We start from the raw sequence: 112,693 nt of genomic DNA, 5'->3' as shown, positions 1-112,693 counted from the left end.
AGCTCGGTGTGGCCCGGGAAGATATGGCCGCCCGCGTGCAGGGCTTCCTTGTTCAGCGGGGCGGTGCAGATGGCGTCGAGTTCGCCCGCGGAGGTGAGCTGCACGGTGCGTTCGATGTAACGATAGGCGGCGTCGCCGGCGAGGGCCGACAGCTTGCCGTAGGGCAGGTCGGCGGGGATCAGGCCGAGGTCGATGCAATCCACCACGCCGGGTTGGAAGCGTGCCTGATCGGGCCGCTCGATGGCGTTGATCTGCAGGCGACCGCCGACGATGCGATTGGCATCTTCCAGGCGACCGGCGTCGCCGATGACCAGCGGGCGGCAGCTGTCGTAGACCGCGGTGTGGGCCAGGGACTTCATGATGATCTCGGGACCGACGCCGCTGGCGTCACCCATGGTGATGCCGATGACGGGACGTTCAGACATGGTGGGCTTCCTTGTGCAGGGAGGCCGAGGCCTGTGCGGGTGGGCTGGCGCGCAGGTGGCGCCAGGCGTCGAGGAGGGTGTTGGCTTGGCCGAAGCCGCCGGCCTTGGTGACGACGTTCAGGGCGCGGCCGCGCCAGCGCGTGCTGGCCAGGGCCACGCCCGGCGCGAGGGCGCCGTGCAGGTCCAGCGCGGTGATGCCGGCCTGGGCGAGCAGGGCGCGAGCGGTCTCGCCGCCAGTGGCCATGAGGGCGGCGGACTCCTGTAGGGCGGGCTGCAGCAATTCGGCCAGGGCCTGGCTCAGGGCCACGGCCTGACGCGGATCCCGCGCTTGCTGGTCAAGACTGACCAGGACGTCTTCGCCGCGGGCGAGCTGCCGAGCGAGGGCCATGGCCAGCGCGGTACGCTCGGCGGCGTGTTGCGGCTCCAGCAGCCAGGCAGGGGCCAGCCGCTGCCAGTGTTGGCCGCTCCCGGCCACTAGACGCTCGGCCTGGGCCTGGGAGTGCCGCGACATGCTGCCCACCACCGTAAGGATCGGGCCGTCGCTTGGAGGGCGGAGCGCGATGTGGTCGGTCAGGCCCAGCGCTGCGGGCAGCGCCTCGGCCAGACCTGCGGAGCCGACCCAGAACAGTTGCTGCGCCAGGGGCGCGGAGGCCCGGCCCAGCGCCTCCAGGTCCGTTTGGCGCTCGGCGTCGCAGACCAGCGCGGGCAGACCACTGTCCAGCGCGCGGCGCAGGGCGGCGGCCAGGGCCACCGGCTGACGCAGGGTGGCGAGGTCGAGCCGGGCACAGCTGATGCCGTGATCGGTCAGTTGAGCGACCAGATCGGCACTGCCGGTCAGGCCCTCGTTGCGCCAGACATCGGTCTGGTCGACCGGTACGCCGTCCAGGTACTGGAGGCCACCCTGGGTCGTGCGGCCCAGTGCCGGGTAGGCGGGCGCGACCAGGGCCAGGCCGCGCGGGGCAAGGGCCGCTACCTCGGCGGCGACATTGCCACGCAGGGTGGAGTCGATCTTCTTGTAGAGCGCGGCGCCCGCCAACGCCGGGTGCCCGAGCAGTGCGGCATGGCGCGCGGCGGCCGCACGCGAGTCCAGTCGACGGCTGTCCAGATCCAGTGCCGTCACCGGCGCCTGGGCATCCAGGGCCTCGGCGTCGAGCAGCACCCGGGTCGCCTGGGCCTTGGCGAAGCCCAGAGCACAGTCGGCGGCGCCGCTGAGATCGTCGGCCAGGATCAGCAGGCGGGTCATGGCAGCAGGCGCCGGTACAGCGCCTGGATGTCGTCCAGGCTCAGCGGCTTGGGATTGTTGACCATCAGCCGGGTGACCTTGGACGCTGCCACGGCCATTTCTGGCAGGTGTTCCTCGCGGACACCAAAGGCGGCCAGGTCCTGCGGAATCTCCAGGGTGGCGGTCCAGGCGGCGATCTGTTCGATCAACTTGTGTGCGGCGGCTTCGTCGCTGTCTTCCTCGCGGGCGAGGCCGCAGACCAGGGCGGCGCGCTTCAGGCGTGGTGCGCAGCTGTCCAGGTTGAAGGCCATGACATGGGGCAGCAGCATGGCATTGGCCACGCCGTGGGTGACGTGGAACTTGCCGCCCAGGGGATAGGCCAGGGCATGCACGGCGGCCGTGCCGGCCGCGGTCAGGGCCACGCCGCCGTAGGTGGAGCCGAGCAGCATGTCGCTGCGGGCGCGCACCGAGTCCGGCTGCTGATAGGCCTCGACGATGCTGCCGGCGATCAGGCGCATGGACTCCAGGGCAAAGGTATCGCTGACCGGATTAGCCTTGTTGGAGATGAAGGACTCCAGCGAATGGGTGAAGGCGTCCATTCCGGTGGCGGCGGTGATGGCCTTGGGCAGGCTCAGGGTCAGCAACGGATCGAGCAGCACCAGCGCTGGCAGCAGGTGGCGGCTGACCACGCCCACCTTCAGCTCTTCGTCAGGCAGGGTGACGATGGCGTTGGGGGTGACCTCCGAGCCGGTGCCCGCAGTGGTCGGCACCAGCACGGTGGGCAGCCCGGCGCGGGCCACCTGGTCGATACCCAGCATGGACCTTAGCGACTGCTCGTTGGTGAGCATGACCGCGAACAGCTTGGCGGCGTCCAGCACCGAGCCGCCGCCGATGGCGAGCAGGGCGTCGGGCTGGCGCGGCGCGACCTGCTCGCGGAACACCTGCTCGATGTTCTCCAGGGTGGGCTCGATCTCGACGTTGTCGATCACCGCCACCTCGATGTCGCGGGCGGCCAGCTGTGCCTTGACCCGCTCGGTTACGCCCAGGCCGTGCATGGCCTGCTGGGTGACCAGCACCACGCGGCGCAGCGGGACGTCGAGGAGGGCGAGCTTGTCGCCGAGCTGGTCGAGGGCGCCGGCGCCATGGACCAGGTGTTTGACGGTATGGAAATGGTAGAGGGACATGGGCGCTCCGGATCAGTCGCGATAGACGGCCAGTAGGCCTTCGAGCTTGTGTACGGTGGCTTCGTCCAGCGGCGCCACCGGGGCCCGGCAGGGACCGACCGGGACGTTGAGCAGGTCGGCGGCCTTCTTCAGTACCGACGGCATGGTCCCGAGGGCGAAGGCGTCGCGCAGCGGCCGCAGCCTTTCCTGGGCGGCGCGGGCGGTGGCGTGGTCACCGGCCTGGAAGGCGTTCCAGATGCTCATGACCACCTGCGGCACGGCATTGGCGGTGGCCGCCACGGCGCCGTCGCCACCTGCCAGCAGGTTCCAGTAGATGAGGGAGTCGGTGCCGGCGAAGACGGCGAAGTCGTCGCTGCGGTATTTCAGCATCTGCACCAGGGCGTCGAAGTTGCCGGCGCTGTCCTTGATGCCCTTGATCTGCGGGTGCTGGCTCAGGGTGGCCACCGCGCCGATGCCGATGGACATACCGGTCTTGGCCGGGATGTTGTAGAGCATCAGCGGCAGCGAGGAAGCGTCGCCGATGGCTTCGTAGTGGGTGATCAGCTCTTTCTGGCTGACGGCATTGAAGTAGGGCGTGATGACCGAGAGGGCGTCGACGCCGCGATCCGCCATCTTTTTGTTCAGTTCGATCACTTCGTGGGTGGCGAAGGCACCAGTACCGGCTACCACTGGCACCCGACCGCCGGCGGCGTCTACCGTGAGCTCGGCGATACGCAGCTTCTCGGCTTCGGAGAGGGCGAAGAACTCGCCGTTGGTGCCCAGTACGAACAGGCCGTGGACGCCAGCGCCGATCAGATTTTCGATCAGACCGCGCAAGGCGTTTTCATCGACGCGCTGCTGGGCGTCGAACGGGGTGACGAGGGCGGGAACGATGCCGCGGAATTTCATGATCATGCCTACCTTGTGATTGTTCTAATCACAATAAAGCACGTTTTGATCTAATCGATCAATAGTGGACCGGCGAATTATCACGCTGAGTGACGGTCTGCACGTTCGGCGGAGATCACAGGGTGTGCCTGACCTTGACTGTCTGGCGTCCAGGGCGCGTCGGTCGCTCGGCATGAACGCTGCCCAGGTGGCGGTCATTACCCTGATTGAACTGACAAAATTGTCACGCGCTGGTACCCGTTCCTGACCGAATGATCAGGTTAGGGTGGCGAGGTCATTTCCTGGGCCTCGCCTCATGTCGCGCTTTCTCACTGCCGTAACCGCCGCCCTCCTGGGCACCACCCTGCTCGCTCAGGCGCAGGCCGCCTTGCCGCAGCACCCTGATCTGGACCTGCCTGCCGCCCAGCGGCTGGCACAGGCCGCGCCCTGCAGTGCAGCGCTCGCGGTACTCGATCACAGTGGCCAGACGATCCTGCTGCAGCGTGATACCCGCGTCGGGCCGCACAACACCGAGGCGGCGCGGCGCAAGGCCTTCACCGCGCTCTCCGCCCGCACGCCTTCGCAGGCGCTGGCCGAGCGTGCCCGGCAGAACCCGGACGCCGCCAATCTCGTCACCCTGCCCGAGTTGCTGCTACTGGGCGGTGGCATCCCGCTCTATGAAGGCGACCAGCTGGTCGGCGCCCTCGGCATCGCCGGGGCCGGCGGTGGCGGTGCGGACGAGCGCTGTGCGCTGGCGGCCGCTGAACACCTCAACCTCACCTCCCATCCTTGAAGGAGACTTCCATGAAGACGTTCGTGCTGTTGTCCGGGCTGGCCCTGTCCGGCTTCGCGGTCGCCGCCCCCAATCCGCTCAGCGTGCATGTGCTGAACCTGGAAGACGGCAAGCCGTCGGCGGGAGTCCATGTGACCCTGGAGCGCCAGGTAGGGCAGGGCTGGCAGCCGCTGGCGGAAGAGATCACCAACGAACAGGGGCGGGTACCGGCGCTGTTCCCGAAGGAAAACACCTTCGAGAAGGGTGAGTACCGCGTGGTCTTCAAGACCGGCGACTACTATCGCCAGCAGGGCCGCAGCGCCTTCTTCCCCGAGATCCCGGTAGTGTTCGACGTCACCCAGCCGGAGCAGCACTACCATATCCCGCTGTTGCTCAGCCCCTACGGCTTCAGTACCTACCGGGGTTCCTAGGTCTGTACGAAACGTCAGCGAGCGAAGGTCGGGCAAGGCCTGGGCGGCTCCGGAAAACGCTGGGCAAGCGGATCGGGCTCGCGCACGACCGGGCTCGCGCACGAGCTCACGAGCGGTAAATGCGCAGTGCGAACGGGCCGCCTAGGCCGGGCTGGCGATCCAGGCCGTGTTCAACCAGGCATCACCGAGCTTAGGCGTTTCTCGTAAAGAACCTAGTCGCCGGTGAGGCGCAACGCCTCACGCCCTCTGCTGCGTCCGGGCGGGCGCGGTGAGGTCCGCGGCGAGGGCAGGTCCTCCGGCCTGGAGGGCCTGCCTGGCTTGGCAAAGGGGCTATCGCGAGCTGCGGAGGGAGCCTGTTTAGGCGGTAGCTTCGCTCGCCTAGGGTAGCCACAGCTACCCCGTGTGGCCTGTCGTTCCCAGGCCCTATGAGCGGCACGCTGCCGGTGGGCGGCAAGATAAGCGGCCGGCGGCGTCATCCTCGGAGAATAGCAACCTTTGCCGATCTCCTGATCCCCAAAAGCCCTCGCCAGTCTCGAATCGGCCCGGCTCGCGAATAGGCTGTCTGATCGCCAACGAGCGGACAGCGATACCGGCGCCTTAAGTGAGTCCTAATCGACAAAGTGTAGCCTTGGTCGCGTGAACCCTTATTGTGCCCGGTTATTTTTTCGAGCGGTGCAATCGATCATGAATGACAAATGACGTCCACCGTTACCTTGTCAGGAGCTGGTAGGTATGCCGCTCGATCAGTTTTCACCTAGCTTTTCTACGGTCCGGGCTGACGCGGCTGCAGGCGGCGTGCCCCTGTGAGCCAGGACTTCGCGTCACTGCGCAACAGTCAACGCGGCCCGGTGCTGCTGCTGGCCTCCGGACCTTCGGCTGGCGAACTCAGCCTGGACGCCTGGCAGGGGGTGCCGATCATCACCATGAACGGCGCCATTGCCAAGCTGAGTGGGAGCGGCATCCGCCCGCTGTTCTACGTCTGCAGCGACCTGAGCTTCGCCGAGCAGCAACCCGATCTCTATGAGCGTGGGCTCGAGCAGGCGCAACGGCTGGCCTTGTGGCCCGAGGCGATCGAAAGGCTGGCGGGAAGCCGGCAGGCCAAGGCTCACGCGTTGCGCCGAGCGCCCAGTACCCGTCTGGAACACTACCTCGGGCGGGAGCGCGACCAAGCCGAACGCACGCTGACCTTGCTCAGTCGGCGGGCGCGCGACATAGGTTTCAGCCGGGACATGGACTACGGCATCTTCGACGTGCGCACCGTGGCCTACATCGCGCTGCAACTGGCCTATCACCTGGGCTTCACCGAGATCTATCTCGCCGGTGTCGATCTCAACGCGCAGGCCCCGCGCTTCTACGAAGGCAGTACGCGGCCAAGATCCCCCTGCGGCCTGGAAGAGCACCTGTACAGTCGTATCCTGCCCGGGTTCAAGGTCATGCAGGACGTCATGACCGCCGAGGGCCGCCAGGTCTTCAACCTGTCGCCTAGCAGCCGCATTCCCGCCCAGCTCATCCCGCCGGCCGACCTGGCGGTGGTCGAGGCCGCCTGGCTGGGATTGCGAACCCGCCAGGCCGGTTGAAGCCGCGAGGTCAGTACTCCTGGCGCGTCGGCCGGAAGAGGATTTCGTTGATGTCCACGTCGTCTGGCTGGCTCAGGGCGTAGACCACCGCCCGGGCGAAGGCGTCGGCGGGAATGGCCAGCTCATAGAGCTTGCGGACGTTCTCCGCGACGTCCGCCTCGCTGATGCTGTTGGGCAACTCGGTGGCCACGGCGCCGGGCGAGAGGATGGTGGTGCGGATGCCATAGGGCTTGACCTCCTGGCGCAGGCCCTCGGAGATGATCCGCACCGCATGCTTGGTGGCCGAATAGACGGTGCTGCCCGCGCGGACCTTGTGACCGGCGACCGAAGAGACGTTGATGATGTGGCCACTCTGCTGCGCCTGCATGGTCGGCAGGACCGCGGCGATGCCATAGAGCACACCCTTGATGTTGACGTCGATCATCCGGTCCCAGTCTTCCAGTCGCCGCCGGTCCAGCGGCGAATGCGGCATCAGCCCGGCGTTGTTGAGCATGACGTCGATCCGGCCGTATCGGTCCAGGGCGAGGTCGACCAACGCCTGGACCTGCTCGGCCTGGGTCACGTCGGTGGCCTGGACCGCCACCTGGGCGCCGGTGGCCTGCAACTCCGCCGCCAGGGCCTCCAGACGGTCGAGCCGGCGCGCGCCCAGCACCAGGCGCGCACCCTCCTGGGCCAGCCGGCGCGCGGTGGCCTCGCCGAGGCCGCTGCTGGCACCGGTGATCACCACCACCTTGTCGTGGATGTTGTCGCTCATGGCAAAGGCTCCTCAGGTTGTCGAGAGACATCTGACTTGCCGCCCAGCCCAAGGTGCGGCGACTGGCGCGGCCGCCGTCCGGGGGGGGGCCGGCGCAACAGCTCTGGGGCGGTCCCCTGGCATCCAGGCAACTCGTCGGCGAGCCTGAATGGCGTAGGGCAGAGGAGGACGTCCTGGGGGGCCGGCTCAGCGCCAGCCCAGCGTCAGTCCCCAGACCACGCCGTAGCGCGCGGCCTTGGCCAGGGTCACCACCAGCAGAAAGCGCCACAGCGGCTCGCGCATCACCCCGGCTACCAGGGTGAGCGGATCGCCGATGATCGGCGTCCAGCTGAGCAGCAGCGACCACCAGCCATAACGCTGGTAGGCCGCCTGGATGCGCGTTAGGCGCTCTGGCGATAGCGGGAACCAGCGGCGCTCGTGGAAGCGCTCCAGCTGGGTACCGAGCCACCAGTTCAGGGTCGAGCCGGCGACGTTGCCCAGGGTGGCGGCCAGCAGCAGAAATACTGTTTCGTAGCGCGCGGTAAGCAGCAGCCCGGCCAGCGCGGCTTCCGATTGCAGGGGGAGCAGGGTGGCGGCGCCGAAGGCGAGCGCGGCCAGGCCGAGGTACAGACTCAGGGCTTCCAGCACAGCGGCTCCTGCTGGGAAAGGTCAGGGATCGCGGACGGCGGAAAGCGTCCCGGTCCGCCCGAGGCTGCCGAGCATAACGCCTGTAGGGAGGGATTGGCCGCCCCCTGCACCCAGGCTGCGCGCCTGGCGTTCAGCCCAGTTTGGCGATCCATTCCTCCACCGAGTCGCCGCTGCTGATATCGGGCTGTACCAGGCCATCGATCATGAAGGTGGGCGAGACGTGGATGCCGTTCTGCCGGGCGTACTTGCAGTGCCATTTGATGGCCTGTTGCAGGTCGGGCTGGGCGAAGGCCTCGGCCAGGGCCAGGCCGCTGTAGCCTTCCAGGCGGGCGATGATGTCGTTGGGCGTGGCGTCACGGTTGGGGCCGGTGGCGTGGTCCTGGAATTCGAATTCCTCGCGGTGAGCGGCGACCGCCGCCAGCACCGCCTTGGCGCTGTCCTTACCGGCTTCCAGGGTAGCGGCGGCCAGCACGCAGCGCACCACCACGCCGGAAAACAGGTGCCAGGGCTGGGATTGCAGGCGGATCTTCAGGGTGATGCGGTCAGGGCCAGCCTGGGCCAGCAGGTCGTCGAGCTTGTTGAAGGCCTTGACCGAGAAGGGGCAGGTGGGCTCGAGAAAGACTTCGAAAGTACGGGGGCCGTGGCCCCAGCTCAGGGTGTCTGCGTACATCGGGATCTCCGGTGGTGATGGGCGAAACGACCGGGATCAGACCGCACGCCGTCCCTGGCGTTTTCCCGGTGCGTGAGGCATCAAGGAATCAGGCGCCGCCGCCGCATATCTTCCAGGTGCGCCAGCAGGACCTCGTCCGACCTCAGGATCATCCGCTGGAAGCCGGCCTGCCGCGCCTTGGTCACGTCGAAGATGGCGTCCTTCTCGACATGGAAGATGAAGTCACCGAAGGCGCCCGGGGCGATCCGCTGGGGATCGGCTTCGGCCAGGTTCTCGCGCCGGGCCAGGGCCTGCCAGACCGGCTTGAGCGCGGTCAGCCGCTGATCCAGGGAAATCGGCTGGGGCTCGCCCACCTCCAGGCCGAACCAGTCGGCCAGCTTGGGCCAGACGTGGCTCCAGCGAAAGACGTCGCCGTTGGTGAGGTTGAAGGCGCCGTCGCGTTCTTCTTCGGCGGCCCAGACCGCGGCCTCACCCAGCAGCGGCGCGGCGGTGACATTGACCAGGGCATCGCGATAGGCCTGCTCCGGGCCGGGGAACTGCATGGCGGTGCCGGTCTCCCGGCAGAGGGCACCATAGAGGCCGATGAGATTGCCCAGGTTCATCGCCGAACCCAGGGAATGGCCGATGACGATGTCGGGCCGCAAGGCGGTCCAGCGGATGCCGTCCGCCTCTAGGCTGCGGACGAAATCCTCGTGGCGGAAATAGAGATTGGGCGGGAAGTGGCGGCTGTCGTCTTCCCGGGCGGGCGTCTTGTAGACGCCGAGATGAGCGCCGTAGATCTTGCCGCCCTGGACGAAGGTGATGCGCTCCAGGGGCGCACCGGCACTGCGTATCGCGGCTACCAGGTTTTCCAGCATGGCGGCGTTTTCGTCGGCCTCCACGCCCGGGTCCGGATTGGGCTTGAGGGCACTGTAGAAAAGGTGGGTCACGCCAGCGAACTCGTCCTTGGCGGCGGCCAGGCTTGCGGTGTCCAGTAGGTCGGCGGTTACATGGGGGAAGCGACTCGGCGCGGCCTGCGAACGGCCCACGGTAGCGATGGACCAGCCGCTCTGGGCGAAGGCGTCCAGCACGGCCTGGCCGATGATGCCGCTGGCGCCGGCGATGAGGAGTTGTCTGGCAGTCATGGGGTCTCCTGGAGAAGTCTGTTGCGGACGATGAAGGGGAGACCCCGGCTGCCCTCGATTTGTCCCCTGTTCGGGCTGGACGGTCGACGGGGCAGGGCTGCGCCGGCGTCCCGTCGCGGCGCGCTTTCAAGGTCGTCCGGCGCGGACTACCTTGGACCTTTACCCATCGCGCGAGGCGGTCCTTCATGGCGACATCTCCGGCGGCTTTTCCGGCCTTACCAGCACTGCTCGCGGAGGTGCTGGCTGCCTTCGAGCTGCCTCGTGCGGCGGCTGGGCAACTGCGCGTCGTGAATGCCGACAGCCTGGCCTCCTGCTTTCCTGTCAGCGATCTGGCCACGGCCTCCATGGGCGCGGCCGGCCTGGCGGTGGCGGACCTGTTGGGTGCGACCGGACCGGTCGCCGAGGTGCGGGTGGATCGGCATCTGGCCGCGGCTTGGTTCAGTCGTTCGCTCAAGCCCCAGGGCTGGGCCCTGCCGGCTGCCTGGAACCCGGTCGCCGGCGACTATCGCACCCGCGACGGCTGGCTTCGCCTGCACACCAATGCGGCTCACCATCGGGCGGCGGCGCTCGGCGTCCTGGGCTGTGCCGGGACCCGCGGCGCGGTGGCCGAGGCGGTCGCCAGCTGGTCGGCCACCGCGCTGGAAACGGCGGTGGTCAGCGCCGGTGGCTGCGCCGCCGAAATGCGCAGCCTGGCGGCCTGGCAGGCCCACCCCCAGGGTCGCGCGGTAGCGGCCGAGCCGCTGGTGGCCCTCGACTGGCAGTCCTGTGCGCCAGCCACGGCCTGGCGACCCGAGCCGCAGCGGCCCCTGGCCGGTATCCGCGTACTCGACCTGACTCGCATCCTCGCCGGGCCCATCGCTACCCGGTTGCTGGCGGGGCTAGGGGCCGAGGTGCTGCGGCTGGATCCGCCCGCCTGGGACGAGCCGGCCCAGGCGCCGGAAGTGACCCTGGGCAAGAGCTGCGCCCGTCTCGACCTGCGCCGGCCCGCCGACCGCCTGACGTTCGAGCGCCTGCTCGGCACGGCCGAGGTGCTGGTGCACGGCTATCGCCCGGAAGCCCTGGAGCGCCTGGGCTACGGTGCGGCCCAGCGCCGCGCGCTGAATCCGGCGCTGGTCGACGTCAGCTTGAACGCCTACGGCTGGAGCGGTCCCTGGGCCGGCCGCCGTGGCTTCGACAGCCTGGTGCAGATGTCCTCCGGCATCGCCGCGGCCGGTCGTGACTGGCGGCAGGTGGCGGAGCCGGTGCCCCTGCCGGTCCAGGCCCTCGACCATGCCACCGGCTACCTGATGGCGGCCGCGGTCATCCGCGGCCTGACCGCCCGCGCCCGGGAGGGCCGTACCCTGAGCGCGCGCCTGTCCCTGGCCCGTACCGCCTGCCTGCTGACCGCGCATCCTGTCGTCGCCAGCGAGCCACTGTTCACTGGCGTGCAGGACGGCGACTACGGCGGCGAATCCGAGCCCACCGCCTGGGGGCCAGGGCTGCGCCTGCGCCCGGCACTGGCGATCGGCGACCTGCGCCTGCACTGGGAACGGCCGGCTACCCGGCTGGGGTCGGCGACCGCGGCCTGGTCGACGGCGGACTGAGCGGGGTTGCCCGGCTCAAGGCTCCAGGCAATACCCCACCCCATAGATGGAGCGGATCAGCTCGCAGTCCGGGTCGAGGCGGTGCAGTTTGCGGCGGACGTTGCGCACGTGGCTGTCGACGGTGCGGTCGGTGACGATGCGGTAGTCGGCGTGCAGGTGGTTGAGCAACTGGTCGCGGGAGAGCACCTTGCCGGGGTGCTTGGCCAGGGTCGCCAACAGACGGAATTCCACCGGGGTCAGCTCCAGCGGCTGGCCGTTGTAGCTGGCCTGGTAGGCCTCGGCGTCCAGTTGCAGGCCGCTGGGCGCGGGAAGGCTACCCGCAGCGCTGCGGCGCAGCACGGCCTTGACCCGGGCCACCACCTCGCGCGGGCTGAAGGGCTTGCAGATGTAGTCGTCGGCGCCCAGCTCCAGGCCGAGCAGGCGGTCGATCTCGTCGACCCGGGCGGTGACCATGATGATCGGCAGGGCGCTGAAGGCCCGTACCGCGCGGCACACCTCCAGACCGTCCAGGCCGGGCAGCATCAGGTCGAGCAACACCAGGTCGGGCGGTGTGGCACGGATCGTCGCCAGGGCCTCCTGGCCATCGGCGCGCCAGTCACAGGTGAAGCCGGCGGCCTTGAGGTAGTCGCCGAGCAGGGCGGCCAGCTTGGGTTCGTCTTCCACCAGCAGGATGGTCTGGCTCATGCCGGGCTCCGGTCGTCGAGGGCGGGCAGCTGGAGTTCCAGCCAGAGGCCGCCGAGCGGCGAGGCCTGTGCCTGCAGGCGTCCGCCGTGGACCTCGGCGATGCCGCGGCAGATGGCCAGGCCCAGGCCGGCGCCGCCGCTGCGGCGACTGCGCGAGCCCTCGACGCGATAGAAGCGTTCGAACAGCCGCTCGCGATCGGCGGCGGGCACACCGGGGGCGGAGTCCTGCAGGTCGACCTGTAGCAGCTGGCCGACCTGGCGCGCTGTGAGGCGCACCTGGCCGGGGGCCTCGGTGTATCTCAGGCTGTTTTCCAGCAGGTTGTAGAACAGCTGGCCGAGGCGCGCCTCGTCGCCGCGAATCATCAGGGGCGCGTCCGGCAGCTCCAGCTGCAACGCCAGGCCGGCTTGGCGATAGCGGGCGCGCCAGGCATCGGCGGTCAGCGCCAGCAGCATCGCCAGGTCCAGGGGCTCGTGGCGATAGGTGGGGCCACCCACCTCGGCCAGGGACAGTTCGAAGAGATCGTCCACCAGCTTGTTCAGCGAGCCGACCTCGGTCTGCAGCGATTTCACCCCACCGTTGTCCAGCGGCCGGATGCCGTCTTCCATAGCCTCCAGCTCACCCTTGAGCACCGCCAGGGGCGTGCGCAGCTCGTGGGAGATGTCGGCCATGAACACCCGGCGCTGGCGTTCGTTGTCCGCCAGGGCCTTGGCCAGGCGATTGAAATCCTGCGCCAGCTGGCCGGCCTCGTCGGCGGAGCGGATGGGCAGCTGGATGCCGTAGTCGCCCGCCGCCAGGCGGTGGGTGGCGGCGGCCACGGTACGGATCGGCCGTAGCAGGGTGCGGGCGATCCACCAGGCCAGGGCGGCGGCGAGCAACAGGCAGACGAAGGCGATCACCAGGCTGGAGCGGATCTGGCCCTGCTGGAAGCGCCGGTCGCCGTCGCTGATCACCGCCTCGAAGGGGGTCAGGGCCAGCCAGCCGACCACCTGGCCCTGCCAGTGGATGGCGCGCAGCAGGGGATGCGGCGCGATCTGGCGAAAGCCGATCAGGTAGCCATGCTCAGCGTCCAGCAGCGAGAAGCGCAGGAAGGCGCCGGTGAGATCCGAGACCGGCGGGGTGGGCCGGCTGGCCTGGCCCGCCGGCACCTCGGGCCGCAGCAGCTGGATCCAGGCCTCGGGCGGATGCTGGTTGAGCAGGAAGTCCCAGCTGTGGTGCTCGGCGTAGGCGTGCTCGAAGCGCGGCACCAGGGCGTCCAGGCGCTGTTCGGCCTGCTCGTTGAGATAGCCGAGGAAGTCCCGCGAGAAACTCAAGTAGGACGCCCAGGCCATGCCCAGCACCGCGAAGGCGCAGAGCGCCAGGGCGGCGAGGAAGACCTTGGCGGACAGGGACAGGCGAAGCAGGCCCATGCGGATCTCGGCAATGGAAGGTAGGGGCACGCTAGCAGCTCCGCGGATGGCTGTCAGGGGGCCGCGGCCAGGCGCGTGGCCTGCCAGTCGCCGCCCAGGGCCATGTGCAACTGGACGCTGGTCACCAGCTGGCTGGATTCCAGCTGCAGCAGGCTCTGTTCCTGGCTGAGCTGGGTGGCCTGGGTGGTGGCGACGTCCAGGTAGTCGATCAGGCCGGCCTCGTACTGGTCGCGGGTCACGCTGGCCGAGTCGCGGGCGGCGGCCACGGCGCGGCGCTGGGCGGCGAGTTCCGGATCCAGGGTGTGCAGGGCCACCAGGTAGTCCTCCACTTCGCCGAGGGCGGTGAGCACCGTCTGCCGATAGCTGGCGACCTTGGCGTCGTAGGCGGCGCGCGCCTGGTCGACGCTGGCGCGGGTGGCGCCGAAGTCGAACAGGGTGCCGGAGAGGGTCGGGCCCAGCGACCAGAAGCGGCTGGGCGTCTTGAACAGCTCGCCGAGCAGGCTGCTCTGGTAGCCACCGCTGGCGCTCAGGGTAAGGTCCGGGTAGTAGGCGGCGGTGGCCACGCCGATGGCGGCGTTGGCGGCAGCCACCTGCCGTTCCGCCTGGGCGATGTCGGGGCGGCGCTCCAGCAAGGCGGTGGGCAGGCCGGCGGGAATGTCCGGCAGCCGCGCCTGCCAGTGCGGATCGACGGCCAGGCTGAAGTCCGCCGGCGGCTTGCCGAGCAGCAGGGCGATGGCGTGTTCCAGCTGGGCACGCTGGGTGGTCAGGTCCAGCCGACTGGCGTCGGCGCTCTCCAGCTGGGTGCGGGCCTGGGCGAGGTCGGCGCGGGAGGCGAGCTGTTCGTCGTATTTGTTCTGGATCACCGCCAGGTAGCGCCGGTAGTCGGCCAGGGTCTGGTCGTAGAGCGCCAGGCGTCGATCCAGGATGCGCAGCTGGAAATAGTCCTGGGCCAGCTCGGCCTGGGCGCTGAGGGTGGCATTGGCCAGCTCCGCGGCGCTGGCCTGGGCACTGGCGCGGTCCTCTTCCAGGGTGCGGCGCAGCTTGCCCCAGAGGTCCAGGTCCCAGCTCAGGCCGAGGGTCAGGCTTTCGGCGTTCCTCACGCTGGCGCCGCTGCTCGAGCTGTCGCTGGTCCCGCTGGCGTTCTCGCTGCGGGTGGTCTTGGCGTCCAGGGTGGCGCTGGGCAGGGTCTCGGCGCGGCTTTCGCGGACCAGGGCGCGCGCCTGGCGATAGAGGGCCTGGTACTGGGCGACGTTCTGGTTGGACACCGCCACCTGGTCGAGCAGCGCCGTGAGTTGCGGATCGGCGTAGCCTTGCCACCAGGCGCCCTTGGCCTGGTCGTCGCGCGGACTGGCGGCCTTCCAGCCGGCGGCTTCCTTGAACTGGGTCGAGAGCGGAGCGCTGGGCCTCTGGTAGTCGGGGCCGACGGTGCAGCCGGCGAGCAGGGCCAGCAGGAGCAGGGCGGGTAGGGCGTGCGGGGCATGCATGGTCGTTACCTTCAGGCCGCGGAGCGGCGCAGCTGCGTGCGCCAGAAGCGGCGACTGGCGCGGCTCAGGCGGTCGAGACAGAGGAATACCACCGGGGTGGTGAAGAGCGTCAGCACCTGGCTCAGGGCCAGGCCGCCGGCGATGGCTAGCCCCAGGGGACGGCGCAACTCGTCGTCGCCGCCGCTGCCCAGGGCCAGCGGCAGGGCGCCGAAGAAGGCCGCCAGGGTGGTCATCAGGATCGGCCGGAATCTCAGCCGGCAGGCCTCGCGGATGGCCTCGGCCGGCGCCAGGCCCCGCTCGCGCTCGGCCGCCAGGGCGAAGTCCACCAGCAGGATGGCGTTCTTCTTGACGATGCCGATCAGCAGCAGGATGCCGATCAGGGCGATGAGGGTCAGCTGGGTCCCGGTCGCCAGTAGCAGCAACAGGGCGCCCACCCCCGCGGAGGGCAGGGTGGAGAGGATGGTCAGCGGATGGATGTAGCTCTCATAGAGCATGCCCAGCACCAGGTAGATGGCCGCCAGCGCCGCGGCCACCAGCCAGGGGATCTGGGCGACCAGGGTGGCGAAGGCCTGGGCGGTGCCCTGGAAGCCAGACTGGATCTCCCGCGGCAGGCCGACCTTGCTCAGCGCCGCCTGGATCGCCGCCTGGGCCTGTTCCAGGGAGACTCCATCGGCCAGATTGAAGGCCAGGGTGCTGGTGGCCATCTGGCCCTGGTGCGCCACCGCCAGGGCCGCGTTGCCGCCGGCGAAGCGGGCGAAGGCGGCCAGCGGGACCTGGTCGCCACTGCTGGTCACCACATAGAGCTGGCGCAGTACCTGCGGATCCTGGGTGTAGGCTGGCGCCAGCCCCAGCACCACGTGGTACTGGTTGAGGGTGCGATAGAGGGTGGCGACCTGGCGCTGGCTGAAGGCATTGTCCAGCAGGGTATCGAGATCCTTGACGGTCACCCCCAGGCGGCTGGCGGCGGCGCGGTCGATCTCCAGGCGCACCTCCTGCCCGCCGGTCTGGGCATCGGAGTCCACCCCGGTCAGTTCCGGCAGCGCCTTGAAGGCGGCCTCCACCCTGGGCGTCCAGCTGCGCAATTCGTCGAGGTCGTCGGCCTGCAGGCTGAACTGGTAGGTGGCGTTGGCGCTGCGGCCGCCCACCCGCAGGTCCTGGGCGGGCATGAGGAACAGCTGGATGCCCGCATGGCGGCTGCCGAGCTGGCTGAGGCGGTTGCCGATCTGCTGGGCGCTGGCCTGGCGTTCGCTGTAGTCCTTGAGGCGGATGAAGAACTGCGCCGAGTTGCGCGAGCCGAACATGCCGCCGCCGGTGGAGGCCATCACCGCGGCCACGTCCGGGTCTTGGCGCAGCTGGGCGGCGATCTCCTTCACGTAGGGCGCCAGGGCCTGGTAGGAAATGTTCTGGTCGGCGCGGATGGCGCCCATCAGCACCCCGGTGTCCTGGTCCGGGAAGAAGCCCTTGGGCACCACCACATAGAGATAGACGTTGAGCAGCACGGTCAGCGCCAGGCTGGCCAGGGTCAGCAGCGGATGCCGCAAGACCCAGTCCAGGCCGCGCAGATAGCCGGCTTGCAGACCCGCCAGGGCGCCCTCGATGCGGCGATAGACCGCCGGTACCGGCGCTGCGGGCGCCCGCTCGCGCAGCAGCCGGGCGCAGAGCATGGGGGTCAGCGTCAGCGACAGCAGCATGGAGATGACCAGGGCCACGCTGAGGGTCACCGCGAATTCGCGGAACAGCCGGCCGACGATACCGCCCATGAGCAGCAGCGGGATGAACACGGCGATCAGCGACAGGGTCATGGACAGCACGGTGAAGGCCACCTCGCGCCCGCCGATCAGCGCCGCGCGCAACGGGCCGCGGCCCAGTTCGCGATGGCGGGTGATGTTCTCCAGCACCACGATGGCGTCGTCCACCACGAAGCCGGTGGCGATGATCAGCGCCATCAGCGAGAGGTTGTCCAGGCTGTAGTCCAGCAGGTACATCACCGCGCAGGTGCCGATCAGGGACAGCGGCAGCACCAGCGCCGGCACCAGGGTGGCGCGCAGGTCGCGCAGGAAGACGAACACCACCCCGATCACCAGCAGCACCGCCACCAGCAGGGTCTCCTCGGTGGAGTGCAGGGAGGCGCGAATGCTGGACGATCGATCGATCACCGGCACCAGGTCCACGTCGCCGGGTACCAGGGCCTGCAGGGCCGGCAGCTGGGCCTTGATGGCGTCCAGGGTCTGCAACATGTTGGCGCCGGCCTGGCGGGTCACGGCCAGGGTCACCGAGGGCTGGCCGTTCAGCGAGCCGCTGACGTAGACATCCTCCACCGTGGCATAGACCCGCGCCACGTCGCTCAGCCGTACCGCGGCGCCCTGCTGGTAGCCGACGATCAGCTGCCCATAGTCCGCCGCCTGTTCCAGCTGGCCGTTGCTCTCGATCGACCAGGTCTGGCCCTCGGCGTGCAGCACGCCCTTGGCGCCATGGGTGGTGGCGTTGGCGATGGCGCTGCGCACGCTGTCCAGGGCGATGCCGGCATGGGCCAGCTGCTGGGGTTGCAGCTCGATGCGGATCGCCGGCAGCGAACTGCCGCGGATCGACACCTGGCCGACGCCCTGCACCTGGGCGATCTTCTGCTGCAGGATGCTCGACGCCAGGTCATAGAGCTCGCCTGGACTGCGCGTCTTGGAGGTCAGCGCCAGCATCAGGATCGGTGATTCCGTGGGATTGGCCTTGCGATAGGTGGGCAGGCTCGGCATGCCGCTGGGCAGCAGGCTGCGCGCGGCGTTGATGCCGGCCTGGACGTCGCGGGCGGCGCCATCGATGTTGCGCGACAGGTCGAATTGCAGGATCAGGGTGGTGGCGCCCTGGCTGCTGCTGGAGGTCAGCTCGGTGATCCCGGCGATCTGGCCGAGGCTGCGCTCCAGCGGCGTGGCCACGGTGGCGGCCATGGTCTCGGGGCTGGCGCCGGGCAGGCTGGCGGTGACCACGATGGTAGGGAAATCCACCTTGGGCAGCGGCGCCACCGGCAGCTGGGCGTAGCCGAGCAGGCCGAGCAGCAGCACCGCCAGGCTCAGCAGCAGGGTGGCGACCGGCTTGAGGACGAACAGGCGCAGCGGATTCATCGCGCGTCGCCCCGCCGCAGCCGCCGGCCTAGCCGCTCGCCGAGGCTATCGAAGGCCAGGTAGATCACCGGCGTGGTGTAGAGCGTCAGCACTTGGCTGACCAGCAAGCCACCGACGATCACCAGTCCCAGTGGCCGGCGCAGCTCGGCGCCGGAGCCGCTGGCGAACATCAGCGGCAGGGCGCCGAGCAGGGCGGCCATGGTGGTCATCAGGATGGGTCTCAGGCGCAGCAGGCAGGCGCGATGGATGGCCTCGCGCGGCGCCAGGTGCAACTGCTGGCGGCCCTCCAGGGCGAAGTCCACCATCATGATGGCGTTCTTCTTGACGATGCCGATCAGCAGCACCACGCCGATCAGGGCGATCAGGGTGAACTCGGTACCGCTCAGCAAGAGCAGCAGCAGGGCACCGATGGCCGCCGAGGGCAGGGTGGAGAGGATGGTCACCGGGTGGATGAAGCTCTCGTAGAGCACCCCGAGCACGATGTACATCACCACCACCGCGGCCAGGATCAGCCACAGGGTGTTGCCGGCCGCCTGCTGGAAGGCCTGGGCCGCGCCTTGGTACCTGAGGGTGACGCTGCTCGGCGCCTGGGCCTCTTGCATGGCTTGGGCGATGGCCTGTTGCGCCTGTTCCAGGGAATAGCCGTCGGCCAGGTTGAAGGAGACCGTCACCGCCGGGAACTGCCCCAGGCGCGTCAACGCCAGGGCGCCGGGCCGCTGCTCGATGCGGGCGATATCGGTGAGGCGCACCAGGCCCTTGGTGGCGCTGCCGGTACTGCTGCTCGTCGAGCCACTGCTCGTCGTACCGGCGCTGGCGGTCGAGGAAGTCGCGGGCGCCAGGTAGATGTCGCCGAAGGCCGCCGCGCTCTGCTGGAAGGCACCCGGCACCTGCAAGACCACGCGGTACTGGTTGGCCTGGGTGAAGATGGTGGAGATCAGCCGTTGGCCGAAGGCGTTGTACAGCGCCGTGTCGACGTCGGCGGCGGTGATGCCGAAGCGCGCGGCGGCGGCGCGATCCAGTTCCACCTGGGCGGTGAGGCCCTGGTCTTCCAGATCGTCGAGCACGTCGCGCAGCTCGGGGCGCGCCTGCAGGCGCTGCATCAGCGGCGGCAGCAGGGCGGCCAGCTTGGTGCCGTCGGCATCGTCCAGGGTGAACTGGTACTGGCTGGGGGTGAGCTGGTCGTCCACCGTCAGCTCCTGGCTGGCCACCAGGTCCAGGCGGATGCCGGCGACGTCCGCCGCGGCCTGCTTGAGGCGCTGGATGATGGCCGGGGCCCGCTCGCTGCGTTGCTCGAACGACTTGAGCTGGATCTGCAGGCGCCCCTGGTTGAGGGTCGCGTTGGTGCCATCCACGCCGATGCTGGAGGTGACCGTGGCCACCGCCGGATCGGCCAGCACCCGTTGCACCACCGCCTGCTGGCGGCGCGCCATGGCGTCGAAGGAGACGTCCTGGGAGGCACGGGTGAAGCCGACGATCAGGCCGGTATCCTCGCCGGGGAAGAAACCCTTGGGTACCAGCAGGTAGAGCAGGGCGGTCAGCGCCACGGTCGCCACGGCCACCAGCAGGGTCAGGCGCGGATGGTCCAGCACCACGGCCAGGGTCCGGTCGTAGCCGGCCACCAGGCGCTCGAATTGCCGTTCGCCCCAGCGCGCGAAGCGCCCCTGGCGTTCCAGCGGCACGTGCCGCAGCAGCTGGCCGCAGAGCATCGGGGTGAGGGTGAGGGAGACGAACAGCGAGACCAGGATGGCCACTGCCAGGGTGATGGCGAATTCGCGGAACAGCCGCCCCACCACGTCGCCCATGAACAGCAGCGGGATCAGCACGGCGATCAGCGAGAAGGTCAGGGAGATGATGGTGAAGCCGATCTCCCGCGACCCGCGCAGCGTCGCCTGCAGCGGTGGCTCGCCCTCCTCCAGATGGCGGGCGATGTTCTCCACCACCACGATGGCATCGTCGATGACGAAGCCGGTGGCGATGGTCAGGGCCATCAGCGTCAGGTTGTTCAGCGAGAAGCCGGCCAGGTACATGACGCCGAAGGTGCCTACCAGCGACAGCGGCACCGCCAGGCTGGGAATCAGGGTGGCGGTAAGGTTGCGCAGGAACAGGAAGGTCACCATCACCACCAGGGCGATGGACAGCAGCAACTCGAACTGCACGTCCGCAAGCGACGCGCGGATGGTCTGGGTACGGTCGGCCAGGACCGTCAGCTGGACGCTGTCCGGCAGTGCCGCGCGCAGCTTGGGCAACTGTGCCTGGATGGCGTCGACCACGCCGATGACGTTGGCACCCGGCTGGCGCTGGATATTGATGACGATGGCCGGACGCCCGTTGGCGGTGGCCTGCAGGTAGGCGTTCTCCGGCGCCTCGGTGGTGGTGGCGACGTCCTTAAGGCGCAGCGCCGCGCCGTCCTCGTAGGTGAGCACCAGGTCGCCATACTCGGCGGCGCTGCGCAACTGGTCGTTGGCGTCGATGGTGATGGAATGGTCGGGGCCGTCGAAGCCGCCCTTGGAGCCGTTGACGTTGGCCGCGTTGACCACCGTATAGACGTCTTCCAGGGTCAGTCCATGGGCGGCCAGGGCCTTGGGATTGGCGTCGATGCGTACCGCCGGCTGCTGGCCGCCGGCCAGGGTCACCAGGCCGACCCCGGAGATCTGCGCCAGCTTCAGCGCCAGGCGGGTGTTGACCAGGTCCTGCACCTGGGTCAGCGGCAGGCTGTCCGAAGTAGCGGCCAGGGTCAGCACCGGGGCGTCGGCCGGATTGACCTTCTTGTAGGTGGGCGGATTGGGCAGGTTGCTCGGCAGGTAGCTGTTGGCGGCGTTGATCGCGGCCTGTACCTCCTGCTCGGCGACGTCCAGCGACAGGCTGAGATCGAACTTCAGGGTGATCACCGAAGCCCCGGCCGAGCTGGTGGAATACTGCTGCGCCAGGCCCGCCATCTGCCCGAGCTGGCGCTCCAGCGGGGCGGTCACCGCGGTGGCCAGCACCTTGGCGCTGGCCCCGGGATAGAGCGTGGTGACCTGGATGATGGGATAGTCCACCTCCGGCAGTGCCGAGATGGGTAGCAGGCGATAGCCCAGGATGCCGGCGAACAGCACCGCCACCATCAGCAGCACCGTGGCCACCGGCCGCTGGATGAACAGCCGCGACGGATTCATCGGCTGGCGTCCGCCGCCGGGGTGGCTTCCACCCGGACCTGGGCGCCGTCGCGCAGGTGGTCGATGCCACGGGTGACGACCCGCTCGTCGCCCTGCAGCCCCTGGGTGATGGCCACCCGGTCGCCTAGCGCCGGCCCCGGGGTCACGCCGCGCCGCTCGACCTTGTCTCCGGCCCCCACCACATAGACGAAGCTGCCGTCGCTGCCCAGCTGCACGGCGGCAGCGGGGACCACCACGGCGTTCTTCAGGGTGTCGGTCTGCAGGCGTACGTTGACGAACTGGTTCGGATAGAGCTTCTCGTCCGGATTGGCGAACACCGCCTTGAGCTTGATGCTGCCGGTGGCCGTGTCGATCTCGTTGCTGATGAATTTCAGGCTGCCCTCGGCCAGGGGCGTACTGCCCAACTGGTCCAGGGCGGTCACCGCCAGCCCCTGGCCCTGGCGGACCTTGGGCAGCAGGGTGGCCAGCGTCGCCTGGGGCAGGCTGAAGGTCACCGCGATGGGATCGGTCTGGGTGATGCTGACGATGCCGGTGGTGTCGCCGGCGGCCAGGTAGTTGCCGGCATCGACCAGGCGCAGGCCGGCATAGCCGGCGATCGGCGAGACGATGCGGGCATATTGCAGGTTCAGCTGGGCGGCGGCGATCTGCGCCTGGTCGGCCTGCACGGCGCCCTGGTATTGGCCCACGGTGGCGACCTGGGTATCCAGTTCCTGCTTGGCGAGGGAGTCCTTGGCCGCCAGGCGCCGATAGCGTTCCAGCGTCAGCTGGGCGCTCTTGAGTAGCGCTTGGTTCTGCGCCAGGTCGCCACGGTACTGGTCGAGGGTGGCCTGGTAGGGCCGTGGATCGATCTGTGCCAGCAACTGGCCCTGCTTTACCCGCTGGCCCTCGGTGAAGAACACCTGCTCCAGCTGGCCGGCGACCCGGGTGGTCACCGTGACGCTGGCATTGGCCACCACGGTGCCCAGGGCGGTGAGGGTGACCGGTACGTCGGCATGCCCGGCCTGGGCCACCGCCACGGTGAGGGTTTGCCCCGGCCCCGCGGCGGTGGCCCAGGCGTGACCGCCATGGCTGCCATGGGCGGTGCTGCCGGTATCGGTGGCGCGCCCATGCAGCTTGAGTCCCAGCGCCAGGGCGACGCCGGCCAAGACCATAACGACGAGAATGCGGGATTTCCTGCTCATGCCTGCCAGACCTGACTGCGATGGGGGTCAGGCTGCGGGGCAAATGTGCAGGAAATATGGAAGGGGCCCACACCAGGTTTTTGCACGTCTCATCGCGGCCATGACCGCGATAAACCGTGGGTTGGGTTGAGACGGCTCCATCGTCGAAGCCCAACAGTGCCGGCCCCGAGGCGATGTTGGACTTCGCTGCGCTCAATCCAACCTACGGGTGCCCGTAGGAGCGGCCGCACCGGCGGACCGCCATGGCCGCGATCAGCGAACCCAAAGACCGGCTTCAGGTCCGCCTACCTGCAACCAGGGACCGCCCGGGTGTCGAGATAGGTTGCGGTTGAGCGCAGCGAAGCCCAACGGCCCCGCTGCTTTCTTTGGCGTGTCAGTCCAGGTCCGCCGCCGAATGCCGCTCGGCCAACTGTTCGCCCGGCTCACCCCAGGTGCGATTGACCCGGCGTCCGCGCTGCACCGCCGGCCGCGCGGCGATGGCCTTGGCCCAGCGCTGCACGTGCGAGTAGTCCTGCACCGAGAGGAACTCTGCGGCGTTGTAGAGCTGGCCCAGCACCAGGTTGCCGTACCAGCTCCAGATGGCGATGTCGGCGATGCCGTATTCCTCGCCCGCCACATAGGGACGCTCGGTCAGCAGGCGGTCGAGCACATCGAGCTGGCGCTTGGTTTCCATGGCGTAGCGATTGATGGGGTATTCGAGCTTTTCCGGCGCATAGGCATAGAAATGGCCGAAGCCGCCGCCGACGAAGGGTGCCGAGCCCATCTGCCAGAACAGCCAGTTCAGCGTCTCGGTACGACCGGCATGATCCTTGGGGATGAAGGCGCCGAAGCTGTCGGCGAGATAGAGCAGGATGGCGCCCGACTCGAACACCCGCAACGGCTCGGCGCCCCGGCGATCCACCAGGGCGGGGATCTTGGAGTTCGGGTTGATCTCGACGAAGCCGCTGGAGAATTGCTCGCCCTCGCCGATGCGAATCAGCCAGGCATCGTATTCGGCCTCCCGGTGCCCGAGGGCCAGCAGCTCCTCCAGCAGGATGGTGACCTTCATACCGTTGGGCGTCCCCAGGGAATAGAGCTGGAAGGGATGCTCGCCGACCGGCAGCGCCTGGTCGTGGGTGGGGCCGGCGACGGGCCGGTTGATGCTGGCGAAGTTACCGCCGGAGGTGGTGGGCGTCCAGACGCGTGGGGGAGTGTAGGAGTCGGTCATGGTGTCACGTTCCTCGTTCGGCAAGGGTTGGTAGTTCGATCATAACCGAACTTTGCCATCGGACTATCGAACGGCGCTCATGCCGAGGACAAACGGGAAACCCTGGCAGCGTGGCCTCGGCTCGCTGAGCGCTCAGGACGCCTTCGTCAGCGAGCTGAAGGTCCGGCGATCGATCAGGCGTTCTGCTCGGTCAGCCGCTGGGCCGTCAGGGTGCGGTACTGGCGCGGGGTCATGCCCTTGAGCTGATGGAAGCGCCGATTGAAGTTGGAGATGTTGTTGAAGCCGGCCTCGAAGCAGATGTCGGTCACCGGTCGGCGGCTGTGGGACAGCAGCTCGCAAGCCTTGCTGATGCGCAGGCTGTTGACGAACTCGACGAAGGTCCGCCCAGTGGCCTGGCGGAAGAAGCGCGAAAAATAGGTGGGCGTCATCCCCAGGTGTTCGGCCACCTCCTCCTGGGTGAGGTCGCGCTGGTAATGATCGAAGATGAAGTTCACGGTCCGGTTGGTCCGGTCCACGGCCTGCTCGCTGGCGGTACCCGGCTCCACCGCTCCGGATAGCAGCTGGTAACGCTCCGAGGTGGCCAGGGCCTCCATGAGCACCAGGAAATGGCCGAGGCGCGTGGCACCCCCGCTTTCGGAAATGTGCTGCAGCAGCTGCTCGGCCCGCACGATCAGCTGGGGGTCGTGGAATTCGATGCCATAGCGGGCCCGGTCCAGCAGGGGCGCGAGTCCACTGAGCTCGGGGAATACCGCGGTGGCGTTATCGACCGTCTCATCGGTGAAGTTGACCAGCATGTCGCGCTTGGCCACCACCTCGCCTTCGGCGATGCGGCTGATCCAGTTGTGCGGCAGGTGCGGCCCGGTCAGGAACAGACTGCCCGGGTAGAAGTTGCCGATGTAGTCGCCGATGAAGGCGGTGCCCGAGCTGGCCACGATCAGGTGCAGCTCGTACTCCTTGTGGAAATGCCAGCGCACCAGCGGGCAGGGGAAGCCGTGCTCCCGGTAGATCACCGAGTGCCCACTGAGGTCCTCCATCAACTCGTAGGAGGGATTGTTCTTGCGCAAGGCTTGACTCATGGACCGCCCCGTCGTTGTTCTTGGTCTTGATCCTGGCCCTGTTGGACGTCCTGCGCAACCCTGGGTTCAGCCCGCCCGCAGGATCACCGCCGCGCGCAGTTTGCCGCGGCCGAAACGGCTCATCTTGTCGAATTCGGCATGGGACACCGGGATGTGCTGGCAGTCCAGTTCCCGGCGATGCTGGCTGTGGTCCACGTCGGGGTCGTGCAGGTAGACGAAATCCTCGTCGCAGTCGGTGACCAGCACCCAGTGCGGGCCCTTGGCCTTGGTCAGGCGGAAGGAGCTGATCAGCACCAGCGGAAAGGCTCCTTCGGCGACCCAGGCCGCCACGTCCAGCCGGGTGCGGTAGAGGCGCTCGATCGGCAGTTGCTTGATCTCGGCACTGAAATCCTCGTGCACCAGGCGCATGACCTCCTTCTTCTCCTCGCTGCGCACCCCATCGAGGAACAGCGGGCCGCGGGTATTCACCTGCAGCGTCACCTGGAAGCCCCGCCGCTGGGCGGCCAGGGCCAGGCCGTGGGGCCCGCAGCCGCCGTGCCCGGCGGTCATGTAGATGGTGGTGGCCTCCCGCCACAGGCGCAATTCCTCGCGCCGCTCCAGGGCGCGTCCGGGCTGCAGCGCGCCCATGGCCATCAGCAGGGAGGCCGGGCCGCAGGTGAAGTCGGTGGTCTGGCGATAGAAGGGCACCGGACGCGCCTGGCCCTCGCGCGGCTGGCGAATGCGTTTCTCGAAGCGCAACGCCTGGCTATGGTCCTCGTAGTAGTCCTCCACCGTGGCGAAGGGCAGATAGCCGTTGCGCTCGTAGAGCGCGATGGCTGCCGCGTTGTCCGGCCGTACCTCCAGCCGCAGATAGGCGCAGTCGCGTTCCACCGCCTCGGCTTCGGCGGCGTCCAGCAGGCGCTGGCCCAGGCGATGGCCACGGGCGGCGGGGTCGACGGCGATGGAGTAGAGGCGGGCGAGGGAGGTGTTCTGGTGGAACAGCACCAGGGCATAGCCGGCCACCTGGGTACCGTTTTCGGCGAGGATCAGCACCGCATTCGCCCGGGTGAGCATCCAGTGGAAATTGCGCCGGGAAAGGCGGTCATAGCTGAAGCAGCGGGCTTCCAGATCGACCAGTGCCGCCAGATCGTCCAGCCCGGCGGGCCTGAGCATGAAACTCATCGCGAAGGATTCTCCTGGAGCGGGGCGGGCAGCCTGCCATGGTTAAGCAACGGTTAATAGCGCCCGCGGTACAACATTTGGAGTGGTCCGGCGGCATTCAGGTTTCCGTCGGGACCGCGCCCCGCACCGAGGAGGTCCAGTGAGCAAGCTGTATATCGTCGTGGAACGCAAGGAAGACTGGTCGTCCTACTATCCCAGCGAAGACGTCATCACCGCCCAGGAATACCTGGAGCAATCCAATGAGCAGGACAACGGCAAGCGGGTCCAGGTCATCAACCTCTGCCGCAGCCAGAAGTACCTCGGCCACGGCTATTACTGCTCGCTGCTCGCCGAGGCCCGCGGGCACAAGGTCATCCCGTCGGTCCGCACCATCAGCGAACTGGCGCGCAAGTCCCTCTATGGCCTGGCGCTGGAAGACCTCGACAAGCTGCTGACCAAGGCGCTGGCCGGTCATCCCTATGGCAGCGCCGACGGCTTCACCCTCACGCTGTACTTCGGCAACACCGACATCGAGCCGCTCCAGGACCTGGCGCGCCAAGTGTTCGAAGCCTTCCCCTGTCCGCTGCTGCTGGTGGAGTTCCGTCGAGACCGTGCCGGCTGGCACATCGGCGGGCTCAAGCTGGGCAGCATCCACAAGCTGCACGAACAGCAGGAAGACCTCTTCGCCAACGCCTTGGACGGCTTCAGCCGGCGCGTCTGGCTCAAGCCCGGGCGGCGCGAGAAGTACCGCTTCGACCTGGCCATCCTGCACGACCCCAAGGAAGCCTTTCCGCCTTCAGATGCCAAGGCGCTGAAGAACTTCGTGCGGGTCGGCAAGCACCTGGGGCTCGACGTCGAGCTGATCGAGAAGAAGGACTATGCGCGGTTGGGGGAATTCGACGCCCTGTTCATCCGCGAGACCACCGCCATCGACCATCACACCTATCGCTTCGCCAAGAAGGCCGAAAGCGAAGGCCTGGTGGTGATGGACGATCCGCGCTCCATCCTCAGGTGCACCAACAAGGTCTACCTGGCCGACCTGCTGCGCGCCCACAAGCTGGACATGCCGGCCACCGAGATCCTCTACAAGGACAACCCCGCCCAGCTCGAGGGGATCGGCGAGCGCCTGGGCTTTCCGCTGGTGCTGAAGATCCCCGATGGCTCCTTTTCCCGCGGCGTGATCAAGGTCGAGGACCAGGAACAGCTGCGCAAGGCCAGCGCCGAGCTGTTCGAGCGGTCGGTGCTGCTGCTGGCCCAGGAATTCTTCTACACCGAATACGACTGGCGCATCGGCGTGCTCAACCAGGAACCGATCTTCGCCTGCCAGTACTTCATGTCCAAGGGCCACTGGCAGATCTACGACCACAGCGCCAGTGCCACCGAGGTCAGCGGCGATTTCCGCACCCTGGCGGTCCAGGACGCGCCCCACGCCGTGGTGGAGCTGGCGGTGCGCACCGCCAATTTGATTGGCGACGGCCTCTATGGGGTGGATCTGAAGCAGGCGGGGGACAAGCTGGCGGTGATCGAGGTGAACGACAACCCCAACATCGACTGCGGCGTGGAAGACGTGGTGCTCAAGGACGATCTCTACGCCCTGGTACTGGAGGAGTTCATCCGGCGGCTGGAGTCGCAGCGCGGCGGACAGCCCTGGTAAGGCGCCAGGTCCGCGGAGCGTGGATTGGGCTGAAACGGCTTTATCGTCGAAGCCCAACATGAGAGCTCAGCGTCGTACCGTTGGGCTTCGCTGCGCTCAGCCCAACCTACGAGTGCCAGCCCCTGCGTAGGTTGGGCTGAGACAGCTCCGCCGCCGAAGCCCAACAGGAGGCGCTACACGTTGGTACCGTTGGGCTTCGCTGCGCTCAGCCCAACCTACGGGTGCCAGCCCTTAGCGTAGGTTGGGTTGAGACAGCTCCACCGTCGAAGCCCAACAGGAGGCGCTACACCTCGGCACCGTTGGGTTTCGCTGCGCGTTGCCCAACCTACGGGTGCCAGCCCTAGGCGTAGGTTGGGTTGAGATGGCTCTATCGTCGAAGCCCAACATCAGGCGCTCGACCTTGGCACCGTCAGGCTCCGCTTTCGCTCGGCCCAACTTACCCAGCTACCCTCAGGCGCCGTGGCACTTCTTGAATTTCTTCGCGCTGCCGCAGGGGCAGGGATCGTTGCGGCCGACTTCCTTCAGCGGATTGCGCACCGGCTCCTGGGCATGGCCGTGGTTGCAGTGCGGACCGTGGACGTGATGCGCATGACCATGGTCGTGATCATGATCGTGGTTGCAATCGGGTCCGTGGACGTGTTGGTTCATCTCATAACTCCGGGATGTAGGCGCCAGGCACGAACTGCCCCTGGCGAGAAAAATGTACATTGCGACCGAACAGCCAGCCGGTCTTCACCCGACCGCGCAGGCGGTAGCTGATCGGCTGGTCGGGGTCCTCCAGCATGCGGCCCACGTCCTTCACGTAGCGCCACAGGTTGGTCTGCACCGGTACGGAAAAGCTGCGCTGACCATTGGCCGGCACCGATGAATGCAGGTTGGCGACGCCCTGGGACAGCAACAGATCGTTCAGGTAGACCGTATAGGCCAGGCTGCGGACGGGCAGGGTGCTGTCGTTGGGATTCTGGACCCGGAAGTGCAGCACGAAGTCCTGGCTCCACAGCCGCGCGCGGATCAGCTCCACGCCCGTCAGCTCCACCTGGGGCTCGTCGTAGTTGCGCCCGATGTAGGTACAACCACCGAGGCTGCTCAGCAGGACGCCGAGCAGGGTGATGAACAAGGCCTGGCGAAGCATGCGGCACTCCCGTTTTCTGCGCAGTTTAACAAGCACCGATTGCTGCACAAGTCGGGGCCGCTTCGGCACAGGCTAACAAAAAAACGTCGGCTCCAGGCGACCGTGCGGGCTGGACCGTCCCGGCGCGACGTTGCATCCTGCATCCCTTGCCGTGACCGAGGAGGTCGTCATGTCCGCCGTGCTCTATGAAATCGCCTTCCAGGGCGAGCTGGTCGCTGGCGCCGAGGCGCAACAGACCCGACAGAATCTGATGCGACTGTTTCAGGCGGATGAACAGCGCATCGCGGTGCTCTTCTCCGGTCGGCGCATGATCATCAAGAATCGCCTGGATGCCGCCACGGCCGAGCGCTACCGCGCCACCCTGGCCCAGGCCGGAGCCCTGGTCGAGATCGTGCCCATGACCGAGACGGTCGAGCCGGCCGTGGTGTCCGCGCCTGCCTCCGGCGGGCATGGGGCGCTGAGCGTCGCGCCCCGGGATGCGGTGATGGCCGCCTTCGTCGATGTCCAGGCGCCGGATTTCGGTCTGGCCCCGGTGGGCGCCGATCTCCAGGATCGCGCCGCGCCCGCGGCGGCGCCCCAGGTCGATCTTTCGCACCTGAGCCTGGCGCCGGTGGGCAGCGACCTCGGGCCGGCCTCGGCGGCGCTGCCCGTCGCCGTGCCGGATACGGATCATCTGACGCTGGTCAGGGACTAGCGGCCGGAGCTAGAGATAGTCGGCGCAGCACTTCTTGAACTTGGCGCCGCTGCCGCACAGGCAGGCGTCGTTGCGGCCCGGCAGGGGCCGGACGGTGGGGTCGAGGAAGTACCAGCGCCCCTCGTGCTGGACGAAGCCCGAACGCTCTTCGTGACGATGGGCGCCGCGGCCATCTTCCCAGCGGGCCACGAAACTGACCCGGGCGTGGGCGGGATCGCCGGGGGCCGGGCTGTGCTCCAGCACCTGCAGGCCCTGCCAGCGGCTGCCCAGGCTCCAGGCCGCCAATGCTTCCTTGTCCAATCGCGCCTGCTGCGCCGGTGCCGTGGTAGCCACCAGGTAGTCGATCAGACCCAGCACATAGGCGCTGTAGCGCGACCGCATCAGCCGTTCGGCGTCGGGCGCCGGAAGACCCTCGTGGAACGGACCGCAACAGTCGCCGAGCGGGCGGTCCGCGCCACAGGGGCAGGGGGCCATGGATTGCATCTCACCACCAGTACTTGCCGAAATTCTGCGGATTGGCCCAGAACTTGGCGTTGAGCCAGTCCGGGACCTGCTTGTAGTCGTGCAGATCATAGCTGAACAGGGTGACCACCTGGCCGTCGCGGGCGAAGCGCTCGCTGGCTTGCAGGGCCAGGGCGTAGAAATCTGTCAGCTGCCATTCGCTGGCGGCCAGGTCCACCAGCACGGCCAGGCGCGAGGTGTTGAGGTTGCGCAGGCCGCCGAGCAATTCGCGGCCCTGGCGCAGCGGCAGATGCTCGAGGCAGTCAGCGACGATCACCAGGTCATAGCGCTCGGCCAGTAGCGCCGGATCTTTGATGGGCACCGAGGCCTCTACCAGCTGACAGTGGGGATGGGCCTCGACATAGGCCTGGAGGGCGGGCAGGGGTTCACGCGCCACGCAGAGCAGGCGAACCGGCCGCTGGTGCTCGAGCAGGCTTGCCAGAGCCTGTTGCGGGGTACGGGACGAGAATATGTTTGCCATTAAGGGAACCCTAATCAAATCGCGATTGACTAAGCAACCAGCGTTGTCAAGATGTGTACGCCACCATTAGTCTGACAGCGCAATAGAACGAAAGACGAGCCTAACTCGCGGCACCTGGTCTATAGGAGACCCTTCATGAGCAAGAGCATCGCAAGGACAGCTTTACCCCTCATCCTGGCAAGCAGCGTGCTGGCCGGCTGTGCGGGCGGCGTACAGAAATCCGATTGGCCGGTGTGCGCTGCGGTCGGCGCCCTGGTCGGCGGCGCGGCTGGTGCCACTCAGAGCGGTAACGTCGCGGGCATGGCGGCACTGGGCATAGGTACCACCGCCGGCGCCTATTGCTGGGTGCATGGCAAGGGCAACGAGCAGGTGGCTCGCATGGAGCCCGCTCCGGCCCCGGCTCCGGCGCCCGCACCGGCTCCCGCGCCGGCGCCGCTGCCGAAGCAGGAAGTGATCACCGCGCGTGACCTGCACTTCGCCTTCGACTCCTCCGCGGTCAGCCCGCAAGACCGTGCTCAGCTCGATGGCATAGCCGGTCGTCTGCGTGGCGAGGCCGCCAGCACCCGTCTGTCGATCACCGGCCACACCGACAGCAAGGGCACCGACGCCTACAACCAGCGTCTGTCCGAGCGCCGCGCCAAGTCGGTCGCCAACTACCTGATCCAGGCCGGTGTCCCCGCCGCCAGCATCGTCTCGGTAGAAGGCATGGGCGAGCGCAAGCCGATCGCCACCAACGAGACCGCGGAAGGCCGGGCCACCAACCGCCGCGTCGAAATCCAGATCGACCGCGAGTGATGCATCGGCGGCGGACCCGGGTCCGCCGCCTTTACTTTTTCCGGCTACAGGCGTTATGGTCCGGTCCATCTCGTTCTCCTGCTGGAATTCATGAAAACCCTGTCCCTCACCGGCAAAGTCCTGCTCCTGCTGTTCTGGCTCGCCGCGGCCGCCACCCTCGCTCTGCCTCTCGCTCGTCCCTTTCCCGAATTGCTCGCCCTGGTTGCCCTCGCCCTGCTGCTGTTGCACCTGGGTGAAGTCTTCGCCAGTCGCCGCGCCCTGCGCCTGCGTCGCCATCCCTGGCTCGACCGCCTGGGCCTGCTGATCTTCGGTGCCTTTCATCGCCTGCCGCCGCAGCTGCCTGGTGCCTGAGCGCCCTGCGACCTCAACGTCGGGCGCATCCTGACGACAGGCGCGTTATCATAGCGCCCAAGATCCATTACTGTAGATGCATACAGCTCCCGTCCACCGGATGCGGCGCTGCTTCGTCATCGCCCGGAACCAGGCATGCTCAGCACCGAACTCAAGACCCAGATCCAGGGCGCCTACACGCGTTTCCTCGAAGCCAAGTCGCTCAAGCCGCGCTATGGCCAGCGGCTGATGATCGCGGAGACGGCCAAGGGGCTGGGCGCCATCGCCCAGGACGAGGAAGGCCATCGCGAGGGAGATCCGGCGGTGGTGGCGGTGGAGGCGGGTACCGGGACCGGCAAGACCGTGGCCTATGCCCTGGCCGCCATTCCCGCCGCCAAGGCCGCCGGCAAGCGCCTGGTGATCGCCACCGCCACCGTGGCGCTGCAAGAGCAGATCGTGCACAAGGACCTGCCGGACATCCTGCGCAACAGCGGCCTGTCCTTCAGCTTCGCCCTGGCCAAGGGGCGTGGTCGCTATATGTGCCTGTCCAAACTGGACATGCTGCTTCAGGAAGGCCAGGCGCAGAACGCCACTGCCCAGCTGTTCGCCGAGGATGGCTTCAAGATCGACATCGATGAGGCATCCAACGAACTGTTCGGCAAGATGATCGAACGCCTGGCCGGCAATCGCTGGGATGGCGACCGCGACAGCTGGCCGGAAGCCATCGAGGACGTCCAGTGGTCGCGCATCACCACCGACCATAGCCAGTGCACCAACCGCCACTGCCCCAACTTCCAGCAGTGCGCCTTCTACCGGGCGCGCGAAGGCATGACCAAGGTCGACGTCATCGTCACCAACCATGACCTGGTGCTGGCGGACCTGGCCCTGGGTGGCGGTGCCATCCTGCCCGATCCGCGCGACACCCTTTATGTGTTCGACGAGGGCCACCACCTGCCGGACAAGGCCATCGGCCACTTCGCCCATTTCACCCGGTTGAGATCCACCGCCGACTGGCTGGAGCAGATCGCCAAGAACCTGGCCAAGCTGCTCGCCCAGCATCCGCTGCCGGGCGATCTCGGCCGGCTGGTGGAGCAGGTGCCGGAGCTGGCGCGGGAGATCAGGACCCAGCAGCAGTTCATGTTCACCGCCTGCGAGGCGCTGGCCGATTTCCGGGCTGGCGAGGATATGGAGGGCCGCGAGCGGCCGCGGCATCGTTTCGTCGGCGGAGTGATCCCCGAAGACCTGCGCGAGATGGGCATCGAGCTGAAGAAGGGCTTCGCCAAGCTCACCGATCTCTTTACCCGCCTGACCGAGATGCTCAAGCAGGCCATGGACGGCGAGGCCAGCATCGGCCTCGCCAGCTACCAGGCCGAGGAGTGGTATCCGCTGTTCGGCAGCCTGCTGGCCCGGGCCCAGGGCAACTGGGAGCTGTGGACGGCCTTCACCTGCGAAGACCCGGAAGACAGCCCGCCCATGGCGCGCTGGATGACCCTCGCCGAATCCGGCTCGCTATACGACATCGAGGTCAACGCCAGCCCCATCCTGGCCGCCGACATGCTGCGGCGCCACCTGTGGAACGTCGCCTACGGCGCCCTGGTGACCTCGGCGACCCTGACCGCCCTGGGTACCTTCGACCGCTTCCGCATGAGATCCGGCCTGCCACGCTCGGCGGCTACCGCCATCGTGCCCAGTCCCTTCCGCCATGCCGAGGCGGGGGTGCTGCGGGTACCCGACCTCAAGGCCGATCCCCGCAACGCCGCCGAGCACACCGCGGCCATCGTCCGCGAGCTGCCGGCCATGCTCGAAGGCGCGCGGGGGAGCCTGGTGCTGTTCTCGTCCCGACGGCAGATGCAGGACGTCTTCGACGGCCTGGAGCGCGACTGGCGCAAGCGGGTGCTGATCCAGGGCAATCTCTCCAAGCAGGAGACGCTGAACAAGCACAAGAAGCGCGTCGACGACGGCGAGGCCAGCGTGCTGTTCGGCCTGGCCAGCTTCGCCGAGGGGGTCGACCTCCCGGGCCCCTATTGCGAGCACGTGGTCATCGCCAAGATCCCCTTCGCCGTGCCGGACGATCCGGTGGAAGCCGCCCTGGCCGAATGGATCGAGGCGCGCGGTGGCAATCCCTTCATGGAGATCGCCGTACCCGATGCCTCGCTGCGCCTGATCCAGGCCTGCGGCCGGCTGCTGCGCACCGAGCAGGACAGCGGCACCATCTCGCTGCTCGACCGCCGCCTGGTCACCCAGCGCTATGGCAAGGCCATCCTCAATGCCCTGCCGCCGTTTCGGCGGGAGATTCAGTAATTCGCGGCCATGGTGGTCTGCCGAGCCGGCCTCTCCTACGGATGCGGCACGACAACTGATCATGGTCATGCTGAGGATGGAGATGAGCGCCCGCGCGGACAGCCCCCTCTCCCTTGGGGAGAGGGGGCCCCTCGCAACGAAGCCCCCGGTGGAAAAGGCTGCGCCGTTTTCCACGCTACGGCGCTGCTGCTACGTATGATCAACTGACTTATCGCGGCCATGGGCCGCTCCTACAGGTAACCCTGAGCGGAGGAGCGGCCGCGTCGGCGAACCGCCATGGCCGTGATGTTCGACACATTTTTAGGAATAAGCCCCCATGACCGTCCTCGGCTATCACGACCTGAGATTTGAATCCGTCCGCGAAGCCTTCGCCGAGCTGCTGACCGCCGGCCAGACCCGCGGTGCGGCGCTGTGCGTCCAGGTCGGCGGTGAAACGGTGCTGGATCTCTGGGGCGGTATGGCCGACAAGGACGGCCAGACGCCCTGGCACACCGATACCCTGCTCAATCTGTTCTCCTGCACCAAGGCTTTCACCAGCGTGGCGGCGCTGCAGCTGGTGGAGGAGGGCAAGCTGGCGCTCGATGCGCCGGTAGCCGAGCGCTGGCCGGAATTCGCCGCGGCTGGCAAGGCCGAGATCACCCTGCGCCAGTTGCTCAGCCACCGCTCCGGCGTGTCCGCGCTGCGCGAACGCCTGCCGGGCGATGCCCTCTACGACTGGTCGCAGATGACCGCCGCCGTGGCCGCCGAGGCGCCCTGGTGGACGCCCGGCACCGCCCATGGCTATGCCCCCATCACCTTCGGCTGGCTGCTCGGCGAGCTGATCCGGCGCGCCGACGACCGCGGCCCAGGCGAAGCCATCGTGGCGCGCACCGCCGGCCGGCTCGGGCTGGACTTCCACATCGGCCTGCCGGAGAGCGAGGACGAACGCGTGGCCCATATCGTCCGTGGCAAGGGCGTATTGGGCGATGCCGCGGCCCAGCGCCTGCTGAAAACCACCATGAGCGATCCTGCCGCCTTGCCGACCCTGGCCTTCGGCAATCCGTCCGGGGTGCTCACCAGCACCAACAAGGCAGAGTGGCGGCGTTTCCAGCAACCGGCGGCCAACGGCCATGGCCATGCGCGCAGCCTGGCCGGCTTCTATGCGGGTCTGCTGGCGGGCGATCTGCTGGAATGGGAGACCCTGAGCGAAGCCCTGCGCGAGCACAGCCAGGGCGAGGATCGTACCCTGCTGACCCCGACCCGCTTCGGCCTGGGTTTCATGCTGGATCAGCCGGAACAGGCCAATGCCACCTACGGCCTCGGCCCCCAGGCCTTCGGTCATCCAGGGGCGGGCGGCTCGACCGGCTTCGCCGATCCGGAGCGCGAAGTGGCCTTCGGCTTCGTCACCAACACCCTGGGGCCCTATGTCCTGATGGACCCGCGCGCCCAGGCCCTGGCCCGGGCGGTAGGGGAGTGCCTATAGGGCGCCGTCCCGGCAGACCCTTGGGTATTTGTCTCGTCTGGCGTGGGTGTGCTTAGCTAGGGCGCAGTCATGGATAAGGTAGGTTGGACTGGCTCGGTCGACCTATCCCCGCACAGGAGTCCCCATGTCATCCTCTCCACCGTCGCGCGGCACCATAGCCACCGAGCTGGTGCGCGAGGCCCTGGCTGCCTTCGTCAGCATCGAACGCCCGGCGGAGGCGCTGCTGGTCGAGCTGGGGCTGGAGCCTGGCTGCCTGGCCGAGTCGCGGGTGCCGGTGGCGCTCTATGGACGGCTCTGGCGCCGCCTGGCATTGCGCTTCGACGACGAATTCTTCGGCATGGACCCCCGCCGCCTGCGCTCCGGCAGCTTCGCCTTTCTCTGCCGGTTGTGCCTCACCCAGACTCGCCTGGGCGATGCCCTGGAATTGGCCCTGGGTTTCCTCAACCTCGGCTTCGAGCGCCTGGAGGCGCAACTGGTCCAGCAGCGCAGCCTGGCGTCGATCCTGCTGCGGGACCTGGAAGGGCAAGCGCCGCGGGCCTTCACCTGCTTCAGCTACTGGCTGATCGTGCACGGCGTCGCCTGCTGGCTGATCGGCCGACGCATTCCCTTGCTGGCGGCGGAGCTGCAGTGCGCCGAGCCGGACTTCACCGACGACTACCGGGTGCTGTTTTCCGATAACCTCAGGTTCTTTCAGCCCCAGAGCCGGCTGATCTTCGCCGCCGAGGTGCTGGCTGCGCCGGTGCGGCGCAGCCAGGCGGACCTGACGCGTTTTCTCGCCGGGGCGCCGAACAACATCCTGCAACGCTATCGCGATGCCGAGAGCCTGGCCGAGCGTCTCAAGGCCCGCCTGCGCGCCTTGCCCGGCGAACGTTGGCCGACCAGTGAAGCCATGGCGCAGGTGCTGTACCTGTCTCCGGCGACGCTACGCCGCCGGCTGGCGGAGCAGGGGCAGTCCTACCAGGCGCTCAAGGACAGCGTGCGTCGCGAGCGCGCCATCGCCTGGCTGGCCGATCGCCAGCTCAGCCTGGAAGACATTGCCATAGCCCTGGGCTTTTCCGACGTCCGCGCCTTCTACAAGGGCTTTCGCAAATGGACCGGGACCAATCCCGGCCACTACCGCCAGCTGATCCTCGCCGGTGACGCGCCGGCCTGACTGTCCAAACCGCTCAGCCCTGTTGCAGCTAAAGGTCATTGTCTGGCGCAGGGCGCGCGCTAGAGTCGATCCCATTCCATAACAACAAGATTGAGGAAGGGATCATGCAGGACTATGCCGACGTCCGGGCTCGCTTCGACTACGCCACCTGTGTCGCGCAGCGCCTGAGCGGCTCGCTTGCCGCCGTCAACGCCTGCGTCGAATGCTGCGATCGCCATGCGCTGCCCGGGCGGATCGCGCTGTTCTGGGAGGGTCGCGACGGCCAGCGGGAGTCCTGGACCTTCAGCGAGCTGCAGCAGCGCGCCGCGCAATTCGCCGGTTTCCTCGCCAGCCAGGGCATAGGCCCGGGGGACAGAGTCGCCGGCTTGCTGCCGCGCACCCCGGAATTGTTGATCGCCATTCTCGGTACTTGGCGGCTCGGCGCGGTGTACCAACCGCTGTTCACCGCCTTCGGGCCCAAGGCCATCGAGCATCGCCTGGCGGTCTCCCAGGCGCGGCTGGTGGTGACCGATGCCAGCAATCGCAGCAAGCTGGACGAGGTGCCAGGCTGCCCCGCGATCCTGACCGTGGGCCAGCGCCGCGGCCTGGGCATCGAGCGAGGCGATTTCAGCTTCTGGCACGAGCTGGAGCGCCAGCCGACCCTCTTCGACCCCGTATTACGGACCGCGGAAGATCCTTTCCTGCTGATGTGTACCTCGGGTACCACCGGACCGGCCAAGCCGCTGGCCGTGCCGCTCAAGGCCATCGTCGCCTTCAAGGGCTACATGCTCGAGGCCATCGACCTGCGACCCGCCGATGCCTTCTGGAACCTGGCCGATCCGGGTTGGGCCTATGGCCTCTATTACGCGGTCATCGGCCCCCTGGCGCTGGGCCAGCCCACGCTGTTCTACGACGGCCCCTTCTCCGCCGAGAGTACCTGTCGCCTGGTGCGCGAGCATGGCATCACCAACCTGGCCGGTTCGCCCACCGCCTACCGCCTGCTCATCGCCGGCGGCGAGGCGGTCAGCCAGGCCCTCCGCGGCCGGCTGCGGGTGGTCAGCAGTGCGGGCGAGCCGCTCAACCCGGAGGTCATCCGCTGGTTCGCCGAGCAGCTGCAGGCGCCGATCCACGATCACTACGGCCAGACCGAGCTGGGCATGGTGCTGTGCAACCACCATGGGCTGCGCCATCCGGTACAGCCGGGCGCAGCCGGCTTCGCCAGCCCGGGCCACCGGGTGGTGGTGCTGGACGAGACGACACGGCAGGAACTGCCGGTAGGGGTGCCCGGTATCCTGGCCCTGGATCTTGCGCAGTCGCCGTTGTGCTGGTTCGGTGGTTATCTCGGCAGCCCGACCAAGGCCTTCGTCGACCACTACTACCTGACTGGCGACACCTGCGAGCTGAACGCCGACGGCAGCATCAGCTTCGTCGGCCGCGCCGATGACGTCATCACCACCTCCGGCTATCGCGTCGGCCCCTTCGAATTGGAAAGTGCGCTGATCGAGCACCCGGCGGTGATCGAGGCCGCGGTGATCGGCAAGCCCGACCCGGAGCGCACCGAGATCATCAAGGCCTTCGTGGTGCTGCATCCCCGCTTCGAACCGAGTCCGGCGCTAGCCGAGGAGCTGCGCCTGCACGTGCGCCGGCGCCAGGCTGCCCATGCCTATCCGCGGGAGATCGAATTCGTCGCCGAGCTGCCGAAGACCCCCAGCGGCAAGTTGCAGCGTTTCATCCTGCGCAACCAGGAAATCGCCAAGGCCCAGGCGGTTCGGCAGAGCGCCTAGCCATCCTATCCATGCAAGGAGAACAGCCATGCTGATCACCGAAGAACAACAGGGCATCGTCGATATGGCCCGTCGCTTCGCCCAGGAGCGCCTCCAGCCCCATGCCGCCGACTGGGACCGCAGCGGCGTCTTCCCCCGTGACGCGCTGCGGGAGATGGGCGAGCTGGGCTTCATGGGGATGCTGGTGCCGGATACCTGGGGCGGCTGCGACACTGGCTACGTCGCCTATTCCCTGGCCCTGGAAGAGATCGCCGCCGGCGACGGCGCCTGCTCCACCATCATGAGCGTGCACAATTCGGTCGGCTGCGTGCCCATCGATCGCTTCGGCAGCGATGAGCAGAAAGAGCGCTTCCTCACGCCCCTGGCCACTGGCGAGATGATCGGTGCCTTCGCCCTCACCGAGCCGCAGGCGGGGTCCGATGCCAGTGACCTGCGCACCCGCGCGCGGCGCGACGGTGACCACTATGTCATCGACGGGGCTAAGCAATTCATCACTTCCGGGAGCCAGGCCGGGGTGGTGCTGGTGTTCGCGGTCACCGATCCGGCGGCGGGCAAGAAAGGCATCTCCGCCTTCCTGGTGCCTACCGATACTCCCGGCTACCAGGTGGTGCGCGTCGAGCACAAACTGGGTCTGCACGCCTCCGACACCTGCCAGATCCAGCTCGATGGGGTGCGTGTGCCGGCGAGCTACCGGCTGGGCGCCGAAGGCGAGGGCTATCGCATCGCCCTGGCCAATCTGGAGGGCGGGCGTATCGGCATCGCCGCCCAGGCCGTCGGCATGGCCCGCGCCGCCTTCGACTATGCCAGGGGCTACGCCCGCGAGCGGCAGACCTTCGGCAAACCCATCGTCGAACACCAGGCGGTAGCCTTCCGCCTGGCGGACATGGCCACCGAGATCGCCGTGGCGCGGCAGATGGTGCTGCACGCGGCGGCCCTGCGCGATGCCGGGAAGCCGGCGCTGGTGGAGGCCTCCATGGCCAAGCTGTTCGCCTCGGAAATGGCCGAGCGGGTTTGCTCCGCGGCCTTGCAGACCCTGGGTGGCTACGGCTACCTGAACGATTATCCGCTGGAGCGGATCTATCGGGACGCCCGCATCTGCCAGATCTACGAAGGCACCAGCGACATCCAGCGCCTGGTCATCGCCCGGCATCTGGGTGACTAGGCAATGGCTGCCGCCGCGTCGCACGAAGCCATCGATGGCAGCGGCGAGCGCCTGCGGCAGGCCGCCCTGGAATTGTTCAGCCAGGATGGCTACCACGGGGTGAGCCTGCGCCGGTTGGCCAGCGTCGTGGGCCTGCTGCCCGGCTCGCTCTACCACCATTTCGAGGGCAAGCAGGAACTCTTGTTCGAGTTGATCGAGGACTATGAACTGGAGGTGCTGCAACTGTTCAAGGCCGCGGCGGGCCAGCGTCGAGCCCGGCAGGCACCCCGAGCGCTACTCGCAGACTATCTCCTGCTGGTCCAGGCGCAGCGGGCGTCCGCCCAGGTGGCCCATCACGAGTTTCGCCATTTGACTCCCCTGCAGCAGACCCGCATTCGCACGATCAGGCGACAACAGGTCCAGGCCCTGAGCGCCGTGCTCCGTTGCGAGGGGCGTGAGCAAAGCGTTGCGCTGGAAGGCCTGGCGCACCTGTTACTGGCCCTGCCCCCGGCGCAGGCCGACGACGCCGTGGCCAGTGGTGTCGCCGGGCTGATCGTGGAGCTGGTGCGTCCTTAGGCGATCCCGCCACCGTCAGGCTTTTGCTCCGCTCGCCGCCTTGGCCTGCGTCTGACCTTCGAGCATCTCGACCGCGGCACTCGTGGCGTCGCTGGCGCGGATCGCCAGTTTGCGCACCTCGTCGGCGACCACTGCGAAACCACGTCCGGCGCTACCAGCCCTGGCCGCCTCGATGGCCGCGTTGAGTGCGAGCAGATTGGTTTGATGGGTGATGCCCTGGATGGTACTGACGATGCGAGTCAGGCGTTGCAGGGTGGCCTGGGCCGCCGCGCTCTGCTGCTCGTACTCCTGACGTAACCAGCGTTCCTCTTCCTGGCTCTGGATATCGATGATGGCGCCGACCGTACGCAATGCGGTGCCGTCTGCACTGCGTTGGCTTTCGCCGCGTCCGCGGAACCAGCGATAGTCTCCGCTGCGCAACCGGAGTCGATAGGCGACGTCGAAAGGCGTCCTGCCACTGCGATCGCCGACATGCTCGACGAAGGCCTGCACGGCACGGTCGCTGTCTTCCGGATGCAGATGGGAGAGCCAGCTGTGGAGCACGTCGGGAAATTCCTCCACTGACTCGTAGCCGAGCAAGCGCCGCATCTGCGGGGAGAACCAGATGACATTGGCAGGATTGGCCGAGTCGCCGTTCTTGATGTCGATATCCCAGAGGGCATCCTGGATGCAGTCGCGGGCGATATCGAAGCGGGTCTTGAGCAGGGCGTGGGCCTGGTCGCGGCTACGCTGCTCGTGAAAGTCCTGCAGCGTGCCCAGGAGCAGCGGTGGCTCCCCTGGGGCGGCAGCGAGGCGTCGACCGTGCAAGGTGAAGCCTCGATAAGCGCCAGCGCCCTCTGCCAGGCGCAGTTCGAAGCTGAATGGGTTCGGTCCCTGAGGGGTGAGCAGGGCGTTGCGGATATCCGCGCGCTCGTCCGGATGGATCAGCTCCAGCCAGGCCGGCAACCGCGTCGGCAAGACGCCGAGACCGGGGATGTCTGCAGACCAGTGCAGCCTTGGCTCATCCTGCCCCTGGCCAGGGGCGGGTAGCCTGAGTTCCCAACAGGCCCCCTTGGCGGGAGCGACCAGTTGCCAACGTCGCTCGGCCAAGGCCAACTGCCGCTGCACAGCCTGGCATTGAACATCCAGTCGCTCCGTCTGCAGCTGCAGGGCTCCGACCTGCTGGACGAGGTCCAGCCGCTCGGCGAGTTGTTGGGCGATGACGGTTTCCAGTCGTTTGAGCCTGGCGTCCGCCGTCGCCAGCGGGGCTGCCCTTGCGCCAGTCTCCAGAGCGTTGATGAGGCCATCGAGCTGGCGCTTGAAGGTGCGACTGAAGAGGTCCATCGGCAACTCCTTTGCGACCTGCCGCGGCGCCAATCCTGGCGCCGCGGCAGGCAGTCCTTCGTTCAGGCGGTCTGATAGAGGCGGCGTTCGAGCCAGACATGGCCTTGCAGGCGGGTGGCGCGTTTGGCCAGGGCCAGCACCCCCAGGTCGACCAGGGGTTCGAGCAGGATGACGCTCAGGTAGGCACCCCCGAAGCTGGTGATGGCGACCAGGTTGCTGCTGGTGAAGCCTTGGCCATAGAGCGCCCAGAAGGCCACCCAGGCGACGATGCCGGCCTGGAAGGCGGTGGACAGCGCCAGCGCCTGGCGGTACTTGAGGGCTACGTAGGGCGTACCGGGGGCGATCAGGCGCTTGGCCAGCGCCGCCGTGGCGAACAGGGGCACCAGCAGGGTGGTGACGTTCATGCCGTACTGCGGCAGGTCGAAGGGGGCGAAGAACAGGCCCTGCAGCAACAGGCCCAAGGCCAGGCCCAGGGCCGCGGGTGCGGCGCCGAACAGCAGGAACAGCGTCGAGCCGAGGATCAGATGCACCTCGGAGACGCCGACCGGGTAATGAGGCAGCACCTCGAAGAAGGCGAACACCAGGGCGGTGGTCGCCAGGCTGCGCGCCAGCAGCGACACCAGGCCACGTTCGCGTAGCGTCGCTCCCAGCAGTTTCAGGCCGTAGGCGCCGGTACCGGCGGCGGTCAGGTAGCTCAGGCCGATCTTGCCGGCATCCACGAGTCCAGGTTCGATATGCATGACGATCTCCAGGCCGCCTCGGGGCGGCGATAGGGTAGGGGGACTTGAGTGCTAGTGCGCCTGGCTGACGGCTACGGGCACGCGGCGAGGCGGATGGTGGTGGTGCCCGGTGGCCGGCGGACAGCTGGCGTGGCTCAGGGCCACCGCCTGGCCGTGGGGGGTGTTGAGATAGGCCTGGCGCCATTCTTCGGTGCGCTCGGCGATGGCCGTTGCCGTGGTCAGGCCCAGGCTTTCCACCAGGCGCTCCGTCGCCAGCAACCACTGCCGGTAGTAGGCGTCGTTGACGCTTTCCTCCGCGGTTGCTGGCGCCTCCTGGATCACGGCGCTGAAGATCGCCACCCAGTCTTGCCAGGGAAAGAGCCCACCGCGGTGCAGATGGACCACCAGGGAAAAGGCCTGGGCCTGCCAGGGGCTGTCGAAGGCCGGGCCCTCTCCGCTGGGCGACAGGGGCTGTTCGAGTGCGAGAGTCGTCATACCGCCTCCAGATAGCTGTCCCACAGATCGATGCAGATGGAATCCGGGCTGTCGTTGCCCCAGAGCTCCCGGGCACTGAAGCGCACCGCGTAGACCTGCTGCGGTTGTTCGCCCAGCCCATGGGCGACGGTGTCCGGCGTGACGAACAGCCCCTGCACCCGCTCGATGGTGCCCAGCTTGCCGCGGGCATAGCGCGGCAGGCGGGTGTGGCCCGCAGGGTTGAGATTGCGGGTGCGCACCTGATCGCCAAGCTGGAAGCGTCCCGGCTCGCCATGGGTGGTCCGGGCCGAGGCGCCGCCCAGCACCACCGGCTGGACCAGCTCGGGCGTCAGTACCGTGACCGGCTGGGTCGGCGCTGTTGGCTTGACCTGGCCTTGCAGCTCATCGACGCTGATCACGCCCTTTTCCACCAGCAGCGTCTCGAAGGCGTGCAGCCAGTGTTCGTAGTAGCTCGACTCCAGGTATTCGCTGGGCGCCATGCGTTCGATGGCGTGACGGAATTCGTCGACATTGAAATAGCCACCGACGAACAGCGAAGGAAAGAGCGCGAACACCCTCCGCTCCCACTCGGCATGGAACACCGGCTCGCTAGCGGGCGGGGCCACGGGGCCGAGGCCGTGCATGCCGCCGAGATCGTGGATACCGTTCATGGGCAAAGCTCCTCTGCTAGGTGGCCGCGGGCGGCAGCGCCAGCCCGGTGCCGATCATGGAATCGCGGGTGACCAGGGCGGCCAGTTGCTCCTCGCTCCAGCCAGCGGTGCCGTCCGGGCGCTGCGGCAGCACCAGGTAGCGCAGTTCGGCGCTGCTGTCCCAGACGCGGATTTCGCGATCCGCGGCGATGCTCAGGCCGAACTCGGCCAATACCCCGCGCGGGTCCATGACGATGCGCGAGCGATAGGGCGCGGACTTGTACCAGGCGGGCGGCAACCCCAGGGTCGGCCAGGGATAGCAGGAGCAGAGGGTGCACACGGTGACGTTGTGCACCGCCGGGGTATTTTCCACCACCACCATGTCCTCGCCCTGGACGCCGGAAAAGCCCAGCTCGGCGATGGCGGCAGTGGCATCTTCCAGCAAGCGGCGGCGGTACTCCGGATCGGCCCAGGCCTTGGCCACCACCTGGGCGCCATTGCGCGGGCCGATCTGGTGCTCGTAGGTATCGATCAGGGCGTCCATGGCGACCGGATCTATCAGGCCCTTCTCGAGCAGTAGCGATTCCAGCGCCTTGACGCGCAGCGCGACGTCTTCCGGCGGCTCGGTGTGGTCGTGGTCATGGTGGTGATGATGGTCATGATGGTCATGGCTCATGCGGTTTCCTCCTCGGTAGAACGGTTCCGTCTCACAGGGTTTGCCAGTCCACGCTGGCCTCGAAGGCCGCGGCGGCCTGGTAGATGGTGCTTTCGGCATAATGCCGACCCATCAGCATCGCCCCGACCGGCAGGCCGTCCACGGTGCCGCAGGGCAGCGACAGCGCCGGATGACCGGTGATGTCGAGGGGAGCGGTGTTGCCGATCATCTCGAAGGCGCGGGCGACGTACTCGGCCAGGGGTGCGTCCGCGGCCGGCAGCGGCTGGGCGACGATGGGCAGGGTGGGCAGCAGCAGCAGGTCATAGCGCTCCAGCGCCCGGTCATAGCCGGCCCGGGCGCGGCGGGCGATGTTCTGGGCCTTGGCATAGAAGCGCCCGCGATAGCGCTCGAGACCGTACTGGCCGACGAACATGCACAGCTTGAGGGTGGGCGAGAGGTCATCGGCCCGTTCGCGCCAGGCGCTATGGGCATCCAGCAGGCCGACGTCATAGAGACCCTTCCAGTTAAAGCCCATGCCGTTGCCGTGCATCATCTGGGCGGTGAGGCCCTCGCAGCCGATGGGCTGCCAGAGCGCGCCGGCCAGCAGATGCTCGGGTACCGAGACCTCCTCGACCCGGGCGCCGAGGCCTTCCAGCCGCGCGGCGGCCTCCCGCACCCGGTCCGCCACCCGTGGATCCAGGTTGGCCAGCCCGAAGCCTTCGCTGAGTAGCCCGATGCGCAAGCCCGCCACACCGCGTTCCAAGGCCTGGGTATAGGGGGCCACCGGCGGCGCGTACTGGCGCGGATCCAAGCCATCGGTGCCGGCGATCACCTCCAGCATCAGGGCGTTGTCAGCCACGTTAGCGGTGATGGGGCCGAGGTGGTCGACGGTCGCCTCGATGGGCATGGCCCCGGTATAGGGCACCAGGCCGTGGGTGGGCTTCATGCCATAGGTACCGCAGAAGGCCGAGGGGATACGGACGGAGCCGCCCTGGTCGCCGCCGATGGCCATGTCCACCACGCCGGCACCCACCAGGGCGGCGCTGCCGGACGAGGAGCCACCGGCGCTGTAGCCGTGCCGGCGGGGATTGTGTACCGGCGCGGGGTCCGAGGTGTGGCTGCCGCCGGACAGGCAGAAGTGTTCGCAGGTGGCCTTGCCCAGGATGGTGGCGCCGGCCTCCAGCAAGCGGGTCACCACGGTGGCGTCGTAACTCGGTACGAAGCCTTCGAGCGTGGTGGAGCCGTTCATCATCGGCACCCCGGCCAGGGCGATGTTGTCCTTGAGCGCCACGGTGCGCCCGGCCAGTTTGCCGCCGTCGGCGCCCTGGACTTCGGCCCGGTAGTACCAGGCGTTGAGCGGATTTTCCGCGGCACCGGGCCGGTGGCCGGCGCCGCGGGCGAAGCGTACCGGCGGGATCTCGTCGGGGAGATCGTCGATCAGGTCGTAGGCGTCGAAACTGGCCTGCATCAGCGCCAGGTAATCCTGCGCCTCGTCGGTGCTCAGCTGCATGTGCAGGCGCCCGGCAAGAGCCTGGAGTTGGGCGGGAGTGGGACGGGTGATGGCCATGTGGGTGTCCTTTAGTTGCGCCGGTACCTGCCGGCGGCGGGCTGTCGAAGAGGGTTCACAGGCTCCGGCGAGCGGAGCGGTGCGGGTCTGGCGCTAGCCTTTCTTGCCCGGCGCCGGCCAGGTGATGCCCACGCTCTTCATGCCCTTGGCCACGTCCATTTCGGGATGGGCCAGGACCACGTCGCGATACGACGGGCTGCCGATGACCGCTGGTTTGAACTTGGTCAGGAAGGCGTTGACCTCTGCGCGGATGTCGGCCGGCACCTTGGCGTCTTCGTAGCAGGCATCGAGGCATTCGAAGACCGCTTGCCAGTGGACTTCGGTCAGGCCCATGCCGCGGTGGGCGGTCACCATGTCCCGGCCGCGGTACTTGGCCTGGCCGCCCCAGTGCTCGGCCAGGAAGTCGACGAAGTTGATGTGTTCCTTCTGGAACGTCGATTCGGACATGTGACTCCAGATATGGCCGATGGCCGGATGCTCCATGCACTTGCGCAAAATCAGGCCGGCGAAGCTATAGATGGCGTCATAGCCGCCGAGGCGTTCGTAGAGTGAAGGCTGTAGTGCGCTGGTCATGGGCTTTCTCCTGAATCGTTACGGTGGGTCGTCTTCTGGTCGCCGCCCGGATTTCCGTGGCTGCATTCACCCTAGGGCAGGCCGAGGCGAGCGGGCTTGGCTGGGAAGGACAGGCAGTTGTCCGAGAAGGACTGCAGGTGCCCCGCGAGGACCCGCTCGCCTTGCCCTGCGCTCGTCAAAAAACGTGGACGTAGCGCAAATTCATCCGGAAGTCCTCGCGGAAGCCGTTGTCGACCGCCAGGTCGCGCCCCAGCTGGAGCTGCACCTGGTCGGTGGCGGTGAGAAAGGTCGTGGCGGTGGCGCGGAAGTTGGTGGTTTTCGTGCGGTCGTCCTGGGCGACCCCCGCGATTCGGTTCTCACCGCCCCAGTTGTGGCCGACGCCGAGCCCGAAGCTGGTGCGCGCATCGAACTGATAGCGGCCCATGAGCTGGACGGCATAGGACGTGTCCTGCTCGCGCCGCACACCTGAAGAGCCGTAGTCGTCGTTGTCGCCGTACCAGATGGCGTCCGCGACCAGGTCCATCGCCCACTTGTCGTTGAAGTGCTTGACGTAGGCAGCCTGCAAGTCGAGCTTCCAGCGGTTCTCGCCCAGGTTGAGTGCGTCGTCGCGGTCATAGCTGCCAGTGGGGGCGTAGAGATAGGGCGTGATGGCGAGGATGTCGCGCGCCGGGTTGAGCCGCCAGCGCAGCGGCGCGGCCAAGATGAGATCGCCGGTGCCCTGGGCGCTGCCCAGGGCCGCGACATCACCGCTGGCGTCGAGATGGCCAAAGGGCAACAGCACCTGCGGATCCAGGGTGACGGTATCGCTCAGTCCGAGAACATGGACCAGACGCAGGATGCCGATGTCCGAGGTCAGTTGGGCGTCGGACTGGACCTGGTGACCCTTGGCATAGAGGCGGTCGGTGGTCGCATGCTGGTAATAGAGCACGCCCAGGTTGGTACCGGCCGGGAGCTGTTCGTAGTCGCCGGGTGCCACCTCGAGGGCCTGGGCTTGGTTGGCGAGCAGCAGCGCCAGAGGCGCATAGCGGAGCGTCTTCATGAGGGAAGGTCCTTTTCGAGAGAGGGCTGGCGCCAGGATGGGCTTCAGGCCGATAGGGGACGCGCGTCGCGCAGCATCCCCGTGGCCGGGTGGCAATTGATGTACTCGAACTGCTGGCTGTTGCCGTCCGCGACCGACACCTCGTGGTACAGCCGCAGCTTGGCGAGGCCGCCGATCACCCGGAAGAAGGTGGTGAAGATGCGCAGGTGCGTCGGATGGGACTCTGCCCAGCGCTCCAGCCTGTCCAGCGAGCGCCAGTGGCCGATGTCGTAGGCGATGTCCAGCAGATTGCCGTCCAAGTCGATGTTGCGGACGAATCTGTTGCTGTAGCAGCCGAGCGGCTGGCCTTCATCGCGCAGGAAATCCATGCCCGCCTGCAGCGGCGGCAGCAATTCGTTGAAGTAGATGTCGCGTTCCTCCTGGCCGGCTTCCACCCAGTCCTGGCCGGAGCGGATCAGCGTCAGGTTGTCATGGCCGCGGACCACCACCCGGCCACCCGACTGGGGATCGCCGGAGATCACCTGCAGCTCGGTGTCAGGCTGCAGCCGACTGGTCTGGGAGACCGGAAAGCGATCCCGCGCCGAGCCCCAATAGCCGTGCTCCTGGATATCGCCGCTGATGCCATCCATGAGCGCGCCGACACCTGGCAAATCGTCCGTGAAGGCATACAGCGTCTCGAACTGCTCGGCGCGCGGCGCTATCACCTCGCGGAAATACCCCAGGTCTTCCTGCAGGCGGGCGTCGGCCGCCCACCAGTCGGCGACCTCAGGCGAACGCAGCCAGCGACAGTAGGCGGCGGGATCACGCCAGTAGCCCACCACGATGAAATTGCCGTAGCCCTGGGCATCTTCGTGATAGGTGAGGTCGTGATTGCCGGGCCCGTCGACCCCCGCGAAGCTGGCCACCAGGGTACGCAGTGCCAGCAGCGCTGCAGCGCGCCGCTCCTGGCGGAACTGCACGCCGAGGTAGGCCATGACCACCTGCGTCAGGTCTTCGCCGGCGCGGGCGACGAACATGGGGTAGGGCGGCTGGTACTCGTCATGCACGCGGCGACTCAGGGTGCGGGGGCATTGCAGGTGCTTGGCGATGGCGGATTCCATGGTGATCTCCTCGACACTGGGCGAGACAGGCTGTTACCGACGAACCCTGGCTCGGCTGCTCAGGCGCAGCACCAGGTGCTGCCAGGCCGTTACGATCAGTAGCGCCAAGGCTTCTTCGGCCACCAGCTCGCCGGGATGGGCGCTGGCCCATTCGGCGGTTGAAAGAGGGGTGACAGGGCTGATCATCTCGATACCTGCGGGTCTAGGTTTCGCTGAGGGCCAAGGTAAGGCGCAGCCGTCTGGACCGGCTTGTTCCAGCAGGACAGGGGCTTGACTGGGAGGGACAGCGGCGCCGGTTAACTGCGGCCTGCACCAGCGCGGATCGGTAGAGAGCTGCCGTTGCCTTGATTGGGTGCAGCCTCGGCCGCCTTGCTTCGGCGGTGCGACCGATGGGCTCGCCGCACCGCCGCCTTTGCGCGTCTGGCCAGGCGCGTGATGCCCAGGCCGGGAGGGCAACGCCAGCCGCTCTAGCGCGCGGCTGGCATGGTTGTTGCCGTGCCTCGCCGTCAGAGATCGGCGTTGATCCAGCGAGGATGAGCACCATGAGCAGCACGCACTACTCCACTCAGGTCGTTTCCAGCGAGCGGCGTTTCGAATACTGGAAGGAAGTGGTCTGCCGGCATTGCATCCCGGCCTCCAGTCGGCCCGAGTCCGGGCTGGATTTCGCGGCGCAGCTCCAGGTCGTCTCCCTGGGTTTGCTGGACGTCTGTACGCTGTCCGCACCGCTGCACCACTGGCGGCGCAGTGCCAGCCATCTGCGCAGCGGGCCGGACGACGATCTCTGGCTTGGCTTCAGCCAAGGCGGTCATGGACAGCTGGAGCAGGGCGGCCGGCAGGCGGTCCTGGCACCGGATCGACTGTTTCTCTACGACGCCGATCAGGCCTTCGATTTCAGCCTGAGTGGCAGCCACCGGCTGTTGCGTATCCCGCGCTACCTGCTCAGCACCCGGCTACCCGGGGTGGAGCGGCTCACCGCTACCGTGCTCGATGAAGCCCGGCCTGGCATCGTGCCGTTGCGGGAGATGCTGCGTCAGGCCGCCGATGGCTTGCCGGCGCTGGAGGACCCGGCCTATTCCCTGCGTTTCTCCCAGACGCTGCTCGACCTGCTGGTGCTCAGCCTGGAACTGCAGGGTTCGGAGCGCGCCGTGGCCGAGCGGGATCTCTACCCGCGGCTGATGAACCATGTCCTGAGACATTTGAGCGATCCGCAGCTGAACCTGGAGAGCGTTGCCCAGGCCCATCACGTGTCGACCCGCACCGTGACCCGGGCCTTCGCCCGGCACCAGAAGACGCTGATGAGCGTGGTCCTGCAGGAGCGGCTACTGGCCAGCCGCCAGGCCATGGAGCAGGGGCGTTGCCGCAGCGTGTCCGAAGCGGCGCTGGACTTCGGCTTCTCCGATTTCTCGCATTTCAGCCGGGCCTTTCGCAAAGCCTTTGGCGTGGCACCCCACTCGCTGCTACAGCGGCACTGATCCGCGTTCGGGTTCGTCCAGCTGCCTGCCCGGCCGATAGGCCAGGTGATAGCCCAGGCCGACGAAGACCGCGCCGCCCACCAGATTGCCGAGGAACACCGCGACCAGGTTGGGCAGCAACTGGGCCCAGCCCAGCGTTCCGGCGAAGATGGCGGCCGGCAGGATGAACATGTTGGCCACCACGTGCTGGAAGCCGATGGCCACGAACGCCATGATCGGGAACCACATCGCCAGGATCTTGCCGGTCACGTCCTTGCCGGCGAAGGCCAGCCAGACGGCGAGGCAGACCAGCCAGTTGCAACCGACCCCGGAAATGAACGCCTGCAGGAAGCTGGCCGCCACCTTGGCCTGGGCGATGGCGGTGGTCTTGGCCAGGAAGACACCCTCAGTGAGACCCAGCAGGTGCCCGAAGCAGTAGGCCACCGCCAGGGCGCCGCCCAGGTTGGCCAGGGTCACCCAGCAGAAGTTGCGCAGCACCGCCAGCAGGCCGATGCGCCGGGCGAACCAGGCCATGGGCAGCACCAGCATGTTGCCGGTGAGCAATTCCCCGCCGGCCAGCACGGTGAGGATCAGACCGAGCGGGAACACCATGGCCCCGAGCAGGGCGCTCAGCGACCCCCAGTTGCCCGGCAGGGTGCCTATGACATGGATGTCCAGCAGAAACCCCAGGGAGATGAAGGCGCCGGCGAGAAAGCCCAGCACCAGCAGGTTGGCAACGGACAGACGACTCTTGGCCACGCCGGCCTGGACGGCCAGGAGCGCGATTTCCTTGGGGGTATTGAGCGACATGATGACTCGGGGAGGGGAGGGACGCGCGGACTGTAAGAACTTGTAACAGGCGTCTCAAGGCGGGGTTGCCTATCACGCCCATAGGCTGATGCTATGACGTGCCTGGACCTGCCGCTGGTCGGCACAAACGCAAATTTCGTGACTCCACGGCTTTGCCCGGCGTAGGTTTGCGGCCACAATCTCGAAACTACTTTAAGTTCACCTGCGCCGCCGGCTCTGGCTGGGGCGCCGCATTCACTCGTCCTCCGGCTCGCCGATGGGAAACTTTGCATGAAGCTGATCAAATCCACCACCCTCATTCTCTGCATGGGCGTCTCGGCCTGCAGCTCCTTCCAGGGCCATGGCGACCAGGCCGCTACCCCGGCCAAGCCGGCCAATGCCCAAGCCAGTACCGCCGGTAGCGGTGGGCACTGGTGGTGGCCCTTCGGCGGTGAGCAGAAGCCCGCCGAGCCGGCCAAGCCGGTAGCCCAGGCCGCCGCGGCCAAACCCGAATCCAAGGTGGCGGCCAAGACCCCGGCTGCCGCGCCGCAGTCGTCCGCTGCAGCGGGCGAGAAAGCCAGCCATTGGTGGTGGCCCTTCGGTAGCGAAGACGCCAAGCCCGTCGCCCAGGCCGAGGTTCTCAAGCCGGTGCCGGTCAAGGTCAGCAAGGCCTGGCTGGACGAGCACGAGCAGAAGCTGCGCGTCGCCGTCGCCGGCAGCAACGTCAAGGTCGAGCGCCGTGACGATGCCCTGGTGCTGGTAACGCCGGTGGACGGCTCCTTCAATCCGGATCGCGCCGAGATGCTGCTGCCGGTGATGCTCGGCCCGCTGTCCCGCTCGGCCAAGTCGGTCAGCGTCGACGACGACAGCGCCGTCATCGTGCTCGGTTTCAGCGACAGCACCGGCGCCGCGGCCCTCAACGACAAGATCAGCCTGCAGCGCGCCCAGGCCGTGGCGGCGATCTTCCGCCTCAGCGGCTACAGCGGCAATCGCCTGATCGTGCGTGGCCTGGCCGCCGCCCACCCGCGTGCCGACAACGCCACCGCCGCCGGCCGCGCCGCCAATCGCCGCGTCGAGGTGCTGATTCAGCCGCGCGCTACCGTGCTGGCCAGCCTGCAGTCCCTGGCCGCCCGCTAGCTACAAAGCTTGTCCTGAAGCAGGCGACCGGGGCGGGACTTGGTTAAGCTAGGTCGATACCGACCTAGCAGGAGACCTCCATGTCACCGTCCCTCGCCGATATGCGTCGCGACTACACCCGCGACGGCCTGACCGAAGCCCAGGCACCCGCCGATCCCTATGCTCTCTTCGGCCAGTGGTTCGAGGAGGCGGTACGCACCGAGCAGCCTCCCGTGGAAGCCAACGCCTGCTGGCTGGCTACCGTCGATGCCGAAGGCCAGCCCCATTGCCGGGTGCTGCTGCTCAAGGGCGTCGATGCTCAGGGCTTCGTCTTCTACACCAACTACGACAGCGCCAAGGGCCAGCAACTGGCCGCCCAGCCGCGGGCGGCCATGACCTTCTTCTGGCCGGCCCTGGAACGCCAGGTGCGCATCGAAGGCCTGGTGGAGCAGGTGTCCGCCGAGGAGTCCGACGCCTACTACCGGGTCCGGCCACTGGGGAGCCGCCTGGGCGCCTGGGCCTCGCCGCAGAGCCAGGCCATCGCCGATCGCCAGGAACTGGAGCAGCGGTTGGCCGAGGTACAGCAGCGTTTCGCCAGCGGCGAACCCAGCCGGCCGCCGTTCTGGGGCGGCTACCGTCTCAAGCCGCAGCGCATCGAGTTCTGGCAGGGGCGCTCCAGTCGCCTGCACGACCGCCTCGACTACCAGCGCGGCGAGGACGGTTGGCAGCGTCAGCGCCTGGCACCTTAAGGCGTTCACAAGGTATCGTCCCTACAGTCGCCAGAAACCTCTCCGGATGCCCTGGGTCAAGCATAAAGGCGATCCACGTCCTTGGGGTGCCCGGTGTCGTCCCTGTCTTTCAACTGCCTTCGGAGTAGCTCCATGAACAGAATCCTCCAGCTCGCTGCCTCCCTGACCGCCGTCGCCCTGCTGGCGGGCTGCGCATCCGATCAGTCCGGCGACGTCTATTCGCGCGATGAGGCCCGCCAGGTGCAGACCGTTCGCACCGGTACCATCACCGCCCTGCGCCCGGTCACCATCGAAGGTACCAAGTCGCCGGTCGGCGCCGGTGCGGGTGCCGTCGTGGGCGGCATCGGCGGCAGCGCCATCGGCGGTGGCCGGGGCAGCTTCGTCACCGCCATCATCGGCGCGGTGGCCGGCGGCCTGCTGGGCGCGGCGACCGAAGAGGGCTTCACCAAGGCCAACGGCGTCGAGGTCACCGTTAAGGAAGACGACGGCGGCACCCGCGCCTATGTGCAGGCGGTCAACAAGGGCGAGATCTTCCGGGTCGGCGAACGCGTGCGCATCCTGACCGTCAACGGGACCAGCCGCGTCGCCCCCAACTGATCCGGCGGACCTGGCCAAAGGTACGTCCAAACCCTTCCAGAGCGGGTGTCCGAATCGCTAGACTGCGAGTCGGACACCCGTTTGCGTTTTCGCCCGTAAATAGTTGTCGCCTGGGCGCAAGGCCAGTCGCATGCCGCGTCCTACAATCCCTTCAGTCACCGCCGTACTCGGCAGGAGAAACCCGATGTCCGCTTCTCAACCCAATGTGCAACGCGCCGCCTTCGACGAGGTGATGGTTCCGACCTACGCCCCTGCCGCGTTCATTCCGGTGCGAGGAGAGGGTTCCCGCGTCTGGGACCAGGCCGAGCGCGAGTACGTCGATTTCGCCGGCGGCATCGCCGTCAGTGCCCTGGGGCATGGCCATCCGGCGCTGATCCAGGCGCTGACCGAGCAGGCCGGCAAGCTCTGGCACGTCTCCAACATCTACACCAACGAGCCGGCCCTGCGCCTGGCGCGCAAGCTGGTGGACCACACCTTCGCCGACCGGGTGTTCTTCGCCAACTCCGGTGCCGAGGCGAACGAGGCCGCCTGCAAGCTGGCCCGTCGTTACGGCCATGACGTCAGTGGCGGCAGCCGCTACGAGATCGTCGCCGCCACCAACAGCTTCCACGGCCGGACCCTGTTCACCGTCAGTGTCGGGGGCCAGCCCAAGTATTCCGACGGCTTCGGGCCCAAGATCGAAGGCATCCGCCACGTGCCCTACAACGACCTGGCCGCCCTCGAAGCCGTGGTCTCGGACAAGACCTGCGCGGTCATCCTCGAGCCCATCCAGGGCGAGGGTGGGGTGCTGCCGGCCGACCAGGCCTACCTCGAAGGCGCCCGTCGCCTGTGCGACGCCCATGGCGCGCTGCTAATTTTCGACGAGGTGCAGAGCGGCGTGGGCCGTAGCGGCCACCTCTATGCCTACCAGCACTATGGCGTGGTGCCAGATGTGCTCACCACCGCCAAGAGCATCGGCGGCGGCTTCCCGCTGGCGGCCATGCTGACCACCGACAAGCTCGCCCAGCATTTCAGTGCGGGCGTCCACGGCAGTACCTACGGCGGCAATCCGCTGGGCTGCGCCGTGGGTGCCGCGCTGCTGGACATCGTCGCCACGCCGGAAACCCTGGCAGGCGTCGCTGCCCGTCACCAGCGCTTTGTCGCCGGTCTGGAGCAGCTCAACGCCCGCTACGGCCTGTTCCAGCAGATCCGGGGCCTGGGCCTGCTGATCGGCGCCGTGCTGAATGACAGCTGGAAGGGCCGGGCCAAGGACATCGTCACCGCTGCCAACGAGGAAGGCCTGATGATCCTCCAGGCCGGTCCGGACGTGCTGCGCCTGGCGCCGAGCCTGATCATTCCCGAGGCCGACATCGACGAAGGCCTGGCGCGGCTGGATCGCGCCCTGGCGCGCCTGACGCAAGGCTAATCTCCGGACGCGGGACGCGTACCGCTCGCATCCAGGGATGGATCCGTACACAAGGAGTTCTCATGCTGGTAATGCGCCCTGCGCGCGCCGCGGACCTGCCCCTGGTCCAGCGGCTCGCTGCGGATAGCCCGGTCGGCGTCACCTCGCTGCCCGACAACCCCGAGCGCCTGCGCGACAAGATCCGCGCCTCGGAGTCGTCGCTGGCGGCCGAGGTGGGCTTCCATGGCGAAGAGAGCTATTTCTTCGTCCTCGAAGACACCACCAGCGGCGAGCTGCTCGGCTGTTCCGCCATCGTCGCCTCGGCCGGTTTCTCCGAGCCCTTCTACAGCTTTCGCAACGAGACATTCATCCACGCCTCGCGCGAGCTGAAGATCCACAACAAGGTGCATGTGCTGTCGCTCTGTCACGACCTGACCGGCAACAGCGTGCTGAGCAGCTTCTACGTCCAGCGTCCGCTGCTGGATACCCCCCATGCCGAACTCAACTCCCGTGCCCGGCTGCTGTTCATGGCTGCCCATCCCGAGCGGTTCGCCGAATCGGTGGTGGTCGAGATCGTCGGGCTGTCGGATGACGCCGGCGAATCGCCATTCTGGAACGGAGTAGGGCGCAACTTCTTCGACCTGGACTATGCCACCGCCGAGCGGCTGTCCGGGCAGAAGAGCCGGACCTTCCTCGCCGAGCTGATGCCGACCTATCCGCTCTATGTGCCGCTGTTGCCCGACAGTGCCCAGGAAGCCATGGGCCAGGTGCATCCGCGCGCCCAGATCACCTTCGACATCCTCAGTCGCGAAGGCTTCGAGACCGACAACTACATCGACATCTTCGATGGCGGCCCGACGCTGCATGCCCGCACCACCACCATCCGCTCCATCGCCGAGAGTCGCCTGGCGCCAGTGAGCGAAGGCGCGGTCGCCGCAGCCGACCGGCCCTGGTTCCTCGTCGCCAACGATGGCCTGGAGAATTTCCGCGCCCTGGCGACGCCGCTGCGCTGGGCGCCTGGCGAGTCCGTCGTCCTTTCCCCCGAGCAGATCGCCGCCCTGGAGATCGCCGAAGGCGACCGGGTTCGTCTGGTAGCGCTGTAGCCGATCCTAGCGTCTTTGGAGGTCCGATGATCGTCCGTCCCATCACCCGCGCCGATGTGCCCGCGCTGCTGCAATTGGCGCAAGCGGCCGGTGCCGGTCTTACCACGCTGCCCGCCAGCGAAGAGCGTCTGCTGCAACGGGTGGAAAACGCCGAGCGCAGCTTCCTGCAGCAGGCCCAGCCCGCCGATGCGGATTATCTCTTCGCCCTGGAAGACGACGGCGAGGTCATCGGCATCGCCGGCATCGCCGCCGCCCTGGGCCTGCGCGAGCCCTGGTACAACTACCGCGTCGGGCTGACGGTGAGCGCCTCGCGCGAGCTGGACATCCACCGCCAGATCCCCACGCTGTTCCTCGCCAACGACATGACCGGCAGTTCCGAACTCTGCTCGCTGTTCCTGCGCGCCGATCGCCGGGGGGGGGCGGCCGGGCGCCTGCTGTCCAAGTCGCGCTTCCTGTTCATCGCCGAATTCCGCGAGCTGTTCGCGGAGCGCATCATCGCCGAACTGCGCGGCATGTCCGATGGCAACGGCCAGTCGCCGTTCTGGGAAGGCCTGGGCCGGCATTTCTTCAAGATGGAATTCTCCCAGGCGGACTACCTCACCGGCATCGGCAACCGCGGCTTCATCGCCGAGTTGATGCCGCGCTTCCCGCTCTACACCTGCTTCCTCACGCCCGAGGCGCGCCAGGTGATCGGCCGGGTCCACCCGGACACCGAGGCCGCCCGCCGGCTGCTGGAAGCTGAGGGCTTCAACTACCAGGGCTACGTCGACATCTTCGACGCCGGCCCGACCCTGGAGGCCGAGACCGCCAAGGTGCGGGCGATCCGCGACAGCCAGCGCCTGGTGCTGGCGGTGGGCACGCCGGGCGACGACGCCGAGGTCTACCTGATCCACAACCGCAAGTGCCAGGACTGCCGCATCACCAGCGCCCGGGCCCGCCTGGCCGCTGGCACCCTGGTGGTGGACCTGGCCACTGCCCGCGAGCTGCGCCTGATGGCGGGCGCCCAGGTGCGCGCCGTGCGGCTGATGCCCTGAGGAGATCCCATGGACAGCCTGTATATCGATGGACAGTGGCGCGCCGCGCGGGGCGAGACCTTCACCTCGCGCGATCCCTATGACGGTGCCATGCTCTGGCAAGGCGCCGCCGCGGATGCCGGCGACGTCGACGCCGCCATCGCCGCGGCGCGCCAGGCCTTTCCTGCCTGGGAAAGAAGCGGCCACGCCGCGCGCCTGGAGATCCTCCAGGCCTTCGCCCAGGTGCTGCAGCAGCGTCGCCCCGAGCTGACCCGGGCGCTCGCCGAGGAAACTGGCAAGCCGCTCTGGGAAGCCGATACCGAGCTTGGCAGCATGATCGCCAAGGTGGCCATCTCCGCCCAGGCGGAGGCGGCGCGCAGTGGCGCGCGTACGGCCACCATGGGCGACGCCCGCAGCGTGACCCGGCATCGTCCGCACGGGGTGCTGGCGGTCTTCGGCCCCTATAACTTTCCCGGCCATCTGCCCAATGGCCATATCGTGCCGGCGTTGCTGGCCGGTAACACGGTGGTGTTCAAGCCCAGCGAGCTGACCCCGCGCTTCGCCTCCCTGACCCTGGATTGCTGGAGTGCCGCCGGACTGCCGGCCGGGGTGCTCAACCTGGTCCAGGGCGGCCGGCCCACCGGTGAAGCCCTGGCGGGCCACGCCGGCCTGGACGGCATCCTCTTCACCGGCTCCAGCGCCACCGGCGCGGCGCTGCACCGACTCAATGCGGAGCGTCCCCAGCGGCTGCTGGCCCTGGAGATGGGCGGCAACAATCCCTTGGTGGTGGCGCCGGTGGCCGATCTGGAGGCGGCCGTGGTGACCATCGTCCAGTCGGCCTTCCTTTCCGCCGGGCAGCGCTGCACCTGTGCCCGCCGCCTGATCCTGCCCCAGGGCACCTGGGGCGATGCGTTGCTCGAGCGCCTGGTCGCGGTCAGCGCCGGCCTCACCATCGGGCGCTTCGACGCCGAGCCGGCACCCTTCATGGGCACCGTCATCTCCCTGGCGACCGCCAAGGCCCTGTTGCAGACCCAGGCCCAGCGCCTGGCGCTGGGCGGTCGGGCGCTGCTGGAGATGCGGCAACCGGAAGCGGAGCGGGCACTGCTCACGCCGGGAATCCTCGACGTGTCGGCGATCGCCGAGCTGCCGGACGAAGAGGTCTTCGGCCCGCTGTTGCAGGTCCAGCGCTATGGTGACTTCGCCGAGGCCCTGAGCCTGGCCAATGCCACCCGCTTCGGCCTGGCCGCCGGACTGCTGGCCGACGATCCGGCCACCTACGAAAGCTTCTGGCTGGGCGTGCGCGCCGGCATCGTCAACTGGAACCGTCCCCTCACCGGCGCCGCCAGTGCGGCGCCTTTCGGCGGTGTCGGGGCCTCGGGCAACCATCGTCCCAGCGCCTACTATGCCGCCGACTACTGCGCCTTCCCCGTCGCGTCGCTGGAAAGCGACGCCCTGACCCTGCCCACCCAATTGCCTCCAGGACTACCGCTATGAGTCACCTCGCCCCCGTTGCGCGGGAGGTCAATTTCGATGGCCTGGTCGGTCCGACCCATAACTACGCCGGGCTGTCCTATGGCAACGTGGCGTCCCAGGCCAGCAAGCAGCAGCGGTCCAATCCGCGCGAGGCGGCGCGTCAAGGCCTGGCCAAGATGCAGGCGCTGATGGAGCTGGGCTTCGAGCAGGGCGTACTGGCGCCCCATGAGCGACCCGACATCGCCTCGCTGCGGCGCCTGGGTTTCGCCGGCAGCGATGCCCAGGTGCTGGAAAGCGCCGCCCGCGAGGCTTTGCCGCTGCTGCTGTCGGCCAGTTCCGCCTCGGCCATGTGGACGGCCAACGCCGCCACCGTCAGCCCCAGCGCCGACACCCGTGACGGTCGGGTGCACTTCACCCCGGCCAACCTGGCCTGCAAATTCCACCGCAGCCTCGAACCCAGCACCACGGCGCGCATCCTCCAGGCGATGTTTCGCGATCCGGCGCACTTCCAGCATCACGCGCCGCTGCCCTCGGTGGCCCAGTTCGGCGACGAGGGCGCGGCCAATCACACCCGCTTCAGCCACGACCATGGCGCCCCGGGCGTGGAGTTCTTCGTCTTCGGCCGCAGCGCCTTCGATCCGCGCTATCCCGAACCCCATCGCTACCCGGCGCGGCAGACCCTGGAAGCCTCCCAGGCCATCGCCCGGCTGCACGGGCTGAGCGAGGAGGGCGTGGTCTTCGCCCAGCAGAATCCGGCGGTGGTGGACCAGGGGGTCTTCCACAACGACGTCATCTCGGTGGGCAATGCCCAGGTGCTGTTCCACCACGAGGATGCCTTCCTCGACAGCGAGCGGGTGCTCGACGAACTGCAGGCCAAGCTCGCCCGGCAGGGTGGCCAGCTGCAACGACTCTGCGTGCGCCGCAGCGAGATCAGCGTCGGCGACGCCGTGCGTTCCTACCTGTTCAACAGCCAGCTGCTGGACCGGCCAGGCCAGGGCGCGCTGCTGGTGGTGCCCGACGAATGCCGGCAGAACGCCGCGGTCTGGGACTACCTGCAGGCCCAGGTTGGCGGGGCGGGCCCGCTGGGCGAGGTCAAGGTCTTCGATCTCAAGCAAAGCATGCAGAACGGTGGCGGACCCGCCTGTCTGCGCCTGCGCGTGGCCCTCAAGCCCGAGGAACTGGCAGCGGTGAATCCCGGCGTGCGTTTCACCCCGGGGCTGCACGCCCAACTGCTCGGCTGGGTGGATCGCCACTACCGCGACCGCCTGGAGCCCGCCGACCTGGCCGATCCCCAGTTGCTGGGCGAAGTCCGCACCGCACTCGACGAGCTGACCCAGTTGCTGGGCCTCGGCTCGGTCTATCCCTTTCAATTGCCCTGACGTCCGGAGCCCCCATGAGCAACCGCCTAGACCTCATCCTCGAACCCACCGCCGACGAGCAGCAGACACTGCAAGTCCAGCGCCTGGCCATTCGCCTGGCCGGCCGCGACCTCTGGCTGGAAGCCGACGGTGCCGGCGGCCTGAATATCTTCGCCGACTCCCAGGACGACGAAGAGCAGACGCCGGTGCTGGTATTGCGGCCCCAGGCGCTGAATGCCCTGGGCCTGTCCATCGCCCTGGAGACCTTCGCCGACGACGGCGATGAGAATCATGTGCATGACGCCGATTGCGGTTGCGGCCACGATCATTGAGTATCTAGCGCGACACGTCGCTCAGCGGAGTAGAGCATGGCTGCATCTGAACGTTATCGGTTGGCGCTTGGCCGCCTGCTGGACCTGACCCTGGCCGGCCGCGAGCCGACCGAGAAGATTCAATTGACCGCCGACGGCACCCGTCTCCACTGGCTGACCGAAGGGGTGCTGGAAGTCACGCCGCCGGTGGCGCGCGACAATCGCCTGGATCTGCTGCTGTCGGCGGGCATCCATGGCAACGAGACGGCGCCCATGGAGCTGCTCGACGAACTGCTCGGCGGCATCGCCAGTGGCGCCCTGCGCCCTGCCTGCCGGCTGCTGTTCATGTTCGGCAATCCCGATGCCATGCGGCGCGGCACCCGCTACGTCGAGCAGGACCTGAATCGGCTGTTCAATGGTCGCCATGCCCAGGCCGAAGGATCCGAGGCGCAACGCGCCAACGATCTCGAGCGGCTGTCGGCGCAGTTCTTCAGCAAGCCCGACCGGGCACGCCTGCACTACGACCTGCACACCGCGCTGCGCGCCTCGGCGCTGCCGCGTTTCGCGCTCTATCCCTGGAGCGCCGGCCGCGAGCATTCGGAAGCTGAGCTGCAGCGCCTCGAGGCCGCCGGGATCGAAGCCGTGCTGCTCTACGACAAGCCGGGCATCACCTTCAGCGCCTACACCTATGCCGAGTGCCAGGCCGAGGCCCTGACCCTGGAGCTGGGCCAGGCACGCCCCTTCGGCGAGAACAGTGAACTGGACCTGAGCCGCCTGCGGCTGCTGCTCGAAGCCCTGATCGAAGGCCGCGAAGCCGAGCTGCCGCCGTCGGATTCGTCGCTGCTGAGATTCCGCGTGGCGCGCCAGGTCTACAAGTCCAGCCCGCGCTTCCAGCTGCACCTGGCCGACGACGTGGCCAACTTCGCGCCACTGCGCCAGGGATCGCTGCTGGCCGAGGACGGCAGCGAGCGCTGGATCGTCGACGAAGCCGAGGCGCGCATCATCTTCCCCAATCCCAAGGTCGCCGTCGGCCTGCGGGCCGGGCTCATCGTCATCCCGGCCTAGGAGCAGTGACATGATCGATCTGCGCAGCGATACCGTCACCCAGCCCACCCCGGCCATGCGCCAGGCCATGCTGGACGCCGAGCTGGGCGACGACGTCTATGGCGAGGACCCAACCGTCACCCGGTTGGAGCAGCGGCTCGCCAAGGATCTCGGCCTGACGGCCGGGCTCTTCGTGCCCAGTGGCACCATGAGCAACCTGCTCGGCCTGCTGGCCCACTGCGAGCGGGGCGACGAATACCTGGTCGGCCAACAGGCCCACACCTACAAATACGAGGGCGGCGGTGCCGCGGTGCTCGGCTCGATCCAGCCGCAGCCCATCGAGATGGAGGCCGATGGCAGCCTGGATCTCGAGCGGGTACGCAGCTACATCAAGGCCGATGATTTCCACTTCGCCCGCACCCGCCTGCTGGCGTTGGAAAACACCATGCACGGCAAGGTGCTGCCGCTGAGCTATCTCGCCGCGGCACGGGCCTTCACCCGGGAGCACGGCCTGGCCCTGCACCTGGATGGCGCGCGGCTGTACAACGCCGCGGTGAAGCTGGGCGTGCCGGTGCGCGAGATCAGCCAGCATTTCGATTCGGTGTCGGTCTGCCTGTCCAAGGGCCTCGGCGCCCCGGTCGGCTCGGTGCTCTGTGGCGATGCCGCGCTCATCGCCAAGGCGCGTCGCTGGCGCAAGGTCGTGGGTGGCGGCATGCGCCAGGCCGGCATGCTGGCGGCGGCCGGGCTCCACGCTCTCGATCACCAGGTCGAGCGCCTCACCGACGATCATCGCCATGCCGCCCAGCTGGCCAGCGCCCTGGCCGAACTCGGCTACCGGGTGGAGCCGGTGCAGACCAACATGGTCTATCTCGCCATGGGCGACGAAGCCCCCGCCCTGCAGGCCTTCCTGGCCGGGCACGGTATCCGCATCAGTCCGGCGCCCCGCCTGCGCCTGGTCACCCATCTGGACGTACGCGCCGCCGATATCGACGCCGTGATCGCCGCTTTCGCCGCCTACCGCCGCCGCTAGGCTCGCTGGCGGCGTTTTTTCCGTCGCAACCGGGCGACATCCGGGCGCGGGCGTCGATATACTCCCGATCATGCGTGTCCGTTTTCCGCACGTGCCGCGTCTGCGGCGCCCGCTCCGTTCGTCTCGTCTGCGATCCAGTCGGATGCCCGTCACGCGCGTCGAAAAGCCCATTGTCTGGAATGAATATGAAAAGCGCCGAAATCCGTGAAGCCTTCCTCCGCTTCTTCGAAGAGAAGGGGCACACCCGGGTCGCCTCCAGTTCGCTGATCCCCGCGAACGACCCCACCCTGTTGTTCACCAACGCCGGGATGAACCAGTTCAAGGACTGCTTCCTCGGCATGGAAAAGCGCAGCTACACCCGCGCCGCCACCAGCCAGAAGTGCGTCCGCGCCGGCGGCAAGCACAACGACCTGGAGAACGTCGGCTACACGGCGCGTCACCACACCTTCTTCGAGATGCTGGGCAACTTCAGCTTCGGCGACTATTTCAAGCGCGATGCCATCCACTTCGCCTGGGAATTCCTCACCTCGCCCCAGTGGCTGGGGCTGCCGCGGGAAAAGCTCTGGGTCACCGTCTACGCCACCGATGACGAGGCCTACGACATCTGGACCAAGGAAGTCGGGGTGCCCGAGGCGCAGATGGTGCGCATCGGCGACAACAAGGGCGCGCCCTATGCCTCGGACAATTTCTGGACCATGGGCGACACCGGTCCCTGCGGCCCCTGCACCGAGATCTTCTTCGACCACGGTCCCGAGATCTGGGGCGGCCCGCCCGGCTCGCCGGAAGAAGACGGCGATCGCTACATCGAGATCTGGAACAACGTCTTCATGCAGTTCAACCGCACCGCCGATGGCGTCCTGCATCCGCTGCCGGCGCCCAGCGTCGACACTGGCATGGGCCTGGAGCGGGTGAGTGCGGTGCTGCAGCACGTGCATTCCAACTATGAGATCGACCTGTTCCAGCAGTTGCTGGCGGCCTCCGCCGAGGCCATCGGTTGCGCCAACGACGACGCCCCGTCGCTCAAGGTGGTGGCCGACCACATCCGCTCCTGCAGCTTCCTGATCGCCGATGGCGTGCTGCCGTCCAACGAAGGCCGTGGCTACGTGCTGCGCCGCATCATTCGCCGCGCCTGCCGCCACGGCAACAAGCTGGGCGCCAAGGGCACCTTCTTCCACAAGATCGTCGCCGCCCTGGTGGCCGAGATGGGCCAGGCCTATCCCGAGCTGTTCCAGCAGCAGGCCCACATCGAGCGCGTGCTGCGCACCGAGGAAGAGCAGTTCGCCAAGACCCTGGAGCAGGGCCTGAAGATCCTCGAGCAGGATCTGGCGCAGCTGCAGGGCGACACCATTCCCGGTGACGTGGTGTTCAAGCTCTATGACACCTACGGCTTCCCGGTCGACCTGACCAACGACATCGCCCGCGAGCGCAACTTGAATCTCGACGAGGAAGGCTTCGAGCGCGAGATGGAAGCCCAGCGCGAGCGCGCCCGTTCCGCCAGCGCCTTCGGCGTCGACTACAACAGCCTGGTCAAGGTCGAGGGCGAGACCCGCTTCCTCGGCTACGACACCACCAGCGCCTCGGGCACCATCGTCGCCCTGTACCGCGCCGGCCAGCCGGTGGACCGCCTGGCCGAAGGCGAGGAGGGCGTGGTCATCCTCGACCAGACGCCGTTCTACGGTGAATCCGGTGGCCAGGTTGGCGATACCGGCACCCTGGAGAGCGCCGGCGTGAGCTTCGCCGTGCGCGACACTACCAAGACCCAGGGCGCCTTCCTGCACCACGGCGTGGTGACCAAGGGCAGCCTCAACGTCGGCACCGCGCTCATGGCCCAGGTCGACGCCGGCCGCCGCCAGGGCATCGCCCTGAACCACTCCGGTACCCACCTGCTGCACGCCGCGCTGCGCCAGGTGCTGGGCGACCACGTCCACCAGAAGGGCTCCCTGGTCAACGACCAGCGCCTGAGATTCGACTTCAGCCACTTCGAGGCCATCAAGCCCGAGGAGCTCAAGCGCATCGAAGCCATCGTCAACGAAGAGATCCGCAAGAACAGCGCGGTGACCACCGAGGTCATGGCCATCGACGAGGCCAAGGCGCGCGGCGCCATGGCGCTGTTCGGCGAGAAGTACGGCGACGTGGTGCGCGTGGTTGGCATGGGCGGTGAATTCTCCGTCGAGCTGTGCGGCGGTACCCACGTGGCCCAGACCGGCGACATCGGCCTGCTCAAGCTGGTCAGCGAAGGCGGCGTGGCCTCCGGCGTACGCCGGGTGGAAGCCATCACCGGTACCGCGGCCCTGGCCTACCTGAACGGCGCCGAGGAGCAACTGCGCGAAGCCGCCAGCCTGCTCAAGGGCAGCCGCGACAACGTGCTGGATAAGCTGGCCGCGCTGGTCGAGCGCAATCGCCAGCTGGAAAAGGAAATCGAGCAGCTCAAGGCCAAGGCAGCCAGCGCCTCGGCCGGTGACCTGGTCAACCAGGCGCTGGACGTCAAGGGGGCCAAGGTCCTCACCGCGCGTCTCGATGGCCTCGACGGCAAGGCGCTGCTGGCCCTGGTCGACCAGCTCAAGAACAAGCTGGGCAGTGGCATGATCCTGCTGGGCGGCGAAGCCGAGGGCAAGGTGGTGCTGGTGGCCGGCGTCACCGCCGACCTGACCGCCAAGCTCAAGGCCGGTGAGCTGATGAAGCGCGCCGCGGCCGTGGTCGGTGGCAAGGGCGGCGGTCGCCCGGACATGGCCCAGGGCGGCGGCACCGATGCCAGCCAGCTCGAGGCGGCCCTGGCCTGTGCAGGTCGATATGCCGAGGAAAGCCTCTAGCGCCTCCAGGGCGGGTGCGGGTCGCCGGGGAGGGCGGCCCGCGCTCTCATCCAACAACATGAATCAGATTTTTCTGCGGACGGGCAGCAAGCAATGGCATTGATCGTACAGAAATTCGGCGGGACCTCGGTGGGTACGGTGGAGCGTATCGAGCAGGTCGCCGAGAAGGTGAAACGCTTCCATGAGGCGGGTGACCAGATCGTGGTGGTGGTGTCGGCCATGAGCGGCGAGACCAATCGCCTGATAGGTCTCGCCAAACAGATCATGGAGCAACCCGATCCGCGCGAGCTGGACGTCATGGTTTCCACCGGCGAGCAGGTCACCATCGGCCTGCTGGCCATGGCGCTGCTCAAGCGGGGCGTCCAGGCGGTGTCCTACACCGGCAGCCAGGTGCGCATCCTCACCGACAGCGCCCACACCAAGGCGCGCATCCAGCAGATCGACGACGCCCGTATCCGCGCCGACCTCAAGGCGCGCAAGGTGGTGGTCGTGGCCGGCTTCCAGGGCGTCGACGAGCAGGGCAACATCACCACCCTGGGTCGCGGTGGCTCCGACACCACCGGCGTGGCCCTGGCGGCCGCGCTGAAGGCCGATGAATGCCAGATCTACACCGACGTCGACGGCGTCTACACCACCGACCCGCGCGTGGTGCCCCAGGCCCAGCGCCTGGACAAGATCACCTTCGAGGAGATGCTGGAAATGGCCAGCCTCGGCTCCAAGGTGCTGCAGATCCGTTCGGTGGAATTCGCCGGCAAGTACAACGTGCCGCTGCGCGTGCTGCACAGTTTTCAGGAGGGTCCAGGTACCCTCATTACCCTTGATGAAGAGGAATCCATGGAACAGCCGATCATTTCCGGCATCGCCTTCAACCGTGACGAAGCCAAGCTGACCATTCGCGGTGTGCCGGACACTCCCGGCGTGGCCTTCAAGATCCTCGGCCCGATCAGCGCGGCCAACATCGAAGTCGACATGATCGTGCAGAACGTGGCGCACGATAACACCACCGACTTCACCTTCACCGTGCACCGCAACGACTACCAGAGCGCCCTGGAGATCCTCAAGCGCACGGGCGTCGAGATCGGCGCCCGCGAGTCCGTGGGCGACACCAAGATCGCCAAGGTCTCCATCGTCGGCGTCGGCATGAGATCCCATGCCGGCGTGGCCAGCCAGATGTTCGAGGCCCTGGCCAAGGAGAGCATCAACATCCAGATGATCTCCACCTCCGAGATCAAGGTATCGGTGGTCATCGAGGAGAAATACCTCGAACTGGCCGTCCGTGCGCTGCACACCGCCTTCGAGCTCGACGCCCCCGCACGCGGCGCCGAGTGACCGGGTAACGAGGTCCCTGCCACAGGGACCTCATCTATCGCCCCGGTCTGCGGAACTTTACTTGCATGGACAGAGGTCAATAGCGACTAGAAGGTCCATTCAGGGATCGTTTCGGGTTTTTCGTGCAGACTGGGTTCAACGCTTAAGGAGAATGGAATGCTTATTTTGACTCGTCGGGTTGGTGAGACCCTGATGGTGGGTGACGAAGTCACCGTGACGGTACTGGGAGTCAAGGGCAACCAGGTCCGCATCGGCGTCAATGCACCCAAGGAAGTCGCGGTTCATCGCGAGGAAATCTACCAGCGCATCCAGAAGGAAAAGGACCAAGAACCAAACCACTGATTTTTTTTGAATTTTTCTCTTTGCAAACGGGCAAAGCTTCGATATAGTTTCGCCCCGTTGCGGTGAGGTGGCCGAGTGGCCGAAGGCGCTCCCCTGCTAAGGGAGTACACCTCAAAAGGGTGTCGAGGGTTCGAATCCCTCCCTCACCGCCATTTGCTTCAAACTGGCTCCGCTGTACTGACCTGAAGGTAAGTACCTGATAAACAAGCAAATTTGCTTGACACGTCAGAAACGGAAGCTAGAATACGCAGCTTCAACGCACTCGTAGCTCAGCTGGATAGAGTACTCGGCTACGAACCGAGCGGTCGGAGGTTCGAATCCTCCCGAGTGCGCCAAATCGACGAAGCCTGTGGCTTCAGCAGTACCAGCGGTGTTCTGGCTAAACGCACCGAAACGCACTCGTAGCTCAGCTGGATAGAGTACTCGGCTACGAACCGAGCGGTCGGAGGTTCGAATCCTCCCGAGTGCGCCAAACATGAAGAAGGGCCTGCAGCGATGCAGGCCCTTTTTTATTGCCCGCGGATTCGTGCCAGTATCCGCGGTCGCCGGGTTTGCCGAGGTCACCTCCGACCCGGTCGCTGGTTTTTCCGATATCGCCCGCGAGAGGGTCGCATCATGCAGTGGGACAGACCGACTCCCCATCTCCTGCCACTTCGCATCGCTGCCGAGCACATCGACGGCCTTGGCCATGCGAACAATGCCGTCTACGTGGCTTGGCTCGAGCAGTGCGCCTGGCAGCATTCGGCTGCCCTGGGCCTGGACCTGGCCACCTTCCAGCGCCTGGATCGGGCGATGGCCGTGGTGCGCCACGAGATCGACTACCTCAGCAGTGGCTACCAGGACGACGAGCTGGTGCTGGGCACCTGGCTGGTGGACTGGGATCGCCGCCTGCGCATGACCCGGCAATTCCAGCTGCAGCGTCCCGCCGATGGCGTGACGCTGTTGCGCGCCCGCACGACCTTCGTCTGCATCGAGCTATCCTCCGGCAAGCCCAGGCGCATGCCGCCCGAGTTCCTCGCCGGCTACGGCCAGGCACTGCCCGGCGAGGACGTCTGAGCATGGAAATCGCCCTGGCGCCCATGGAAGGCCTCGTCGACGACATCCTGCGCGAGCTGCTGACGGAAGTCGGTGGCCTCGACTGGTGCGTGAGCGAATTCATCCGCGTCTGTGACCGCCTGTTGCCCGCCGCCGCCTTCGCCAAGCTGGCGCCGGAGCTGGGGCAGGGCGCACGGACGCCGTCCGGTACGCCCATGCGGGTGCAGCTGCTGGGCTCGGATCCGGCCTGCCTGGCCGACAACGCGGCCTTCGCCTGCACCCTGGGTGCGCCGGTGATCGACCTCAACTTCGGCTGCCCGGCTAAGACCGTCAACAAGTCCCGCGGCGGGGCGGTGCTGCTCAAGGAGCCGGAACTGCTCAATCGCATCGTCGAGAGCGTGCGCCAGGCCGTGCCAGCGCATATTCCGGTGACCGCCAAGATGCGTCTGGGCTACGACAGCCCGAATGCCGCCCTGGCCTGCGCCGAGGCGCTGGCCGAGGGCGGCGCCGCTCAGTTGGTGGTCCATGCGCGGACCAAGGTCGAGGGCTACAAGCCGCCGGCGCACTGGGAGTGGGTGGCGCGGGTCGCGGACCGGGTGTCCGTGCCAGTGCTGGCCAATGGCGAGATCTGGACCCTGGACGACTACTGGCGCTGCCGCAGCGTCAGCGGCCAGGCCTCGGTGATGCTGGGGCGCGGCCTGGTCTCGCGACCGGACCTGGCGCTGCAGATTGCCACTGCGGTGCGCGGTGAAGAGACCACGGCGCAGAGCTGGGCCGAGATCCTGCCGCGGGTGCAGCGCTTCTGGCTGATGGCGCAGCGCAAGCTGGCGCCGCGCTACGCCCCCGGACGCCTCAAGCAATGGCTCGGCATGCTGACCCGCAGCTACCCCGAGGCCGCAGCCCTGTTCGCCGAGGTGCGGCGCGAATCCGATTGCGCGCTGATCGACCGCCTGCTCGGCCTGGCCGGCCCAACCCCGGCGAAGCTTGATCTGGATCAAGAGCCGCTACGCCAATCCGGCTAGGCTGCGAAGGGTGGTGACGGCGGAGCGTCGTCATCGCGCGCACGCAAGGCACTTCAGGCGACTCAGGGTCGCCTTTTTTTCGTCTGGCGCCCGGGCTGGAACTTAGCCGGCGCAGTGCGGCCTATGCTGCATCCCTGCCATTTCCAGAGCCCCCGTGCGTCTACCCTGGACGGTTTTCCTCGCACCCTCGCCCGCGGCCCTTATCTTCGCCGGCAAGACCCTGTTCGCCGCGGGCCTGGCGCTCTGGCTGGCGTTCAGGTTCAGCCTGGAACAACCGGTCTGGGCCTGCATGACGGTGATGATCGTCTCCCAGCCGCTCTCCGGCATGGTGGTGGCCAAGGGGCTGTTCCGCCTGCTCGGTACCCTCGTCGGGACCTGCATGGCAGTGGTGCTCATGGGCTTCTTCGCCCAGACCCCCTGGCTGTTCCTGCTGGCCCTGGCCACCTGGATGGCGCTGTGCACGGCCGCCTCGACCCTGCTGCGCAATCACTTTGCCTATGGCTTCGTCCTGGCCGGTTATACCGTCGCCATCATCGGCCTGCCGGCCATTGCCCATCCACTGACGGTGTTCGACCAGGCCGTCGCCCGCTGTACCGAGATTTGCCTGGGCATCGTGGTGGCCTCCGCCGTCAGCGCCCTGGTCTGGCCGCAGCGGGTGGAGCAGACCCTGGCGCTTCAGGCCCGGCGGACCTGGGAGCAGGGGGTGGCCGCTGCCCGCGCGGAGCTGGCCGGGGCACAGGAGGCGACCCAGGGCCTGCTGGCCGTGCTCGGCCAGGTGGTGGCCGTGGATGCCCAGCGCGACCACACCTGGTTCGAAGGGCAGCGCGGGCGCCAGCGCGCCCGGGCGCTGCGCCTGCTCTCCCGTGACCTGCTCAGCCTGTTGCGTACCGCCCGGGGCGCCATGCGCCAGTGGCGGGGTCTGGACGAGCCGCGGCGCGCCGCGCTGCAGCCCTGGCGCGACGAACTGGTCGCGACCCTGGCCGACCCCCAGGCCCCAGCCCTGGAAGGCCTCCTGCAGCGTCTGCGGGCGGCTGCCGGCACCTCGCCGTCGCTCGACAACGACCAGCGCTACCTGCTCGCTCGCTTTGCCATCCTGCTGGACAAGATCCTGCTCGCCGGCCGCGCCCTGGATAGCGTCCATACCGCGCAGCTCAGCGCCGTGGCGCCCTCGGCGCTGGCGCGCCACCGCGACCTGCAGACGGCGCTGCTCTATGGCCTGCGCAGTGCCTGCGCGCTGCTCGGCGTCGGAGTGTTCTGGCTGGCCAGCGCCTGGCCTTCGGCGCCCGGCGCCATGCTCATGGCCGGGGTGATCTGCAGCCTGTTCGCCAACCGCGACAACGCCGTCACCATCGGCCTCGGTTTCCTGCGCGGCATCCTCTATGCGGCGCCGGTCGCCATCCTCGTCAGCCAGGTGCTGTTGCCGCAGATCAGCGGCTATCCACTGCTCTGCCTGGTGCTCGGCGTGCCACTGTTCTTCGCCGCCTTGGGCATGGCCGGGCCGCCCGCAGTGGTGGGGACGGCGACCGCCTTTGCCATCCACCTGCTGGTGCTGGTCTCGCCGAGCAACCAGGGTCACGTCGACATGGCAGCCTTGCTCAACCAGTTGCAGAGCCTGCTGATCGGCGTGGGCTTCGCCGTGCTGATGTTCCGCCTGATCAACCTGCGCACCCCGCGGCGCACCAGTCGCCGCATTCTCGAGGCCACCACCTATGACCTGCAGCGGCTGACCACGGTACCCCTGGCCAATGCCGAGACCTGGTTCGGTGGCCGCATGGCGGATCGGCTGCTGCTGCTGGCGCGCCATATCGAGCAACTCTCGGTCGCGGAGCGCGGCCGGTGGGAGCAAGGTCTGCTGGCCCTCGACCTGGGTAACGAACTGCTGCATCTGCGCGCCTGCCTGGCCGGTGCCGACGGCGAGGTGGCTCGGGCGCGGGATGCCTTTCTGGCGCGCTTCGCCGAAGCGCTGGCGGTGGGCTTCGGCGATTTGCATCCCGCTGCGTTGGTGGCGCCTGCACGCCGCCTGCGCGAGGCGCTCGACCAGGCGCCGGACGATGAGCCGCATCGGCTCGCGCGCGGGGCCATCGGCCAGCTCCAGCAGACCTGGCGCAGCTGTTGTCTGAAGGCGGTAGCGGAGGAGGGCGCGGATGAATCTGCATGAATGGGCCATCGGCGGGGTCTACCTCGGGCCGCTGTTCGTCTACGGTGTGCTGGCGCTGGTGCTCTCGGCACTGTCGCTGTGGCTGCTGCAGCGGGTCGGCCTCGGCCGCTACCTCTGGCACAGCGCCCTGTTCGGCTGCGCGCTGTTCGTGCTCTGGCTGGCCGGCATCGTCGCCGTCCTGGCCACCTGAGTCCCTGACAAGAGGATCGACAAGGCGATGCACAAGACCCTGCGTGTGGCGATCACCCTGATCGTGGTAGTGCTGGCGATACTGGCCGGCAGCTGGCTGTGGCACTTCTATCTCTACACCCCCTGGACACGCGATGCGCGGGTCCGCGCGGACGTGGTGGTGGTAGCGCCCGATGTGTCCGGCTGGGTGACCCGCCTGGCGGTGGGCGACAACCAGCTGGTGAAGCCGGGTGACCTGCTGCTGCAGATCGACCAGCAGCGCTACCAGGCCAACCTGGATCATGCCAAGGCGGTCGCCGCCACCCGCCAGCAGCAGCTGCGCCTGCGCGAGAGCGAGGCCGCCCGGCGGCAGCGACTGGGCACCAGCGCCATCAGCGCCGAGGATCGGGAGACCGCCGACGTCAATGTCGCCATCGCCCGCAGCCAGTACCAGGAAGCCCAGAGCGATGTGAACCTCGCCCAGATCAACCTAGACCGCAGTCGGGTCCTGGCGCCCCGGGAAGGGCGGATCACCAACCTGAGGTTCGCCGAGGGCAACTATGTGCAGACCGGGCAGGCGGTGATGGCGCTGGTGGATACCCGCTCCTTCTACGTGATGGCCTACTTCGAGGAAACCAAGATCCCGCACATCCACCCGGGCGATGCGGTCCGCGTCCGGCTGATGAACCATGCCGCGCCGCTGCAGGGTCGGGTAGCCAGCATCAGCAGCGGCATCACCGACCGCAACGCGGCCAACGATGCGCAACTGCTGGCCAACGTCGAGCCCACCTTCAACTGGGTGCGGCTGGCGCAGCGCATCCCGGTGCGCATCGAGCTGCTGGACGTACCGGCGCAGATCCACCTCAGCGCCGGCATGACCGCCAGCGTGTCGGTCCTCGACGGCGAAGGGCACCATCCGCTGCAAGGCTGGCGGCGGCTCTGGGACTACTGAAGCCGCCGGATAGAGCGCTGGCCCGGGATGGCGAGCGCGGGCGGGAGCGGCGTTCGCCAGGGATGGCCGCGACCGCCGCACGGGTATTACCCGGCGCGTGCTGGCCAGCGGTGCTTTTCAGTACGACTAAAGTCGTCTGGAAGCCTTGTGGGGCGGGCCTAGAGTAGGACTCGACGCTCCCGTCATGCTGTAAGGAACAACAATAATGAATGACAGCACCTACCGGCGGATTGAAGCCAGTCCGCGTTTCAAAGAACTGGTGGCCAAGCGCGAGCGATTCGCCTGGACGCTCTCGGCCATCATGCTCGGACTCTATTCCGCCTTCATCCTCCTGATCGCCTTCGCTCCCAAGGTCCTCGGTACCCGCATCCATGCGGAAACCGCCATGACCTGGGGCATTCCACTGGGCGTCGGCCTGATCCTCTCCGCCTTCGTCCTGACCGGCATCTACGTGCGCCGGGCCAATGGCGAGTTCGATCGGCTCAACGGGGAAATCCTCCGGGAGGTGCAGTCATGAGACGTCTACTCCTAGCCAGCGGTCTGTTCGCGCTGTCGCCCGCCCTGTGGGCGGCCGATGCCATCAGCGGCGCGGTGCAGCGCCAGCCGCTGAACCTCCACGCCATCCTCATGTTCGTGGCCTTCGTCGGGGCCACCCTGGGCATCACCTACTGGGCGTCCAAGCGCAACCGTTCGGCGGCGGACTACTACGCCGCGGGCGGTCGCATCACCGGCTTCCAGAACGGCCTGGCGATCGCCGGTGACTACATGTCGGCCGCTTCCTTCCTGGGGATCTCCGCGCTGGTGTTCACCTCGGGCTACGACGGCCTGATCTACTCCATCGGCTTCCTGGTAGGCTGGCCGATCATCCTATTCCTCATCGCCGAGCGCCTGCGCAACCTTGGCAAGTACACCTTCGCCGACGTGGCCTCCTACCGCCTCAAGCAGAAGGACATCCGGACCCTGTCCGCCTGCGGTTCGCTGGTGGTGGTCGCGCTCTACCTGATCGCCCAGATGGTCGGCGCCGGCAAGCTGATCCAGTTGCTGTTCGGCCTGGACTACAGCATCGCCGTGGTGCTGGTGGGCATCCTCATGGTGCTCTATGTACTCTTCGGTGGCATGCTGGCCACCACCTGGGTGCAGATCATCAAGGCGGTGCTACTGCTGTCCGGTGCCAGCTTCATGGCCTTCATGGTGATGAAACATGTCGGCTTCGACTTCAACCGGCTGTTCGCCGAAGCCATCGCCGTGCATCCGAAGGGCGAAGCCATCATGAGCCCCGGCGGCCTGGTGAAGGATCCGATCTCGGCCTTCTCCCTCGGCCTGGCGCTGATGTTCGGTACCGCCGGCCTGCCGCACATCCTGATGCGCTTCTTCACCGTCAGCGACGCCAAGGAAGCCCGTAAGAGCGTGTTCTACGCCACCGGCTTCATCGGCTACTTCTACATCCTGACCTTCATCATCGGCTTCGGCGCCATCCTGCTGGTCAGCACCAACCCGGCCTTCAAGGACGCCGCCGGCGCCCTGCTGGGTGGTAACAACATGGCCGCGGTGCACCTCGCCAACGCCGTGGGTGGCAGCATCTTCCTCGGCTTCATCTCGGCGGTGGCCTTCGCCACCATCCTGGCGGTGGTGGCCGGCCTGACCCTGGCCGGTGCCTCGGCGGTGTCCCATGACCTCTACGCCAGCGTGATCAAGAAGGGCCATGCCAACGAGAAAGACGAGATCCGCGTTTCCAAGATGACCACCGTGGCGCTGGGCGTCGTCGCCATCGCCCTGGGGATCCTCTTCGAGAAGCAGAACATCGCCTTCATGGTGGGCCTGGCGTTCTCCATCGCCGCCAGCTGCAACTTCCCCATCCTGCTGCTCTCGATGTACTGGAAGCGCCTGACCACACGGGGTGCCATGATCGGTGGCTGGCTCGGCCTGATCACCGCAGTGGCGCTGATGGTGCTCGGCCCGACCATCTGGGTGACCATCCTCGGTCACGCCAAGCCGATCTACCCCTATGAATACCCGGCGCTGTTCTCCATCGCCGTGGCCTTCATCGGTATCTGGTTCTTCTCCATCACCGACAAGTCGGCGGCTGCCGAGGAGGAGCGGGCGCGCTTCTACCCGCAGTTCGTCAGATCCCAGACCGGCCTGGGTGCCAGCGGCGCCGTCGCCCACTGATCACCCACCGGGGATAGGACAACGCCCGGATCGATCACTCGATCCGGGCGTTTCTTTGTGAGCGAGAAGCTGCCGACAGGGAATCCGTGCGTCGCGCCAGCGCTCGGGATTTTTCTGCCACTCGCGCAGGTCCATTAAGCAAGTCCGTCGCTTCGTATCTTCCTGTTACGGCGTCGGCCGATCCTCGGACTTCATGGAGATAAAAGAGATGGCACTGTCGACCATTCTAGTTCTGGTGCTGCTGGTCCTGCTCATCGGCGGACTTCCGGTGTTCCCGCATTCGCGCAGCTGGGGCTACGGCCCGTCCGGCATTGTAGGTGCCATCCTGGTCGTGCTGCTGGTGCTTCTGCTGCTCGGGATGATCTAGGTCTGCGGCAGGTGAAAAATGCCCCGAAATGGTGCCTTGGACAAAGTTCTTGCCCATAGCGGTGCATCGGAGTAACGTCCGCTCTACGGCCTGCCTTGCCGAGTGATGTAAACAAAACCGGAGTCTGCGTGAGCAGCCTCCGGTTTTGTTTTGGGCGTCAGTTGGCCACCGCGCCGTCCTGGCGACTGCGCAGATAGAGATCCAGCACCACCTCGTCCAGGATCGACGAGGCGCCCCAGGGCCGGCTGCTGTTGAGAATGGCGACCACCACCCAGTTGCGGGCGTTGGCATCCCGGACGAAGCCGGCCAGGGCCCGCACGTTGTTCAGGGTGCCGGTCTTCATGTGCGCCTGACCGGTCAGCGGGGAGTTCTTCATGCGCTTGCGCAGGGTGCCGTCCATGCCCGCCAGCGGCAGCGAAGAGATGAACTCCGGGCCGTAGGGACTCTGCCAGGCAGCGCGCAGGATCTCCGCCATCTCCCGGGCACTGACCCGCTCGGTCCGCGACAGCCCCGAACCGTTCTCCATGATCAGGTGACTGGCATTGATGCCCTTGCGCGCCAGCCACGAGCGGATGACCCGCAGCGCCGCCTTGCTGTCGTCCGCATCCGCCGAGGTGCGGAATTGCGCGCCGATCGACAGGAACAGCTGCTGCGCCATGGTGTTGTTGCTGTACTTGTTGATGTCGCGAATGATCTCCACCACATCGGGGGAGAAGGCCCGCGCCAGCACCTCGGCATTGCGCGGCACGCTGCCTTCGCGGGTCCGGCCCTTAATGCTGCCGCCCAGCTCCTGCCAGATGGCCCGCACTGCGCCGGCGGTGTAGGCCGGGTGATCGAGCAGCGACAGGTAGCTCTGGGCATTGCAGCCATCCGGCAGCTGGCCGCTGACCACCAGGCTGGTGCTGCCGTCGGCTTGGGGCACCGGGTTGAAGCGCACCTCCGGCCAGGCCGGGCAGCCGCTCTTGCCGGTCGCCCGCATCTGGTTATCGATGTTGACGTTGGTCAGCGGCGGATCCATGGACACGCTGACCCGACCGTCCGCCGACCGCACCACCATGCGCACCGACTTGAGATTCACCAGCAGCGAATCCGGCCCCACCAGGAAGGTCTTGTTCTCGTCTTCGCCGTCGTCGTTGAACGCCGGCAGGTCCGGCTTCACGAAGCGGCTGCGGTCCAGCACCAGGTCGCCGGTGACCTCCAGCACGCCGTTGGCGCGCAGGTCGCGCATCAGCAGCCAGAGCCGCTCCATGTTCAGCTTGGGATCACCACCGCCCTTGAGGTACAGGTTGCCGTTGAGGATCCCGTCCTTGAGGGTGCCATCGGTGTAGAACTCGGTCTTCCACTGGTAGGTGGGGCCGAGCAGCTCAAGCGCGGCGAAGGTGGTGATCAGCTTCATGGTCGAGGCTGGATTCACCGAGACGTCGGCATTGTAGTAGTCGTTCTCGCCGGGGCCGTCGAGCGGCAACATCACCAGCGAGAGGTCGCTGCCGGGGATCTTGTTGGTCTGCATGGCCTTGTCGATCCGCGGCGGCAGGAAGGACGTATCGGCCTGGACGGGCAGGGAAAAACCCAGGGCGCAGCAGCTCAGCAGCAGGCCCAGAGATCGGAAGGGATTTCGCATCGGGACACACACCTTGGCAGGGTACCGGCCTAGTTGAAGAGAAAAGGGGCCGATAGACGTCGGAGTGTGGGCATTATGCAGTAAGGAGGGAGTGGCGAGCCAACCCCAGGCGCAGCGCCTGGCCAAAGAAAAACGACCGCCGTGGCGGTCGTTCTGAAAACGGTGGGATCAGTTGTAGCCCGTGGCGTCCTTGGTCCGGTCGGGGCTGTTGGGCGAGGGCGGGTTGCGTCCGTCGTCGGTCTTCGCGTGCTCGCTGCGCAGGGGCTTCTCGTCCTTGGGCAGTTTGCGTTCGTCGGCTTTGCGCTGTTCTTCGGCCATGGGATCCTCGTCTGCATGATTGCCGGTCAAGGTGTGACCTGCCCCGACGCGACACCGTTCCCGGCTGGCGAGGAGCGGTCGGCGAAGGCGCCACTGGCCTGCAATTGCTTCAGCGCATCGTTCACCTGTCGGCTGAAGGTCTCTTCGATGGCCGGTCCCGCCGCATGGCTAGCGGCCAGGGGCAGGAACCAGATGCCCATCCAGGTGCGCACCGAGGCCGCGTTTCGCGCGCGCTCGGGTGCCTGGCTGCCGGGCGCCAGCCATTCGGCGGTGAGCACGTAGTCGTCCTTCGCGGTACCCGGTACCAGGAAGAAGGTCGCCCCGGTGATCAGGCCGCTGGCGATGGCGGCAGCGTAGGAGGTGTCGTTGTAGAGCTTGAGGCGCAGCAGGGCGTCGTCGGGCTTGCCCGGCTCCGGTACCAGGGTGATGCGTTCGAACAGGCCGGAGCGCTCCAGTACCTCGCGCAGCCTGGGTTTCAGGCCTTCGCGGGCGACGGCGATAGAGGTGGCGTCCTTGGCCTGGGCTTCGCCGCGGTAGAAGTTGAATTCCACCAGGACGTTGGGACGATGCTGTTGCTCGTTGGCAGGCGCACGAAAGGGCTGGGAGGAGAGCTCGTCACCCGGGAAGGCGGCGCAACCCGCGAGCAGGAGCAAGCAGAACAGAGCGGCTAGGTTTTTCATGAAACGCACCTCATCCCTAGGTAGCGATAGCGACTGGCAGCGCGGGGCTGGCGTCCGAGCAAAAAAAAGCCCAACCGAGGGGTTGGGCTTTTTCGAGAAGGCGGGTGATTAGATCACCTGCACCTCATCGGCCTGCAGGCCTTTCTGGCCTTGCACGACCAGGAAGGAAACAGCCTGGCCTTCTTGCAGGCTCTTGAAGCCGTTACCCTGGATGGAGCGGTAGTGAACGAAGACGTCCGGGCCGCTCTGGGGGGTGATGAAGCCGAAGCCTTTCTCGTCGTTGAACCACTTGACGGTGCCAGTTTGGCGAGTAGACATGGATTTCTCCTTGAACAAAGTTGGACAACGGCACTGGACCGCCCAGGCCGCGACTGAGTGCAAAGAGTCAAAGAACCGAGCCGTAAAGTGGATCGAGACGAACCAGGTCGATTTTCGGTACACGAGCAACACAGTGCGGGCACTCTAACCCTTTCCGTGACCCCGTGCGACTGTTTTTACGGTGAATTTTCGCTATCAAGACAGCGACTTTGATGGGCGCGGTAAAATGGTCAGCTTTCTACAGGAGTCTGCCTTCATGGCCTTGTTGGGTCGCTTCAACAGCTTGCAAATTTTGCGTAACACGCCCATCGGTCTGTTCCTCGATGCCGGCAGCGATGGCGAGGTCTTGCTGCCACGCCGCTATGCCCCTCGCGACGAATCCTGCGCCGAGGGCGAATGGCTCAATGTCTTCCTCTATCTGGACAGCGAGGACCGCCTGATCGCCACCACCGAGAAGCCGCGGGTGCAGGTGGGCGGCTTCGCCAGCCTGCGCGTGGTGGAGGTCGGTCGCGTGGGGATCTTCCTCGACTGGGGCCTGCCCAAGGACCTGCTGCTGCCGCATTCCGAAGAGAAGCGGCCGCTGCAGGTGGGTGACCACTGCGTGGTGCACGTGCACCTGGATGCTCGTACCCGGCGGATCGTCGCCACCGCGCGGCTGGATCGCTACCTGGACCGCGAGCCAGCGCGCTACAAGGCTGGCCAGCCGGTGCCGCTGCTGGTGGTCGAGCAGACCGACCTGGGCTACAAGGTGATCGTCGACAACAAGCATTGGGGCCTGGTGCACCGCAACGAGGCCTTCAAGCCGCTACGGCCGGGGCAACGCGAGCGCGGCTTCATCCGCGAGGTGCGCGCCGACGGCAAGATCAGCCTGACGCTGCAGCCCCAGGGCGCGGCGGCCGGAGCCGATCTGGCCGAGCAGATCCTCGGCCTGGCCAAGGCTCGCGGCGGCGTGCTGGAGGTGAGCGATGCCAGCCCGCCGGCGCTGATCCATCAGCTGTTCGGCGTGAGCAAGGGCAACTTCAAGAAGGCCATCGGTCATCTCTACCGCCAGGGCCGAATCGTCATCGAGGACGACCGGATTTCTGTACGCGAGGACGCCGCGGACTAGCCGACCGACGTGGGGTGAGGTCGCTGTCGTGGGTCGGCTGTACCAGGGATTCGGGGTCGAAGGCGCGGGCGCGTTCGTCCGGGCCGGCCTCGCGTTCGAGGTCGCCGACCAGGCGGGTGATGCGATCCGCCAGCTTTTCCGAACTCAGGCTTTCCCGCAGTCGCTCCACCATGAGCGGCAAGGCGAAGGGCGAGGGGCGTTCCAGCGCCATGAGGCGCAAGGGCAGGGCGCCGGTACGGATCAGCGTCTGCTGGAGCCGGTCCGCATCGAGTTCCTGGCGCAGCACCTCGGTCTGGGCCTGGCCGAGCAGCAGGTTGTCCGGATCGTACTGGCGAAAGACCTGGTAGAAGAGGCTGCTGCTGGCCTGGAGCTGCCGGTTGCTCTTGTGGGCGCCGGGATAGCCGGAAAAGATCAGCCCGGAGATACGCGCGATCTCGCGAAAGCGCCGCTGGGCGAGTTCGGCGGCATTGAGGCTGGCGAGGGTGTCGCTGACCAGGTCGTCGGTGCTGAACAGACTGGCATCGAGCAGGTGCTCCCATTCCAGGCTGACTGGCGAGACCAGTTCCAGGCCGTAGTCGTTGACGGCGATAGAAAAGGTGCAGGGCCGCCGTTGCGCCAGGCGCCAGGCCAGCAGACTGGCCAGACCCAGGTGGGCGTGGCGCCCGGCGAAGGGATAGAGGAACAGGTGCGAACCCTCACGGGATTCGAGGGTTTCGGCGAGCAGATAGTGGGCACTGGGTAGCGCCGACCACTGGCGCTGGATGTCCAGCAGCGGTTGCAGCAGGCGCAGTTCCGGACTCTCGTAGCGATTGGCCTCGGCGTCTTCGAGCAGCGCCAGGACATGCTTGGCGAGGGTGTCCGACAGCGGCATGCGGCTGCCGCTCCAGCGGGGGATGGCCGCCTTGCGGCCGCTGGCGCGACGCACGTAGACCGTCATGTTCTCCACCCGCACCAGCTCCAGGGTGCGGCCGGCGAAGAGGAAATGATCGCCGGGTCGCAGGCGGGCGATGAAGCCTTCCTCGATGTTGCCGAGGCGGTTGCCGCCACCCCCCTTGGACCAGAATTGCACGTTGAGGCTGGTCTCGCTGACGATGGTGCCGATGCCCAGGCGGTGGCGCTTGGCCAATTGCTTGTCGGGCACGCGCCAGATGCCCTCGGCATCCGGCTCGGCACGGCGATAGTCCGGGTAGGCGGACAGCGAGGCGCCCCCGGTGCGGACGAAGGCCAGGGCCCAGGCCCATTCGCCCTCGCTGAGGTCGCGGTAGGCCCAGGCGCTGCGAATCTCCGGCAGCAGGTCGTCCGGCTGGAAGCCGCCCCCCAGGGCCACGGTCACCAGGTGCTGCACCAGAACGTCGAGTGGCTTCAACGGTGCGCTGCGGGCTTCGATCTCGCCAGCGGCGATGGCGCGGCGGGTCGCGGCGGCATCCAGCAGGTCGAGGCTGTAGGTCGGTACCAGGGTGGCGCGGGAGGCCCGCCCGGGCGCGTGGCCACTGCGGCCGGCCCGCTGCAACAGGCGGGCGATGCTCTTCGGCGAGCCTATCTGCAGCACCCGCTCCACCGGCAGGAAGTCCACCCCGAGGTCCAGGCTGGAGGTACAGATCACCGCCTTGAGCTGGCCGTCCTTGAGGCCGGCTTCCACCCATTCGCGGGCCTGTTTCTCGATGGAGCCATGGTGCAGGGCGATCAGCCCGGCCCAGTCCGGCCGCGCCTGCAGCAAGGCCTGGTACCAGAGTTCGGTCTGGGCGCGGGTATTGGTGAAGACCAGGGTGGTGGGGCTGTCTTCCAGTTCGCGGATCACCTGCTGCAGCAGGCGCATGCCGAGATGGCCAGCCCAGGCGAACCGCTCGACCCCACCCTCGGGCAACAGGGTATCCACCTGTAGGCGCTTGTCCTGCCGGCCCTGTACCAAGTGGCCAGGGGCGCCCGCCAGCAGCACGTCCAGGGCGTGCGCCTGGTTGCCCAGGGTCGCCGACAGGCCCCAGGTCTGCAGCCCTGGATTCCAGCGGCGCAGGCGGGCCAGGGCCAGTTGCGTCTGGGTGCCGCGCTTGTTGCCGAGCAACTCGTGCCATTCATCGATGACCACCAGGCGAATGCTGCCCAAGGCTTCCTGGGCATCCTCGCGGGACAGCAGCAGCGAGAGGCTTTCCGGTGTGGTCACCAGGGCGGTCGGCAGGCGGCGATTCTGCTTGGCCCGGTCACTGCTGCTGGTGTCGCCGGTACGCAGGCCGAGGGTCCACTCCAGTTCCTGCTCGAGGACCGGACGCTCCAGGGCGCGCAGGGTGTCCGCCGCCAGGGCACGCATGGGGGTCAGCCAGAGTACGGTGAGCGGCGGCGGGGCCTGCTTGCGCTTGCTGGGCAGCCCCTTGGCGGTAATCGGCTTGGGCGCGACGAAGGCGTCCAGGGCGGCGAGCCAGACCGCATAGGTCTTGCCCGAGCCGGTGGTGGCGTGCAGCAGTCCCGATTCGCCGGCGGCGATGGCCTGGGCCACCTCGCGCTGGAAGGGAAAGGCCTTCCAGCCCTGGGCGGCGAGCCAGCGACTGCCCGGCCCCTTGCGCGTTCGCGTAGCGGTGGCCATCTGCGCTCCTCAGACCGGGCTCGAACGCCCGGTCATCTCGGCCGCCATGGCGGTGGCGTAGCTGTCAGTCATGCCAGCGATGAAGTCGATCACCCGCATGAAGGCCTGGTGCAGCGTCCAGGACGGATCGGGAGCGCTGTTGCCGAGCAGGTCGAGGATGCGCCGGCTCTTGAACGAGGGCTCGCGGCCGCGGTGCTGTTCCAGGGCGGCACCGCAGAAGGCGTTGAGCAAGATCTCCAGGGTGGTGTAGGCGCCGATCTCGTGCAGGGTCTTGCGCTTGTCGTGGAAGATCTTCTCGCGCGCCAGGGCCTTGGCCCGCTGCACGCAGAGCTTGGCCGGTCCGGCCATGTGCTCGACCAGGTCATCGCCCAGGGTGCCGGCGAGCAGGGCGTCCTGCTGGTCGACGAAGGCGCGGGCGGTGGCGTTGGTCAGGTGCTCGATGGCCTTACCGCGCAGGATGGCCAGCTTGCGCCGGCGGGAGTCGCGCGGACCCAGTTGCCGATAGGTCTCCGGCAGGTCGTCGCCCACCAGCCCCAGCAACAGGGCCTCGACCTCGGCGTAGTCGAGCAACTCCATCTCCAGGCCGTCTTCCAGGTCGATGAGGCCGTAGCAGATGTCATCGGCGGCCTCCATCAGGTAGACCAGGGGATGGCGCGCCCAGCGCTCGGGACCGAGCAGGGGCAATTCGAGCTTCTCGGCGATCTGCTCCAGCAGGGGCAGCTCGCTCTGATAGCAGCCGAACTTGTGCTTCTTGTAGCCCGGCGCCGCCGCGTAGCGCGAGGTCCAGGGATACTTGAGGTAGGTGCCGAGGGTGGCGTAGGTCAGGCGGGTGCCGCCGTCGAACTGGTGGTACTCCAGTTGGGTGAGCACCCGGAACCCCTGGGCGTTGCCTTCGAAGTGCAGGAAGTCCTGGCGCTCCGGCTCGCTCATGTCGTCCAGCCAGCCGCGCCCGGCGGCCTGGGTGAACCAGTAGCGGATGGCGTCTTCGCCGGAGTGGCCGAAGGGCGGGTTGCCGATGTCGTGGGCCAGGCAGGCGGACTGCACCACCATGCCCAGATCGCTCGGGTCGCACCACTCGGGCAGGGCGCCCCTCAGGCTTTCGCCCACCCGCATGCCCAGGGAGCGACCGACGCAACTGACTTCCAGGCTATGGGTCAGGCGGGTATGGATGTGGTCGTTGCTGGTGACGGGATGCACCTGGGTCTTGCGACCCAGCCGGCGGAAGGCGCCGGAGAAGATGATGCGGTCGTGGTCCTTGTGAAAGGGGCTGCGCCCCAGTTCATCCGGGCTGTGCAGGGGTTTGCCCAGCCGTTCGCGGATAAGAAGTGTCTGCCAGTCCAAGGCCATCCTCGAGCGATCATCGATAAGGGGAGCGCCACCGGTCGAACCGAGGCGCCTCTGCGTTCTGACCTCGGCAACATACGATCATCACCCCTTACTTGGCAAAGCCCGGCAGTTGGCTCGCGTCGAGGTCGATCAGCAGCAGGCGCTGGCCGCTTTCGAGGAACTGGCTGGCGGTCAGGCAATACTGGTTGGTGGTGGCATCCCGGTAGACCGAGGAGAGCGCCAGCCGGCGTTCGTTCCAGCCCTCCGCCAGCAGGGCGTAGAAGTAGGGTCGCCAGGACCAGTTGTGGTTGAGGTAGCGGCGATTCTCCCGCCAGAACATGCCATTCCACTCCAGGTTGGGGGTGATCTGGGTGCCGGCGCGGTCGCACTGGTAGATGCGCAGCAGGCCGGGAAAGGCGTGGGGATCGGGCAGGGCGCTCAGGGGGCCGCCCTGTTCCGCCCAGGGCTTGAGCCGCGTGACGAATTCGGCCAGCCGCTGGCGCAGTTCCAGTAGCCGCGTCTGCTGGGCCAGCTTGCCGTCGACGAAGCGGGTGCGCAGGGCGGCGAAACGCGCCTGGTGCCGGTCGCTGGCGTCGAGGTCATGGGTGGCCTGAGCGAACAGGAAGCCCTGCACGTAGCGCGCCCCGCACTCCAGGGCGAAGTCCAGCTCGGTCTCGGTCTCGACCCCTTCGGCGATCAGCCAGCAGCCGGTCTTCTCCGCCATCTGCGCCAGGGCCTTGACCGCCTCGCCCCGGGTGCCGCCGCGGGCGGCGTCCTGGAACAGGCGCATGTCCAGCTTGAGGATGTCCGGTTGCAGGTCCAGCACCCGATCGAGTTGCGAATAGCCGGAACCGAAGTCATCGATGGCGATGCGAATGCCGCGTTCCCGATAGCGGGCCACGGCTTGCGCCAGGCGGGGCAGGTCACCGGCCGCCTCGGTGATCTCGTAGACCACGCGCGTCGGCGCGATACCGGATTTTTCCAGCTGCAGCAGGCTGGGCAGGGTGGCGCCGCTTTCCAGCTGGGTGATCCAGCGCGGTGAGAGGTTGAGACTGAGGAACCAGTCATCCGGGGCCGCGGCGAAGCGCTGCAGGGCGCTGTCCCTCAGGGTGCGGTCGAGTTGCAGGAGGTCGGCGGTGGAGGTGTGCGGATCGCCGAACAGCGGGCCGACGGAGTGGTAGGTACCATCCGCCTGGCGCAGGCGGCCGAGGGCTTCGACGCCAGCGATCCGCCCGGTCGCGGTATCGATGAAGGGTTGGAAGAAGGCAACGGGCTGGCCTTGGAGCACGAGCGGATCCTTATCAATGGCAACGCTGGATGCGAGCGCAAGGGCTTAAGCCATGCGATAAGGGTGCCAGATAAGCGAACGGCTCCCTGGGGAGCCGTCGGTCGCTAGCGGGGTGGCGGCAGCGGATGGTCCGCCTGCTGCTGTTCGCGATGGCGATTCTGCAGGCGATTGACCAGCGGGTAGAGCGCCAGGCCGATGCGCGCCAGCCGGCCGACCGCGCCCAGGCGCTTGCCGAACAGCGACAGGAACACCGTGGCCCCCAGCATCAATGGTTTCTTCGCCGAACTGGCGACCTTGCCCTTGTTGGGCCTGACCAAATCACCGATGAGGCTGATGGGATTGTGCAGGGGCTGGGCGTTGTAGATGAGCTGCTGGCGATACATCTCCATGCGCAGTCGCACCAGTTCCTTGCGTTTTTCACGGGTGGTAGCGGAAGTCAGCGGCTGGCTCATGGCAGAAGGCGCTCCCGGTTGCGGTTGAGTTCTTCCAGGGTGGCGTGGAAGGGTGCGGCACCCTTGACCAGGCTCAGGGCCCGCAGGATGCAGATGATCAGGGCCACGGCATAGAAACCGCACAGCGACAGGGTCGCGGTCATGCGGTAGGTATCCCAGAAGGCGATGATGATCGCCGCCGACACGCCGACCAGCACCAGCAGACCGAAGATCAGGCTCAGGCCGGTAAAGAGGAACAGCTGGAAGGTGCGAACCTTCTCTTCCTGTACCTCTATGCCCAGCAATTCGAGATGGCTCTGCAGCAGTCCTACCACGGCGCCGGCGAGGCGCTTGACCGAAGGCTTGGGTGCCTCGTCCGGCAGCTCGCGTGGAGGGGAGGAGGTGTCCATGGCGTTCCCCCAGGCTTAGCGGCGCGAGGCCAGCAGGCCAATCAGGAAACCGACGCCCGCGGCGATGCCCAGGGCCTTGAAGGGATTGTCGACCACGTATTCCTCGGTGGTCTCCTTGGCCGCGACACCCTGACGATAGAGATCGCCCTGCTTGTCCTTGAGAACTTCGCGGGAGCGTTCCAGGCTGGAGCTCAGCTTGGCACGCAGCTCATCTGCCTGCTCACCCGCCACGCTCGCGGTGTGCTTGAGCAACTGCTCGGCATCGGCCAGCAGGGTGTGGAATTCGTCGGTCAGCGCCTGCTCGGCTTCGCCCAGATGACGACGAACCCGCTCGGCATTCTGCTTATGGGCCTGCTCATCGATCCCGCTGGCAAGCTCGTCTTTGATCACGGGAGAGATTTTGTCGGTCATGGCGCGCTCCTGATAGGCAATGGGTATCCGTTTCAGGCCTTTCGAGTGAAGGCCCGGAGCAAAGGTTCCGCGTTGTGACGCAGCTCTCGCGCGCTCTGGCAAAGCCATCAACGACAGCCGTCCGGCCAGGCCGGTTGGCAAGCCAGGCGGCGATTTCGTCGAGCCGAAAGTTCCGCGGCTCTTGCCATTAACAGCGCTGCATCACAAAACGGCGCACTAGCGCCAACGGTCGTCTTATTCAAGTAGTGGCCTAGAACTTTGCTGTTTCTATCACTGTCAGTTGCGTCGTATTTGATCATCCATGCACTTCTAGACAAATAAGAGGGGGAAGAATGGAAAACGCCATAGATAGACTGACTGCCGCTTTCAGTACTTATAAATGCTCGGTCACGGCGCCTCGCCCTGACGGTAGTATCGTGCTGACGGTGCAGGATCAGCAGTGTGATGACGCACGGGTGAATCGGGTGGTCAGCGCCCGTCAGCTCGGCGAAAGCCAACTGCTGAAGACCGTGATCGACGAAGTCCGCAAGGATGTGTCGCTGCGGGCCGGGGCGCTGGCGCCGCAATCGATGGCCGTGCTGCGCGCCACTGGCGCCAACATGCTGAGATATTCCGAGTAAGGCAGTAGCGGTAAAAGACTTCAGCTCGAGACTTGCAGTACGGATGCGCCCGCATTCGTTGGTCTCGAACGTTGAAGATTAGAGAATACAAACAAGCGTTTAGCGGTTATTTCCCAGTCGATTATCTAGCTCTTGCACTTGAGCAGCCGACAGCCCGCGCAGGGTAGTTCGGTAGCGGGCAAGGCATACATCGGGCAAGCCACGTCCACCACGCCCCAGGACGGAAAGCCCTGGCCAGCCTGCACGGCCGCCTGCCGGGCACTGGCGATGACCCCATTGAGCAGTTCCTCTTCCCGATACAGTGCCTGGCGCAAAGCCGGCGAGCGGTAGAGGATGCGTCCACATCTATCCAGCAGGCTGAAGGAAAAACGCCCGGTCCGGTCCGGCAGCGTCGGCCAAACCTTGAGCGGTGCCAGCTGCTCGTCGAGGCGGGCACAGGTTAGCTGGTAAAGGGAGGTGCCGATGAGTTCACCGGCCATGGCCGGTGTCACGTCATCGAAGCGGGCGACGGGACTCGCCGTCCGCGCGAGACTGCTGGTCATGCCTTCCATGGGACGTTAGCTCCTGCTCAGTTCGCGACCGACAGCCGATTCACGTTGCTATTGCCGCCGGCGAGGAGGGCCGTGACGCCATGGCCTTCGTCGATGGCGATGCCGAGGCGAATGCTGTCGATCAGCCGCGCCAGACGGGTGTGGTCGTGCAATTGCTGCTTGCTGATCAACCGCTTCACCTTGACGCCACTGTCATCCGACAGCGTCAGGCTGACGCTGCCGTCGAGTCGCTCGATGCGGAAATTGACCCGGAAGTCATGCTCGAAAGCCGCGGCGATGAGTTGGAAAGGGTTGTCCATGGCGTACCTGACTGGCGTGAGCGGGGTCAGAGCCATTGACTTCGAGGGGCCGGGGTAGTTCTGGGTCTAAGCTCAGAAGTATGACCGACGGCCCGTTTCAGCCGCTCACCTGAGGTTCGCGCTCGTCCCAGCACTGGGCGAAGGCCGTTTGCCATTCCGGCAATGGCTGGCCCAGTACTGCCGCCAGTTTGGCGGTGGACAAGCGGGAGTTGGCGGGCCGGTAGGCCGGGGTGGGGTAGGAGCTGCTCGGAATCGGGTTGAGGCGGGCTTTCAACTGGCCGCTTTCGCGCAGGCGCTCGGCGATCGTTTCGGCGAAACCGAACCAGGAGGAGGTGCCGTTGGCGGTCAGGTGATAGGTGCCCCAGAGTTCTTGCTCGCCACTGCAGGCCAGCAGGCGCTCGGTAGCGTCAGCGATGGTGCGGGTCCAAGTGGGCGCGCCGACCTGGTCGTCGACGATGTTCAGTTCGTCCCGCTCGCTGAGCAGGCGCACCATGGTGCGCAGGAAGTTGTTGCCCTGCCAGGAATAGACCCAGCTGGTGCGCAGGATGAAGTGGCGCTCGGCGTTTTCCCGTACCGCATTCTCGCCGGCCAGCTTGGTGCGGCCATAGACGTTGAGCGGGCAGGTGGGATCGTCTTCCTCGTAGCGGCCCTGCTTGAGGCCGTCGAAGACGTAGTCGGTGGAGTAGTGCACCAGCGGGATGCCCAGCCGCTGCGCCGCCCGGGCGAAGACCAGCGGCACCTGTTCGTTGATCAGGGTGGCGGTCTGGGCGTCGCTTTCTGCAGCGTCCACGGCGGTATAGGCGGCGGCATTAATGAGGACGTCAGGGCGCGCGGCCAGGACGCGTTCATAGAGGGCGTCCAGCTGGGTGAAATCCACCTGGGCGCGGCCGACGACGGTGACCTGGGCCTTGGGGGCCAGCAGCGTCTGCAGCGCTTGAGAAAGTTGTCCGTGTTGACCCGCGATGAAGACGTTCATGTGACTGAGCTATTCCAGAAGGGCTGGCGCGTCCATGCCTGGTGACAGGTGGGCGTCGCCACGACAGCCCTGAGCAAAAGCCGCAGTCTACCCGATGACCGGCGCAGTACAAGGCTAGCCTTTCGCCTGCTCGCTTGGCTGGTCGGTGGCTCTAGCCAAGGGCTCGTATCCCGCCAGCCCTTTTCCGGGGCGTCGGAAAAATAGCCTTCACGAATACTTGACAATCGTGCGACAACCGACAGGTTTCCGCTGGTCTGTTTCCCAGCGAGTTGTGCACAACCTGTGCTAGCGCTTGTCAAGCCCCTTTCAAGCAGGGGATTTCGCCACCTGAAATCGCTCTATTGAATTAAGTTGTTGATAACATTGAACTTATTAAAGTGTTCAAAAAATGATCAACTTGTTCAGGGGGCCCGCAGAGCAAGGCTCCGCGTTCTTTTCCACCACGTTTTCAACAAAGTTATCAACAGAAGCTGTGGATTGTTCGGGGAAAGGCCAGCCCGCCAACCTTAATCGACGCTGAACGAAAGGGCCGGGCGGGTCCCTGCGCCCGAGCCTACGTTCGCTGCTACTGGCTTCAGCCGGAGAGCGCCAGCTGCCGGCTCAGCAGTGCCCTCAGCGAGGCCGGCTTCACCGGTTTCGGTAGGAAGTCCAGGCGGGCCTGGCGCACCTTGGCCAGGCATTCCGGGCGGCCATCCGCACTGATGACGATGCCCGGGATATCCTGGCCCAGTTCTTCGCGGATCCATTCGGCGACGTCCGGGCCGGTGTCGGCATCGCTGAGGTGGTAGTCGACGATCAGCAGCCGCGGTACCACGCCCTGTTGCAGCAGCAGGACGCATTCCTCCCGGCTGCGCGCGGTCCAGACCTGGCAGCCCCAGCGCCCCAGCAAACTGCGCAGGCCCAGCAGGATGCTGTCCTCGTTGTCGATGCAGAGTACCGGATCCCCCGGCAGGGGCTGGCTGGCTTCGCTGGCGGCGGCCGCCTGGATGGCCAGCGCGGGCGCCAGGGGCACCCGGACGCTGAAGACGCTGCCATGCCCCGGCCAGGAGCGCACCGAGAGTTCGTGGCCGAGGACCCGGCAGAGGCGGTCGGCGATCGCCAGGCCGAGGCCCAGGCCCTTCTCCGCGCGGGTCTGGTGGCTGTCCAGGCGCTTGAACTCCTCGAAGATGAGGCCGAGCTTGTCCGGTGGGATGCCGGGACCGCTATCCCAGACCTCCAGGCTCACGCTGTGCCCCTGGCGGCGCACGCCAAGCAATACCCGGCCATGGGCGTACCTCAGGGCGTTGGTGAGAAAGTTCTGCAGCACCCGGCGCAGTAGCTTGCTGTCGCTGTTGACGACCAGCTGGCTGCCCCGGATGCGCAGCGTCGTGCCCTGGTCCCGCGCCAGGGCCATGAATTCGACCCCTAGGGCATCGAACAGGGTAGCCAGGGCGAAGGGCGCCGGCGCCGCCAGGATCCGGCCGTTCTCCAGGCGCGAGATGTCCAGCAGGTCGGCGATCAGGTCCTCGCTGGATCTGAGGGCACTGTCCATGTTGCGCACCAGTTCCTGGGCCTCGTGGGTCAGGCCGTCCTGGTGGGCGAGGGCGGCGGTGAACAGCCGGGCGGCGCTGAGGGGTTGCATCAGGTCGTGGCTGACGGCGGTGAGGAAGCGACTCTTGGACTGGTTGGCCGCCTCGGCATGGGCCTTGGCCTCGACCAGCGCCTGATTGAGCTGGGACAGCTCGCGGGTGCGTTCCTCGACGCGCTGCTCCAGCCCCTCGTTGGCCTCGCGCAGGGCGCGCTCGGCCTCGCGGAAGGCGGTGATGTCGGTGAAGCTCATGACGAAGCCGCGCCCGGGCATGGGGCTGCCGATGAGTTCGATCACCCGGCCATTGGGAAAGGTGCGTTCCGAGGTGTGGGGAATGCCCTGGCGCATCCGCTCCACCCGGCGCGCCACGTGCTCGTCGGGATCCCCCGGGCCGCAGAGGCCACGCAAGGCGTTGTAGCGGATGATCTCGGCGATGGGGCGACCGACCTGGATCATGCCGTCGGGGTAGTCGAACAATTCGAGGTACCGCTGGTTCCAGGCCACCAGGCGCAGCGACTGGTCCACCACGCTGAGCCCCTGGGAGATGTTCTCGATGGCGCCCTGCAGGAGCGCCCGGTTGAATTCCAGCACCTCCGAGGCCTCGTCGGCGATGCGCACCACGTCGTCGACCTGCATGTCGCGGCCTTCGATGGCCGCCTTGACCACGGCGCGCGCCGAGGAAGCGCCGATCACCCCGGCCAGCAGTCGCTCGGTCTGGGCGATCCATTCGCTGTTGGCATTGATGCCGGGGTGATAGGTCAGGCCACTCTGCTCGGCGAAACGGCTGAAGCTCAGGCGCGCCCGCTCGTCACCGACGAAGCGGGCGGCGAGTAGGCGCAGGTCTTCCAGCTTGACCGCCAGCAGCGCGCGGTTGCGCGGCTTGGGCAGGGCGTACTGGGCGATGAAGCGCCCGGCCTGCCAGTATTCCGAGACCCGGGTACGCGAGAGCAGGGACACCAGGGCGAACAGCAGGAAGTTGCCGGCCAGCGAGGCGAGGGCGCCCACGGTGGTGGGTTGCAGGGTGCGGTCGCCACTGGGGCGTTCGAACCAGGCCAGGCCCGGGAAGGCTTCGAGTGGCCACTGCAGGCTGGCGGCCACCACCGGCAGCACCATCAGGTAGCCCCAGAGCAGCGCGCCGGCGGTGAGGCCGGCGAAGACGCCGCGGCGATTGGCCGCCTTCCAGAACAGCGCCCCGACCATGGCCGGGCCGAGCTGGGCGATGGCGGCGAAGGCGATCTGGCCAATGGTGGCGAGGCTGGCGCTGGAGCCCAGCAGCCGATAGCTGCAGTAGGCCAGCACCAGGATGACCACGATGCTGGCGCGGCGCACGGTGAGCATCCAGTGGCTGAACACCTCGTGCGGACTTTCCACCTGGCCGCGACGCTTGAGCAGCCAGGGCAGCACGATGTCGTTGGAGACCATGGTCGAGAGCGCCACGCAGGCGACGATCACCATGCCGGTGGCCGCCGAGGCGCCGCCGAGGAAGGCCAGCAGCGCCAGCCCCGGTCGGTCCTGGGCCAGCGGCAGGCTGATGACGAAGGAATCCGGCAGCACGCCGCCGGGCAGGTGCAGCTGGCCCGCCAGGGCGATGGGGATGACGAAGAGGGCGGCCAGGGCGAGGTACAGCGGGAAGACCCAACGCGCCAGGTTGACGTCCCGGGTGTCGGTGTTCTCCACCACCGTGACATGGAACTGGCGTGGCAGGCACATCACCGCGATGAAGGCCACGCCGGTCTGGATCAGCAGGCCTGGCCAGTCGAGGGTCTCCCGCCAGTAATCGTGCAACTGGGGGGCCTGTTGCGAGCGGGCGAGCAGATCGCCGAAGCCCTCGTGCAGGTCGTAGGTGACCCAGAGCCCCACGGCGAGAAAGGCGGCCAGCTTGACCAGCGACTCGAAGGCGATCGCCAGCATCATGCCGCGATGGTGCTCGGTGACGTCCAGGTTGCGGGTCCCGAAGAGGATGGCGAACAGCGCCAGCACCAGGGAGACGAACAGCGCGGTGTCCTGGGCGCGGGTGCCCTGGGTCTCGGCGTTGATGCCGGTCAGCAGGTTGACGCCGATGACGATGCCCTTCAATTGCAGGGCCAGGTAGGGCAGCACGCCGACCAGGCAGATCAGCGCCACCACGATGGCCAGGGTCTGGGACTTGCCGTAGCGGGCGGCAATGAAGTCGGCGATGGAGGTGATGTTCTCCTTCTTGCTGATCAGCACCATCTTCTTCACCAGTTGCGGCGCCAGCAGCAGGAAGAGGATGGGGCCCAGGTAGATGGGCAGGAAGGACCAGAGCTGGTCAGCGGCCTGGCCGACCGCGCCAAAGAAGGTCCAGCTGGTGCAATAGACGGCCAGGGACAGGCTGTAGACCCAGGCGCGCAGGCGCGGCCGCAGCGGCGGTCGGCGATCTCCGTAGAAGGCGATGCCGAACAGCAGGGCCAGGTAGCCGAGGGTGACGCTGATGATGAGTCCGCTGGGCAGGGACATGGCGACTCCAGACATTCCAGGCGCCCGTCGCGCCCGGGCAAAGTGTCGCACCTTGGGGCGCCGGACGTCAGGTCTGGCGGGTGGCGGGGCGACATGGTGTTGAGCCGGGCGGCCGGCCCTGTTAGGTTGGCGGGCTGATTCGAGCGAGAGAGAGTGTCATGTTCCAAGCGCAGCCCATTTCCCTGCAACGTGGTGCGCTGCGCCTGGATCCCCTGGCGGAGAGCGACGTGCTGGAGCTGGTCAGCCTGGCCGAGCGCAATCGCGAGGCGCTGCATTACCTCAGCGGCCCGCTGCGGCCGGACTGGTACCGCCAGGCGCTGGCCGAACAACGCGAGGGGCGGGCACTGCCCTTCGCCGTGCGCCTGGCCGATCGGCTGGTCGGCACCACCCGCTTCGCCGACTTCCTGCCGGCCTTGCCAGCCGCCGAGATCGGCTGGACCTGGCTCGCCCAGGAGCAGCACGGCAGTGGCCTCAACGGCAGCATCAAGTACCTGATGCTCCGGCACGCCTTCGAGCATTGGCAACTGGTGCGGGTGCAGCTGAAGACGGCAGCCACCAACCTGAGGTCCCAGGCCGCCATCGAGAAGCTCGGCGCCGTCCGCGAAGGCCTGTTGCGCCATCACCGGCGGCTGGCGGACGGGCGCCTGGACGATACCGTCATGTACAGCATCACCGACCGCGAATGGCCCGAGGTGAAGGCACGCCTGGAGGCGACCTTCAGCTAGTCACGGGGTATAGCTACCGTTCGTCGGCCAGGTTCAGGACGCGAGCGGTCTGCGTCGCTCCTTTGGCGCCGTTATTCCAGCGCACGTGGTTTCCCTCTCATCAGTTTTCCGCGACCCGGCCGACATCTCTGCTCAATGGCAAGAATTCGCCTGTCTCTTTCGCGGATCGCTGTATGTCTCCACTGTCGCCTTCCTCTGCCTTGCGCACGCTTCGGGTCGTCTGGCCCTTCGTCATCATCCTGTCCTGCCAGGCGCTGGTCGCCATCGTCAGCCTGCAAGTGCTGTCGACGGTGCGCGCCTATGTCACCGCGGAAAGCCTGTGGAGCAAGAGCCTGGGCAACGCCATGCTGTCGCTGGGCGCCTATCTCGACGAGGGTCGCCTGCAGTCCTACCAGGATTATCGCGCCTCCATCAGCGTCAATGACCTAGACCGCGCCGCGCGCGAGGAGCTGGACGCCGGTGGCAGTCATGCCGAGGCTGCGCGACTGCTGCGCCTGGCCGGCAACGATCCGGCCGATATCGACGGCCTCATCAGGCTCTTCCGCCTGGCTCGCCAGGTCGAGCCGTTCAAGGGAGTGATCGCCCGCTGGCAGATCACCGACCCCTACATGGACGAATTCCAGGCCCTGGCCCGGACCGGCTTCGAGCTGATCCGGCTGCAGGGGCCGGGACCGGCGCTGATTCCGTTGAAGCGCCAACTGCTGGACCTGCATGATCGGATGATGCCGGAGACGGTGGCCTTCTCGGAGCGCCTCGGGGTGGCCTCGCGTGAACTGGTCAGGGCGCTGTTGATCGCCAACGCCCTGGTCGGGGCGCTGCTGGTGTTCCTGGCCATCTGGCGCATGCACAGCCTGGTGCAGCAGCGCTGGCGTTCCGAGCAGGCGCTGCAGGCCGAGAAGGAGCACATGCAGGTCATCCTGGCCGCCATCGGCGATGCGGTATTGGCGCTGAATGGCCAGGGGCGGTTGCTCTATCACAATCCGGCCGCGGAGCGCTTGCTCGAACGGACGGGGCTCGCCGCCGGTACCCCCGTGACCCAGCTGTTCGATATCCAGACCGAGGGCCAGCCGGGTTCGACGCGACCCCTGGCCGAGCGATTGCTGAGCGAGGACTGGCTCGCGGGCAATGAGCTCCTGGCCCATCAACTGGTGCGCACCGACGGCCTGCGCATCCCGGTGGCCCTGACCGTGACCCCCCTGCCACGCGGCGAAGCGGGAACCGGGGTGGTGCTGGTGCTGCACGACCAGACCCGCGAGCGCGCCTTCCTGCGCGATCTTGCCTGGCAGGCCAGCCACGACGCCCTGACCGGTCTGCTCAACCGCCGTGAATTCGAGACCCGCCTGGAGCGGCTGCTGGCGCGCGAGGAGCTGGAATGCGCCTCGCTGCTGTTCATCGACCTCGATCAATTCAAGATCGTCAACGACACCTCCGGCCATTTCCATGGCGATCGGCTGCTGCGCCAGCTGTGCGAGTTGCTAGACAGCCAGCTGGGCGAAGGCGATTGCCTGGCCCGTCTGGGCGGCGACGAATTCGGCGTGCTGCTGGAGCAGCGCGCGCCGGCCGAGGCCGAGGCGGTGGCCGAGCGTCTGCGCTGCTGCGTGGGGACCCTGCAGTTCGAGGCGGCCGGCCAGGGCTTCCGGGTCGGCCTGAGCATCGGCGTGGTGCACCTCGGCGGCCAGCGGCTGGCACCGGAGGAGGCCCTGCGGCTGGCGGACCTGGCCTGCTACGCGGCCAAGGACAAGGGGCGCAATCGCATCCAGGTGTTCGCCCCGGGCGATGTGGAGCTGGACCAGCGCCATGACCAGATGACCTGGGTGCAGCGTCTGCACCGGGCACTGGACGAGGACAGGTTCCGGCTGTACGTCCAGCCGATCCTCGGCCTGGGCGACCAGACCGCGGCGGATCGCCATGTGGAGGTGTTGATGCGGCTGGAGGAGGGCGACCGGCTGATCGCGCCGGGTGCCTTCATCCCGGCGGCGGAGCGCTACGGGCTGATGCCGGACCTGGACCGCTGGGTGATCGCCGCGGCCCTGGCGCGCTTCGCCGAACTGCCGGCTGGCTTGCTCGATACCCTGGCCATCAACCTGTCCGGGCACTCCCTCGGCGAGGTCGGCCTGGCGGCCTTCGTCAAGCAGCAGTTGCAGCACTGGCGGATCGCGCCGGCGCGGATCTGCTTCGAGATCACCGAAACCAGCGCGGTGGCCAACCTGGATGCGGCGCGGCAGTTCATGGAAGAGTTGCGCGGCCTGGGGGTACGCTTTTCCCTGGACGACTTCGGCGCCGGCATGTCCTCCTTCACCTACCTCAAGCACCTGCCGGTGGACTACCTGAAGATCGATGGCAGCTTCGTCCGCCACCTGCTCGAAGACGCCGTGGACAGCGCCATGGTGGAGGCGATCAACCAGCTCGGACACCTGACCGGCAAGAAGACCATCGCCGAATTCGCCGAAAACGATGCAGTGATCGCGGCTCTCGGCGCGCTGGGGGTCGACTACGCTCAAGGCTATGGCGTTGCTCGGCCGCAGCCCTTCACCGAGGACACCTGCCAGGCACTGGTCCGGCAGGTCTGGCGCGAGGCCTCAGGGGCGGGAGCCGTCGTCCTTGAAGCGGCGGAAGAGGGTGGCCAGTAGCGCGCCCGAAATGTTGTGCCAGACGCTGAACAGGGCACTGGGCACCGCCGCCAGCGGTGAGAAATGCGCCGTGGCCAGGGCGGCGCCAAGGCCGGAGTTCTGCATGCCGACTTCCAGCGCCAGGGATTTGCGCTGGGCCACCGGCAGCTTGCAGAACTTGCCGGTGAGATAGCCGAGCAGGAAACCGAAGCCGTTGTGCAGGACCACTACCGCCATGATTAGCAGGCCGGATTCGGCGATACGCGCCTGACTGGCGGCCACCACCGCGGCGACGATCACCACGATGCTGATCACCGAGGCCAGCGGCAGCACCTCGACCAGGGCGCCGACGCGATTGCCCAGTACCCGCTGGGCGATCAGGCCCAGGGCGATGGGCAGCAGCACCACCTGCAGGATCGACCAGAACAGCCCGGCGAAGGAGATCGGCAGCCAGGTGGAGGCCAGTAGCCAGATCAGCGCCGGGGTCAGCAGGGGAGCGAGCAGGGTGGTCACCGCGGCGATGGCCACCGACAGCGCCAGGTCGCCCTTGGCCAGCCAGGTCATGACATTGGAGGCGGTGCCGCTGGGGCAGCACCCGACCAGGATGACGCCCACGGCGATTTCCGGCGGCAGGTGGAACAGCTGGCACAGCGCCCAGGCCACCCCGGGCATGATGACGAAGTGCGCCACCACGCCCAGCAGCACCCGCCAGGGATGCCGGCCGAGGGCGGCGAAGTCTTCGAGCTTGAGGGTGAGGCCCATGCCGAACATGATCACCCCCAGCAGCGGCACGATGGCCACGCTCAGCGGCTTGAACACCTCGGGGGCGAAGAACGCCAGCAGGGCGGCGAACAGCACCCAGAAGGCGAAGGTATTGCCGACGAAGCGGCTGAAGGCGGCCAGGGCACGCATGGCAAACTCCTTTTCAAATGGGCAAAAAAAAGGCCGGTCTGCGCCAGCCTTGGAGCCTGCTCAAAGTCTGCTGCGCGTCGGCCAAACGGCGTTGAAAATGCCCTGGGTCGCCAGCCCGGTCGGAATGCTCATTTACCACTCGTAAACTCGAGCGCGAGTCCGATCCGCTTCCTCAGGCATTTCCGCCTTGTTTGTCTCTAGCTCGCGAGCCTTTGAGCAGGCTTTAGGAGAGCTTATAGCCCCTGGGGCAACTCTTCGCCACCCAGGGCTTCGATCAGCTGTGGCAGGAATTCCGCCAGGGTCATCATCATCAGCACGAAACTGGCGTCCTGCTGGCCGAGGGCGTCTTCGCCACCGTCCTGCTCGGCCTGGTCCTGCAAGAGGTCCTCGAACTTGAGGCGCTTGATGGTGACCTTGTCGTCCAGTAGCAGGGCCAGCTTGTCCTGCCAGGCCAGCGCCAGCTTGGTGACCAGCTTGCCGGCACCCAGGTGGTTCTGGATCTCTTCGCTGGTGAGGTCCTGGCCCTTGCAGCGCACCACGCCGCCGTCTTCGCCGGCATCGCGCAGTTCGCACTCGTCGAGGATGTAGAGGCCGTGGGTGGCGTCACCGGCCTTGACCCAGTCGGTGAAGGTGGCCATGGGCGCCTGCTTGACGCCCAGCGGGCGCACCGGCAGCGAGCCGAGGGCATCGCGCAGGGTGGAGAGCAAGTCCTCGGCGCGCTTGGCGCTGGAGGCGTCCACCAGGATCCAGCCCTGCTTGGGATCAATGGCGGCATAGGTGGTCTGGCGACGGATGAAGGCGCGTGGCAGGAAGGCCTGGACGATCTCGTCCTTGATCTGCTCCTTCTCCTTCTTGTAGACCTTGCGCATCTGCTGGGTCTCGATCTCGTCGACCTTCTCCTGCACGGCCTCCTTGACCACGCTGCTGGGCAGGATGCGTTCTTCCTTGCGCGCGGCGATCAGGAAGAAGCCCTGGCTTTCATGCACCAGCGGCAGGTCCGGGCCCTTACCGAAGGGGGCGACGAAACCGTAGGTGGACAGTTCCTGGCTGGCGCAGGGGCGCGCCGGCTTGGCGGCGAGGGCGGCTTCGAGGGCTTCGGTCTCGAAGGCGACTTCCTGGGTGAGACGGTAGACGAGCAGATTACGGAACCACATGGTGTCACTCCCAAAAACGAAGCGCGCATTATCCGCGCCGCCCGCCTCCTAGGCCAACCCCGGATCGCGGTGGTCGTCGGGAATGCGCGCTTTCTCAAGTCGCGCCGGCGGGTAGCGCTAAGCCTTTGGAAGTGCTGGAAAATTTTTTTTCAAAAAGGGGTTGCCAGGTAGGGAACCCCTCCGTAGAATGCGCCCCACTTCGAGAGCAAACGGGTGATTAGCTCAGCTGGGAGAGCATCTGCCTTACAAGCAGAGGGTCGGCGGTTCGATCCCGTCATCACCCACCACTCGAGGTAATGCGCAGCGGTAGTTCAGTCGGTTAGAATACCGGCCTGTCACGCCGGGGGTCGCGGGTTCGAGTCCCGTCCGCTGCGCCATTTAAGGGTTGTCTGGTCCTGAACGCCAACAACCATCGAGAAGCGGCCCTAGTGGCCGCTTTTTCGTTTGGGCGCGATTTTTCTGATCGTGTCGTCTGGTACCTTCCTTTCTTTCCCCGCGCTCCTGTCGAGCGATCTGCCAACAGGCGGGTCGAGCATGCGCCTGGACACGTGGAAAACGCTGCGCGGTTTTCCACCCTACGACTGTAGTTGGGCGGCGACGGTGGTGGGGTTGTCTCAACCCAACCTACGAAGCAGGTATGCACTGTAGGTTGGGTTGAGCGTAGCGAAGCCCAACATTGCCCGGGTCGAACTCCGGCTGTTGGGCTTCGACGATGGGGCCGTCTCAACCCAACCTACGAAGCGGGTGCGCCCTGTAGGTTGGGTTGAGCGTAGCGAAGCCCAACATTGCCTCGGGTCGAGCTCCAGCTGTTGGGCTTCGACGATGGAACCGTCTCAACCCAACCTACGGAAAGGGTGCGTCCTGTAGGTTGGGTTCAGCGCAGCGAAGCCCAACAGGGATGTCAGCCCTTCACTGCCTCCAACACCGCCTCCAGCGGGTGCCGCAGGCGGCGGTCGTCGATGCGCTTGACCTGGCTGCGGCAGGAGTAGCCGGTGGCCAGGGCTTCGCCCTGTTCGGCCGGGACGGCGACGGCGCGGGCCCAGGATTGGTCGTAGATCACCTTGGAGGTCGCCAGGTTGCGCGCCTCGTGGCCATAGGTGCCGGACATCCCGCAGCAGCCTGTGCTCTCCGGCTTGAGCCCCAGGCCCAGGCGTTCGAACACCTGCTGCCACTGGCCGACGCTGGCCGGGGCGTTGGTCTTTTCGGTGCAGTGGCCGAGCAGGCGGTAGACCTTGTCGCCGACGACCTTCCTTTCCGCTGGCAACACCTGCAGCAGCCACTCCTGGGGCAGGAGCACCTCGGGCATCCGGGCGATGCCGGGGACCTTGGCGTATTCCTGGCGATAGACCAGGGTCATCGCCGGATCCAGGCCGACCAACTTCACACCGAAGCCGGCCAGGCTGGCGAGCTGGGCCGCGTTACGCCGTGCCGTGCGCTCGAAGGCGCCGAGGAAGCCCTGCACCTGCAACGGCTTGCCGTTGGCGCGATAAGGGGCGAGGAACACCCGCTGGCCGAGGCGCGCGGCCAGTTCCAGGAAGGCCGCGGTGAGCGGCGTCTCGAAGTAGCGGGTGAAGGCATCCTGTACCACCACCACGGTCTTGGCGCGTTCTTCATCGCTCAGCGCCAGCAGCCGCTCGGGGGTGGCGATCTGCACCTGCCACTGGTGCATGACTGGCACCAGGTCGAAACGGCTGAGCAGGGGGCTGTCGACCATGCCGATGCGTTCGGCGAACAGCCGTTGGATCGGCGTCGCGCCCATCACGGCGTTGTACAGGCCGGGCATCCGGGCGAACAGCGGCAGGCTGAATTCCAGGGAGCCGATCAGGTAGTCGCGGACCGGGCGCAGGTAGCGACGGTGATAGAGTTCGAGAAAGCGCGAGCGGAATTCCGGAACGTTGACCTTGATCGGGCACTGTCCCGCGCAGGACTTGCAGGCCAGGCAACCGGCCATGGCGTCATAGACCTCGTGGGAGAAGTCCGCTTCGGCGGCGCGACCATTGCGCCAGCGCTGGGGCAGGGCCTTGAGCCAGTTCAGGGCACCCCGGGGGGCTGGAGCCAGGACATCGATACCGGCCTGGCCCTGCAGCCGCAGCCATTCGCGGATCAGCGAGGCGCGGCCCTTGGGCGAGTGGATGCGCTGGCGGGTGGCCTTCCACGAGGGGCACATGGCGTCGTCGGGATCGTAGTTATAGCAGGCACCATTGCCGTTGCAGTGCATGGCGGTGCCGTAGCTCTGCCAGACACGCTCGTCGAGGGTGCGGTCCAGTTCGCCGCGGAGGGTCACGCCGTCGATCTTCAGGAGTTCGGCACCGCTGGCCAGCGGGGTGGCGATCTTGCCCGGATTGAGCTGGTTGTGTGGATCGAAGGCGCTCTTGAGCGCCTGCAGGGCGGGGTAGAGGTCGCCGAAGAAGGCCGGCGCATATTCCGAGCGAACGCCCTTGCCGTGTTCGCCCCACAGCAGGCCGCCGTATTTCTGGGTCAGGGCGGCCACCTGGTCGGAGATCGGGCGCACCAGCGCCGCCTGGCGCGGGTCCTTGAGATCCAGGGCCGGACGCACGTGCAGCACCCCGGCGTCGACGTGGCCGAACATGCCGTATTGCAGATTATGGCCATCGAGCAGGGCGCGGAATTCGGCGATGAAGTCGGCCAGCCGCTCGGGCGGTACCGCGGTGTCTTCGACGAAGGGCTGCGGGCGGATCTCGCCCTGGACGTTGCCGAGCAGGCCCACCGCGCGCTTGCGCATGGTGTAGACCCGGGTCACGGCGTTGCGACCCACGGCCAGGGTATGGCCGAGGCGCTCCACGGTGGCGTCCTGGCGCAGGTGGTCGAGGAAGCCCTGGACGCGGACGTCCACGTCCTCGGGATCGTCGCCACTGAATTCCACCAGGTTGATGCCCAGGGTCGGACGCGCGATGTCCTCGGGGAAATACTCCGCCACGCTGTGCCAGACGATGTCCTGCATGGCCAGCAGCAGGACCTTGGAGTCCACCGTCTCGATGGACAGCGGCTTGAGTTCGATCAGGGCGCGGGCGTCGCGCAGGGCATCCATGAAGCTGGCGTAGCGGACGTTGACCAGCACCGAATACTTGGGAATCGGCAGGACGTTGAGCTTGGCCTCGGCGATGAAGGCCAGGGAGCCCTCGGCGCCGCAGAGCACGCTGTTGAGATTGAAGCGGCCATCGGGCTCGACCAGGTGCGCCAGGTCATAGCCGGTGAGGCAACGGTTGAGCTTGGGAAAACGCGCCTCGATCAGCTCGGCCTGGTTCTCGGCGATGTCCCGCGCGCAGCGGTAGATTGCGCCGGTGCGATCCTGGCGGGCGCAGAGGGCGTCCAGCTCGGCGCTGTCCACCGGGCGGCTCTCCAGGCGTTCGCCGCCGATCAGGTAGGCGTCCAGTTCCAGCACATGGTTGCGGGTCTTGCCGTAGGTCACGCTGCCCTGGCCGCTGGCATCGGTGTTGATCATCCCGCCGATGGTGGCGCGGTTGGAGGTGGACAGTTCCGGCGCGAAGAACAGCCCGTGGGGCCTGAGCGCCGCATTGAGCTGGTCCTTGACCACCCCGGCCTGGACCCGCACCCAACCCTGCTCGGCATTGATCTCGAGGATCCGGTTCAGGTGGCGGGAGAGGTCGACCACGATGCCGTCAGTGAGCGACTGGCCATTGGTGCCGGTGCCGCCGCCGCGCGGGGTGAGCACCACGCCCTGGAAGCGCGCCTCGCCCATCAGCTGGGCGAGGCGCTGGACATCGGCGCTGTCCTTGGGGAAGACCGCTGCCTGGGGCAGGCGCTGGTAGATGGAGTTGTCGGTGGCCATGACCGTGCGGCTGGCATAGTCCGGCGCGATCTCGCCCTGGAAGCCGCTGGCGGCAAGGGCGGTGAGGAAGTCGGTGTAGGCGGCGGCGAGGGGCGCCGGGGCCGGCAGGCGGGCGATCATGTTCATCAGGCGGGCTCTCTGGCGGCGGACGGCCGTCTCCTTCAGCGAGCGAAGGAATGGCGTCGACCTTTTCTGGCTATAGTAGGCATTCTCACCACAGCGCGCCGGGGCCACAACCGAAGATTCCGCCGCCTATGCCGGAAGAACCTGAATGAATCACCGTCGGCTGACGCCGTCCATGTCGCTGCTGCTGGCCTTCGAGGCGGCGGCGCGTCACGAGAGCTACACCCGGGCGGCCGAGGAGTTGTCGCTGACCCAGAGCGCCGTGGGTCGCCAGGTGCAGGCGCTCGAACAGTTGCTGGGGCTGACGCTGTTCCGCCGCGAGGGCCGGCAGATCGTGCTCACCGACGTGGGGCGTGCCTACAGCCGCGAACTGGGCCTGGCCCTGGGGCAGATCCGCAGCGCCACCCTGCAGGCCATGGCCTTCGCCTCGGGCCAGGGCACCCTGCGCCTGGCGGTGCTGCCGACCTTCGGCTCCAAATGGCTGCTGCCGCGCCTGGGCAGCTTCTACGCGGCCCATCCCGGCATGCTGGTGCACCTGCATTCGCGCATCCAGGCGGTGGACTTCGCCGCCAGCGAGATCGATGCCGCCATCAGTGTCGGCAGTGGCGACTGGCCGGGGCTCCGCGCCCATCCGCTGCAAGCCGAGCAACTGGTCGTGATCGCCAGTCCGGCCACCCTGGCCGAGTTGCCGGACGCGACACCTGCCACCCTGGCCGGGCAACTGCTGCTCGGCGTGGCCAACAATCCCCAGGCCTGGGGCGAGTGGTTCCGGCATCACGAGCTGCCACACCGGGCCATGCGGCCGGGACCGAGTTTCGAGCTGACCTCGCACCTGATCCAGGCGGTGCGCGCCGGCATCGGCATCGGCCTGGTGCCGCGGGTGCTGGTGGAGGACGAACTGGCCCAGGGCGACCTGCTCGCCTGCGGGACGCCCCTGGTCAGTCGCCGCAGCTATTACCTGGTCTATCCGCCGCGCAACGAGGGACTGCCGTCGTTGCAGGCGTTTCGCCAGTGGCTGCTGGCCGAGATCAATGAAGGAGAGGGACAGCCATGAGCAAGCCGGGACAGCGGGTATTGGCGGCGCTACGGCAGATGATCCTGTCTGGCGAACTGACCGCGGGCGAGCGGCTGGCGGAGATCCCCACCGCCGAGCGCTTCGCCGTGTCGCGGATGCCGGTGCGCCTGGCCTTGCGCACCCTGGCCGAGGAGGGACTGCTGGAGCGCAGTGGTGCCCGGGGTTACCAGGTGCGCGCCCTGACCGGGGCGGACCTGGAAGGAGCGGTGGAGGTACGTGGCGTGCTGGAAGGCCTGGCCGCGCGCCAGGCGGCCGAGCGCGGCCTGGACGCCGACACCCGCGCCATGCTGGAAGACTATCTGCGCCGTGGCGATCGGCTGTTCGCCAAGGGTCACGTGGTCCTGGAGGATCTCGAGGAATACCACGACCTCAATCGCGGCTTCCATCAGGCCATCGTCGCGGCCAGTGGCAATCCAGCCATCGCCGTGGCCCTGGGGCGCCACGAGCATCTGCCCTTCGCCTCGGTGAGCGCCCTGGCGGTGGACGCCCAGGACCTGGAGCGCGAATACCGCCGCTTCAACTTCGCCCACCTGCAGCACCATGCGGTCTTCGATGCCCTGGTACGCGGCCAGGGCGCCCGTGCCGAGGGCATCATGCGCGAGCATGCCCAGGCGACCCTGGGTTATGCCCGCCTGTTCGCCGGTGACGGCCTGGCCCGCTCGCTCCAGGTACTGACCTAGCCGGCCGAGGGCTCGGCGCGGGCCATCCTGCCGCGGATGGCTAGCCAGGTTCCGCGTGTCAGGCCGCATGGCCTTCCGCTCAGCTCTGGCGACTGGCGGCGCAGTCGCCGTCGGTTCGCTGCGGTCGAAAGCTGCTCTGGCCCAAGGAGTCGAGCGTGATCACCATCAACAGCTACACCACCGTGAAGCGTCGAGCACGGGTCCCCCAGGACGTCTTCGCCCACTACTGGCGCGACGTCCACGGTCCGCTCTGCGCCCGTTTGCCGGGGCTCGGTCACTATGTGCAGTACCACTTCGACCGCGATCAGGATGCGCACCTCTGGCCGTTGCTCGAGGGTATCGACGAGATCCCCGACTACGAGCTGGATGGCATGGTGGAAATCGGTTTCGCTTCGGCGGCTGACCAGCAGCGCTTCCAGGCAGCCAGCCCCTTGCTCTTCGTCGACGAGCAGAACATGTTCGCCGAGACCCTGGCCTACGATCTGCCGGAGGGCTCGCGAGCCCTGCTCAACCGGCTCGACGATGCTCGCCACAACGGACCGGATCGCCTGGATCGATTGCAGATCCATCTGGCGCCACGTGGCGATCTGGCGGGCCTCAACCGCTACCTGCTGGAGGAATTCGGCCCCTGGCTTGCTAATCAGGAGCCGGTGCTCAAGGTGCGGCTCCACCCTTGCGCGCCTTTTGCGAACGACGGCCAGCATCCCCCTTCGCCGGGCGTGGCGCACCGGGCTACGCCGGCGCGTGAGCGGCTGGCGATGCTGGAGATCGCCTTCGCCTCGCCGCTGACCCGGCGGCGCTTCCTCGACAGCGACGCCTTCCGGGCCACCGGTGCGGCGCAGGTGCACCACATCGCCCAGCTCAAGGCCTTCGCCGTCAGCGGCGTCTACACCTATGTGCATGAGGGCGAGTTGACCACGGCGGCGCTGCGCGGCAGCCGGGCGGCCGAATTGATCGACTACCTGGGCGCCGTCAACCAATTGCATCCACAGGTGGAGACGCTGCTGTTCAGTGGCCGGCTGGACGAGCCTGTCCGGTAGTCCTAGGCCTGTACGAAAAGTCGCCGAGCGAAGGTCAGGCGAGGCCTGGGCGGCCCCACGAAAAAGGCTGAGGCAGTGATCGGACTCGCGCACGACCGGGCTCAGGTACGCGTTTGCGAACGATAAATGCGCAGTGCGACGGGGCCGGCTAGGTGGGCCTGGTCATCCAGGCCTTATCCAACGAGGCATCGCCGAGCGCAGCTATTGTTCGCCCAGCACCTAAAGATCCAGCACCAGTCGCTCGCCCTTGGCGCGGGAGCAGCACGGGGTGAAGCGGTCGTTGGCGGCGTGCTCGGCCTCCGAGAGAAAGAGGTCGCGGTGCTCGGGTTCGCCAGCCAGCACCGGGGTCAGGCAGGTGCCGCACAGGCCCTGGCCGCAGGAGACCGGCAGTACCACCCCGAGATCGGCCAGCACCTCCACCACGCTGCGCTGCGCCGGGACCTGGACGCGCCTGCCGCTGCGCGCCAGCTCTACCTCGAAGGGACGCTGTTCACCCTGGGCCGCAGGATCGGCGGCGAAGAATTCGCGATGGATCTGCCCGGGCTGCCAGCCCTGGGCCTGGGCAGCGTCCACCACCGCCGCCATGAAACCGGCCGGGCCGCAGACATAGAGGTGGTCGTCCGGCGCCGCCGGGCCGAGCAGGTGCTGGAAATTCGGCCGTAGCGCCGGATCCTGCTGGTCGAAGTGCACCTTGACCTGCTCGGCATAGGGGCGTGCCTTCAGCCAGGGGATGAAGGCCGCATGGTCGCGATCACGCACCAGGTAGCGCAGGCTGAAGCGGGCACCCTGCTGGTAGAGCTGTTCGGCCATCGCCAGGAGCGGGGTGATGCCGATGCCGCCGGCCAGCAGCTGGCTGCGGCGCGCGCCTGGATTCAGGGCGAAGAGGTTGCGCGGCGCGCTCGCCTGCAACCGGTCGCCCACCTGTAGCCGATGCATGGCCTGGGAGCCGCCGCGGGACTCCGGTACCCGCAGCACGGCGATGCGATAGCGGGTGGGCGCGGGTTCGGGAGCGGTGCAGAGGGAATAATGGCGTACCAGGCCATCGCCCAGGGTGATCTCCAGATGGGCGCCGGCGGCGAAGCCGGGCAGGGGGCCGCCGTCGGCGCGCGCCAGGTCGAAGGCCAGGATGCTGGGCGCCTCGCGCTGCACGGCGGTCACGATCAGATCGAGCATGAAGGGTCTCCTAGGCGATCTGCCGGACCGGGATGCCGGTGGCGGCCTGTTCGGCGACCAGCAGGCGGTCGATGATCTGCCGCGACTGGACGCCACCGGCATCGATGTTGAGCTTGAGCAGGCCGCGCTCGGGATAGCGCAGCAGATTCCGTTGCTGGCGTTCGAGCATCTCCAGGTCTTCGCCGAAGATCCTGCCCTGGCCCTCGCGGATGCTGGCGGTGAGCTCGGCATCCTGTGGCTTGAAGTTGCGGGCCATGCCCCAGAAGTACCAGATGGAGGTCTCGGTCTCGGGAGTGATGAAGTCCACCACCACGCTGGCCGCCTTGACGCTCGCCGGGGCGTGGTAGCCGCCGTGTCCGGCATGGGCCACGCCCACCTCTATCATCACGTGGCTCGGTGGGCTGAAGCGACAGATCTGCCAGCGATCCACCGGGACGTCGTCGGCCAGGCCGTTGCCGCGCAGGGCCATGCGCCAGAACGGCGGAGCGGGGATGTTTTCCATGTGCCGGCTGGTGATCACCTCGTCGCCCTCGACGCGGGTGGCAGGTGGCGCTTCGTCGATCTCCTTCTGGCCGATGCTGGAGGCATGGACGTAGGTCTCGTGAGTCAGGTCCATGAGGTTGTCGATCATCAGCCGGTAGTCGCACTGGATGTGGTAGAGGCCACCGCCATAGGCCCAGTCGGGGCTCTCCGCCCATTCCAGGTGCGGGATCAGCGCCGGATCGGCCTTGGCCTGGTCGCCCGGCCAGACCCAGATGAAGCCGTGGCGCTCCACGGCGGCATAGGGACGCACCGCGGGAAAGACGCCGACCCGCTGGCCCGGCATGCCCAGGGTCTTGCCACCGCAACCCATTTCCAGGCCGTGATAGCCGCAGATCAGGGTGCCCTCGCGCAGGAAACCCAGGGACAGCGGCGCGCCCCGGTGCGGGCAGAAGTCTTCCAGGGCCACCACCTGGCGGTTGGCGTCACGGTAGAACACCAGCGGCTCGCCGCAGATCTGCCGGCCCAGGGGTTTGTCGGTGAGTTCGTCGGGGGTGCAGGCGACGTACCAGGCATTCTTCGGGTACATGGAGCGACCTCTTGTTGTTGTCTATTGGATCCAATGATTGGGCGGGTACCCCTGGGTGTCAATGCGTTCGGGTGGGTAGGGAATACGATTGCCGCTCGATAATCGCCCGCTGTTTAGCTGTGTTCCGGAGTAATTCGGGTGTATAGAGCGCTTGATTTTCCTGGACATTCAGCCTGTCGCGATCCCTTGGTGGCCTTGCTCGAAGGCCGGTCTGGACTTTGGCCATCTTGTGAATTGGATCCATTTTTGCCAGCCTGATCGGGCGGTGACCTCAACAACAAGAATTCAAGGATGCTCGCCATGTCAGGACCTGTCCCTTCCGTATCGTCTTGCACTTCACCGGTCTCGCTCCGGATCTCCCGCTGTTCTGCGTCGCGAGGTGGGCTATGAGCGACCTGCGCGAAATCGTCGACCGCGGCCCCATGCGGGCTTTCCAATACCTGGCGGTGCTGGTCTGCATCCTGCTCAACATGATCGATGGCTTCGATGTCCTGGTGATGGCCTTCACCGCCGCCTCGGTGTCTCGCGAATGGGGCCTCTCCGGGTCGCAAGTGGGGATGTTGCTCAGTGCCGGCCTGGTGGGCATGGCGGCCGGTTCGCTGCTGCTCGCGCCGCTGGCCGATCGCTGGGGCCGGCGCCGCCTGATCCTGGTCTGCCTGCTGCTGTCCGGCGTCGGCATGCTGCTGTCGGCGCTGGCCGGTTCACCCCAGCAACTGGCGTTGTTGCGGGGCCTGACCGGTGTGGGCGTGGGTGGGGTGCTGGCGAGCAGCAACGTGATCGCCAGCGAATATTCGGCGCGCCGCTGGCGGGGCCTGGCAGTCAGCCTGCAGGGCATGGGCTACGCCCTGGGCGCTACCCTGGGTGGCTTGCTGGCGGTCTGGCTGCTGTCGCTCTGGGGCTGGCGCGCGGTGTTCTGCGCCGGCGGTCTCATCACCCTCGGCGCCATCCCCCTGGTACTGAGCGGCTTGCCCGAGTCCCTGGATTTCCTCCTCAGTCGGCGACCGAGTGGCGCCCTGGCGCGGGTCAATCGCCTGGCCAGGCGGCTGGGGCAGCCGCCCCTGGCGGCGCTGCCCCCGGTCGTCGCAACGCGCGCGGCGGGTGGAACCGTCGGGCGCTTGCTGGCGCCCGCCCTGCGGCGGACCACCCTGCTGGTGTGGACGCTGTTCTTCCTGGCCATGTTCGGCTTCTATTTCATCATGAGCTGGACGCCCAAGCTGCTGACCACCCTCGGGCTTTCCGAGCAACAGGGGGTGGCGGGGGGTGTCCTGCTGAGCGTGGGCGGTATCTTCGGCGCCGCCCTGGTCGGCCTGCTGTTCGCGCGCCTGCCGTTGTCCCGGGCGCTGGGTGGTTTCATGCTCACCACCGCGCTGCTGCTGGTGGCCTTCGCCCACATGGACAGCTCCTACCTGGGTGCCCTGGCCATGGGCCTGCTGATCGGTCTCTTCGCCAATGGCTGTATCGCCGGGCTCTATGCGCTGCCGGCGCTGGCCTACAGTGCCGAGGTGCGGGCCACCGGGGTGGGCTGGGGCATCGGCATCGGTCGCCTCGGCGCCATCCTCTCGCCGTTGGTGGCGGGTCTGTTGCTCGATGGCGGCTGGCCGCCGCTGCGACTCTACCTGGTGTTCGCGCTGGTGTTCGTCGCGGCGGGTCTGCTCCTGCTGCTGTCCCGGCCGGAAGGGCGTGCCGCGAGTGCGGGCTTGAGCGTATCGCAAGGGTGAGCCCTCCGGCGGAACCGTCTTCATGGCGTCATCGTCTGGCAAAAAATAGTTAATTGACTTAACTAAATCCCTGGCGTAGCTTCTTGTCCATACCCACAAACAACAAGAGGCATACGCCATGGGCAGCTACGACGGACGCTGGCAAACGGTCAAGGTGGATATCGAGGATGGTATCGCCTGGGTGACGCTCAACCGCCCCGAGAAACGCAATGCCATGAGTCCCACCCTCAACCGCGAGATGGTCGAGGTGTTGGAAACCCTGGAGCAGGACGCCAGCGCTGGCGTGCTGGTGCTGACCGGCGCCGGCGACGCCTGGACCGCCGGCATGGACCTCAAGGAATACTTCCGCGAGACCGATGCCGGCCCGGAGATTCTCCAGGAGAAGATCCGCCGCGAGGCCTCCCAGTGGCAGTGGAAGCTGCTGCGCATGTACGCCAAGCCGACCATCGCCATGGTCAACGGCTGGTGCTTCGGGGGCGGCTTCAGTCCGCTGGTGGCCTGCGACCTGGCCATCACCGCCGACGAGGCCACCTTCGGCCTGTCCGAGATCAACTGGGGCATCCCGCCGGGCAACCTGGTGAGCAAGGCCCTGGCCGACACCGTCGGCCATCGCACCGCCCTCTATTATGTGATGACCGGCAAGACCTTCACCGGGCCCGAGGCCGCGGCCATGGGGCTGGTCAACCAAAGCGTGCCGCGTGCCCAGTTGCGCGAGGTAACCACCGCCCTGGCCCAGGAACTGCTGCAGAAGAACCCGGTGGTACTGCGCGCCGCCAAGGTCGGCTTCAAGCGCTGCCGCGAGCTGACCTGGGAGCAGAACGAGGACTACCTCTATGCCAAGCTCGACCAGTCGCGCCTGCAGGATCCGGAAGGCGGCCGCGAGCAGGGCATGAAGCAGTTCCTCGACGACAAAAGCATCAAGCCCGGTCTGCAAACCTACAAACGCTGAATCGCCACCGTCCGCAAGCACAACAACAAGAGGTAGCGTCATGGTCGAGATATCCCTGCTCATCGGCGGCGCCAGCCGCCCGGCCGGTGACGGTCGTAGCTATCAGCGTCGCCATCCGGTGACCGGCGAGGTCGTCTCCACGGTGGCTGCCGCCACCTTGGAAGACGCCGACGCCGCCGTGGCCGCGGCCCAGGCCGCCTATCCCGCCTGGGCGGCGTTGCCGCCCGGCGAGCGCCGTCGCCGTCTGCTGGCGGCGGCCGATGGCCTGGCCGCGCGCAGTGGCGAATTCGTCGCTCTGGCCGGGGAGACCGGGGCCATGGCCAACTGGTATGGCTTCAACGTGCACCTGGCCGCCAACATGCTGCGCGAGGCGGCGGCCATGACCACCCAGATCCAGGGCGAGGTCATTCCCTCCGACGTCCCCGGCAGCTTCGCCATGGCGCTGCGCCAGCCCTGCGGCGTGGTGCTCGGCATCGCGCCCTGGAACGCTCCGGTGATCCTCGGGATCCGCGCCCTGGCCATGCCGCTGGCCTGTGGCAATACCGTGGTGCTCAAGGCTTCCGAGCAGAGTCCTGGCGTACATCGGCTGATCGGCCAGGTGCTGCAGGATGCCGGCCTGGGCGACGGCGTGGTCAACGTGGTCACCAATGCGCCGGAGGATGCGCCGGCCATCGTCGAGCGGCTGATCGCCAACCCGGCAGTGCGGCGGGTCAACTTCACCGGCTCCACCCGGGTCGGTCGGATCGTCGGCGAGCTGTCGGCGCGCCATCTCAAACCGGCGGTGCTGGAGCTGGGTGGCAAGGCGCCGCTGCTGGTGCTGGAAGATGCCGACCTGGACGCCGCCGTGGCCGCGGCGGCCTTTGGTGCCTACTTCAACCAGGGGCAGATCTGCATGTCCACCGAGCGCCTGCTGGTGGACAGCCGCATCGCCGACGCCTTCGTCGAGCGCCTGGCGACCAAGGTACGAACCCTCAAGGCCGGTGACCCGAGCGCGCCCGATTCGGTACTGGGCTCCCTGATCGACGCCAGCGCCGGGACCCGCATCAAGGCCCTGATCGACGATGCCGTGGGCAAGGGCGCGCGGCTGGTCTGCGGTGGCGGACTCGACGGCAGCATCCTGCAGCCGACCCTGCTGGATGGCGTCACTGCCGAGATGAAGCTGTATGCCGAGGAGTCCTTCGGCCCAGTCGCGGTGGTGATCCGCGCCGAGGGTGACGAGGCCTTGCTGCGCCTGGCCAACGATTCCGAGTTCGGGCTCTCGTCGGCCATCTTCAGTCGCGACACCGCCCGTGCCCTGGCGCTGGCCCAGCGGGTGGAGAGCGGCATCTGCCACATCAATGGCCCCACGGTGCACGACGAGGCGCAGATGCCTTTCGGCGGCGTCAAGGCCAGCGGCTATGGCAGCTTCGGCTCGCGGGCCTCCATCGAGCATTTCACCCAATTGCGCTGGGTGACGCTGCAGACGGGGCCGCGCCACTACCCGATCTAGCCAGCGCCGTTTCCATCGCTTCTGACGCAACAAGAATAAGAGGCGCCTTTGGGCGCCAGCCCAGAGGAGAATTCAAGGTGAGCCATGTCACGCAAACCCGTGCGCCCGCGGATCGGCCGCTGCGCTATCGACCGGTGGCCCTGGGGCAGCCCGGCGTCACCGTGGAAGAGCGGGGTGGGCTGCTCTACCTGGCCTCCCAGGAGCGCCTAAGCCCACCGCCGCCGCGGCTGCTGGATCGCCTGCTGCATTGGGCCGAGGTGGCACCCGACCGTACCTTCTTCGCCGCGCGCGAGGCGGGTGGTACCTGGCGCGAGTTCTCCTATGCGGAGATGCTGCAGCGGGTGCGCCAGTTGGCCGCCGCGCTGCTGGAATTCGGCCTGTCGGCCGAGCGCCCCCTGGCGATCCTCTCCGGCAACGATCCCGAGCACCTGCAACTGGCCCTGGCGGCGCTCTATGCCGGCATTCCCTTCTGCCCGGTGTCGCCCGGCTATTCGTTGCTGTCCCAGGACCATGCCAAGCTGCGCCATGTCTGCGGCCTCCTGCAACCGGGGCTGGTATTCGTCGGCGATGCGCCGGCCTACCAGAAGGCGCTGGACGCCGTGCTGCCGGCCGACGTGCCGGTGATCGCGACCCGTGGCCAGGCGCAGAGACGCATTACTCTGGCCTTCGAGGCGCTGCTTGCCCGTGGCGAGCTGGCCGCAGCCGACCAGGCTTTCACGGCCACTGGGCCGGACAGTATCGCCAAATTTCTCTTCACCTCCGGCTCCACCAAGCTGCCCAAGGCGGTGACCACCACCCAGCGCATGCTCTGCGCCAACCAGCAGATGCTGCTACAGACCTTCCCGGTGTTCGGCGAGGAGCCGCCGGTGCTGGTGGACTGGCTGCCCTGGAACCATACCTTTGGTGGCAGCCACAACCTGGGCATCGTGCTCTACAACGGCGGCAGCTTCTACCTGGACGACGGCAAGCCGACGCCCCAGGGCTTCGGCGAGACCCTGCGCAACCTGCGCGAGGTCTCGCCCACCGCCTACCTCACGGTGCCGCGCGGCTGGGAAGAGCTGGCCAATGCCCTGGAGCGCGACGCCGAGTTGCGCGAGCGTTTCTTCGCCCGCATGCGGCTGTTCTTCTTCGCGGCGGCGGGGCTGTCGCAAAGCGTCTGGGATCGCCTGGACCGCATCGCCGAGGCCCACTGTGGCGAACGTATCCGCATGATGGCCGGCCTGGGCATGACCGAGGCCTCGCCCAGCTGCACCTTCACCACCGGTCCGCTGTCGGTGGCCGGCTATGTCGGGGTGCCGGCGCCGGGGTGCGAGCTCAAGCTGGTGCCGGTGGACGGCAAGCTGGAAGGACGCTTCCGTGGTCCGCACATCATGCCCGGCTATTGGCGTGATCCGCAGCAGACCGCTGCCTGCTTCGACGAGGAAGGTTTCTACTGCTCGGGCGATGCCCTCAAGCTGGTCGATCCAGCCAATCCGCAACTGGGGCTGATGTTCGATGGCCGTATCGCCGAGGACTTCAAGCTGTCCTCCGGGGTGTTCGTCAGCGTCGGTCCGCTGCGCAATCGTGCGGTACTGGAGGGTACGCCCCTGGTGCAGGACGTGGTGGTGGCGGCGCCGGATCGCGAATGCTTGGGCTTGCTGGTGTTTCCCCGCCTGGCAGACTGCCGGCAACTGGCGGGGCTGTGCGAGGCCGCCGAGGCAACGACGGTATTGGCCAGCGCGCCGGTGCAAGCCTGGTTCGCCGACTGGCTCGAGCGTCTCAACAAGCACGCCTCGGGCAACGCCAGCCGCCTGGAGTGGATCGCCCTGCAGGAAGAGCCGCCGTCCGCTGACCGGGGCGAGATCACCGACAAGGGTTCGCTCAACCAGCGCAGCGTCCTGACCCATCGCGCGGAGCGGGTCGCGGCCTGCTATGGCGGGACGGCGCCGCTGCTGATTCGGGCGTGACGAGAGCTGACCGCTCTCCCTCACCCCGACCCTCTCCCGGAGGGAGAGGGGGCGCTCGGCGGGCGCTTGGCAGCGGGCTTGGCTTTGCTAGGTTGCGGCTGAGCGCAGCGAAGCCCAACGAGAGGGGAGGTGGCCGTTTGACCTCCCTCACCCCGACCCTCTCCCGGAGGGAGAGGGTGCGCTTGGGGATGCTTTTGGCAGTGAGCTTGGCTTTCGTAGGTTGCGGCTGAGCGCAGCGAAGCCCAACAAGCGGTGAATTGGCCGTTGGGCTTCCCTCACCCCGGCCCTCTCCCGGAGGAGAGGGGGCTTTAGGGGAGGCTGTTGGCAGTAAACTTGGCTTTCGTAGGTTGCGGCTGAGCGCAGCGAAGCCCAACGAACACGGGCCGCGGTGACCAAGGGTATCTGCTCTGCCTTGCTACCTATGGCCAAGGCGGCTGGAAAAAGACCTCTGCCCGAAGCCCAATGCCAGCCTTGGTGATCGCTCAGGTCCGCCAAGGCAGGCGCTCGCCGAGGATCAACCGTCTCTATTCTTGCGAGGCTTGGGCTTCGCCTGGCCCGTGCCGTAGATGGGCTTGCCGCCCAGGCTGCGGGTCAGCTCGTCCGCTGACTCGCGCAAGACGTCGTACAGGGTCTGGGCACGTTCCAGGCTGAGGCGATTGGCCGGTCCCGAGATCACGATGGCGCCCAGCAGCTCTTCCTGGGCGTCGTAGATGGGCAGGGCCACGGAAGAGGCGTGCGGGTCTGTGGCGCCGCAGGAATAGAAGGGGGTGATCCCCGCCTTGGCGACGGCATAGGGCGTCTGCAGGGCCAGTGCACCGGCGGCCTGGTCCATGGGGCGCATGTCGCCGGGCTGCAGGTGCAGACGCAGGCGATGGGGAGAGTTCACCCGGTACTGGCAGAGACGATAGGCGCCGTGTTTCACATAGAAGGAAGCGGTCTCGCCACTCTGCTCGGTGAGCTGGTGCAGCCGCGGCATGATGTGGCGCCCGACATCGTGGGAGTCCTGGTAGACGGCATTGAGGCGCACGACCTCGCTGGCCAGGATGTAGTTGCCATCGGCGAGTCGGGTCACCAGGCCGTATTTTTCCAGGGACACCACCAGGCGCATGATGGTGCTCTTGATCAGGCCGGTGCGATTGGCCAGTTCGGCGAGGCTCAGGGCGGCATCGCCGATGCGAAAGGCGGTGAGAACGGTCAAGACGCGATCAGCAGAGGCAACGCCGGAAACGCCTGGGCGAGGACGGGTGGTGTTCAAGCTCGTGTTCCTAAAGGGCAGCTATCGCACCATTATCCGCGAGCGCCCGGCGTGCGCCTAGTGAATCGCTCGCGCCGGTCAGCCATCCAGGCGGCGCAGGCGGGCCTTTATTAGGTCCGGGTATTTCCGTGGCCCGGTAGCGCCGGGCTCCGCAAGCTTGCGCGCAACGTTGCCGGGTGAGGCTCCTGATGGGCAGCGAGGCCTGCCCTGGCCTGGCGACCAGGGCGACCCGAATTGCCACCTGGCACCTAGATCGCCGCGCTGCGTTCCTTGATGTCCTGGTGCAGGATGCGGTCGTTCTCGGAGTAGTCCACCGGGCAGTCGATGACGTGGACGCCGGGGGTGTCCAGGCAGTGCTGCACCAGCGGGGCGAAGGCCGCGGCGCTTTCCACGCGGTGGCCCTGGGCGCCGTAGCTTTCGGCGTAGCGGACGAAGTCCGGGTTGCCGTAGTCC

Annotated in this window: 100 protein-coding genes, 5 tRNA genes and 1 pseudogene (1 of these 106 cut by a window edge); 53 read left to right on the top strand and 53 right to left on the bottom strand. The window is 67.3% G+C overall.

Going from position 1 to position 112,693, the window contains the following annotated elements; all coding sequences use genetic code 11:
• The 4 genes in view from pdxA to dapA are tightly spaced (at most 12 nt apart) and all read right to left on the bottom strand, a layout consistent with a single transcriptional unit that may run on beyond the window.
• Positions 1-425 carry the 5' end (the start) of a 4-hydroxythreonine-4-phosphate dehydrogenase PdxA gene (pdxA, locus tag ACYJP6_RS04020; RefSeq protein WP_459473594.1) on the bottom strand. It extends 589 nt beyond the left edge of the window, so only the first 425 of its 1,014 coding nucleotides appear in the window; its start codon is at positions 423-425; the stop codon falls past the left edge of the window.
• A complete protein-coding gene (locus ACYJP6_RS04015; RefSeq protein WP_459473592.1) occupies positions 418-1,668 on the bottom strand; it encodes a four-carbon acid sugar kinase family protein in 1,251 nt (416 codons plus the stop codon). Before ACYJP6_RS04015 ends, pdxA begins: the two co-directional genes overlap by 8 nt.
• Positions 1,665-2,831 (bottom strand): iron-containing alcohol dehydrogenase, encoded by a 1,167-nt coding sequence (locus ACYJP6_RS04010; protein ID WP_459473591.1) that lies wholly within the window; start codon positions 2,829-2,831, stop codon positions 1,665-1,667. The genes ACYJP6_RS04015 and ACYJP6_RS04010 overlap by 4 nt, the downstream gene beginning before the upstream one ends.
• A 12-nt stretch (positions 2,832-2,843) precedes the next feature.
• Positions 2,844-3,719: a 4-hydroxy-tetrahydrodipicolinate synthase gene (dapA, locus tag ACYJP6_RS04005; RefSeq protein WP_459474280.1), complete on the bottom strand. Its 876-nt coding sequence runs from the start codon at positions 3,717-3,719 to the stop codon at positions 2,844-2,846.
• A 295-nt stretch (positions 3,720-4,014) separates the two neighbouring features.
• Between dapA and ACYJP6_RS04000 the strand changes: the two genes are divergently transcribed.
• The 3 genes from ACYJP6_RS04000 to ACYJP6_RS03990 all read left to right on the top strand — a co-directional run bounded on the left by ACYJP6_RS04000 (position 4,015) and on the right by ACYJP6_RS03990 (position 6,478).
• Positions 4,015-4,491, top strand: a complete 477-nt coding sequence (locus tag ACYJP6_RS04000; RefSeq protein WP_459473589.1) for a GlcG/HbpS family heme-binding protein — start codon at positions 4,015-4,017, stop codon at positions 4,489-4,491.
• An 11-nt stretch (positions 4,492-4,502) separates the two neighbouring features.
• Complete coding sequence (uraH, locus tag ACYJP6_RS03995; protein WP_459473587.1) at positions 4,503-4,901, top strand: hydroxyisourate hydrolase; 399 nt, start codon at positions 4,503-4,505, stop codon at positions 4,899-4,901.
• Between the two features lie 803 nt (positions 4,902-5,704).
• Positions 5,705-6,478: a lipopolysaccharide biosynthesis protein gene (locus tag ACYJP6_RS03990; protein WP_459473585.1), complete on the top strand. Its 774-nt coding sequence runs from the start codon at positions 5,705-5,707 to the stop codon at positions 6,476-6,478.
• A 10-nt stretch (positions 6,479-6,488) separates the two neighbouring features.
• On the opposite strand, the gene ACYJP6_RS03985 is transcribed toward ACYJP6_RS03990, so the two are convergent.
• From ACYJP6_RS03985 to ACYJP6_RS03970, 4 genes are all read right to left on the bottom strand, one after another.
• A complete protein-coding gene (locus ACYJP6_RS03985; RefSeq protein WP_459473584.1) occupies positions 6,489-7,232 on the bottom strand; it encodes an SDR family oxidoreductase in 744 nt (247 codons plus the stop codon).
• Between the two features lie 186 nt (positions 7,233-7,418).
• Positions 7,419-7,856, bottom strand: a complete 438-nt coding sequence (locus tag ACYJP6_RS03980; protein ID WP_459474279.1) for a YqaA family protein — start codon at positions 7,854-7,856, stop codon at positions 7,419-7,421.
• Positions 7,857-7,989: 133 nt separating this feature from the next.
• Positions 7,990-8,529 (bottom strand): DsbA family protein, encoded by a 540-nt coding sequence (locus ACYJP6_RS03975; protein ID WP_459473583.1) that lies wholly within the window; start codon positions 8,527-8,529, stop codon positions 7,990-7,992.
• 80 nt (positions 8,530-8,609) lie between these two features.
• Entirely contained in the window at positions 8,610-9,653 is a 1,044-nt protein-coding gene (locus ACYJP6_RS03970) for an NAD-dependent epimerase/dehydratase family protein (RefSeq protein WP_459473581.1), read from the bottom strand.
• A 185-nt stretch (positions 9,654-9,838) separates the two neighbouring features.
• On the opposite strand from ACYJP6_RS03970, the gene ACYJP6_RS03965 reads away from it, so the two are divergent.
• Positions 9,839-11,236, top strand: coding sequence for a CoA transferase (locus ACYJP6_RS03965; protein ID WP_459473579.1), 1,398 nt, complete (start codon positions 9,839-9,841; stop codon positions 11,234-11,236).
• 15 nt (positions 11,237-11,251) lie between these two features.
• Here the strand turns inward: ACYJP6_RS03965 and ACYJP6_RS03960 are convergent, their stop codons facing one another.
• The 9 genes from ACYJP6_RS03960 to ACYJP6_RS03920 all read right to left on the bottom strand — a co-directional run bounded on the left by ACYJP6_RS03960 (position 11,252) and on the right by ACYJP6_RS03920 (position 25,703).
• Positions 11,252-11,920: a response regulator gene (locus tag ACYJP6_RS03960; protein ID WP_459473577.1), complete on the bottom strand. Its 669-nt coding sequence runs from the start codon at positions 11,918-11,920 to the stop codon at positions 11,252-11,254.
• Complete coding sequence (locus ACYJP6_RS03955) at positions 11,917-13,326, bottom strand: ATP-binding protein (protein WP_459474278.1); 1,410 nt, start codon at positions 13,324-13,326, stop codon at positions 11,917-11,919. The genes ACYJP6_RS03960 and ACYJP6_RS03955 overlap by 4 nt, the downstream gene beginning before the upstream one ends.
• Positions 13,327-13,379: 53 nt before the next feature.
• Positions 13,380-14,810: an efflux transporter outer membrane subunit gene (locus tag ACYJP6_RS03950; RefSeq protein WP_459473575.1), complete on the bottom strand. Its 1,431-nt coding sequence runs from the start codon at positions 14,808-14,810 to the stop codon at positions 13,380-13,382.
• Positions 14,811-14,821: 11 nt separating this feature from the next.
• On the bottom strand, positions 14,822-17,923 hold the full coding sequence (locus ACYJP6_RS03945; protein ID WP_459473573.1) for an efflux RND transporter permease subunit: 3,102 nt from the start codon (positions 17,921-17,923) through the stop codon (positions 14,822-14,824).
• A complete protein-coding gene (locus ACYJP6_RS03940) occupies positions 17,920-21,078 on the bottom strand; it encodes an efflux RND transporter permease subunit (RefSeq protein ID WP_459473571.1) in 3,159 nt (1,052 codons plus the stop codon). Before ACYJP6_RS03940 ends, ACYJP6_RS03945 begins: the two co-directional genes overlap by 4 nt.
• Positions 21,075-22,259: an MdtA/MuxA family multidrug efflux RND transporter periplasmic adaptor subunit gene (locus tag ACYJP6_RS03935; RefSeq protein WP_459473569.1), complete on the bottom strand. Its 1,185-nt coding sequence runs from the start codon at positions 22,257-22,259 to the stop codon at positions 21,075-21,077. The genes ACYJP6_RS03940 and ACYJP6_RS03935 overlap by 4 nt, the downstream gene beginning before the upstream one ends.
• Positions 22,260-22,632: 373 nt before the next feature.
• Positions 22,633-23,466 (bottom strand): glutathione-dependent disulfide-bond oxidoreductase, encoded by an 834-nt coding sequence (yghU, locus tag ACYJP6_RS03930; protein WP_459473567.1) that lies wholly within the window; start codon positions 23,464-23,466, stop codon positions 22,633-22,635.
• 173 nt (positions 23,467-23,639) lie between these two features.
• Positions 23,640-24,542, bottom strand: a complete 903-nt coding sequence (locus ACYJP6_RS03925) for a helix-turn-helix domain-containing protein (protein ID WP_459473565.1) — start codon at positions 24,540-24,542, stop codon at positions 23,640-23,642.
• 66 nt (positions 24,543-24,608) lie between these two features.
• Positions 24,609-25,703: a GNAT family N-acetyltransferase/peptidase C39 family protein gene (locus tag ACYJP6_RS03920; protein ID WP_459473563.1), complete on the bottom strand. Its 1,095-nt coding sequence runs from the start codon at positions 25,701-25,703 to the stop codon at positions 24,609-24,611.
• Between the two features lie 139 nt (positions 25,704-25,842).
• Here ACYJP6_RS03920 and ACYJP6_RS03915 point away from each other — a divergent pair, with 139 nt between their 5' ends.
• The gene (locus tag ACYJP6_RS03915) at positions 25,843-27,336 is read left to right on the top strand and encodes a RimK family protein (protein WP_459473561.1); all 1,494 of its coding nucleotides are present in this window, start codon (positions 25,843-25,845) and stop codon (positions 27,334-27,336) included.
• Positions 27,337-27,786: 450 nt separating this feature from the next.
• On the opposite strand, the gene ACYJP6_RS03910 is transcribed toward ACYJP6_RS03915, so the two are convergent.
• Both ACYJP6_RS03910 and ACYJP6_RS03905 read right to left on the bottom strand, forming a co-directional pair.
• Entirely contained in the window at positions 27,787-27,984 is a 198-nt protein-coding gene (locus ACYJP6_RS03910) for an SEC-C metal-binding domain-containing protein (RefSeq protein WP_459473559.1), read from the bottom strand.
• A 1-nt stretch (position 27,985) separates the two neighbouring features.
• A complete protein-coding gene (locus ACYJP6_RS03905; RefSeq protein ID WP_459473558.1) occupies positions 27,986-28,468 on the bottom strand; it encodes an LEA/WHy family protein in 483 nt (160 codons plus the stop codon).
• A 169-nt stretch (positions 28,469-28,637) separates the two neighbouring features.
• Between ACYJP6_RS03905 and ACYJP6_RS03900 the strand changes: the two genes are divergently transcribed.
• On the top strand, positions 28,638-29,162 hold the full coding sequence (locus tag ACYJP6_RS03900) for a hypothetical protein (RefSeq protein ID WP_459473556.1): 525 nt from the start codon (positions 28,638-28,640) through the stop codon (positions 29,160-29,162).
• A 9-nt stretch (positions 29,163-29,171) separates the two neighbouring features.
• Here ACYJP6_RS03900 and ACYJP6_RS03895 read toward each other — a convergent pair whose 3' ends face one another.
• Both ACYJP6_RS03895 and ACYJP6_RS03890 read right to left on the bottom strand, forming a co-directional pair.
• A complete protein-coding gene (locus ACYJP6_RS03895) occupies positions 29,172-29,645 on the bottom strand; it encodes a YchJ family protein (protein WP_459473554.1) in 474 nt (157 codons plus the stop codon).
• A gap of 1 nt (position 29,646) precedes the next feature.
• Positions 29,647-30,144, bottom strand: a complete 498-nt coding sequence (locus tag ACYJP6_RS03890; RefSeq protein WP_459473552.1) for a DUF6231 family protein — start codon at positions 30,142-30,144, stop codon at positions 29,647-29,649.
• Between the two features lie 135 nt (positions 30,145-30,279).
• Here ACYJP6_RS03890 and ACYJP6_RS03885 point away from each other — a divergent pair, with 135 nt between their 5' ends.
• The 8 genes from ACYJP6_RS03885 (at position 30,280) to ACYJP6_RS03850 (ending at position 39,665) form a co-directional block, all read left to right on the top strand.
• The gene (locus tag ACYJP6_RS03885) at positions 30,280-30,939 is read left to right on the top strand and encodes an OmpA family protein (protein ID WP_459473551.1); all 660 of its coding nucleotides are present in this window, start codon (positions 30,280-30,282) and stop codon (positions 30,937-30,939) included.
• A gap of 90 nt (positions 30,940-31,029) precedes the next feature.
• Entirely contained in the window at positions 31,030-31,290 is a 261-nt protein-coding gene (locus ACYJP6_RS03880) for a DUF1145 domain-containing protein (RefSeq protein WP_459473549.1), read from the top strand.
• Positions 31,291-31,425: 135 nt separating this feature from the next.
• A complete protein-coding gene (gene dinG / locus ACYJP6_RS03875; protein WP_459473547.1) occupies positions 31,426-33,570 on the top strand; it encodes an ATP-dependent DNA helicase DinG in 2,145 nt (714 codons plus the stop codon).
• A 316-nt stretch (positions 33,571-33,886) separates the two neighbouring features.
• Complete coding sequence (locus ACYJP6_RS03870; RefSeq protein WP_459473545.1) at positions 33,887-35,032, top strand: serine hydrolase domain-containing protein; 1,146 nt, start codon at positions 33,887-33,889, stop codon at positions 35,030-35,032.
• Positions 35,033-35,156: 124 nt separating this feature from the next.
• A complete protein-coding gene (locus ACYJP6_RS03865) occupies positions 35,157-36,185 on the top strand; it encodes an AraC family transcriptional regulator (RefSeq protein ID WP_459473544.1) in 1,029 nt (342 codons plus the stop codon).
• Positions 36,186-36,289: 104 nt separating this feature from the next.
• A complete protein-coding gene (locus ACYJP6_RS03860) occupies positions 36,290-37,948 on the top strand; it encodes an AMP-binding protein (protein WP_459473542.1) in 1,659 nt (552 codons plus the stop codon).
• Positions 37,949-37,976: 28 nt separating this feature from the next.
• Positions 37,977-39,110 carry an acyl-CoA dehydrogenase family protein gene (locus tag ACYJP6_RS03855; RefSeq protein WP_459473540.1) on the top strand — a complete coding sequence of 378 codons (1,134 nt, stop codon included), beginning with the start codon at positions 37,977-37,979 and terminating at the stop codon, positions 39,108-39,110.
• A gap of 3 nt (positions 39,111-39,113) precedes the next feature.
• Positions 39,114-39,665: a TetR/AcrR family transcriptional regulator gene (locus ACYJP6_RS03850; protein ID WP_459473538.1), complete on the top strand. Its 552-nt coding sequence runs from the start codon at positions 39,114-39,116 to the stop codon at positions 39,663-39,665.
• A gap of 15 nt (positions 39,666-39,680) precedes the next feature.
• Here ACYJP6_RS03850 and ACYJP6_RS03845 read toward each other — a convergent pair.
• From ACYJP6_RS03845 to ACYJP6_RS03800, 10 genes and pseudogenes are all read right to left on the bottom strand, one after another.
• Positions 39,681-40,355 (bottom strand): annotated as a pseudogene (locus ACYJP6_RS03845) (methyl-accepting chemotaxis protein); the annotation flags it as partial.
• A 695-nt stretch (positions 40,356-41,050) separates the two neighbouring features.
• Positions 41,051-41,728, bottom strand: a complete 678-nt coding sequence (locus ACYJP6_RS03840; protein ID WP_459473536.1) for an energy-coupling factor ABC transporter permease — start codon at positions 41,726-41,728, stop codon at positions 41,051-41,053.
• A gap of 51 nt (positions 41,729-41,779) precedes the next feature.
• Positions 41,780-42,202 (bottom strand): nitrile hydratase accessory protein, encoded by a 423-nt coding sequence (locus ACYJP6_RS03835; RefSeq protein ID WP_459473534.1) that lies wholly within the window; start codon positions 42,200-42,202, stop codon positions 41,780-41,782.
• Positions 42,199-42,852 (bottom strand): nitrile hydratase subunit beta, encoded by a 654-nt coding sequence (nthB, locus tag ACYJP6_RS03830; protein WP_459473532.1) that lies wholly within the window; start codon positions 42,850-42,852, stop codon positions 42,199-42,201. The genes ACYJP6_RS03835 and nthB overlap by 4 nt, the downstream gene beginning before the upstream one ends.
• Before the next feature lie 16 nt (positions 42,853-42,868).
• Positions 42,869-43,507: a nitrile hydratase subunit alpha gene (gene nthA / locus ACYJP6_RS03825; protein ID WP_459473531.1), complete on the bottom strand. Its 639-nt coding sequence runs from the start codon at positions 43,505-43,507 to the stop codon at positions 42,869-42,871.
• A 31-nt stretch (positions 43,508-43,538) separates the two neighbouring features.
• Positions 43,539-45,053, bottom strand: a complete 1,515-nt coding sequence (locus tag ACYJP6_RS03820) for an amidase (protein ID WP_459473529.1) — start codon at positions 45,051-45,053, stop codon at positions 43,539-43,541.
• Between the two features lie 93 nt (positions 45,054-45,146).
• The gene (locus tag ACYJP6_RS03815; protein ID WP_459473527.1) at positions 45,147-45,626 is read right to left on the bottom strand and encodes a group I truncated hemoglobin; all 480 of its coding nucleotides are present in this window, start codon (positions 45,624-45,626) and stop codon (positions 45,147-45,149) included.
• Between the two features lie 175 nt (positions 45,627-45,801).
• Positions 45,802-46,665, bottom strand: a complete 864-nt coding sequence (locus ACYJP6_RS03810; RefSeq protein ID WP_459473525.1) for a transporter — start codon at positions 46,663-46,665, stop codon at positions 45,802-45,804.
• 44 nt (positions 46,666-46,709) lie between these two features.
• On the bottom strand, positions 46,710-47,765 hold the full coding sequence (gene oxdA / locus ACYJP6_RS03805) for an aliphatic aldoxime dehydratase (protein WP_459473523.1): 1,056 nt from the start codon (positions 47,763-47,765) through the stop codon (positions 46,710-46,712).
• Between the two features lie 33 nt (positions 47,766-47,798).
• Entirely contained in the window at positions 47,799-47,951 is a 153-nt protein-coding gene (locus ACYJP6_RS03800) for a hypothetical protein (protein WP_459473522.1), read from the bottom strand.
• 356 nt (positions 47,952-48,307) lie between these two features.
• Here ACYJP6_RS03800 and ACYJP6_RS03795 point away from each other — a divergent pair, with 356 nt between their 5' ends.
• Positions 48,308-49,237 (top strand): AraC-like ligand-binding domain-containing protein, encoded by a 930-nt coding sequence (locus ACYJP6_RS03795; RefSeq protein ID WP_459473521.1) that lies wholly within the window; start codon positions 48,308-48,310, stop codon positions 49,235-49,237.
• On the opposite strand, the gene ACYJP6_RS03790 is transcribed toward ACYJP6_RS03795, so the two are convergent.
• Positions 49,223-50,026: a formate/nitrite transporter family protein gene (locus ACYJP6_RS03790; RefSeq protein ID WP_459473520.1), complete on the bottom strand. Its 804-nt coding sequence runs from the start codon at positions 50,024-50,026 to the stop codon at positions 49,223-49,225. The two genes, ACYJP6_RS03795 and ACYJP6_RS03790, sit on opposite strands and share 15 nt — an antisense overlap.
• A 270-nt stretch (positions 50,027-50,296) precedes the next feature.
• Here ACYJP6_RS03790 and ACYJP6_RS03785 point away from each other — a divergent pair, with 270 nt between their 5' ends.
• The 25 genes from ACYJP6_RS03785 (at position 50,297) to ACYJP6_RS03665 (ending at position 73,535) form a co-directional block, all read left to right on the top strand.
• Positions 50,297-51,142: an OmpA family protein gene (locus ACYJP6_RS03785; RefSeq protein WP_459473519.1), complete on the top strand. Its 846-nt coding sequence runs from the start codon at positions 50,297-50,299 to the stop codon at positions 51,140-51,142.
• A gap of 80 nt (positions 51,143-51,222) precedes the next feature.
• Entirely contained in the window at positions 51,223-51,870 is a 648-nt protein-coding gene (pdxH, locus tag ACYJP6_RS03780) for a pyridoxamine 5'-phosphate oxidase (RefSeq protein ID WP_459473518.1), read from the top strand.
• Positions 51,871-52,002: 132 nt separating this feature from the next.
• Entirely contained in the window at positions 52,003-52,467 is a 465-nt protein-coding gene (locus ACYJP6_RS03775; RefSeq protein WP_459473516.1) for an outer membrane lipoprotein, read from the top strand.
• Positions 52,468-52,651: 184 nt separating this feature from the next.
• Positions 52,652-53,872 carry an aspartate aminotransferase family protein gene (locus tag ACYJP6_RS03770; protein WP_459473515.1) on the top strand — a complete coding sequence of 407 codons (1,221 nt, stop codon included), beginning with the start codon at positions 52,652-52,654 and terminating at the stop codon, positions 53,870-53,872.
• A gap of 62 nt (positions 53,873-53,934) precedes the next feature.
• Positions 53,935-54,954: an arginine/ornithine succinyltransferase subunit alpha gene (gene aruF / locus ACYJP6_RS03765; protein WP_459473513.1), complete on the top strand. Its 1,020-nt coding sequence runs from the start codon at positions 53,935-53,937 to the stop codon at positions 54,952-54,954.
• A 26-nt stretch (positions 54,955-54,980) separates the two neighbouring features.
• Entirely contained in the window at positions 54,981-55,988 is a 1,008-nt protein-coding gene (gene astA / locus ACYJP6_RS03760; protein WP_459473511.1) for an arginine N-succinyltransferase, read from the top strand.
• Between the two features lie 9 nt (positions 55,989-55,997).
• Positions 55,998-57,461 (top strand): succinylglutamate-semialdehyde dehydrogenase, encoded by a 1,464-nt coding sequence (gene astD, locus ACYJP6_RS03755; protein WP_459473509.1) that lies wholly within the window; start codon positions 55,998-56,000, stop codon positions 57,459-57,461.
• Positions 57,458-58,819, top strand: a complete 1,362-nt coding sequence (gene astB / locus ACYJP6_RS03750) for an N-succinylarginine dihydrolase (RefSeq protein WP_459473507.1) — start codon at positions 57,458-57,460, stop codon at positions 58,817-58,819. The genes astD and astB overlap by 4 nt, the downstream gene beginning before the upstream one ends.
• Before the next feature lie 14 nt (positions 58,820-58,833).
• Positions 58,834-59,130, top strand: a complete 297-nt coding sequence (locus tag ACYJP6_RS03745) for a hypothetical protein (RefSeq protein ID WP_007159106.1) — start codon at positions 58,834-58,836, stop codon at positions 59,128-59,130.
• A 36-nt stretch (positions 59,131-59,166) separates the two neighbouring features.
• Positions 59,167-60,174, top strand: a complete 1,008-nt coding sequence (gene astE, locus ACYJP6_RS03740) for a succinylglutamate desuccinylase (RefSeq protein ID WP_459473505.1) — start codon at positions 59,167-59,169, stop codon at positions 60,172-60,174.
• 10 nt (positions 60,175-60,184) lie between these two features.
• The gene (gene ltaE, locus ACYJP6_RS03735) at positions 60,185-61,183 is read left to right on the top strand and encodes a low-specificity L-threonine aldolase (RefSeq protein ID WP_459473504.1); all 999 of its coding nucleotides are present in this window, start codon (positions 60,185-60,187) and stop codon (positions 61,181-61,183) included.
• 185 nt (positions 61,184-61,368) lie between these two features.
• Positions 61,369-63,993 carry an alanine--tRNA ligase gene (gene alaS / locus ACYJP6_RS03730; RefSeq protein ID WP_459473502.1) on the top strand — a complete coding sequence of 875 codons (2,625 nt, stop codon included), beginning with the start codon at positions 61,369-61,371 and terminating at the stop codon, positions 63,991-63,993.
• A 93-nt stretch (positions 63,994-64,086) separates the two neighbouring features.
• Positions 64,087-65,322, top strand: coding sequence for an aspartate kinase (locus ACYJP6_RS03725; RefSeq protein WP_145005447.1), 1,236 nt, complete (start codon positions 64,087-64,089; stop codon positions 65,320-65,322).
• 156 nt (positions 65,323-65,478) lie between these two features.
• Positions 65,479-65,664 carry a carbon storage regulator CsrA gene (csrA, locus tag ACYJP6_RS03720; RefSeq protein WP_007159101.1) on the top strand — a complete coding sequence of 62 codons (186 nt, stop codon included), beginning with the start codon at positions 65,479-65,481 and terminating at the stop codon, positions 65,662-65,664.
• Positions 65,665-65,725: 61 nt separating this feature from the next.
• A tRNA-Ser gene (locus ACYJP6_RS03715) sits at positions 65,726-65,816 on the top strand.
• A 106-nt stretch (positions 65,817-65,922) separates the two neighbouring features.
• Positions 65,923-65,999: transfer RNA gene (locus ACYJP6_RS03710), tRNA-Arg, on the top strand.
• A 60-nt stretch (positions 66,000-66,059) separates the two neighbouring features.
• Positions 66,060-66,136: transfer RNA gene (locus ACYJP6_RS03705), tRNA-Arg, on the top strand.
• Positions 66,137-66,279: 143 nt separating this feature from the next.
• Complete coding sequence (locus ACYJP6_RS03700) at positions 66,280-66,720, top strand: acyl-CoA thioesterase (protein ID WP_459473501.1); 441 nt, start codon at positions 66,280-66,282, stop codon at positions 66,718-66,720.
• 2 nt (positions 66,721-66,722) lie between these two features.
• A complete protein-coding gene (locus ACYJP6_RS03695; RefSeq protein ID WP_459473500.1) occupies positions 66,723-67,721 on the top strand; it encodes a tRNA dihydrouridine synthase in 999 nt (332 codons plus the stop codon).
• A 154-nt stretch (positions 67,722-67,875) separates the two neighbouring features.
• On the top strand, positions 67,876-69,879 hold the full coding sequence (locus ACYJP6_RS03690) for an FUSC family protein (protein WP_459473498.1): 2,004 nt from the start codon (positions 67,876-67,878) through the stop codon (positions 69,877-69,879).
• Complete coding sequence (locus ACYJP6_RS03685; protein ID WP_459473497.1) at positions 69,866-70,069, top strand: DUF1656 domain-containing protein; 204 nt, start codon at positions 69,866-69,868, stop codon at positions 70,067-70,069. The genes ACYJP6_RS03690 and ACYJP6_RS03685 overlap by 14 nt, the downstream gene beginning before the upstream one ends.
• A gap of 27 nt (positions 70,070-70,096) precedes the next feature.
• Complete coding sequence (locus tag ACYJP6_RS03680; RefSeq protein WP_459473495.1) at positions 70,097-70,999, top strand: efflux RND transporter periplasmic adaptor subunit; 903 nt, start codon at positions 70,097-70,099, stop codon at positions 70,997-70,999.
• Between the two features lie 205 nt (positions 71,000-71,204).
• Positions 71,205-71,516: a DUF485 domain-containing protein gene (locus ACYJP6_RS03675; protein WP_459473493.1), complete on the top strand. Its 312-nt coding sequence runs from the start codon at positions 71,205-71,207 to the stop codon at positions 71,514-71,516.
• The gene (locus ACYJP6_RS03670) at positions 71,513-73,168 is read left to right on the top strand and encodes a cation acetate symporter (RefSeq protein WP_459473491.1); all 1,656 of its coding nucleotides are present in this window, start codon (positions 71,513-71,515) and stop codon (positions 73,166-73,168) included. Before ACYJP6_RS03675 ends, ACYJP6_RS03670 begins: the two co-directional genes overlap by 4 nt.
• A 208-nt stretch (positions 73,169-73,376) precedes the next feature.
• Positions 73,377-73,535 carry a DUF3309 family protein gene (locus tag ACYJP6_RS03665; RefSeq protein ID WP_145005480.1) on the top strand — a complete coding sequence of 53 codons (159 nt, stop codon included), beginning with the start codon at positions 73,377-73,379 and terminating at the stop codon, positions 73,533-73,535.
• Between the two features lie 157 nt (positions 73,536-73,692).
• Here the strand turns inward: ACYJP6_RS03665 and dacB are convergent, their stop codons facing one another.
• The 4 genes from dacB to ACYJP6_RS03645 form a co-directional block, all read right to left on the bottom strand.
• Positions 73,693-75,156 (bottom strand): D-alanyl-D-alanine carboxypeptidase/D-alanyl-D-alanine endopeptidase, encoded by a 1,464-nt coding sequence (gene dacB, locus ACYJP6_RS03660; RefSeq protein WP_459473489.1) that lies wholly within the window; start codon positions 75,154-75,156, stop codon positions 73,693-73,695.
• A 168-nt stretch (positions 75,157-75,324) separates the two neighbouring features.
• Complete coding sequence (locus ACYJP6_RS03655) at positions 75,325-75,474, bottom strand: hypothetical protein (protein WP_186309169.1); 150 nt, start codon at positions 75,472-75,474, stop codon at positions 75,325-75,327.
• 26 nt (positions 75,475-75,500) lie between these two features.
• Complete coding sequence (locus ACYJP6_RS03650) at positions 75,501-76,154, bottom strand: hypothetical protein (protein ID WP_459473487.1); 654 nt, start codon at positions 76,152-76,154, stop codon at positions 75,501-75,503.
• Between the two features lie 108 nt (positions 76,155-76,262).
• Complete coding sequence (locus ACYJP6_RS03645; RefSeq protein WP_007159089.1) at positions 76,263-76,472, bottom strand: cold-shock protein; 210 nt, start codon at positions 76,470-76,472, stop codon at positions 76,263-76,265.
• Between the two features lie 256 nt (positions 76,473-76,728).
• On the opposite strand from ACYJP6_RS03645, the gene ACYJP6_RS03640 reads away from it, so the two are divergent.
• Positions 76,729-77,580, top strand: a complete 852-nt coding sequence (locus ACYJP6_RS03640; RefSeq protein ID WP_459473486.1) for a CvfB family protein — start codon at positions 76,729-76,731, stop codon at positions 77,578-77,580.
• Here the strand turns inward: ACYJP6_RS03640 and ACYJP6_RS03635 are convergent.
• The 6 genes from ACYJP6_RS03635 to ACYJP6_RS03610 all read right to left on the bottom strand — a co-directional run bounded on the left by ACYJP6_RS03635 (position 77,534) and on the right by ACYJP6_RS03610 (position 84,021).
• Positions 77,534-80,155 carry a ligase-associated DNA damage response DEXH box helicase gene (locus ACYJP6_RS03635; RefSeq protein WP_459473484.1) on the bottom strand — a complete coding sequence of 874 codons (2,622 nt, stop codon included), beginning with the start codon at positions 80,153-80,155 and terminating at the stop codon, positions 77,534-77,536. The genes ACYJP6_RS03640 and ACYJP6_RS03635 overlap by 47 nt on opposite strands.
• 9 nt (positions 80,156-80,164) lie before the next feature.
• A complete protein-coding gene (locus ACYJP6_RS03630; RefSeq protein ID WP_459473483.1) occupies positions 80,165-81,496 on the bottom strand; it encodes a deoxyguanosinetriphosphate triphosphohydrolase in 1,332 nt (443 codons plus the stop codon).
• A 94-nt stretch (positions 81,497-81,590) separates the two neighbouring features.
• Positions 81,591-82,769, bottom strand: a complete 1,179-nt coding sequence (locus tag ACYJP6_RS03625; protein WP_459473481.1) for an EAL domain-containing protein — start codon at positions 82,767-82,769, stop codon at positions 81,591-81,593.
• 104 nt (positions 82,770-82,873) lie between these two features.
• Positions 82,874-83,221, bottom strand: a complete 348-nt coding sequence (locus ACYJP6_RS03620; RefSeq protein WP_459473479.1) for a hypothetical protein — start codon at positions 83,219-83,221, stop codon at positions 82,874-82,876.
• Positions 83,218-83,610: a phage holin family protein gene (locus tag ACYJP6_RS03615; RefSeq protein ID WP_145005501.1), complete on the bottom strand. Its 393-nt coding sequence runs from the start codon at positions 83,608-83,610 to the stop codon at positions 83,218-83,220. Before ACYJP6_RS03615 ends, ACYJP6_RS03620 begins: the two co-directional genes overlap by 4 nt.
• Positions 83,611-83,625: 15 nt before the next feature.
• Positions 83,626-84,021 (bottom strand): ElaB/YgaM/YqjD family protein, encoded by a 396-nt coding sequence (locus ACYJP6_RS03610; RefSeq protein ID WP_145005504.1) that lies wholly within the window; start codon positions 84,019-84,021, stop codon positions 83,626-83,628.
• Between the two features lie 332 nt (positions 84,022-84,353).
• Here ACYJP6_RS03610 and ACYJP6_RS03605 point away from each other — a divergent pair, with 332 nt between their 5' ends.
• Positions 84,354-84,641 carry a DUF3509 domain-containing protein gene (locus ACYJP6_RS03605; protein ID WP_007159080.1) on the top strand — a complete coding sequence of 96 codons (288 nt, stop codon included), beginning with the start codon at positions 84,354-84,356 and terminating at the stop codon, positions 84,639-84,641.
• Between the two features lie 125 nt (positions 84,642-84,766).
• Here ACYJP6_RS03605 and ACYJP6_RS03600 read toward each other — a convergent pair whose 3' ends face one another.
• The 4 genes from ACYJP6_RS03600 to ACYJP6_RS03585 form a co-directional block, all read right to left on the bottom strand.
• A complete protein-coding gene (locus ACYJP6_RS03600; protein ID WP_459473476.1) occupies positions 84,767-85,192 on the bottom strand; it encodes a hypothetical protein in 426 nt (141 codons plus the stop codon).
• A gap of 17 nt (positions 85,193-85,209) precedes the next feature.
• Positions 85,210-85,491, bottom strand: coding sequence for a DUF3509 domain-containing protein (locus tag ACYJP6_RS03595; RefSeq protein ID WP_459473474.1), 282 nt, complete (start codon positions 85,489-85,491; stop codon positions 85,210-85,212).
• Between the two features lie 97 nt (positions 85,492-85,588).
• Positions 85,589-86,467 carry a dTDP-4-dehydrorhamnose reductase gene (rfbD, locus tag ACYJP6_RS03590; RefSeq protein WP_459473472.1) on the bottom strand — a complete coding sequence of 293 codons (879 nt, stop codon included), beginning with the start codon at positions 86,465-86,467 and terminating at the stop codon, positions 85,589-85,591.
• A 574-nt stretch (positions 86,468-87,041) separates the two neighbouring features.
• Complete coding sequence (locus tag ACYJP6_RS03585) at positions 87,042-90,512, bottom strand: hybrid sensor histidine kinase/response regulator (RefSeq protein ID WP_459473470.1); 3,471 nt, start codon at positions 90,510-90,512, stop codon at positions 87,042-87,044.
• 158 nt (positions 90,513-90,670) lie between these two features.
• Between ACYJP6_RS03585 and ACYJP6_RS03580 the strand changes: the two genes are divergently transcribed.
• Both ACYJP6_RS03580 and ACYJP6_RS03575 read left to right on the top strand, forming a co-directional pair.
• A complete protein-coding gene (locus ACYJP6_RS03580) occupies positions 90,671-91,237 on the top strand; it encodes a GNAT family N-acetyltransferase (RefSeq protein WP_459473468.1) in 567 nt (188 codons plus the stop codon).
• A 173-nt stretch (positions 91,238-91,410) separates the two neighbouring features.
• A complete protein-coding gene (locus ACYJP6_RS03575; protein WP_459473466.1) occupies positions 91,411-93,867 on the top strand; it encodes a putative bifunctional diguanylate cyclase/phosphodiesterase in 2,457 nt (818 codons plus the stop codon).
• Here ACYJP6_RS03575 and ACYJP6_RS03570 read toward each other — a convergent pair.
• Positions 93,817-94,758 (bottom strand): bile acid:sodium symporter family protein, encoded by a 942-nt coding sequence (locus ACYJP6_RS03570; protein ID WP_459473464.1) that lies wholly within the window; start codon positions 94,756-94,758, stop codon positions 93,817-93,819. The two genes, ACYJP6_RS03575 and ACYJP6_RS03570, sit on opposite strands and share 51 nt — an antisense overlap.
• Before the next feature lie 233 nt (positions 94,759-94,991).
• On the bottom strand, positions 94,992-95,912 hold the full coding sequence (rdgC, locus tag ACYJP6_RS03565) for a recombination-associated protein RdgC (RefSeq protein WP_140215142.1): 921 nt from the start codon (positions 95,910-95,912) through the stop codon (positions 94,992-94,994).
• A gap of 211 nt (positions 95,913-96,123) precedes the next feature.
• On the opposite strand from rdgC, the gene ACYJP6_RS03560 reads away from it, so the two are divergent.
• Both ACYJP6_RS03560 and ACYJP6_RS03555 read left to right on the top strand, forming a co-directional pair.
• A tRNA-Val gene (locus tag ACYJP6_RS03560) sits at positions 96,124-96,199 on the top strand.
• A gap of 13 nt (positions 96,200-96,212) precedes the next feature.
• Positions 96,213-96,289 (top strand) — tRNA-Asp (locus ACYJP6_RS03555).
• A gap of 524 nt (positions 96,290-96,813) precedes the next feature.
• On the opposite strand, the gene ydiJ is transcribed toward ACYJP6_RS03555, so the two are convergent.
• Positions 96,814-99,843 (bottom strand): D-2-hydroxyglutarate dehydrogenase YdiJ, encoded by a 3,030-nt coding sequence (ydiJ, locus tag ACYJP6_RS03550; RefSeq protein ID WP_459474277.1) that lies wholly within the window; start codon positions 99,841-99,843, stop codon positions 96,814-96,816.
• Between the two features lie 151 nt (positions 99,844-99,994).
• On the opposite strand from ydiJ, the gene ACYJP6_RS03545 reads away from it, so the two are divergent.
• The 3 genes from ACYJP6_RS03545 to ACYJP6_RS03535 all read left to right on the top strand — a co-directional run bounded on the left by ACYJP6_RS03545 (position 99,995) and on the right by ACYJP6_RS03535 (position 102,641).
• Positions 99,995-100,900 (top strand): LysR substrate-binding domain-containing protein, encoded by a 906-nt coding sequence (locus tag ACYJP6_RS03545; RefSeq protein ID WP_459473462.1) that lies wholly within the window; start codon positions 99,995-99,997, stop codon positions 100,898-100,900.
• Complete coding sequence (locus tag ACYJP6_RS03540) at positions 100,897-101,601, top strand: GntR family transcriptional regulator (protein ID WP_459473460.1); 705 nt, start codon at positions 100,897-100,899, stop codon at positions 101,599-101,601. Before ACYJP6_RS03545 ends, ACYJP6_RS03540 begins: the two co-directional genes overlap by 4 nt.
• Positions 101,602-101,756: 155 nt before the next feature.
• The gene (locus ACYJP6_RS03535; protein WP_459473458.1) at positions 101,757-102,641 is read left to right on the top strand and encodes an EthD domain-containing protein; all 885 of its coding nucleotides are present in this window, start codon (positions 101,757-101,759) and stop codon (positions 102,639-102,641) included.
• 219 nt (positions 102,642-102,860) lie between these two features.
• Here the strand turns inward: ACYJP6_RS03535 and ACYJP6_RS03530 are convergent, their stop codons facing one another.
• Together ACYJP6_RS03530 and ACYJP6_RS03525 are read right to left on the bottom strand one after the other, a co-directional pair.
• Positions 102,861-103,814: a PDR/VanB family oxidoreductase gene (locus tag ACYJP6_RS03530; protein WP_459473457.1), complete on the bottom strand. Its 954-nt coding sequence runs from the start codon at positions 103,812-103,814 to the stop codon at positions 102,861-102,863.
• A 10-nt stretch (positions 103,815-103,824) separates the two neighbouring features.
• The gene (locus tag ACYJP6_RS03525) at positions 103,825-104,883 is read right to left on the bottom strand and encodes a Rieske 2Fe-2S domain-containing protein (protein ID WP_459473455.1); all 1,059 of its coding nucleotides are present in this window, start codon (positions 104,881-104,883) and stop codon (positions 103,825-103,827) included.
• Positions 104,884-105,269: 386 nt separating this feature from the next.
• Between ACYJP6_RS03525 and ACYJP6_RS03520 the strand changes: the two genes are divergently transcribed.
• The 4 genes from ACYJP6_RS03520 to ACYJP6_RS03505 all read left to right on the top strand — a co-directional run bounded on the left by ACYJP6_RS03520 (position 105,270) and on the right by ACYJP6_RS03505 (position 110,985).
• Positions 105,270-106,601 carry an MFS transporter gene (locus ACYJP6_RS03520; RefSeq protein ID WP_459473454.1) on the top strand — a complete coding sequence of 444 codons (1,332 nt, stop codon included), beginning with the start codon at positions 105,270-105,272 and terminating at the stop codon, positions 106,599-106,601.
• 118 nt (positions 106,602-106,719) lie between these two features.
• Positions 106,720-107,550 carry a p-hydroxycinnamoyl CoA hydratase/lyase gene (locus ACYJP6_RS03515; RefSeq protein ID WP_145005548.1) on the top strand — a complete coding sequence of 277 codons (831 nt, stop codon included), beginning with the start codon at positions 106,720-106,722 and terminating at the stop codon, positions 107,548-107,550.
• Positions 107,551-107,590: 40 nt separating this feature from the next.
• Positions 107,591-109,039, top strand: a complete 1,449-nt coding sequence (locus tag ACYJP6_RS03510; protein ID WP_459473452.1) for an aldehyde dehydrogenase — start codon at positions 107,591-107,593, stop codon at positions 109,037-109,039.
• Between the two features lie 77 nt (positions 109,040-109,116).
• Entirely contained in the window at positions 109,117-110,985 is a 1,869-nt protein-coding gene (locus ACYJP6_RS03505) for a feruloyl-CoA synthase (RefSeq protein WP_459473450.1), read from the top strand.
• 514 nt (positions 110,986-111,499) lie between these two features.
• On the opposite strand, the gene ACYJP6_RS03500 is transcribed toward ACYJP6_RS03505, so the two are convergent.
• Entirely contained in the window at positions 111,500-112,240 is a 741-nt protein-coding gene (locus ACYJP6_RS03500; RefSeq protein WP_459473448.1) for an IclR family transcriptional regulator, read from the bottom strand.
• Between the two features lie 248 nt (positions 112,241-112,488).
• The coding region (locus ACYJP6_RS03495; protein ID WP_459473446.1) for a thiamine pyrophosphate-dependent enzyme at positions 112,489-112,693 on the bottom strand (205 nt) is incomplete at its 5' end.

It is taken from the genome of Pseudomonas sp. No.117, assembly GCF_054558395.1.
Note: the sequence above shows the minus strand (reverse complement) of the source record. Positions and strands in the feature narration are given on the sequence as shown.

Bases quoted from the DNA above. Each gene is read 5' to 3' on its own strand.
- ACYJP6_RS03885 (WP_459473551.1), top strand. From the start codon at position 30,280: ATGAGCAAGAGCATCGCAAGGACAGCTTTACCCCTCATCCTGGCAAGC.
- ACYJP6_RS03850 (WP_459473538.1), top strand. From the start codon at position 39,114: ATGGCTGCCGCCGCGTCGCACGAAGCCATCGATGGCAGCGGCGAGCGC.
- ACYJP6_RS03595 (WP_459473474.1), bottom strand. From the start codon at position 85,491: ATGGACAACCCTTTCCAACTCATCGCCGCGGCTTTCGAGCATGACTTC.
- ACYJP6_RS03860 (WP_459473542.1), top strand. From the start codon at position 36,290: ATGCAGGACTATGCCGACGTCCGGGCTCGCTTCGACTACGCCACCTGT.
- ACYJP6_RS03510 (WP_459473452.1), top strand. From the start codon at position 107,591: ATGGTCGAGATATCCCTGCTCATCGGCGGCGCCAGCCGCCCGGCCGGT.
- ACYJP6_RS03670 (WP_459473491.1), top strand. From the start codon at position 71,513: ATGAGACGTCTACTCCTAGCCAGCGGTCTGTTCGCGCTGTCGCCCGCC.
- ACYJP6_RS03895 (WP_459473554.1), bottom strand. From the start codon at position 29,645: ATGCAATCCATGGCCCCCTGCCCCTGTGGCGCGGACCGCCCGCTCGGC.
- csrA (WP_007159101.1), top strand. From the start codon at position 65,479: ATGCTTATTTTGACTCGTCGGGTTGGTGAGACCCTGATGGTGGGTGAC.
- uraH (WP_459473587.1), top strand. From the start codon at position 4,503: ATGAAGACGTTCGTGCTGTTGTCCGGGCTGGCCCTGTCCGGCTTCGCG.
- nthB (WP_459473532.1), bottom strand. From the start codon at position 42,852: ATGAACGGTATCCACGATCTCGGCGGCATGCACGGCCTCGGCCCCGTG.
- ACYJP6_RS03800 (WP_459473522.1), bottom strand. From the start codon at position 47,951: ATGATCAGCCCTGTCACCCCTCTTTCAACCGCCGAATGGGCCAGCGCC.
- astA (WP_459473511.1), top strand. From the start codon at position 54,981: ATGATCGTCCGTCCCATCACCCGCGCCGATGTGCCCGCGCTGCTGCAA.
- ACYJP6_RS03865 (WP_459473544.1), top strand. From the start codon at position 35,157: ATGTCATCCTCTCCACCGTCGCGCGGCACCATAGCCACCGAGCTGGTG.
- ACYJP6_RS03575 (WP_459473466.1), top strand. From the start codon at position 91,411: ATGTCTCCACTGTCGCCTTCCTCTGCCTTGCGCACGCTTCGGGTCGTC.
- ACYJP6_RS03635 (WP_459473484.1), bottom strand. From the start codon at position 80,155: ATGGCCACCGCTACGCGAACGCGCAAGGGGCCGGGCAGTCGCTGGCTC.
- astE (WP_459473505.1), top strand. From the start codon at position 59,167: ATGGCTGCATCTGAACGTTATCGGTTGGCGCTTGGCCGCCTGCTGGAC.
- ACYJP6_RS03775 (WP_459473516.1), top strand. From the start codon at position 52,003: ATGAACAGAATCCTCCAGCTCGCTGCCTCCCTGACCGCCGTCGCCCTG.
- ACYJP6_RS03770 (WP_459473515.1), top strand. From the start codon at position 52,652: ATGTCCGCTTCTCAACCCAATGTGCAACGCGCCGCCTTCGACGAGGTG.
- ACYJP6_RS03905 (WP_459473558.1), bottom strand. From the start codon at position 28,468: ATGCTTCGCCAGGCCTTGTTCATCACCCTGCTCGGCGTCCTGCTGAGC.
- ACYJP6_RS03725 (WP_145005447.1), top strand. From the start codon at position 64,087: ATGGCATTGATCGTACAGAAATTCGGCGGGACCTCGGTGGGTACGGTG.
- ACYJP6_RS03900 (WP_459473556.1), top strand. From the start codon at position 28,638: ATGTCCGCCGTGCTCTATGAAATCGCCTTCCAGGGCGAGCTGGTCGCT.
- ACYJP6_RS03640 (WP_459473486.1), top strand. From the start codon at position 76,729: ATGGCCTTGTTGGGTCGCTTCAACAGCTTGCAAATTTTGCGTAACACG.
- ACYJP6_RS03680 (WP_459473495.1), top strand. From the start codon at position 70,097: ATGCACAAGACCCTGCGTGTGGCGATCACCCTGATCGTGGTAGTGCTG.
- nthA (WP_459473531.1), bottom strand. From the start codon at position 43,507: ATGAGCCATGACCATCATGACCATCATCACCACCATGACCACGACCAC.
- dinG (WP_459473547.1), top strand. From the start codon at position 31,426: ATGCTCAGCACCGAACTCAAGACCCAGATCCAGGGCGCCTACACGCGT.
- astB (WP_459473507.1), top strand. From the start codon at position 57,458: ATGAGTCACCTCGCCCCCGTTGCGCGGGAGGTCAATTTCGATGGCCTG.
- dacB (WP_459473489.1), bottom strand. From the start codon at position 75,156: ATGCGAAATCCCTTCCGATCTCTGGGCCTGCTGCTGAGCTGCTGCGCC.
- ACYJP6_RS03570 (WP_459473464.1), bottom strand. From the start codon at position 94,758: ATGCGTGCCCTGGCCGCCTTCAGCCGCTTCGTCGGCAATACCTTCGCC.
- ACYJP6_RS03665 (WP_145005480.1), top strand. From the start codon at position 73,377: ATGGCACTGTCGACCATTCTAGTTCTGGTGCTGCTGGTCCTGCTCATC.
- ACYJP6_RS03880 (WP_459473549.1), top strand. From the start codon at position 31,030: ATGAAAACCCTGTCCCTCACCGGCAAAGTCCTGCTCCTGCTGTTCTGG.
- ACYJP6_RS03945 (WP_459473573.1), bottom strand. From the start codon at position 17,923: ATGAATCCGCTGCGCCTGTTCGTCCTCAAGCCGGTCGCCACCCTGCTG.
- rfbD (WP_459473472.1), bottom strand. From the start codon at position 86,467: ATGAACGTCTTCATCGCGGGTCAACACGGACAACTTTCTCAAGCGCTG.
- ACYJP6_RS03700 (WP_459473501.1), top strand. From the start codon at position 66,280: ATGCAGTGGGACAGACCGACTCCCCATCTCCTGCCACTTCGCATCGCT.
- ACYJP6_RS03530 (WP_459473457.1), bottom strand. From the start codon at position 103,814: ATGCTCGATCTGATCGTGACCGCCGTGCAGCGCGAGGCGCCCAGCATC.
- ACYJP6_RS03940 (WP_459473571.1), bottom strand. From the start codon at position 21,078: ATGAATCCGTCGCGGCTGTTCATCCAGCGGCCGGTGGCCACGGTGCTG.
- ACYJP6_RS03745 (WP_007159106.1), top strand. From the start codon at position 58,834: ATGAGCAACCGCCTAGACCTCATCCTCGAACCCACCGCCGACGAGCAG.
- ACYJP6_RS04000 (WP_459473589.1), top strand. From the start codon at position 4,015: ATGTCGCGCTTTCTCACTGCCGTAACCGCCGCCCTCCTGGGCACCACC.
- astD (WP_459473509.1), top strand. From the start codon at position 55,998: ATGGACAGCCTGTATATCGATGGACAGTGGCGCGCCGCGCGGGGCGAG.
- ACYJP6_RS03985 (WP_459473584.1), bottom strand. From the start codon at position 7,232: ATGAGCGACAACATCCACGACAAGGTGGTGGTGATCACCGGTGCCAGC.
- ACYJP6_RS03615 (WP_145005501.1), bottom strand. From the start codon at position 83,610: ATGGACACCTCCTCCCCTCCACGCGAGCTGCCGGACGAGGCACCCAAG.
- ACYJP6_RS03545 (WP_459473462.1), top strand. From the start codon at position 99,995: ATGAATCACCGTCGGCTGACGCCGTCCATGTCGCTGCTGCTGGCCTTC.
- dapA (WP_459474280.1), bottom strand. From the start codon at position 3,719: ATGAAATTCCGCGGCATCGTTCCCGCCCTCGTCACCCCGTTCGACGCC.
- ACYJP6_RS03525 (WP_459473455.1), bottom strand. From the start codon at position 104,883: ATGTACCCGAAGAATGCCTGGTACGTCGCCTGCACCCCCGACGAACTC.
- ACYJP6_RS03790 (WP_459473520.1), bottom strand. From the start codon at position 50,026: ATGTCGCTCAATACCCCCAAGGAAATCGCGCTCCTGGCCGTCCAGGCC.
- oxdA (WP_459473523.1), bottom strand. From the start codon at position 47,765: ATGGAATCCGCCATCGCCAAGCACCTGCAATGCCCCCGCACCCTGAGT.
- ACYJP6_RS03650 (WP_459473487.1), bottom strand. From the start codon at position 76,154: ATGAAAAACCTAGCCGCTCTGTTCTGCTTGCTCCTGCTCGCGGGTTGC.
- ACYJP6_RS03600 (WP_459473476.1), bottom strand. From the start codon at position 85,192: ATGGAAGGCATGACCAGCAGTCTCGCGCGGACGGCGAGTCCCGTCGCC.
- ACYJP6_RS03955 (WP_459474278.1), bottom strand. From the start codon at position 13,326: ATGGGCCTGCTTCGCCTGTCCCTGTCCGCCAAGGTCTTCCTCGCCGCC.
- rdgC (WP_140215142.1), bottom strand. From the start codon at position 95,912: ATGTGGTTCCGTAATCTGCTCGTCTACCGTCTCACCCAGGAAGTCGCC.
- ACYJP6_RS03585 (WP_459473470.1), bottom strand. From the start codon at position 90,512: ATGTCCCTGCCCAGCGGACTCATCATCAGCGTCACCCTCGGCTACCTG.
- aruF (WP_459473513.1), top strand. From the start codon at position 53,935: ATGCTGGTAATGCGCCCTGCGCGCGCCGCGGACCTGCCCCTGGTCCAG.
- ACYJP6_RS03835 (WP_459473534.1), bottom strand. From the start codon at position 42,202: ATGACGACTCTCGCACTCGAACAGCCCCTGTCGCCCAGCGGAGAGGGC.
- ltaE (WP_459473504.1), top strand. From the start codon at position 60,185: ATGATCGATCTGCGCAGCGATACCGTCACCCAGCCCACCCCGGCCATG.
- ACYJP6_RS03695 (WP_459473500.1), top strand. From the start codon at position 66,723: ATGGAAATCGCCCTGGCGCCCATGGAAGGCCTCGTCGACGACATCCTG.
- ACYJP6_RS03685 (WP_459473497.1), top strand. From the start codon at position 69,866: ATGAATCTGCATGAATGGGCCATCGGCGGGGTCTACCTCGGGCCGCTG.
- ACYJP6_RS03675 (WP_459473493.1), top strand. From the start codon at position 71,205: ATGAATGACAGCACCTACCGGCGGATTGAAGCCAGTCCGCGTTTCAAA.
- ACYJP6_RS03580 (WP_459473468.1), top strand. From the start codon at position 90,671: ATGTTCCAAGCGCAGCCCATTTCCCTGCAACGTGGTGCGCTGCGCCTG.
- ACYJP6_RS03540 (WP_459473460.1), top strand. From the start codon at position 100,897: ATGAGCAAGCCGGGACAGCGGGTATTGGCGGCGCTACGGCAGATGATC.
- pdxH (WP_459473518.1), top strand. From the start codon at position 51,223: ATGTCACCGTCCCTCGCCGATATGCGTCGCGACTACACCCGCGACGGC.
- ACYJP6_RS03655 (WP_186309169.1), bottom strand. From the start codon at position 75,474: ATGGCCGAAGAACAGCGCAAAGCCGACGAACGCAAACTGCCCAAGGAC.
- ydiJ (WP_459474277.1), bottom strand. From the start codon at position 99,843: ATGATCGCCCGCCTGCCGGCCCCGGCGCCCCTCGCCGCCGCCTACACC.
- ACYJP6_RS04015 (WP_459473592.1), bottom strand. From the start codon at position 1,668: ATGACCCGCCTGCTGATCCTGGCCGACGATCTCAGCGGCGCCGCCGAC.
- ACYJP6_RS04010 (WP_459473591.1), bottom strand. From the start codon at position 2,831: ATGTCCCTCTACCATTTCCATACCGTCAAACACCTGGTCCATGGCGCC.
- ACYJP6_RS03890 (WP_459473552.1), bottom strand. From the start codon at position 30,144: ATGGCAAACATATTCTCGTCCCGTACCCCGCAACAGGCTCTGGCAAGC.
- ACYJP6_RS03515 (WP_145005548.1), top strand. From the start codon at position 106,720: ATGGGCAGCTACGACGGACGCTGGCAAACGGTCAAGGTGGATATCGAG.
- ACYJP6_RS03820 (WP_459473529.1), bottom strand. From the start codon at position 45,053: ATGGCCATCACCCGTCCCACTCCCGCCCAACTCCAGGCTCTTGCCGGG.
- ACYJP6_RS03870 (WP_459473545.1), top strand. From the start codon at position 33,887: ATGACCGTCCTCGGCTATCACGACCTGAGATTTGAATCCGTCCGCGAA.
- ACYJP6_RS03855 (WP_459473540.1), top strand. From the start codon at position 37,977: ATGCTGATCACCGAAGAACAACAGGGCATCGTCGATATGGCCCGTCGC.
- ACYJP6_RS03810 (WP_459473525.1), bottom strand. From the start codon at position 46,665: ATGAAGACGCTCCGCTATGCGCCTCTGGCGCTGCTGCTCGCCAACCAA.
- ACYJP6_RS03605 (WP_007159080.1), top strand. From the start codon at position 84,354: ATGGAAAACGCCATAGATAGACTGACTGCCGCTTTCAGTACTTATAAA.
- ACYJP6_RS03960 (WP_459473577.1), bottom strand. From the start codon at position 11,920: ATGAGCCAGACCATCCTGCTGGTGGAAGACGAACCCAAGCTGGCCGCC.
- ACYJP6_RS03950 (WP_459473575.1), bottom strand. From the start codon at position 14,810: ATGCATGCCCCGCACGCCCTACCCGCCCTGCTCCTGCTGGCCCTGCTC.
- ACYJP6_RS03620 (WP_459473479.1), bottom strand. From the start codon at position 83,221: ATGAGCCAGCCGCTGACTTCCGCTACCACCCGTGAAAAACGCAAGGAA.
- ACYJP6_RS03970 (WP_459473581.1), bottom strand. From the start codon at position 9,653: ATGACTGCCAGACAACTCCTCATCGCCGGCGCCAGCGGCATCATCGGC.
- ACYJP6_RS03925 (WP_459473565.1), bottom strand. From the start codon at position 24,542: ATGAGTCAAGCCTTGCGCAAGAACAATCCCTCCTACGAGTTGATGGAG.
- ACYJP6_RS03520 (WP_459473454.1), top strand. From the start codon at position 105,270: ATGAGCGACCTGCGCGAAATCGTCGACCGCGGCCCCATGCGGGCTTTC.
- ACYJP6_RS03645 (WP_007159089.1), bottom strand. From the start codon at position 76,472: ATGTCTACTCGCCAAACTGGCACCGTCAAGTGGTTCAACGACGAGAAA.
- ACYJP6_RS03935 (WP_459473569.1), bottom strand. From the start codon at position 22,259: ATGAGCAGGAAATCCCGCATTCTCGTCGTTATGGTCTTGGCCGGCGTC.
- ACYJP6_RS03910 (WP_459473559.1), bottom strand. From the start codon at position 27,984: ATGAACCAACACGTCCACGGACCCGATTGCAACCACGATCATGATCAC.
- ACYJP6_RS03785 (WP_459473519.1), top strand. From the start codon at position 50,297: ATGAAGCTGATCAAATCCACCACCCTCATTCTCTGCATGGGCGTCTCG.
- ACYJP6_RS03795 (WP_459473521.1), top strand. From the start codon at position 48,308: ATGAGCAGCACGCACTACTCCACTCAGGTCGTTTCCAGCGAGCGGCGT.
- ACYJP6_RS03920 (WP_459473563.1), bottom strand. From the start codon at position 25,703: ATGAGTTTCATGCTCAGGCCCGCCGGGCTGGACGATCTGGCGGCACTG.
- ACYJP6_RS03610 (WP_145005504.1), bottom strand. From the start codon at position 84,021: ATGACCGACAAAATCTCTCCCGTGATCAAAGACGAGCTTGCCAGCGGG.
- yghU (WP_459473567.1), bottom strand. From the start codon at position 23,466: ATGACCGACTCCTACACTCCCCCACGCGTCTGGACGCCCACCACCTCC.
- ACYJP6_RS03965 (WP_459473579.1), top strand. From the start codon at position 9,839: ATGGCGACATCTCCGGCGGCTTTTCCGGCCTTACCAGCACTGCTCGCG.
- ACYJP6_RS03815 (WP_459473527.1), bottom strand. From the start codon at position 45,626: ATGACCAGCGCACTACAGCCTTCACTCTACGAACGCCTCGGCGGCTAT.
- alaS (WP_459473502.1), top strand. From the start codon at position 61,369: ATGAAAAGCGCCGAAATCCGTGAAGCCTTCCTCCGCTTCTTCGAAGAG.
- ACYJP6_RS03975 (WP_459473583.1), bottom strand. From the start codon at position 8,529: ATGTACGCAGACACCCTGAGCTGGGGCCACGGCCCCCGTACTTTCGAA.
- ACYJP6_RS03840 (WP_459473536.1), bottom strand. From the start codon at position 41,728: ATGCATATCGAACCTGGACTCGTGGATGCCGGCAAGATCGGCCTGAGC.